Origin of the sequence: Streptomyces albus subsp. albus, assembly GCF_000719865.1 — a bacterium.
Classification (GTDB): Bacteria; Actinomycetota; Actinomycetes; order Streptomycetales; family Streptomycetaceae; genus Streptomyces; species Streptomyces albus_E.
Genome location: NZ_JOID01000012.1, coordinates 1 through 115,343, shown reverse-complemented (window position 1 = coordinate 115,343; position 115,343 = coordinate 1). Strand labels below are relative to the sequence as shown.

Sequence of the window (115,343 nt, the reverse complement as noted above, 5' to 3'; positions counted from 1 at the left end):
AGACCGAGTCCGGTCCGGTCGCCTCCGCGGTGCGCAATGTGCTGAGCGCCGTCGGGCTGATGCCCTCTGCGGAGGACAAGGACCTGATCAAGCGGGTCATCGGGGTGGGCGGTGACACCGTCGAGTGCAAGAAGACCGGTCCCGTCGAGGTCAACGGCAAGGCGCTCGACGAGACGTATCTGTACCCCGGCGACACCCCGTGCGGGGACAAGGAGTTCGGCCCCATCAAGATTCCGGAGGGCCGGATCTGGGTGATGGGTGACCACCGTCAGAACTCCCTCGACTCCCGCTACCACCAGGACCTTCCGGGGAACGGCACCGTTCCGGTCGACGAGGTGGTCGGACGTGCGGTGGTCGTGGCCTGGCCGCTGGACCGCTGGTCCACCCTGCCGGTCCCGGACACCTACGACCAGAGCGGGCTGAACGCCGTGGCCACCGGGGCGGCCCCCGCTGCCCTCGGGTTCGCCGGTGCGGTGCCGCTGGTGCTGTGGCGCCGCCGGCGGCTGCTCACCCGGGACGCGGCGGGGAGCGCCGCTCCGGCGCAGGTGCCGGCGGCGGTGTCGGCGTCCGTGTCGGTACCGGTGCCGGGAAAGACGGAGCAGGACGGCTGACCACGTCCCGTACCGCCGGGTAGGGTGCCGTTCCTGAGCACCGAGGCGGGGAGCGGGAATGGGTACAGCGGAACGGACGGCCGACGGTCATCGCACAGCGGGCGGGATCCTGTCCGGGCTGGCGGTGGCCGTCGGCTGTGTGCTGTTCCTGGGCGGATTCGCCTGGGCGGCACTGCTCTACCAGCCGTACACCGTGCCGACCGACTCCATGGAGCCGACGGTCAACGCCGGTGACCGGGTGCTGGCCGAGCGGATCGACGGCGGGGAGGTCCGCCGCGGCGATGTGGTGGTCTTCACCGACGCGACCTGGGGCGACCTCCCGATGATCAAGCGCGTGGTGGGCGTCGGCGGGGACAAGGTCGTCTGCTGTGACGCGGAGGGCCGGCTGACGGTGAACGGCGAAGCGCTCGAGGAACCGTATCTGCGGAGCGCCGGGCCGGCCTCTCCGCTGGAGTTCACCGCGCCGGTGCCCCGGGGCAGCGTGTTCCTCCTCGGCGACCAGCGGAACACGTCCCTGGACTCGCGGGAACATCTGACCGACGGCGACCACGGCGCGGTGCCCGTGAGCGCGGTCAGCGCCCGGGTCGACGCCTCGGTCTGGCCGATGGACTCCCTCGGCATGGTCCCCCGCCCCGTGGCCTTCACGGATCTTCCCGGCGGGGTCTCCGAGCCCGGCCCGCTGCGGCCGCTCTCCCTGGCCGTGGCCGCGGGGGTGGTGCTGGTCCTCGCGGGGGCCGCGTACGGGCCCGTCGCCCGCCGGGCCGGGCGGCGGCGCACGGAGCGGGCCGGTGCCTGAGGAGTGGCGGAAGGTCGCCCGCGTGGTGCTGCTCGACCCCGCCGACCGGATCCTGCTGCTGCACGGACACGAACCCGCCGACCCCCGGCTCTCCTGGTGGTTCACCCCCGGCGGCGGGGTCGAGCCGGGAGAGAGCCGCGAGGACGCGGCCCGGCGCGAGCTGGCCGAGGAGACGGGGATCACGGAGGTCGAGCTGGGGCCCGTGCTGTGGCGGCGCAACTGCTCCTTCCCGTTCGACGGGCGCCGCTGGAACCAGGACGAGTGGTACTACCTGGGCAGGACCGAGCAGACCGGCACCGACGACGCGGGCCGTACCGAGCTGGAACAGCGCAGTATCACCGGGCTCCGGTGGTGGACCTCCGGGGAACTGTCCACCCTGCGTGAGACGGTGTACCCGACCAAGCTCGCGGAGCTGCTGCGCACGCTGCTCGCCGAGGGTCCTCCGAGTGCGCCCGTGACCCTGGAGGCGGAACGGGCCTGACGCACAATAGGGAGACGCCCGGCTGAAGGGGACCATGTCATGAGCGCCGAAGACCTCGAGAAGTACGAGACCGAGATGGAGCTGAAGCTCTACCGGGAGTACCGCGACGTCGTCGGTCTGTTCAAGTACGTGATCGAGACCGAACGGCGTTTCTATCTGACGAACGCCTACGAGATGCAGGTGCACTCGGTGCAGGGGGAGGTCTTCTTCGAGATCTCCATGGCCGACGCCTGGGTGTGGGACATGTACCGGCCCGCGCGGTTCGTGAAGCAGGTCCGGGTGCTGACCTTCAAGGACGTGAACATCGAGGAGCTCAACAAGAGCGACCTCGAACTGCCGGACGAGTCCGGCTTCAACCGGTGAGGCCGGGATCCGCCGCGGCGGGCCCGAGGGGCGTGACGGGGGTCGGATGAGGCGGCCGGCTCACCCGGACGAGTGAGCGGGTTATCCACAACTGGCGAGTTGTCCACCGTTTCAGACCAAGATCCACTCTACTCCTCCGGTTCCGGGACAGTCCGTCCCGGAGGTGATGCCGATGAACGCGCGAGGAGCGCTCGGCCGCTACGGAGAGGACCTGGCGGCGCGGCGGCTGGCCGACGCCGGGATGACGGTACTGGAGCGCAACTGGCGCTGCCGCGAGGGCGAGATCGACATTGTCGCCCGGGACGGCGACGCCCTGGTGATCTGCGAGGTCAAGACCCGCCGGGCCGGTGGCCGCGAGCATCCCATGGCGGGCGTGCCGGTCCGGAAGGCGGCGCGGCTGCGGCGGCTCGCGGCACGATGGCTGCAGGAGCGCTGGCCGGCGCGGCAGCCGCCGCCCGGAGGAGTCCGGATCGACCTCGTGGGGGTTCTGCTGCCGGGGCGCGGTGCCCCCGTGGTCGAGCATGCTCGGGGGGTGGCCTGATGGGGTTCGCGCGCACCTGCTCGGTGGCGCTGGCGGGGATCGAGGGCGTGGTGGTCGAGGTACAGGCGGATCTCGAGCCCGGGATCGCCGCCTTCACCCTCGTCGGGCTGCCGGACAAGAGCCTGGTGGAGAGCCGGGACCGGGTCCGGGCCGCGGTGGTCAACTCCGGCGCCGAGTGGCCGCAGAAGAAGCTGACGGTCGGGCTCAGCCCGGCCTCCGTCCCGAAGAGCGGCAGCGGGTTCGATTTGGCCGTGGCCTGTGCGGTCCTGGGGGCGGCGGAGCGGATCGACCCGCGGCGGATCGCGGATCTGATGATGATCGGTGAGCTCGGTCTCGACGGGCGGGTGCGTCCGGTCCGCGGCGTGCTCCCGGCCGTGCTCGCCGCGGCGGAGGCGGGGTACGAGCAGGTGGTGGTCCCGGAGCAGACGGCCGCCGAGGCGGCCCTGGTGCCCGGGATCGCCGTCCTCGGGGTGCGCAGCCTGCGACAGCTGATCGCGGTGCTGTCCGACGACCCGGTACCCGAGGAGGAGCCCACGGAGGCGGGGCGGCCGGACCCGATGCTCGCGGGCCTCGCCCTGCCGGGTTCGGGCGCGGCGGCCGGGCTGGCCGGCCGGTCGGCGGAGGGCGGTGGGCCGCTGCCGGATCTCGCCGATGTCGCCGGCCAGCGGGCCGCCCGGACGGCGTTGGAGGTGGCCGCCGCCGGCGGGCACCACCTTTACCTGAAAGGTCCCCCCGGAGCAGGCAAAACGATGCTGGCGGAGCGGCTTCCCGCCCTGCTGCCGCCACTGACCCGGCGGGAGTCCCTGGAAGTGACAGCCGTGCACTCGGTGGCGGGCGTCCTCCCGCCCGGCCGGCCACTGATCGACACAGCTCCCTACTGCGCGCCCCACCACTCCGCGACCATGCCGTCGCTGGTCGGCGGGGGGAACGGTCTGCCGAGGCCCGGGGCCGTCACCCTTGCCCACCGCGGGGTCCTCTTTCTCGACGAGGCCGCCGAGTTCAGCGGCCGGGTGCTGGACGCGCTGCGGCAGCCGCTGGAGTCCGGGCACGTGGTGGTGGCCCGCAGCGCGGGTGTCGTCCGGCTGCCGGCCCGGTTCCTGCTCGTTCTCGCAGCCAACCCGTGCCCCTGCGGTCGGCACTCGCTGTCCGGGGCCGGCTGCGAGTGCTCGCCCGCCGTCGTCCGGCGGTACCAGGCGAGGCTCTCCGGCCCGCTGATGGACCGGGTGGACCTCCGGGTCGGCGTCGAACCGGTGGGGCGGCGTGCTCTGCTGGACGGCGGGGTCGGAGGCGAGCCCACCGCGGTGGTCGCCGGGCGGGTACTCCAGGCCCGGGAACGGGCCGCGGCCCGGCTGGCGGAGAGTCCGTGGCGGGTCAACGGCGAGGTCCCGGGGCATGAGCTGCGCACCAGATGGCGGCCGGATCCCGGTGCGCTCCGGGAGGCCGAACGGGACATGGAGCGGGGCCTGCTCACCGCCCGCGGTCTGGACCGGGTGCTCCGGGTGGCGTGGACGGTCGCCGATCTCGCGGGTCACGACCGTCCCGCGGCCGCCGACGTGGCCCTGGCTCTCCAGCTGCGGACCGGCGTGAGCCGGGGAGCGGTACCGGTGGGGGAGCCCGCATGACGGGCGGTGTAGCGACCGAGCGGGCGCGCCAGGCGCGGGCGGCCCTCACCCGGATCGTGGAGCCGGGCGATGAGCTGGCCGGACGGTGGCTGCGGGAACTGGGACCGGTCGCTCTGCTGCGGCTCTTCCTCGGACGGGACAGGGCGCCGTCCGCGGTCAGCGACGCACGGATGGCGGGCTACCGTGCCCGGGCGGCCGGGACGGATCCGGTCGCGGAGCTCCGCGCCGCGGAGGCCTGCGGTATCCGCTTCGTCTGCCCGGGAGACCAGGAGTGGCCGGGACAGCTGGACGATCTGGGCGATGCCCGCCCCATCGGTCTCTGGGTGCGGGGCAGACCGTCCCTGCGGCTCTGGGCGCTGCGGTCGGTGGCCGTTGTCGGCGCCCGGGCGTGCACGGACTACGGCGCCCATGCCGCCGCCGCCCTCGGCGCCGGCCTCGCGGAGCGGGGCTGGGTGGTGGTCTCCGGAGCGGCCTACGGGATCGACGGCGCGGCGCACCGCGGGGCGCTCGCCGCGAACGGCGCCACCATCGCCGTCCTCGCCTGCGGGGTGGACCGTGCCTATCCGCGCGGCCACACCGAGCTGTTACGGCGCATCGCCGACCAGGGGCTGCTGGTGGCGGAGCTCCCGCCGGGCGGGCACCCCACCCGCAGCCGCTTTCTGCAGCGCAACCGGGTCATCGCCGCGCTCACCCGCGGCACGGTGGTCGTGGAGGCGGAATACCGCAGCGGTTCGCTCGTCACCGCTCGCGGTGCCCAGCGGCTGGGCCGGCTGTCCGCCGGCGTGCCCGGCCCGGTGACCTCCGGTCTGTCCGCGGGGGTCCATGAGCTCCTGCGCGGGGAGGCCACCCTGGTCACGGACGCGGACGAGGTGATCGAGCTGGTCGGCGGCATCGGGGAACTGGCCCCGGATCGGAGCGGCCCGGTCCTCGCCCGGGATCTGCTGGCCCCGCTCACGGCCCGCGTCCTGGACGCTCTGCCCGCCCGCCGCGACGCGGACACGCGGGAGATCGCGCGGGAAGCGGGCACCGACGGCAACGAGGCGAGCGCTCGGCTGTACGAATTGCGGTCCTTGGGGTTCGTCGAACGGCACGGCGACCGATGGCGCTTGGCCCGTCCGGCCAAAAGCCCTGAAGTTGCTCCGGAAGATGGCACCTGACCTGCTGCGATCGGGTGATGGGCGCCGGTCCGCCCCCGGGCCCGTCATCGCCCTGGACAACCTCGTCAATCGCACGCGTCCCATGTGCCACTCAACGGGCGTAACCCCGCGGTGCGGTCAGCGGAACGTATCTGCGCATGAGATACCCGCAGCACTTCGCACGCTGCTACGAGGCAGTCACGCTACGCTTACGAAAGTCCTGGCTCCCGACCGACGATTTCACCCTGACGGCAGAACGGCTCAAGGCGACGAATGCCCCAGCACACCTCCGGGTCTGACCGCGCGGCAGTGCCACCCGCCGCTCGCGGCAGCGTGCGCCCCGCCACCCCCTCGTCCCTCGACGAGCTCTGGCGGTCGTACAAGGACACGGCCGACAGCCGGCTGCGGGAACAGCTGATCCTGCACTACTCGCCCCTGGTGAAGTACGTGGCCGGGCGGGTGAGCGTGGGCCTGCCGCCCAACGTCGACCAGGCCGACTTCGTGTCCTCCGGTGTCTTCGGGCTCATCGACGCGATCGAGAAGTTCGACCCCGGGCGGTCCATCAAGTTCGAGACCTATGCGATCACCCGCATCCGCGGGGCGATGATCGACGAACTCCGTGCGCTGGACTGGATCCCCCGCTCCGTACGCCAGAAGGCGCGAGCCGTCGAGCGGGCCTACGCCACGCTGGAGGCCGCCCTGCGGCGCACCCCCACCGAGGCCGAGGTCGCCGAGGAGATGGGCATCGCCCTGGAGGAGCTGCACCAGGTCTTCAGCCAGCTCTCCCTGGCCAATGTGGTGGCTCTGGAGGAGCTGCTGCACGCGGGGGGAGAGGGTGGCGACCGGCTCAGCTTGATGGACAAGCTGGAGGACACCGCGGCGGACGACCCCGAGGAGGTCGCCGAGGACCGCGAGCTGCGAAGGCTGCTGGCCCGGGCCATCAACACCCTCCCGGAACGGGAGAAGACCGTGGTCACTCTCTACTACTACGAAGGGCTGACCCTCGCCGAGATCGGCCAGGTCCTCGGGGTCACCGAGAGCCGGGTGAGCCAGATCCACACCAAGTCCGTCCTCCAACTGCGGGCCAAACTGGCGGACGTCGGGCGCTGAGCCCGGCCCGCCGGGCCACTTCTCCCCGGGCGCTCGCCGAGGACGAGGGCTCCTCCGTAGAGTGGACGGGTGCCCAGGATTCGAGCGGCCTCCGTGGCCGAGCACCGGACCATGCAGCGCGGCGCCCTGCTGGACGCCGCCCGATCCCTGCTGTCCGAGGGCGGAACGGAGGCGCTGACCTTCCCCGCCCTCGCCGAGCGCACCGGGCTGGCGCGCTCCTCCGTCTATGAGTACTTCCGCTCCAGAGCGGCCGTCGTCGAAGAACTGTGCGCCGTCGACTTCCCGGTCTGGGCCGCGGAGGTCGAGGCCGCCATGGCGGCGGCCGGCCCGCCCGAGGAGAAGATCGAGGCCTATGTGCGGCGGCAGTTGGCGCTGGTCGGGGACCGGCGGCACCGGGCGGTGGTGGCCATCTCGGCCGGTGAGCTGGACGCCGGGGCGCGGGAGAAGATCCGTGCCGCGCACGGAGGGCTGATCGGGCTGGTCGTCGAGACGCTGGGCGACCTCGGGCACCGGCAGCCCCGGCTCGCGGCCATGCTTCTGCAGGGAGTCGTCGACGCGGCCGTCCGCCGGACCGAACTCGGGGCGGCGGAGAGCCCGGAGGAGATCGCCGAGGCGGCGGTGGGCATGGCGCTGCGGGGGGTCCGCGGCGGCTGACCCCGCACCGCGGCCGTACCGGCCTGCCCGGTCGGCGCGCAGGGCTCCGGGCCGGCCACGGCTGCCCCGCGCTCACGCACGCGGCTCCGGTACACCGAAGACCGGCAGCAGACGGGACGGGGCGCCGCGCAGCATCCAGGCGGGGAGCAGCGACAGCGGATCCAGATACTCCTCTCCGCGCAGCAGGCCCCAGTGGAGACAGGCGGTCCGGCAGTGGAAGGGCCCCGGGCCCAGCACACCGACCGGTTGGCCCGCGGTCACCCGGTCCCCCTTCTCCACCCCCGCCGACACCGGCTGATAGGTGATGCGGAGCGGGGGACCGCCCGTGCCGTCCAGCTCGATCGACACCACGCCGCGGCCCGCGACGACACCCGCGAAGGAGACCCGGCCCGGCGCCGCGGCGCGTACGGTCCGCCCCGTACGGGAGGCCAGGTCCACCCCGCGGTGACCGGCCGCGTACCGGGAGGGCGGTGGCTGCCAGCCGCGCAGGACCTCCGGCCGCCGGCCGGCCGCGCGACCCTTCCCGCCCGGTCCGCCGCCCGGTCCGTCGACCGGCCAGGCGCGCTGGCCGCGGGCGGTGTCCCGCGCCGGCCGGGGCCCGGCTCGCGGGCCCGTCCCGCCCGGTCCGTCGCCCGGGCGCGGCCGGGCGGCCGGTGAGCCCGCCGCCGTGCCGCCCGCCGGGGCGGCCGCCCCGGCGGCGGGGAACGGTGGGGAGAGGGCTGTGCCCCCGCCGGCTCCGGGACCGGGCGGCCGGGGCAGGAGCAGCCATACCGCCAGCAGCGCGCATACCGCCGTCGCGGGCCCGCAGCGGGCACGGTGGCCGGAGACGGCGGCTCCGCTCTCCGCCGTGCTCCGCCTCCACACCCGGAACCGGCCTCCTCTCCCGCTCCGCTGCCCGGTGGTCCGTGCTCCGTCCCGTCCGCGCCACGCTGCTTCGTTCTTCCGCATGGGGCGAGGGTCCCGCATCCGCCGGGCGCCGCGCGGATCTTGGTCGCAACCTGTGGATTACCGGCCGGTTGTGGACAACTCGGCGCCGGCTCCGGGGGGTCGTGCCCCTCACCGGACCGGTCCCGTCCGTGTCGTCCGGGGGTGCGGCCGTCCCGTACACTTCTGGTGGCGATCCGGGTGACCGGATCGACTTCGCACGCCCCGCCACCGTCGCGTCAGACCTCTCAGGCAGCACGGTGGCCGCGTCCCTCGGTCCTCGGAAGATGCTTTCCGCGGCACGGCGCGCCGGGGCGTCAGGCACGGCGGCCGCCCGGCCGCGGTGGAACCGAGAATGTCAAGGAGTGCGGCCATGGCCGTCGTCACGATGCGGGAGCTGCTGGAGAGCGGCGTCCACTTCGGGCACCAGACCCGCCGTTGGAACCCGAAGATGAAGCGTTTCATCTTCACGGAGCGCAACGGCATCTACATCATCGACCTGCTCCAGTCGCTGTCGTACATCGACCGCGCCTACGAGTTCGTCAAGGAGACCGTCGCGCACGGCGGTTCCATCATGTTCGTCGGCACCAAGAAGCAGGCGCAGGAAGCCATCGCGGAGCAGGCGACCCGTGTCGGCATGCCGTACGTCAACCAGCGCTGGCTGGGCGGCATGCTCACCAACTTCTCGACCGTCTACAAGCGTCTGCAGCGCCTCAAGGAGCTCGAGCAGATCGACTTCGAGGACGTGGCCGCCTCCGGCCTCACCAAGAAGGAACTGCTCGTCCTCTCCCGCGAGAAGGCGAAGCTGGAGAAGACCCTCGGCGGTATCCGCGAGATGCAGAAGGTGCCCAGCGCCGTCTGGATCGTGGACACCAAGAAGGAGCACATCGCCGTCGGTGAGGCGCGCAAGCTCAACATCCCGGTGGTCGCGATCCTCGACACCAACTGCGACCCGGACGAGGTCGACTACAAGATCCCGGGCAACGACGACGCGATTCGCTCCGTCACCCTGCTCACCCGCGTGATCGCCGACGCCGCCGCCGAGGGCCTCATCGCCCGCTCCGGCGCGGCCACCGGTGACCAGAAGCCGGGTGAGAAGGCCGGCGAGCCGCTGGCCGAGTGGGAGCGCGACCTCCTGGAGGGCGGCGACAAGAAGGCTGCCGAGCAGCCGGCCGCCGCCGAGGCCGAGAAGCCGGCCGAGGCCCCCGCCGCCGAGGCTCCCGCTGCCGAGGCCCCCGCCGCGGAGGCTCCGGCCGCCGAGGCTCCGGCCGCGGACGCCGAGAAGGCCTGACCCCAGCGTCACGGCTGATGACGGCGGGGGCCCGGTGCCCCCGCCGTCCACCCGTAGATCCGATCGATCGACTTTCGAGAAGAGATTGACAGACCATGGCGAACTTCACCGCCGCTGACGTCAAGAAGCTCCGTGAGCTCACCGGCGCCGGCATGATGGACTGCAAGAAGGCGCTGGACGAGGCCGAGGGCAACGTCGACAAGGCCGTCGAGATCCTGCGCGTCAAGGGCCAGAAGGGCGTGGCCAAGCGCGAGGGCCGCAGCGCCGAGAACGGTGCCGTCGTCTCCCTCATCGCGGACGACAGCAAGTCCGGCGTTCTGCTGGAGCTGAAGTGCGAGACCGACTTCGTCGCCAAGGGCGACAAGTTCCTCGCCGTCGCCGACGCGCTGGCCGCGCACGTCGCCAAGACCTCCCCGGCCGACCTGGAGGCGCTGCTCGCCTCCGAGATCGAGTCCGGCAAGACCGTCCAGGCGTACGTGGACGAGGCCAACGCCACCCTCGGCGAGAAGATCGTCCTGGACCGGTTCGCGCAGTTCGCCGGCGGCTTCGTCGCCACGTACATGCACCGCACCAGCCCGGACCTCCCGCCGCAGGTCGGCGTCCTCGTCGAACTCGACCAGGAGAACGCCGAGGTCGCCAAGGACATCGCGCAGCACATCGCCGCGTTCGGTCCGAAGTACCTCTCCCGCGACCAGATCCCGGCCGAGACGGTCGAGAACGAGCGTCGCGTCGCCGAGGCCACCGCGCGCGAGGAGGGCAAGCCGGAGGGCGCCCTGCCGAAGATCGTCGAGGGCCGGGTGAACGGCTTCTTCAAGGAGAACTGCCTCCTCGACCAGGCGTTCGCCAAGGACAACAAGAAGACCGTCCAGAAGGTCCTGGACGAGGCCGGTGTCACGCTGAAGCGCTTCGCCCGCATCCGCGTCGGCGCCTGAGTCCGGTCAGCGACAGCGGAAAGCGCCCGCCGCCGCTAAGGTCGGGGGCAGCCGGCCGGCCGCGTGCCGGACGGCCGCAGAGGTGACGAGGAGGCCATTGCCGCAGAGGGATCGAGCAGACCCCGCACGGCAGTGGCCTTCTTCGTCTGTGCACGAGGAGATCTCCATGAATCAGGACGCCGACAAGGCCGGTAAACCCGATCACGGTCCCCAGCGGGGCCGGTTTCTGCTGAAGCTGTCCGGCGAGGCCTTCGCCGGCGGGGGCGGCCTCGGCGTCGACCCGGACGTTGTGCACAAGATGGCCCGGGAGATCGCCGCCGTCGTCCGGGACGGCGCCGAGATCGCCGTCGTCATCGGCGGCGGCAACTTCTTCCGGGGCGCGGAACTCCAGCAGCGCGGCATGGACCGGGCCCGCTCCGACTACATGGGCATGCTGGGCACGGTGATGAACTGCCTGGCCCTACAGGACTTCCTGGAGAAGGAGGGAATAGACTCCCGCGTCCAGACCGCCATCACGATGGGCCAGGTCGCGGAGCCGTACATCCCGCTCCGGGCGGTGCGGCACCTGGAGAAGGGGCGCGTCGTCATCTTCGGCGCCGGCATGGGGATGCCGTACTTCTCCACCGACACCACCGCCGCCCAGCGCGCGCTCGAAATCGACGCGCAAGCCCTGCTGATGGGCAAGAACGGCGTGGACGGGGTCTACGACTCGGACCCGCGGAAGAACCCCGACGCGGTGAAGTTCGACGCCCTCGAGTACAGCGAGGTCATCACCCGCGGCCTCAAGGTCGCCGACGCCACCGCCATCACCCTGTGCATGGACAACAAGCTGCCGATTCTCGTCTTCGAACTTCTCACCGAGGGCAATATCGCGCGCGCGGTGAAGGGTGAGAAGATCGGCACGCTGGTGAGCGACCAAGCGACCAGGGCCTGACCCGGGAGGTCCGGCCCGATACGGGGATGGACAACAGCCTGCCGGTCGGACACCGTGCAGGAGTAGACGCGCGCAGGGGCGAGGCTCTGCTTACTGATAACACCAGGAGCAAGTGGTGATCGAAGAGACCCTCCTCGAAGCCGAGGAGAAGATGGAGAAGGCCGTCGTGGTCGCCAAGGAGGACTTCGCCGCGATCCGCACCGGCCGTGCGCACCCGGCGATGTTCAACAAGATCGTGGCGGACTACTACGGGGCGATGACGCCGATCAACCAGCTGGCGTCGTTCTCGGTCCCGGAGCCGCGGATGGCCGTGGTGACCCCGTTCGACAAGAGCGCGCTGCGCAACATCGAGCAGGCGATCCGCGACTCCGACCTCGGGGTCAACCCGAGCAACGACGGCAGCATCATCCGCGTGGTGTTCCCCGAGCTGACGCAGGAGCGCCGCAAGGAGTACATCAAGGTCGCCAAGCACAAGGCCGAGGACGCGAAGATCTCGATCCGCAGCGTCCGGCGCAAGGCCAAGGAGACCATCGACAAGTTCATCAAGGACGGCGAGGTCGGCGAGGACGAGGGCCGCCGCGCCGAGAAGGAGCTCGACGACACCACCGCGAAGTACGTGGCGCAGGTGGACGAGCTGCTCAAGCACAAGGAAGCCGAGCTGCTCGAGGTCTGATGAACGACTCTTCCCGGGGCGCCCCGCCGCACGCAGGCTACGGGGGACCGCCCGGTCAGGGGCCCGTGCGGCCTCCTGCGGCGGGTCCCCCGCGCGGGGCGGACGATGCGGCGCAGACTCGGCCCATGCCCATCGTGCCCCCCGCAGGCGGCGACCAGGACGACCGTGACGGACTCGGCCGGGGGGCCGCTCGACCGAGCGGCCCCCCGGTCCATGAGAACCGGCCGGTCGGCGCCCATCCGTCCCCCGCCACGCCGCCGCGCAAGCGGGCGGGCCGCGATCTGCGGGCCGCGATCGGCGTGGGGGTCGGCCTCGGGGCGGTGATCCTCGCTTCGCTGTTCTTCGTCAAGGACGTCTTCGTCGGCGTGATCGCGGCCGCGGTCGTGGTCGGCCTGTGGGAGCTGACCTCCCGGCTGCGCGAGCAGAAGGGCATCCGCGCGCCGCTGGTGCCGCTGGCGGTCGGTGGCGTCGCCATGGTCGTCGCCGGGTACCTGCGGGGCCCGGAGGGCGCGTGGGTGGCCATGGCGCTCACCGCGGTGGCCGTCCTGGCGTGGCGGATGACGGACGCCCCGGAGAACTACCTCCGTGACGTCACGGCCGGTCTCTTCGCGGCGTTCTACGTGCCGTTCCTCGCCACCTTCGTGGCGTTGATGCTGGCCGCGGACGACGGGGCCTGGTGGGTGCTGGTCTTCCTGGTGCTCACCGTGGTCAGCGACACGGGTGCCTATGCCGTCGGCTGGCGCTTCGGCACGCACAAGCTCGCCCCGCGCATCAGCCCCGGCAAGACGCGCGAGGGGCTCCTCGGGGCGGTCGGCTTCTCCATGGTGGCCGGCGCGCTGTGCGTGGAGTTCCTGATCGACGGCGGCAGTTGGTGGGAGGGCCTGCTGCTCGGCCTGGCGGTCGCGGGCAGCGCCACCCTGGGCGACCTCGGGGAGTCCATGATCAAGCGGGACCTCGGGATCAAGGACATGGGCACGCTGCTCCCCGGCCACGGCGGGATCATGGACCGCCTGGACTCACTCCTGCCCACCGCTCCGGTGGCGTGGCTGCTGCTGGTGGTCTTCACGGGCTCCGGCTGAACCGGGCACGACGACGCGTGCGAGGCCCCTGCCGGAGCGGTCCGGCGGGGGCCTCGCAGGCGTATCGGGCGGGCGGGCCGCGGCCGGTGACCGGGACCCCCTCCGCGGGGCTCCGGGGCACTCCGTCGCGTCTGCGACACTGGAGGAATCATGCCTAAGCCCGGAGAACTCACCTTTGCCGTGCCGCGCGGGGCCAAGAAGCCGCCGCGGCATCTTGCCGACCTCAGCCCCGCCGAGCGCCGTGACGCCGTGGCGGCGATCGGCGAGAAGCCGTTCCGGGCCGGCCAGGTCTCGCGTCACTACTTCGCCCGGTACGCCGACGACCCGGCGGCGTGGACGGACATCCCCGCGGCCGCCCGCGAGAAGCTCGCGGCCGAGCTGCTGCCCGACCTCATGAGCGTCGTACGGCACATCAGCTGCGACGACGACACCACCCGCAAGACGCTGTGGCGGCTCTTCGACGGCACGCTCGTCGAGTCGGTCCTGATGCGCTACCCGGACCGGGTGACCATGTGTGTCTCCTCGCAGGCCGGCTGCGGGATGAACTGCCCCTTCTGCGCCACCGGCCAGGCCGGTCTCGACCGCAACCTGTCCACCGCCGAGATCGTGCACCAGATCGTCGACGGCATGCGGGCGCTGCGGGACGGGGAAATCCCCGGCGGGCCGGCCCGGCTGTCGAACATCGTCTTCATGGGGATGGGCGAGCCGCTCGCCAACTACAACCGCGTCGTCGGCGCCATCCGGCGGCTCACCGACCCCGCGCCGGACGGCCTCGGGCTGTCGCAGCGCGGCATCACCGTCTCCACCGTCGGCCTGGTCCCGGCGATGCTGCGGTTCGCCGACGAGGGCTTCACCTGCCGGCTCGCGGTCTCGCTGCACGCCCCGGACGACGAGCTCCGCGACACCCTCGTGCCGGTCAACACCCGGTGGAAGGTGCGCGAAGTGCTCGACGCGGCCTGGGAGTACGCCGAGAAGTCCGGCCGCCGGATCTCCATCGAGTACGCGCTGATCCGGGACATCAACGACCAGGCCTGGCGGGGCGATCTGCTCGGCCGGCTGCTCAAGGGCCGCCGGGTGCACGTGAACCTCATCCCGCTGAACCCGACGCCCGGCTCGAAGTGGACGGCTTCGCGCCCCGAGGACGAGAAGGCGTTCGTGGCCGCGCTGGAGGCGCACCGGGTGCCGGTGACCGTCCGGGACACCCGCGGCCAGGAGATCGACGGCGCATGCGGTCAGCTGGCCGCCGCGGAGCGCTGATATCGTCGTTTTCGAACGTCTATTCCGACAGGGGAGCGCACAGCGCTGAGAGTGCGGCAGCAGCCGCAGACCCTCGAACCTGAACCGGGTCATACCGGCGTAGGGAGTTCGGTCACCACTCGACAAGCTGTCGTGCCCTGCCCGCTTCAGGGGAGGCACCACTCATGACCACGCATCCGCGCGGACGGTCCGCGGCCGCGCTGCTCGTCACCGCGCTGGGCATCACCTCGCTCGCCGCGTGCGGCGGCTCCGGTGATCCGGCCGGGAAGGACGGCGGCGTGCCGGCGGCCGTCACGCTGGTCACCCATGACTCGTTCGCCGTCTCCGACGACGTGCTGAAGGAGTTCACCGAGCAGACCGGCCGCAAGGTCGAGGTCCTGCGGGGCGGCGACGCCGGCACCACCGTCAACCAGGCCGTGCTGTCCCGGGGCAACCCCCAGGGCGACGTCCTCTTCGGTGTCGACAACACCCTGCTCTCGCGCGCCCTCGACCACGGGGTCTTCGCGCCGTACGAGGCCAGGGGCCTGGAGAAGGTCCCGGAGGAGCTCCAGCTCGACCGGAGCGAGCACCGGGTCACGCCCGTCGACTTCGGCGACATCTGCGTCAACTACGACCGCGGCTGGTTCGAGAAGCAGCGGCTGGCGCCGCCGGAGACCCTCGACGACCTGGTGAAGCCGGCCTACAAGGACCTGCTGGTCACCGAGAACGCCGCCACCTCCTCGCCGGGGCTGGGCTTCCTCCTCGCCACCGCGGCCGAGTACGGCGACGACGGCTGGCAGGACTACTGGAAGAAGCTGAAGGCCAACGGCGTCGAGGTGGTGGACGGCTGGGAGCAGGCGTACAACGACCGCTTCTCCGGTTCCGGCGGCGGCAAGGGCAAGGGCGACAAGCCGCTCGTCGTCTCGTACGCCTCCAGCCCGCCCGCCGAGGTGCTGGGACAGGACCCGCTGCCCGAGGAGGGGCCGACGGGGGTGGCGAAGGGCACCTGCTTCCGGCAGACCGAGTTCGCCGGGCTGCTGGACGGCGCGGAGAACCCCGAGGGCGGCAAGGAACTGCTGGACTTCCTGCTGAGCGAGACCTTCCAGGAGGACGTGCCGCTGCAGATGTTCGTCCACCCGGCGCGGTCGGACGTCAAGCTGCCGGAGGTCTTCACCCGGTACGGGGAGAAGATCGAGAAGCCCGCGTCGCTGCCCCCCGAGAAGATCGCCGAGAACCGTGAGCGGTGGGTCAAGGCATGGTCCCGGCTCGTCCCGAGGTGACCTCCGGGACGGAGGCGGGCCCCTCCCCGTCTCCGTCCCCGGCACCGCACGCTCCGCCGCCTCCGCCGTCACGGGCGGGGCGGCCGGGACGCGGGGTTCCGGGCCGCTTCTCCGGCACCGGGTTCCGGCTCGCGCTGATGGCCGTCCCGGTGGCCTTCTTCGCGCTGTTCTTCGTCCACCCGGTGGCCGCGATCGTGGCCCGCGGCCTCCGCGACGGGGGGCGGTGGCAGTTCGGCCGGGCGGGCGCGGTGCTCACGGACCCGCTCGTCCTCGACGTGCTCTGGTTCACCGCGTGGCAGGCCGCGGCGTCCACGGCGCTGACCCTGGCCGTCGCGCTGCCGGGCGCCTATGTCTTCGCCCGTCTCGACTTTCCCGGCAAGCGGCTGCTGCGGGCCCTGGTGGTGGTGCCGTTCGTCCTGCCCACCGTCGTGGCCGGTTCGGCCTTCCTGGCGCTGCTGGGCCGCGGCGGGCTGCTGGACGAGCTGTGGGGCGTCCGGCTGGACACCACGGTGTGGGCGATCCTGCTCGCTCACGTGTTCTTCAACTACGCCGTCGTCGTCCGGACGGTCGGCGGTCTGTGGGCGCAGCTCGACCCGCGCCAGGAGGAGGCCGCGCGGGTGCTCGGCGCGAGCCGCCTCGCCGCCTGGCGCCGGATCACCCTGCCCGCGCTGGCGCCCGCCGTCGCCGCCGCGGCGCTGATGGTCTTCCTGTTCACCTTCACCTCCTTCGGAGTGGTCCAGATTCTCGGCGGTCCGCGCTACTCGACCCTGGAGACCGAGATCTACCGGCAGACCGCTCAGCTGCTCGACCTGCCGACGGCGGCCGTGCTGACGCTGCTGCAGTTCTGCGCCGCCGGCGGTCTGCTCCTGCTGCACGCCCGGACGGTGCGGCGGCGCGAGAGCGCGCTGCGGCTGGCCGATCCCGCGCACACCGCCCGCCGTCCGCGCGGCGCCGGCCAGTGGACGCTGCTGGGTTCCACGGCGGCCGTCGTCGGGCTGTTGCTCCTGCTGCCGCTGGGGGTGCTCGTGGAGCGCTCGCTGGACGGGCCGGACGGCTACGGCTTCGCCTTCTACCGGGCGCTGGGGTCCGAGGAGGGCGGGACGTTCACCGTGGCGCCGCTGGAGGCCGTGGGGAACTCCCTGGCGTTCGCGGCGGTGGCCACCCTGATCGCCCTGGTGGTGGGCGGTCTGGCCGCGGCGGCCCTGACCCGGCGGGCCGGACGGCTCGTACGGGGCTTCGACGCGCTGTTGATGCTGCCGCTGGGCACCTCGGCGGTGACGGTCGGCTTCGGCTTCCTCATCGCGCTCGACGAGCCACCCCTCGACCTGCGGTCCACATGGATCCTGGTGCCGCTCGCACAGGCGCTGGTCGGAGTGCCGTTCGTCGTCCGCACCATGCTGCCCGTCCTGCGCGCGGTCGATCCGCGGCTGCGGGAGGCGGCCGCCGTGCTGGGCGCCTCCCCGCTGCGCGCCTGGCGCGAGGTGGACCTGCCCCTGGTGCGGCGGGCCCTGCTCGTCGCCGCGGGCTTCGCCTTCGCCGTCTCCCTCGGGGAGTTCGGCGCGACCGTCTTCATCGCCCGCGCGGACACCCTCACCCTTCCGGTCGCCGTGGCCCGGCTGCTGGGCCGGGCCGGCGCCCTGCCGTACGGGCAGGCGATGGCGCTCAGCACGATCCTGATGCTGGTGTGCGCGGTGTCCCTGCTGCTTCTCGAACGCGTCCGCACCGACCGCTCCGGCACCGGGGAGTTCTGACATGCCGTCCGACACCGCACCGGGTACGGCGCCCGGCACCGTCCGTGCCGGGGCCCCCGGCTCCTCCCGCGACACCGGGGCCGCCCCGGCCGTCCCGCCCGCCCTGCTGAGGCTGGCCGGGGTGACCGTCCGTTTCGGCGGCCGCGCCGTGCTCGACGCCGTGGACCTGGAGGTCCCGGAGCACCGCACGGTGTGCGTGCTCGGTCCGAGCGGCAGCGGCAAATCCACGCTGCTGCGCGTGGTGGCCGGGCTGCAGCGGCCGGACGCGGGCCGGGTGACTCTCGCGGGCCGTGACCAGGCCGGGGTGCCCGCGCACCGGCGCGGCGTCGGACTGATGTTCCAGGACCACCAGCTCTTCCCGCAGCGGGACGTCGGCGGCAACGTCGCCTTCGGCCTCCGCATGCGCAAGGTGCCGCGGGCCGAGGCCGACCGCCGCGTGGACGGTCTCCTCGACCTCGTCGGGCTGCCCGACGCCCGGAAGCGCGCGGTGGCCTCGCTGTCCGGCGGCGAGCAGCAGCGGGTGGCCCTGGCGCGCGCCCTGGCCCCGGAACCGCGGCTGCTGATGCTGGACGAGCCGCTGGGCCAGCTCGACCGGACGCTCCGCGAGCGCCTGGTCGTCGAACTGCGCGACCTGTTCCGCCGGCTGGGGACGACCGTGCTGGCGGTCACCCACGACCAGAGCGAGGCCTTCGCCCTCGCCGACCGGGTGGTCGTGATGCGGGAGGGCCGTGTCGCCCAGACCGGCACGCCGCTGGAGGTCTGGCGCCGGCCCGCCTCGGAGTTCGTCGCCCGCTTCCTCGGCTTCGACAACGTGATCGAGGGGATGGTGCGCGACGGGGCCGCCGACACCCCATGGGGCCGGCTGCCGGTGGAGCCGGGCTCCGGCCGGGGCACGCGCCTGCTGCTCGTCCGCCCCACCGGAGTCCGGCTGGTGCCGGCCGCGGACGGCCTGCGGTGCACCGTCGCCGCCCGCACTTTCCGCGGCGACCACGTCTCCCTGCTGCTCCGCCCCGAGACGGGCCCGCCCCTGGAGGCGTCCTGCGCCCTGCGGGACGCCCCGGAGACCGGCACGGAGGTGGGCGCGGCCTTCAGCGCGGGGGACGTGGTGGTCCTGGCCGCCGGGGACCAGCCCTGATGAGCCCGTGATGAGCCCTTGATGAGCCCTGCCCCGGGCCCCTCCGCCGGGCACGGCGGCGGGGACCCGGCGGCTTCGGCGTCAGGAGAGCAGCGGCAGGGTGGCGAGGGTGGCGACGGCCCAGCTGACCGGGGCCACCACGGCGGTCATCACGACGGCGCGGAGCGCGACCGCGCGGCGCAGCAGCGCCACCGGGGCACCGATGTGCAGCAGGGCATCGGTGGTGCCGGCGCGTTCGGCCCGCGACTCCAGGGCCGTGATGACCACGGTCAGCGTCACGCACGCCACCACCAGCGCCGCCCCGAGGACGAGGAGCGGGCCGAACGAGGCGACGGCGGCCGGCCCGGATCCGCCGTACAGCCGGTCCGCGGCGAGCGCGCCGGCGGCCACCGCGCACAGAACACCCAGCGGCCGGCCGATCCGCTCGGCCTCCGCCTGCAGGAACCGGCCCGCCAGCAGCCGCAGCGCGCCCGGCCGGCCCGCGGCCAGCAGCCGCCCGCTCAGGTGCGTCAGCCCGGGGAGCGCCGTCACCAGGCCGACCGCGACGAGGGCCCAGCCGGCGACCGCGCCCGGCGGGATGCCGTCCAGGTGTCCGGGGAGCGGGGGCTCGCCGCCCGGGGGGCCCGCGCGGCCGGTGTACGACCCCAGCGCCAGCCCCGCCGCCGTCAGGGCGACCCCCCAGGGCAGGGCCTGCAGGGCGGAGCGCGGCCCGGCCGGACCGTGGCCGGTGCCGTGGTCCCCGTGTTCCGTAGGCCCCGGGCGGAGGCGCAGCGCGAGCGCGGTGGCGGCGCCGGCCGCCGCCGGGACCACGGTGAGCAGGGTGAGCACGGCCGGGAACGGAAGCGGCACCCCTGCCCCCAGGGCCTCTTCCGCACCGGGCACGGCGGGAAGGCCGAGGTCCCCGCGGAGCAGCAGGAAGACCAGCGCCGCCCCGGCACCGCCGAGCACGCAGGAGACGACGGTCGAGGTGGCCGCGAGCAGCGCCAGCCGTGCGGGCCCGAACCCGGCCGCGTACAGGTTCCGCCGGGGCTCGGTGCCGTGATCGGCGCGGGCGGCGGCCACGGCCAGCTGGACGGCCGCCGCCAGCGGCAGCGCGCACCACAGCAGCCGGACGGCCGAGGCGCCGGCCCCGGCCGGGTGCGCGGCCGCCTGGCCCAGGCTGCTGAGCAGCAGGAAGCCCACACCCGCGGAGGCCGCGGCAACCGCCAGCCGGCGCGTCTGGGCGGCCGGGCGGGCGCCACGGGCTAGACGGAGAGCGAGCACGTCGTTCGCCCCTCGGTGTCGTCGTTGCCGTCGGCCGGGCCCTCGCCCTCGCTCTCGCCGTCGCGGGCGCCGGTGCCGCCCGGGGCGGGAGCCTCGGCCGGGTGGCCGTCGAGCAGCGCGAACCGGCGGTCGGCGTGCGCGGCGACCTCGGTGTCGTGGGTGGCCAGCACGACCGTGATCTCGTGCGAACGGGCCGCCGTGGTGAGGATGCGCAGCACCAGGGCGCGGTCCGCGCTGTGCAGCCGGACCGTCGGGTCGTCGGCGAAGAGCACCGACGGCTGCGCGGCCAGCGCGCGGGCGAGGGCCACCCGTTGCCGCTGCGCCTGCGTCAGGGACGCCGGCCGGCCGCGGGCGCAGTCGCCGGCGTCGAGCCGCTCCAGCCAGTCGAGGGCCGCCGCACGGGCGGCGCGCGGGGTGGTGCCGCGCAGGAGCAGCGGCAGCGCGGCGTTCTCCCAGCCGGTGAGTTCCGGCACGAGTTGCGGCTCGGTGCCGATCCAGCCGAAGCTCTCGCGGCGCAGCCGTTCGCGGGCCGCCGCTCCGAGGGGGTGCACGGGGGAGCTGCGGAACCACACCTGCCCGCTGTCCGGTACGAGGCGCCCGGAGAGGCACTGCAGCAGGGTCGTCTTGCCGCTGCCCCGGGGGCCGGTGACGGCGAGGATCTCGCCCTCCCGGACTCCCAGGGAGACCCCGGCGAGCACGGGTGTGCCGCAGGTCGCGTAGTGCAGGGCTTCTGCCCGGAGAACGTCGTGGTCCGGCGGGGCCACCATGGCGAGCACCTCGGCTTGTGTGAGCGGTCCGGCCTCCGGCCGGCCGGGTGGGTGGGGCGGAGCCCCCTCGGTGCCTGGAACGGTAAGGAGTGGAGGGCCGCGGCACCGCACCGGGGTGGGACATGCGCCGTTTTTTCGTCCGATCGGATGGACGGCGCGCGGACCGTCCCCGGGGATCGGCACGGTCGGGCGGGGTGCCGTGGCCGCGGCGGGGCCCGGGGCGGCTCCCGGACGGCGTTTCCCGGCGCGGCTCCGTACGGGCTTCCGGGCGGGGTCGCGGCCCGTGCGGCGGGCGGGTCCAGGAGACCCCGGGGAGCGCGCCGGGGGAGGCCGCGGAGGCGGCCGGAGCCGCCCCCTGCTGCGATGGCCGGGCGAGCGTTTAGGGTGGGTGTCTCACCCATTGGACACCGACAGGGAGGGGTGGCACGTGACCACCGAACTGCGTCGTCTGCGCAACTACATCGACGGGGAGTTCCGGGACGCCGCCGACGGCCGGACCACCGACGTGGTCAACCCGGCCACCGGCGAGGTGTACGCCACCGCCCCGCTGTCCGGCGCCGCCGACGTCGACGCCGCCATGGCCGCCGCCGAGGCCGCCTTCCCGGCCTGGCGGGACCTGGTACCCGCGGACCGGCAGAAGGCCCTGCTCAAGATCGCCGACGCGATGGAGGAGCGCGCCGAGGAACTGATCGAGGCCGAGTGCCGGGACACCGGCAAGCCGCTCGGGCTCACCCGCTCCGAGGAGATCCCGCCGATGATCGACCAGGTCCGCTTCTTCGCGGGCGCGGCGCGGATGCTGGAGGGGCGTTCGGGCGGCGAGTACATGGAGGGGCTCACCTCCTTCGTCCGCCGGGAGCCGGTCGGTGTCTGCGCGCAGGTCGCGCCGTGGAACTACCCGATGATGATGGCCGTCTGGAAGTTCGCCCCGGCGCTCGCCGCGGGCAACACGGTCGTCCTCAAGCCCTCCGACACCACTCCCGCCTCGACGGTGCTGCTCGCCGAGATCCTCGGTTCCGTCCTCCCCAAGGGCGTCTTCAACGTCGTCTGCGGCGACCGCGACACCGGCCGGCTGATGGTCGAGCACCCGGTGCCCGCGATGGCGTCCATCACCGGCTCGGTCCGGGCCGGTACGGAGGTCGCCGCCAGCGCCGCCAAGGACGTCAAGCGAGTCCACCTGGAGCTGGGCGGCAAGGCACCCGTCGTCGTCTTCGAGGACGCCGACCTGGCCAAGGCCGTCGAGGGCATCACCGAGGCGGGCTTCTTCAACGCGGGCCAGGACTGCACCGCCGCCACCCGCGTCCTCGTCCACCAGTCCGTGCACGACGAGTTCGTCGCCGCCCTCGCCAAGGCCGCCGCGGACACGAAGACCGGGCAGCCGGACGACGAGGACGTCCTCTACGGGGCGCTCAACAACGCCGACCAGCTCGCGAAGGTGAGCGGCTTCATCGAGCGCCTCCCCGCGCACGCCAAGGTCGAGGCCGGCGGCCACCGGGTCGGCGAGCGGGGCTACTTCTACGCCCCGACCGTCGTATCCGGCCTGCAGCAGGACGACGAGATCGTCCAGAACGAGGTCTTCGGCCCGGTCATCACCGTCCAGCCCTTCACGGACGAGCAGCAGGCGCTGGAGTACGCGAACGGCGTCGAGTACGCCCTCGCCTCCTCGGTGTGGACGAAGGACCACGGCCGCGCCATGCGCATGTCCAGGGCCCTGGACTTCGGCTGCGTGTGGATCAACACCCACATCCCGCTGGTCGCGGAGATGCCGCACGGCGGCTTCAAGAAGTCCGGTTACGGCAAGGACCTGTCGGCGTACGGCTTCGACGACTACACCCGGATCAAGCACGTCATGACGTCGCTGGACAGCTGAGCCGCGGCGCGGCACGCGACGTCTCCACGGCCGCGCCGGGGCCACGGCCGCCGGTCCGGGGCGGCCGTGGCGGTGCCGGTCCGGACGCGGATCCCGGATCCCGGGCGGGGCCGGGCCTCCGGAACCCGGCGGTCCCGGGCCGGTCTCCGGGCGGCCGGCGACCTTCGCCCGGATTCGCCGGGGGGAGCCGGCTCCGGGAGGCCGGCGCGGTCCGCGGATAACCGGTTTCGTCCCGCTCCCGCTGCCCGTAGGGTCCGGCGCATGTCTGCGAACGGTCTTCCGCCACGGCTGCCCCGCCTGACCTTCCACGGCCCGCTCTCCGAGGCGCGCGCCGCGCGGCTCGTCGAGCGACTCGGCCGGCACCGCCCCGCGACCGTCCTCGACATCGGCTGCGGCTGGGGCGAGTTGATGCTGCGCGTGCTCGGCGCCGTGCCCGGAGCCACCGGGACCGGTCTCGACATCAACGCGGAGGATCTGGCCCGGGGCCGGGAGAACGCCCGCTCCCGAGGGCTGGCCGACCGGGTGGAGTTCATCGAGGAGTCCGCGGCCGGGACCATGCGCGGGCCGGCCGATCTCGTGCTGTGCACCGGCGCCGGCCAGGCCCTCGCCGGGGACACCGAGCCGTCCGGAGTCGCCGTCACCGCCACCGCCCTCCGCGAGCTGCGCCGGCTGGTCGCTCCCGGCGGGCGCGTGTTCTACGGGGAGGGCTACTGGGAGCGCCCGCCCACCGGCGGCGAGCTGGCCGCCATGTGGTCCGGCGCCTCGGCGGACGACCACCACGACCTGGCGGGACTGGTCGAGGCGGCGCTCGAAGCCGGGGTCCGTCCCGAGTGGATCGAGACGGCGAACCGGGACGAGTGGGAGGAGTTCGAGTCCGGTTACCGGGCCGGTACGGAGACGTGGCTCGCCGCCCACCCGGACCACCCGCTCGCAGCGGAGACCCGCGAGCGCGTGGACCGGCAGCGCACCTCCTGGCTGACCGGTTACCGCGATGTCCTCGGCCTGGCCCACCTCACCCTGGTGCCCGCCGGCTGACGCCGCGATCCGGCCCGCCCCGTCCTCGACGGCCTCAGACGCGCTGGCAGGAGTACAGGACCAGGAACAGCACGGCCGGCCGTGCCGACGAGGCTGATCAGCAGCGAGCCGAGGCATCCGCTCCGGTTCGAGAAGAAGACAAACATGCCCGATCCATTTCATCCGTCGTGGCACCCACGGTGCCCTGGCGCGCCGGCGGCCGGCCCGCCCGTGCGCTTCCGCGCGTACCCGCCGCCAGCGGTGGCAGTCCCGCGGCGCGCTCTGCCCCCGGGGGTAACGCGGTGACCGAGGGTGGTGGGGCGGCGCCGACCGGCCCGCCCGCCTCCAGCGTCGCACCCGGGCCCGTGTCCGGTCCGCCGTGCGTATCGTTGTCCTTCCCGGCCACGCCGTGAGGAGCGTGGCGGGGAGGAGCGGCACCGTGACCATCGAGCTGACCGACAGGATCGAGATGGCCGACAGCGACGAGCTCAGCCTCGACGAGATGTTCGAGCTGCTGGAGCGAATGCCCGTCCCCGAGGGCTACAAGGTCGAGATCGTCGAGGGGGCCATCCAGATGTCGCCACAGCGGGACGCGCACTGGGAGATCATCCGCTGGATCGTCCGCATGCTGGAGGACCGGTTCGGGATGCACGTCAAGGTCAAGTCGGATGTGCGGATCGACTTTCCGGGCGGCCGCAACGGGTTCGCGCCGGACGTCGTCAAGCTCTCGGACGAGGCACGGCAGGATGCGAAGCGGCGCTGGAGCTGCGGCGACATCGAGTTCGTGGCCGAGGTGATCTCCCGGGACACACGGGAGAACGACTACGGCAAGAAGAAGCGCGCCTACGCCCGCGCCGGGGTTCCCGTCTACGTCATCGCGGACCCGTACACCGGTAAGTGCCACGCTCATGGCCGCCCCGAGGGCGAGGAGTACGAGAGCGAGCTCACCGTGGACTTCGGTGAGAAGCTCGACCTGTCCCCGCTCGGGATGGACTGGACGCTGGAGACCGACCAGTTCCCCCGGGACTGAGCCCACCGTGGGAGCGGGGGCGGCAAGAGGGCCCGCCCCCGGTCCGGAGCCGGGCGCGGGCCGTCGGCGTCGTTACCGGCGCAGCCACTCCGCCGTGTAGGCGTCGATCTCGGCGGCCAGCTTCGCCTTGCCCGCCGGGTCGAGGAAGGACGCCTCGACCGCGTTCTTGGCGAGGGCGGCGAGGCCCGTCTCGTCGAGGTCGAGCAGGCGGGCCGCGACGCCGTACTCGGTGTTGAGGTCGGTGCCGAACATCGGCGGGTCGTCACTGTTGACGGTGACCAGGACCCCGGCCGCCACCATGTCCTTCACCGGGTGCTGTTCGAGGTCGGTGACCGCGCGGGTGGCGATGTTGGAGGTCGGGCAGACCTCCAGGGGGATGCGGTGCTCGGCCAGGTGCTCCAGCAGCCGGGGGTCCCGCGTGGCGCTCGTGCCGTGGCCGATGCGCTCGGCGCGCAGGTCGCGCAGCGCGTCCCAGATGGTCTGCGGGCCCGTGGTCTCGCCCGCGTGCGGGACGCTGCGCAGCCCGGCCGCGATGGCCCGGTCGAAGTACGGCTTGAACTGGGGCCGGGGCACGCCGATCTCGGGCCCGCCCAGCCCGAACGACACCAGCCCCTCGCACTGCTGCTCCACCGCGATCCGGGTGGTCTCCTCGGCCGCCTCCAGGCCCGCCTCGCCGGGGATGTCGAAGCACCAGCGCAGCACCACGCCCAGCTCGGCCTCGGCGGCCGTGCGGGCGTCCTCTATGGCCTCGACGAACTCGGCGTCGGGGATGCCCCGGCGGGTGGAGCTGTACGGGGTCACGGTCAGTTCGGCGTAGCGGATGTTCTGCCGGGCCATGTCGCGGGCGACCTCGTAGGTCAGCAGCCGGACGTCCTGCGCGTCGCGGATCAGGTCCACGACCGACAGATAGACCTCGATGAAGTGGGCGAAGTCGCGGAAGACGAAGTAGTCGGCCAGCGCCTCGGGGTCCGTGGGCACCGGGGAGTCGGGGTGCCGGGAGGCCAGGGCGGACACGATGCGCGGCGAGGCGGAGCCGACGTGGTGGACGTGCAGCTCGGCCTTGGGCAGTCCCGCGATGAAGGGCTGCAGATCGGTCATCGGTCCTCCTGGGTACGGCCGGGCGGCGGGTGCTCCGGGGTGGCCGGAGCAGGATCATCGTAGGCGGGGGAACGGACGGGGCCGCCCGGTGGCCGGCCGCCCTCCTCGCGCGGGACGCGCACGGCACGGCCTCATTCGTCCGTTCCGGCCCGGAAGGGCGGCTTCCGTGGCCTTGGTGAGATTCTTTGCGGGCATCCGGGCCGTTATCGGGTGATCCGCCGCTCCGGCAGGTGTGACGATTGGCGGCTCCCGCTCTCTCCTCAACCGTCACGTCATCACATGGGGACACGAGGAGGCGCTCTGCATGCGCGACACGGGGGCGGACGACGGTGCGGTCGAGTGGCTCGTCTCGGCGGCACCCGACCCGGCGGCGTGCCGCCGGGAGTGGGAGCGGAATCCGCTGGGGGTGGTGCTGCTCCCCGCGGGCAGCCGCTGGGACGTCCTCATCCTGCCGGGGCAGCTGGGCTTCCCGGCGCTGGAGGTGCTCCGCCGCCGCATCGACCGGCCCGGCCCGGTGCTCGCCGACTTCGGGGACGAGCGGACGGGCTTCTTCGTCCCGCCGGGCACCGCCGAGCGCTGGGTCGGTACGGGGATGCGCGCCGCGGGCCGCGGCACCTGGGTCGTCGTGCCCTATCCGGGGGTGGCGACGGGCGGTGTGCGCTGGGTCGTGCCCCCCGACGCGGCGGGGACGCTCAACGATCCGGTGCTGCTGGAGCTCGCGCTGCACGAGGCCGCCGCCGGGCTGGCCCGCGGGAACGACCGGTGAGGGCACCGCTGAGGGCCCACAGCAGCGGTCCGAACAGCAGCCAGCTGCCCAGGACGTCCAGCGGCCAGTGGTAACCGCGCACCACCAGCCCCGCGCCGACGGCCGCGTTCAGCAGGAGTGCGAACGCCACCGCCAGACGGCGGGCCGCGGTCCGGCGCAGGTACGGCCACAGCAGCAGGGCTGCGGCGCCGTAGGCCACGGTGGCCGTCGCCGTGTGGCCCGAGGGGTAGAAGCCCTCGCCCGCGGCGAGCGGCAGCCCGTCGGGGCCCGGGCGGGCCGTCCACGCCTTGAGGGGGACGACGAGCGCGGGGACGGCAGCCAGCGCGGTGGCCGCCGCCGACGGTGGCATCCACGGATGCCGTGCGCCGGGCGCGTACGCCGTTCCGTCCGCCTCTCCCTCTCCGCGCGCGCCCGCGGGCGCGCCTTCACGTATCCGCCGCTCCGCCCGGGCGCGCTGCCGGCCGAGGAGGACGGCGATGACGGCGGCCAGGGCGAGCACGGCGGCGGCGACCGGCAGATGGCCGAGGTCCGCCGCGAACTCCGCGACGGCATCGCCGGGACTGTCGCCGTCCGGCCGGGCCAGGGCCGCGCCGGCGCGCTCGTCCAGCCCGCGCAGCGGACCGCCGGCCGCCACCTGCCAGGTGACCGCGGCGAAGAGCAGCAAGGACAGCAGGGAGAGCGGGGAGAGGAGGCCGCGGGGAGCCGGCGGCGCCGGAAGGCGGCGGAACGGCGGAAGCGGCCGCTCCGGAACAGGGGGGGTTGTTCCGAAGCGGCCGCAACGACCGGTGTGCCGCGCGCCCCGGGGGGTTTGGGGCGGGCGGCCGTCCGACCGGTGGAGAATCCCGGAGCCCAGGGCTCCGGTGTGCGCGAGGGCACGGCCGGTCCGGTGCTGGGGAGGCGCCGGTCCGGCGCCGTCCGCGGAGATCCGCGGACGGGGTGTTTCTCTCATCTGCGGACGACCGTACGGCACCGGAAGGCGGCCGGACAGCCGGATCACCCGTCCGCCATGGGCTCCGCACACATTCTTCACGGGGGAGGACTGTAGCCGCAGGTAACACCCCCGGCGCAGCCCCGCCGCAGCCCTGTCCGACGCCGTTCGCGCGGTCTCAGAGGCCGGCGAACGCGCCGTCGAGGATGTCCAGGCCCTCGTTCAGCAGCTCCTCGCCGATCACCAGAGGCGGCAGGAAGCGCATGACGTTGCCGTAGGTGCCCGTGGTCAGCACCAGCAGACCCTCCGCGTGGCAGGCCTTGGCCAGCGCCGCGGTCGTGTCCGGGGCCGGCTCCTTGGAGCCGGGGCGCACCAGTTCGATGGCGAGCATCGCGCCGCGCCCGCGCACGTCGCCGATCACCTCGTACTTCTCCCGCAGGGCGAGGAGGCGCGGCTTCATGACCTCCTCGATGCGCCGCGCCCTGGCGTTGAGGTCCAGCTCGCGCATGGTCTCGATCGCGCCGAGCGCCGCCGCGCAGGCGACCGGGTTGCCGCCGTAGGTGCCGCCGAGGCCGCCGCTGTGCGCCGCGTCCATGATCTCGGCGCGGCCGGTGACGGCCGACAGCGGCAGGCCGCCCGCGATGCCCTTGGCGGTCGTGATCAGGTCGGGCACGATGCCCTCGTCCTCGCAGGCGAACCACTGGCCGGTGCGGCAGAAGCCGGACTGGATCTCGTCCGCGACGAACACGATGCCGTTGGCCTTCGCGAACTCGGCGATCCGCGGCAGGAATCCCTTCGCCGGCTCGATGAAACCGCCCTCGCCGAGCAGCGGCTCGATGACGATCGCGGCGACGTTCTCCGCCCCGATCTGCTTGCTGATCATGTCGATGGCCTGGGCCGAGGCCTCCTCGGCGCAGTGCTCGGGGCCGGTGAGCCAGCGGTAGGGGTAGGCCACCGGCACCCGGTACACCTCGGGGGCGAACGGCCCGAAGGAGTGCTTGTACGGCATGTTCTTGGCGGTCAGCGCCATCGTGAGGTTGGTGCGGCCGTGGTAGCCGTGGTCGAAGACGACGACGGCCTGGCGCCGGGTGTACGCGCGGGCGATCTTCACCGCGTTCTCCACCGCCTCCGCACCGGAGTTGAAGAGCGCGGACTTCTTGGCGTGGTCGCCGGGCGTGAGCTCGGCCAGCTTCTCGCAGACCTCCACGTAGCCCTCGTACGGCGTCACCATGAAGCAGGAGTGGGTGAACTCGGCGAGCTGGGCGGAGGCCCGGCGCACCACGGCCTCGGCGCTGCTGCCGACCGAGGTCACCGCGATGCCGGAGCCGAAGTCGATCAGCGAGTTGCCGTCGACGTCCTCGATGACGCCGCCGCCGGCGCGGGTGGTGAAGACGGGCAGGACCGAGCCGACGCCCGCGGCGACCGCGGCGGTCCGGCGGGCCTGCAGCTCCCGGGACTTGGGGCCGGGGATGGTGGTGACGACGCGGCGCTCCTGCGGGAGCGAGGGGCCTCCGGTGGTCGCGGTCATGGTGATCTCCTCTGTCCGTGGCGGCTGGTCCGTGGCGGCGCTGTCCGGGGGCGCCGCGCCCCTGCGCGCGGTCGGCGGGGGACGACGCCCGCGCGGGGGTGCGGCAAGTCCGGCGGAATGCCCGGATCGGGCACGTACTCCGCAGGCTAGGGGCGGGCGGCGGCCCGGGGCATGCTCCGATCGGTAGCGCTGCGCGTGTCCCGTTGTCCGCGGCGGCACCTTCGCGGCGGACGGGGGGCCGGACGCCGGGCCGGGCGACGGCCCCGGGACGCGTGCCCGGTTCGTCCGGCCGCCGGTGCGGGAGAGGGCGCCGGGCGGGTGCGCGACCCCGGCGGAGGAACGGGGCCGCGGCGGGGCACGGTGCGGTGGTGTGCCGGGTTCGTCCGGCCACTGGCGCGGGACGCGTGCGGATCCAGCCCATCACGTCGGCCGGTACGCGGGCCGAGCGCCTGTGGCGGGCGCGGCGGGCCGGGGCGCGGGCCGGTGTCCCGGTGGGCGGCGTTCGCCCGTCGAAGAGCGGCGTCCGGTGCGTTTCCTCCCGCCCGAGGGGCTCGGGAGGAGTGCCGAACGCCGTGGCGGGGCGACGTCGTCCGCCTGGGCACTAGATTGAACGGGTAGGAACAGCAGGCCGGTTGGCGGGTCAGGGGGCGAGAGGCGGCAGATGGACACCGAAGGCGCACACGACGGCCGCCGGGGCACCGGGCACCCGGGCGCGGTACCGCCTCCCGCGGTCCCGCCCGCCGGCCCGCCGCCCCCGCCGCCGTCCGTTCTCCCGGCGCCCGTGCCGTCCCCGCGTCCGGTGGCCGGCGGAGCCCCGGCCGCCCCCGGGCCGCACCCGGCGGGCCCGCCCGCGCCGCCCGCGCCGGGCGGCCTGCCCGGCGGCCAGGACAGTTACGCCCGCCACGCCGGTCACGGCGGTGGTGGCGGCGACGGCGCGGCCCCGGGAGGCCCGCCCCCGGGAGGCCCGCCCCCGCCCTTCCTCGACTGGGTGCGCGCCCCGCGCCCCGAGACCCCGCCCGGCATCTGGCGCCACGGCCACCGGCCGCGGCCGCCGGAGGAGCCCGAGCGCATCCCCGGCCGCTCCCTGCTCAGCGGCGCCCTCATCTCGTTCCTCTGCGGCTGGCTCATCTGGTCGCTGTGCTGGAACGGCTACCTCGGCGACTACTGGCTCTGGCCGCTGCTGCTCTTCACCCCCGACTCCTGGCGCGCGGCGGGCGGCAACCACCTGGCGTACGTCTGGGCCGCGTACATCTACTACGGCCTGTTCGCCACCGGGCTCGTCGTGGTTTTCGGACGTCTCGGCCGCTGGCCGGAGCTGTACCGGCGCTGGGTCGCACCGCTGCTGCGCAGGCTGTGGGACGACGGGGACCGGCAGGCCCCGCCGCCCCCGCCGGAGGCCGACCCCGCCGAGTGGCCCGAACTCCGCTCCGGCGGCGCACCCGACGCCGCCGACCGGCTGGCCGCCGAGGCCCGCGCGGGCCGGCTGACGGACGTGGACTACGCCCGCATCCGGCGCGCCTGGACCGGAGTGAGCGGCCGGCCGGAGCGGCTGCCCGCCTTCACCGACACCGTGCTGCGGCACGGCGCCGCCGCCTGCCTCCACCCGTCCGGCGCCCGTGATCTGCCGGTCCGCACGGCCCGGCACGACCTGGCCGCCGGCCAGGTCCGCCTCGGTACCGCCGCCGACGACCGGCGGAACCCCTACCGGCACCGCGGGGCGGGCTTCGCCCTGGCGCCGGAGCTGCTGGGCACCTCGCTGCTCGCGGTCGGCCCGCCCGGTGCGGGGAAGACCGGCCGGCTGGTGCGGCCCGTGCTGGAGTCGCTCTGCCTGCAGGCGCTGACCGGCCGGACGGCCGTCGTGGCCGTCGGCGCCTCGGGTGCCCAGCTCGCCCCGGACGGCTTCTTCGACGTCGTCATCCGCATCGGACGCCCCGACTCGGCCCACGACCTCGACCTGTACGGCGGCACCACCGACCCGGACGAGGCCGCCGGCATCCTCGCCGAGGCCCTCATCGGCGACCTCGCCGCCGCCCACCCCGGCGGCGGCGCCCGCCGGGCCTCCACGGCGCTGGCCCAGCTGCTCGGCCCCTTCCGGGCCGCCCACGGCCGCTTCCCCTCCGTCCCCGAACTCCGCGAGCTGCTCGACGGATCGGCGGCCGCCCTCGGCGCGCTCCGCGGCGTCCTGAAGGACACCGGGCAGCTCGCCCAGGCCCGGGAACTCGACGCCCGCGAACGGCAGTCCGGGCGTGCCGACGACGCCTGCGCGCTGCTCGCCGACCGGCTGGCGCTGCTCGACCGGCCCGCCTTCGCGTCCTTCTTCGCCACCGGTGAGGGCAGTCGCCCCTTCTCGCTGCGCTCCCTCGACCACCCGCTGCGGGTCCGCATCGACCTCCCCGAACGCGGCCACGCCGAGGCTTCCCGCATCCTGGCGCGGCTGGTGCTCGCCCAGTTCACCGAGTGCGCCGCGGGCCGCGCCGACCGGTCGCTGTTCGCCTGCCTGGTCCTCCACGACGCCTCCGACACCGTCACCGCCGAGTCGCTCCGAGGCATCCAGCGGCTGCGCTCCGCCAACGCCGGGGTCCTGCTCACCCTGCGGACCCTCGACGACGTGCCCGAGGCGCTGCGCAGCACCCTGCTGGGCACGGTCGGCTGCCGGATGGCCTTCGCCGGGGTGACGACCTGGGACGGCGCGCGCTTCGCCGAGGTCTGGGGCAAGGAGTGGGTGGAGGCGCGGGACGTCACCAACCGGCAGATCATCACCGATGAACCGCTCACCCGCGTCGTGCACGTCATCCGGCGGCTGGTCACCGGACGGGCCGTCACCAGCGAGTCGGTGACGGTCCGTCAGGTGGAGCGGGAGCGCTGGTCGGCCTCCGAGCTGGCGCACTCGCTGCCGCCGGAGCACGCGGTGGTCTCGCTGACCACGGCACGCGGTGAGCACACGCCGCCGCTCCTGGTGGATCTGCGGAGCTGACCGGGGTGGACCGGAGCGGACCGGAGCGGACCGGGGCCGGCCAGGACTGCGGAGCTGACCGGAGCTGACCGGAGCGGTCCGGAGCGGACGGCGGGCTGCGCGGCATCCCTCCAATGAGGCAGAATCGGCCCATGCCGTTCATACGGGACGGCCTATTCGGTCCCGCGTCACCTCGCTTCCCGTGAAGGACCCATGCCCCCGACGCTCGCCTCCCTCGTGGCCCATCCCGCGCTCAAGCTCGCCGTCCGCGCGGGGGAGGAGCGGCTGGAGACGCCGGTCCGCTGGGCCCACGCCAGCGAACTGGCCGACCCGGTGCCGTATCTCGACGGCGGCGAACTGCTGCTCGTCACCGCGCTCAAGCTGGACGCCGAGAACGCGGAGGAGATGCGGGCCTACGTCCGCCGGCTCGCCGGGGCGGGGGTCGTCGGGCTCGGCTTCGCCGTCGGCGTCAACTACGAGGACATCCCGGAAGCGCTGGTGACGGCTGCGGCGGAGGAGGGCATGCCGCTGCTGGAGGTGCCGCGCCGGACCCCGTTCATCGCGATCAGCAAGGCCGTCTCGGCTGCCATCGCGGCCGAGCAGTACCAGGCCGTCACCGCCGGCTTCGAGGCCCAGCGCGAGCTGACCCGCGCGGCGCTCGGTCCGGAGGGCCCGGAGGCGCTGCTGGCCCGGCTCGCCGCGCACGTCGGCGGCTGGGCCGCCCTCTACGACATGTCCGGCGCCGTGGTCGCCGCGGCACCCGAGTGGGCCGCACGGCGCGCGGCCCGGCTGACCACCGACGTCGAACGGCTGCGCGAGCGGCCCGCTCCGGCCAGCGCCGTCACCGGCGGTACCGGTGAGGAGGACGGCGGCGCCGACCGGGTCGAACTGCAGTCGCTGGGCAGCGGCCGGCGCGCCCAGGGCGTCCTGGCGGTCGGCACCGGCGCCCCGCTGGGCACCGCCGAGCGCTACGCCGTCAACTCGGCCGTCGCCCTGCTGACCCTCACGGCCGAACGCTCGCGCACCCTGGCCGCGGCCGAACAGCGGCTCGGTGCGGCCGTGTTGCGGATGCTGCTGGCGGGCGAGCCGGACCACGCCCGCACGGTCGCCGGAAGTCTCTACGGTGCCCTGCTCGACGCCCCCTTCCGAGTGCTCGCCGCGGAACGCGCCGGCCCGCAGACCCCGGACGCGTCGCCCGCCGGCGGCGACGGAGCCGCGTCCCCCGACCCGCTCGGCCGGCTCGCCGACTCCCTGGAGACGGCCGCGGCCCGGAGCGGGGAGCATCTCCTCGTCGTGCCCGACGGCGACCGGCTGGTCGTGCTCGCCGCGGACGGCGGCGCCGCGGTCGCCGCCTGCGAGCGGCTGGCGGAGGAGTACGAGGGCGCGGGGCGCGGCTCGGCCCGGCGCCGCGGGGAGCGCGGTACGGCGTCCGTGGCGGCGTTCGCCGTCGGCCTGTCCGCCCCCACCGGGCCGATCGCCGCCGTGTCCGCCTACCGGCAGGCGGAGCAGGCGCTGTCGGTGGCCCGCCGCCGCGGCCGGGTGCTCGTCGAGCACGAGGAGGTCGCGGCCGGTTCGGTGCTGCCCCTGCTCGCGGACGACGCCGTTCGGGCGTTCGCCGAGGGCACCCTCCGCCCCCTCCGGGAGCACGACGCCACGGGCCGCGGCGACCTCGTCGCCTCGCTGCGCGCCTGGCTCTCCCGGCACGGCCAGTGGGACGCGGCCGCCGCGGACCTGGGCGTGCACCGGCACACCCTGCGCTACCGGATGCGCCGGGTGGAGGAGATCCTCGGGCGCTCCCTGGACGACCCGGACGCCCGGATGGAACTCTGGCTCGCCCTCAAGGCGACCAGCGGGGAGTGAGGCCGCGGGCGGGCGCGGGCCGGCCCGCGGAGACGGTGCCGCGGGTCCGCGGGCGAGCCGGCCGGCGCCGCGAGCCCGGCGGTCGGACCGGACGGCACGCCGAAGCGTCCTAGCCGTACCGGCGCACCGCTCCACCGCGGACAAACGCCAATCGGCGCCGCCGCCCCTAACGTGGTGTGCGGCACCCCGCACCCGCACACCGTGCCGCACCCCCGCAGGCACACCGCACCGCACCATTCCCACCACCTCGGAAGGGCCGGGATCCGCTGTGACCCACACCCACGCGTTCTGGCTGGCCGGCCGACAGGCGACCGGCGACGACACCCTCGATGTCACCTCCCCCTGGGACGGCAGGCTCGTCGGCACGGCGAGTGTCCCGACCGAGGCCCAGGTCGAGGAGGCGGTGGCCGCGGCGCACGCCGTACGGGCCGAGTTCGCCGCCACCCCGGCGCACGTCCGGGCCGCGGCGCTGGAGCACGTCCAGCGGCGGCTGGCCGAACGGGCCGAGGAGATCGCCCAGCTGATCTCCGCCGAGAACGGCAAGCCGCTCAAGTGGGCGCGCGGCGAGGTCGGGCGCGCCGTCTCCGTCTTCCGGTTCGCCACCGAGGAGGCGCGCCGCTTCAACGGCGGCGAGGCGCAGCGCCTGGACACCGACGCGGGCGGCGCCGGGCGGCTCGCGCTCACCCGCCGCTTCCCGCGCGGCGCGGTGCTGGGCATCGCCCCGTTCAACTTCCCGCTGAACCTGTGCGCGCACAAGGTCGCCCCGGCGCTCGCCGTGGGCGCCCCGATCATCCTCAAGCCGGCCCCGGCCACCCCGCTCTCCGGGCTGCTGTTGGGCGAGCTGCTCGCCGAGACCGAGCTGCCCGCCGGTTCCTGGAGCGTCCTGCCGGTCCCGAACGACCGGATGCCCGCCCTGGTGCGCGACGAGCGGCTGCCGGTCATCTCCTTCACCGGCTCCGGCCCGGTCGGCTGGTCGATCCTCGACTCCGCGCCGCGCAAGCACACCACGCTCGAACTCGGCGGGAACGGCGCGGCGATCGTCCTCGCCGACTGGTCCTCGGACGCCGACCTCGACCACGCCGCGAGCCGGATCGCGACCTTCTCCAACTACCAGGGCGGCCAGTCCTGCATCTCCGTGCAGCGCGTCATCGCCGACGCCTCGGTGTACGACCGGCTGGTGCCCCGGATCGTCGCGGCCGTCAAGGAGCAGGTGACCGGCGACCCGTCGAACCCGGCCACCGATGTCGGCCCGCTGGTCAGCGAGGACGCGGCCAAGCGCGTCGAGTCCTGGGTGGAGGAGGCGGTGGGCGCGGGCGCCACGCTGCTCGCCGGCGGCGAGCGGGACGGTGCCACGTACGCGCCGACCGTGCTCGCGGACGTGCCGTCCGATGTCCAGGTCTCCTGCGAGGAGGTCTTCGGGCCGGTGCTGACCGTCACCCGCGTCGAGGGCGAGGCGGCGGCCTTCGCGGCGGCCAACGACTCGCAGTACGGGCTGCAGGCGGGGGTGTTCACGCACGACGTGCGCACCGCCTTCCGCGCGCACCGCGAGTTGGAGGTCGGCGGCGTGATCATCGGCGATGTGCCGTCCTACCGGGCCGACCAGATGCCCTACGGCGGCACCAAGCAGTCCGGTGTGGGCCGGGAGGGCGTGCGCTTCGCGATGGACGACTACACCTATGAGCGGGTGATGGTCCTCACCGGCCTGGATCTCTAGAGCCCGCAGAATTCGCAGCACCCGCAGGCACCCCCAGCACCCGCAGCACCCGCGGGCCCGCGCCGGCCGCGAGCGGCAGCCGGCGCGGGGGCGAACGGCCGGGGCGCGCAGCCCACACGACGCGCCCCGGCCGTTCTTGTGCGGCCGTCGGGATACCGGCCCGGCTTCCGGTGTCTCACCCGCCCGGGAGACACCGCGGCACCGGGTCAGTGCCCTCCGGCCGCCCGGGACGGCTCCCTCGATGCGTCCCGGAGTCCGAAGTCGAGCCGCGCGAGGCGTACCGCTCCGCGCAGCGTGATCCACAGGTCCCGCACACCGCGCGGGGCGCCGCCCAGCGTAAGTTCCACGGCCCGGTACGCATAGGGGCTCTCGGTGCACGGGACGACGGCTTCGCCGAGCGGGGTGCCGTCGGCCAGGGCCAGCTGGATCCGGGCCTCGCCCGGTTCCGCGCGGGCCGCCAGCAGGACGGCGGTCTCCGGCGCGGCCGGGCCGCCGGGCGTCTCCGTCTCCGCGTCCGCCCCGTCCTCCGGGCCGAAGTCGCAGTCGCGGAAGAGCAGCCGGGCCGGGGCGGCCGGGTCCGCGGGGGCCACCGCGTCGCCGCGGGTCTTCGTCCGGTCCACCAGTACGGCGTTCTCGCAGGCGTCGTAACGGGCGGCTTCCAGGCCGGAGCCGCGCACCGGGCGCGGGGCGGGCGGCGGTCCGCCGAGGACGACGGGTGCCGTCAGCCGGATGTCCGCGGCGGAGGCGCCGGCCTGGAGTGCGTAGCGGCCCGGGTCGGTGGTCCAGCGGTCGTGCGCCACGTCCCAGTGGCCGAGCGCGGACACCGGCACGGTGAAGGCGAACCGTCCGGTCTCCCCGGCCGCGAGCCGGCGGCGTTCGTGGGCCACCAACTGCCGGTGCGGGCGCGGCACGCGCGGGGCCTCGGCCCGGGCGTACAGCTGGACGACCTCGTCGGCGTCCCGGTCCCCGGTGTTGGTGACGGTCAGGCTCGCCGTGAACACCTCGCCGTCCCGGGTCACGGTCAGGCCGTCGTAGGAGAAGGCGCTGTAGGAGAGGCCGTGGCCGAAGGGGTAGAGGGGTGTGCCGTCGAAGTAGAGGTAGGTGGCGCGGGCGCCGATGATGTCGTAGTCGAACAGCCCGGGCAGGTCCGTGTCGCCGGCGTACCAGGTCTGCGGCAGCCGGCCGGCCGGTGAGACGTCCCCGAACAGCACCCGCGCGAGTGCCGCCCCGGCCGCCTGTCCGCCGTGCGCCGTCCACAGCAGGGCGGGCAGCGCGGCGTCGGCCTCCGGGACGGCGTACGGGTAGCTGCTGACGAGGGCCAGCACGGTGCGCGGGTTGGCGGCGTGGGCGGCGCGCCACAGCCGCTCCTGCGCCGGGGGGAGCGCGAGGGTGGTGCGGTCCTCGGTCTCCCGGCCGTTGATGTGCGGGTCGTTCCCCGCCGCCACGATCACGGTGCCGGCCGCGGCGGCGGCGCGGGCGGCCGCGTCCTCGCCCCGCTCGGTCACCTCGACGGTGAACACCTCGGCCGCTTCCGGGCCTTCGCCCTCGCCGAGGGTGCGCAGCCCGTCCGGGGCGAGGCGGCAGAGGCGGCCGGACCCGAGGTGCCGGAGCAGCCGGCCGTCCCCCTGCGGTTCGAGGGCGAAGGTCTCCTGGACGACCCAGCCGCCGGGCTCCTCGGCGGAGGCCCGGACGAAACCGTCCGCGGCGGCGCTCAGGTAGTGCCCGTCCGGTGCGCGCAGGGTGAGCACACCGCCGCCCCAGTCGGTGAGCGCCAGTTCGGTGGGGTGCTCGCCGCGGGTGACCGGCGGGAGGTCCGTACGGCCCCGCGCGTGCGCGGGGTTGAGGGAGCCGGCGGGCCCGGCCGCCGGTCCGGCGTGCCGGCCGGCGGGGACGCGCAGCCAGCCGCCCGACGCGCAGCGCAGGCGCACCCGGTCGGCGCCGTCCACGTGCACGACCCGCCCGGGGCCGAGGCGTTCGGCCAGGGCGCCGCGCAGGGTGCTGCGGTGGATGAGATCGCCGCTGTACCAGTCGCGTTTGCAGGCGTCGGCCATCGGGCCGATCACGGCGACCGTGCCGGCGCCGTCCGCCGTGTCCCCGTCTCCGGCCCCGTCTCCGGCCCCGTCCGCGTCCCCGGAGAGCGGCAGCAGCCCGTCGTTCTTCAGCAGGACGACCGCCTGTTCCGCCGCCTCGCGCGCCAGCGCGCGGTGGGCCGGGGTGTCGACGTGCTCCGGGCCGAGATCCGCGTACGGATCCTCCTCCGGGGCGAACTCGCCCAGGTCGCGGCGCATCGACAGCAGCCGCCGGACGGCGGTGTCGATGTGGTGTTCCCCGATCAGGCCCCGCTCCAGGGCGCCGCGCACCCGGGCGATGGTCGGTGCCGGGTCCTGGTCGTGGTCGGTGAAGCTGTCCACCCCGGCCCGGAGCGCGGCGGCGGCCGCCTCCTCGTGGGTGGCGTGGTAGCCCTGCGAGCCGGCGATGTTGGAGGGCGCTCCCGCGTCGGAGCAGACGACCAGCTCCCGTTCCGTCCAGGTGCGCAACTGCTCGGCCAGATACGGCGAGAGGTGGTTCGGCCGTCCGTTGACGAGGCTGTACGCGGGCATGACGCCGGCCACCGCGCCCGCCTCGACCGGTCCCCGGAAGGCCGGGAGGTCGTACTCGTGGAGCACCCGGGGCGGCACGGAGGCGGAGGTGGTGTCGCGGCCGGTCTCGTTGTTGTGCGCCAGCCAGTGCTTGAGGACGGGGGCGGTGCGCCAGTACCGGGGGTGGCCGCCGCGGAGCCCGCGGGTGTAGGCGGTGGCGAGCGCGGCGGTCAGCGCCGGGTCCTCGGAGTAGCCCTCCTCGTTGCGGCCCCAGCGCGGGTCGCGCAGCGGATTGACCACGGGCGCCCAGACGTTGAGCCCCACCCGGGGGTCCCGGGCGCGCATGCCCCGCACCTCGGTGGACACGGCCTCGCCGATCCGCCGCAGCAGGTCCGGGTTCCAGGTGGCGCCGAGTCCCACGGCCTGCGGGAAGACGGTGGCCGGGCCCATCCAGGCGACCCCGTGCAGGGCCTCCTGACCGGTGCGGAAGGCGGCGATCCGCAGGCGCTCCACGGCGGGCGCGAACTGGTGGAGCATCGCGATCCGCTCATCGGGGGTGAGCCGGCCGAGCAGATCGTCCACGCGCTGCCCGCGCGTCGGCCGGGCATCGCGGTGGGACGGCGGAGCGGTGGACACGGACGGTCTCCTCGCGGCCGGGTGCCCCGAGGACCTCCGGGGCGGGGGGAGTGCGGAGCGGAGGCGCACCACAGGCGGAGCGGGCAGGCGCCATGAGGCATGGCATGCACAGCACGTGGCATTCGAAGCGCTTCGATGCTGCGCCCCGTGACCGGCTGTGTCAAGACGTAAAGCACCGGTCTTCTGCGCTGGTTGAGGTGTGGCAGCCGCCAACTCCCGCACCAACGGGCATTTTTGCGGCCACTCTTGCGTGACCCCACCCCCAGCCCTAGCCTCTGCGCCATCGAAGCGCTTCGACCACGCGGCCGAGGAACCGGTCGTGCGGCGGTTACGCCACGAAGGGTTGACGCAATGCCGAACTTCCAGGCCCCGGACCACGGTTCCGGCCGCCCCCGCCCGCACGGCAGACGGACGTTCCTCGCCGGAGCGGCCGCCGTCACCGCGGCCGTCGCCGGCGGGGCGCCCCTGCTCAGCGGCTGTTCCTCGGGCGAGAGCACCAACCGGGGCGGTACGACCAGCGGCAAGGACCTCAAGAAGCTGCTGCCCGCCCATGTGGCCTCCCGGGCGAGCGACCCCGACATCCCCAGCCGCAACGGCTCCAGCCCCGGCTTCACCCGGGCCCCGGCACCCGGGGACCTCACCGTCTCCGTCCGCGGCAAGCCCGGCGGCGGCGGCACGTACACCGCCTTCACCCCGCTCTGGGGCACCCCGCCCGCGAAGGACGCCGCCTACTACCGGGCCGTCAACGAGGCGCTGGGCGCCGAGATCCGCTGGCAGACCCAGGACGGCAACACCTACGGCGAGAAGCTGAGTGCCGTCCTCGCCTCCGACGGCGTCGCCGACATCGTCTGCGTCCCGCAGTGGGAGATGCAGGGCCGCATCCACGGCGCGATCAGCGCCAAGTTCGCCGATCTGGGCCCGTATCTCTCCGGCGACAAGGTGAAGAAGTACCCCAACCTCGCCGCCATCCCCACCGCCGCCTGGCAGATGTCCGTCTTCGGCGGGAAGCTGCGCGGCCTGCCGATGCCCGCGCGCCCGCTCGGCGGCGTCGTCCCCTTCTACCGGCAGGACCTCTTCGAGAAGGAGGGCTGGGAGGTCCCGGACAGCCCGGACGCGTTCCTCGCCCTCGCCAAGGAGATCACCCGCCCCGCGAGCAAGCGGTGGGCGTGCGAGGACATGTGGTGGTCCGCCCAGATCATCTTCGGCTGCCCGCCCGAGAAGCCGTACTACTGGACCGAGCGGGACGGCAGACTCGTCCACAAGGTCGAGACGGACGCCTGGCTCGAAGCCCTGGAGTGGACCCGCAAGCTCTACGCCGCCGGGGTCGTCCACCCGGACGCCGTCGCCGGCAAGGCCAACGACGCGGCCACCCGCTTCACCTCCGGCCAGTCGCTGATCATGAACGACGGCGACGCCAAGTGGTACGGCCTCACCTTCGAACAGGCCGCCGCCAACCCGGACTTCCGCATCCAGGGCATGGACTTCTTCGGCCCCGGCGGCGGCGACCCCGTCCTCTACCAGGGCGCCCCCGCCAGCCTCTGGTCGTTCCTCAACAAGAAGCTGTCGAAGGAGCAGATCGAGGAGTGCCTCGCCCTCGCCGACTTCATCGCCGCGCCCTATGGCACGCGTGAACAGCGGCTCATCGACTACGGCACCGAGGGCGAGCACCACACGATCGAGGACGGCGTGCCGGTGAAGACGGAGAAGGGCGTCAAGGAGGTCCAGGACACCTACCGCTTCATCGTCTCCGCCGAGGCCGCCGTCGCCTACCCCGACCACCCGCGGGTGGTGAAGGACTACTGCGGCTGGATGCAGCGGATGGGCGCCCACATGCGCAAGCCGCTCTTCTACGGGATGCAGATCCAGGAACCCACCCGGTACGCCTCCCTCTACACGCCGTTCGAGGACCTCGCCAAGGACGTGGTCCGCGGCCGCAAGTCGCTGCGCGACGCGCAGCGGGCCGTCGCGGACTGGCGCAAGGGCGGGGGCGACAAGCTGCGCGACTGGTACACGGAGCTGCTGGAGAAGAACGGCAGCGGGGTGTGAGCAGCGCTGTGCGCCCCCGTGCCGCGGGGGCGCCCCCCGACACGACCGCCCCGGGCGGCGGCAGCGACGGCGACGGCGGCCGCCCGGGCGCGCCCCGCCCCGCGCCCGCCTCCCGCCGCCGGTACCGGCTGCGCCGGGACCGCTCCCTGCTGCTGATGACGCTCCCGGCCGTCGGCCTGCTGGCGCTGTTCGTCTACGTCCCGCTGATCTGGACCACGGTCGCCTTCAAGGACTACGACCCGTATCTCTCCGGGCTGTGGGACAGCCCGTGGACCGGCTGGGAGAACTTCTCCCTGCTGCTGTCCGACAGCCGCTTCTGGGACGCGGGCGTCAACACGCTCGCCATCACCTTCCTCCAGCTCACCCTGTTCTTCCCGGTCCCCATCGCGCTGGCGCTGCTCCTCAACAGCCTGCTGAGCGAACGCGTCCGGGCCGTCGTGCAGAGCGTGCTCTACCTCCCGCACTTCTTCTCCTGGGTTCTCGTCATCACCGTCTTCCAGCAGATGCTGGGCGGCGCCGGGCTGATCTCCCAGCTGCTGCGCGCCCGCGGCTACGAGGGCTTCGACCTGATGACCGACCCCGGGGTCTTCAAGTTCCTCGTCACCGCTCAACTCGTGTGGAAGGACGCCGGGTGGGGCGTCATCGTCTTCCTCGCCGCGCTCTCCGCCGTCAACCAGGACCTGTACGAAGCCGCGGCGGCCGACGGGGCCGGACGGTGGCGCCGCATGTGGCACGTCACCCTGCCCGCGCTGCGGCCCGTCATCGCGCTGCTGCTGGTGCTGCGCGTCGGCGACGCCCTGACCGTCGGCTTCGAACAGATCCTGCTCCAGCGGGACGCGGTCGGGCCGGGCGCCTCCGAGGTGTTCGACACCTATGTGTGGTGGGTCGGCATCGCCAACGGCGACTACGGCGTCGCCGCGGCGGGCGGCCTGATCAAGGGCGTCTTCAGCGTGGTGCTGGTGCTGCTGGCCAACAAGGTCGCCCATCTGCTGGGCGAGCAGGGGGTGTACCGCAGATGAGCACGAGCACGAGCACGAGCACGAGCACGACCGCACCGCCGCGGGGCCGGCCCGTGTGGGAGGAGGAGCCGGGGCCGGTCGGGCAGGGCCTGAAGGGCGTCACCCTCGCCGGCGTCTGCCTCGCGATCCTCGGCCCGCTCTGGGTGGTCGTCGTCACCAGCCTCTCCGACCAGAAGACCATCACCGAGGCCGGCGGCCTGGTGATCGTCCCGAAGACCATCACCTTCCGGGCGTATCAGGAGCTGCTGAGCGGCGGGACGGTCACCCGCGCCACGGTCGTCAGCCTGCTGGTCACCCTGGTGGGCACGGCGATCAGCATGGCCGTCTCCATCCTGTGCGCCTACGGGCTCTCCCGGCCCGGCTCCCTGCTGCACCGGCCGATCCTGATGACCCTGCTGCTCACCATGTTCTTCAGCGCCGGCCTCATCCCCACCTATCTGCTGGTCACCGGCATCGGCCTGCAGGACAGCTACTGGTCGATGATCCTGCCGAGCGCCGTCTCGGTCTTCAACATCCTCGTCCTGCGGGCGTTCTTCATGAACACCGCTCCGGAGCTCATCGACAGTGCCCGCATCGACGGCGCGGGGGAGTGGCGCATCCTGCTGCGCATCGTGATGCCGCTCTCCAAGGCCGTCATCGCGGTCATCTCGCTCTTCTACGCGGTCGGCTACTGGAGCCAGTGGTTCAACGCGATGATCTACCTCAACGACGCCGGGAAGTGGCCGCTCCAGATGATCCTGCGGCAGCTCGTCATCAAGCAGGAGGCGCCGCAGGGCATGTCCCAGATGATCGCCACCCAGCAGGTCCCGGGACTGGCCGTGCAGATGGCGGTCATGGTGCTGGCGCTGATCCCGGTGGTGGCCGTCTACCCCTTCGTGCAGAAGCACTTCACCAAGGGGATGCTCACGGGCGCCATCAAGGGCTGACCCGGTCCCGGTCCCCCCTCGCCGGGGCCGGGTCGCGGCCCGCGCCCGCCGTCTCCTCCTCGCCACCGCACGGCCGTACGACCCGTCCACCGTCCTCCACGGAAGAAGGTCCCAGGTCATGCAGCACCTCTCCGCGCCCGGCGGACGAACCCCGCTCGCGGGCTCCCCCGTCACCGCCGTGCATCGCTCCCGTGCGGGCGGTACCGCCGGGACCCGCGCTCACGGCGACGATCCCGCACGCCAGGGGGCCCGGACCGGCCGGGCCGCCACCGGGGACCTCCGGAGCGAGGGCTGGTCCGGCCTCGGCAGCGGCAGGCACGGCATCCCCTGCGGAGAACCCGCGTGAGCCGCCCCGGGCGGCCCCGTCTCGCGGACGCCACCCGCGGCCGCGTCCTCTACGGCGGCGACTACAACCCCGAGCAATGGCCCGAGGAGACCTGGCCCGAGGACATCCGGCTGATGCGCGAGGCCGGGGTCACCCTCGTCACCGTCGGCGTCTTCTCCTGGGCGCGCATCGAACCCGCCCCCGGCGCACGGGACTTCGGCTGGCTCGACACCGTCCTCGGCCTGCTGGACGACGCCGGCATCGGCGTCTGCCTCGCCACGCCCACCGCCTCGCCCCCGCCCTGGCTCGGCGCCCGCCACCCCGAGACCCTGCCGCGCGACCCCGTCGGCTCCGTCGTCTGGTACGGCTCGCGCAACCACTTCTGCGCCTCCTCCGCCGTCTACCGCGACCACGCCGCCGCCCTCACCGAGGACCTCGCCGCCCGCTACACCGGCCACCCCGCGCTGCGGCTGTGGCACGTCGGCAACGAGTACGCCACCCCCTGCTGGTGCGACGCCACCGCCCGCCACTTCCGCCGCTGGCTGCGCCGGCGCCACGGCACCCTCGACGCGCTGAACGAAGCCTGGGGCACGGCCTTCTGGAGTCAGGCCTACGCCGGCTGGGACGAGCTGATCCCGCCGCGCCGCGCGCAGTACCTGCTCAACCCGGCGCACGCGCTGGACTTCCGCCGCTTCACCAGCGACGCGCTGCTGGAGTGCTTCACCGCCGAACGCGACATCCTGCGCGGCTACGACCCGGACACCCCCGTCACCACCAACTTCATGCCGTTCTTCCCCGGCGTGGACGGCTGGGCCTGGGCCGCCGAGGAGGACGTCGTCTCCGCCGACATCTACCCCGACCCCGCCGACCCGCACGGCGGCGCGGAGAACGCCCTCGTCCAGGACCTCACCCGCTCCCAGGCCGGCGGCCCCTGGATGCTGATGGAGCAGGCCGCCGGCGCGGTGAACTGGCGTCCCGTCAACCGGCCCAAGCCACGCGGGCTGACGCGCCTGTGGTCACTCCAGGCCGTGGCGCGGGGGGCCGACGCCGTCTGCTTCTTCCAGTGGCGCCAGTCCCGGCAGGGAGCCGAGAAATTCCACTCCGCGATGCTGCCCCACGCGGGCGAGCACAGCCGCACCTTCCGGCAGGTGCGCGAACTCGGCGCCGAACTGGCCGCGCTGGGCGGCGAGGTGGCGGGGCGGCCGGTGCCGGCCGGGGCGGCGGTCCTGCACGACTGGGACGCCTGGTGGTCCGCCCGGGGCGAGGGCCGCCCCTCCGCCCTCGTCACCCACGAGGGCCTGCTGCGCGCCTGGCACCGGGCGCTGTGGGAGGCCGGGATCACCACGGACTTCGCCCGCCCCACCGCGGACCTGAGCGGCTACCGCCTCGTCGCCGTCCCGCACCTCCACCTGCTCACCGGCGAGGCCCTGCGGAACCTCACCGCCTACGTGCGCGGCGGCGGGACCCTCGTCTGCGGCTTCTTCACCGGCGTCACCGACGGCGACGACCGGGTGCGCCCCGGCGGCGTCGACGCCCGGCTGCGCGAGCTGCTGGGGATCGCCACCGTGCACGAGTGGTGGCCGTTGGCGGAGGACGAGACGGTTACGGTGACCACTGCCGGGAGCGCGACGACCGCCGTGACCGGCCCGAGCGTCCCGATCGGTCTGCCGGGCACCTTCACCGGCACTCTCTGGACCGAGGACCTCGAACTCGCCGGAGCCGAGCCCGTCGCCGTCCTCAAGGGCGGCGAGCTGGACGGCGGCCCGGCCGTCACCCGCCACCGCCACGGCGCCGGCACCGCCTGGTACGTCTCCACGCTCCCCGAACCCCCGGCGCTGCGCGCCCTGCTGGCGCACACGGCCGACGCAGCCGGGCTGCGCCCCGCGCTCCCCGCGCTCCCCGCCGGGGTCGAGGCGGTCCGCCGCGGCGACCTGCTCTTCCTCCTCAACCACAGCGGCGCCCCGGCCGTGGTCCCGCTCCCCGCCCCGGCCACCGATGTCCTGACCGGACGGGACCACACCACCACCATCCGCCTCGACCGCCACGGCGCCGCCGCCCTGCGCACCGGGGCCCGGCGGACCGGGGCGCCGCAGGCACCACCCGCACCGCACGCTCCCGAACCCCCACCTCCGTAGAAGGAGAACCCCCGTGCGACCCTCCACCCCCTCCACTTCCTCCACCCCCCGAATCCCCCGCAGGACGCTGCTCCGCACCGTCCTCCCCGCCGCGGCCGCGCTGGCCGGCCTGACCACCCTGGCCTCCGCGCCCGCTCACGCCGCCGTCTGGTCCTCCTCGGAGCAGTGGGGCACCTGGTCCAACGGCGGCTACACGCTCTACAACAACATCTGGGGCTCCGGCACCGGCCCGCAGACCATTTGGGCCAACTCGTACAGCGACTGGGGCGTCTGGGCGGACCACCCGAACACCGGCGGCATCAAGTCCTACCCCAACGCCAAGAAGACCGTGAACAGGCCGATCAGCCGGATCACCACGCTGACCAGCCACTACAACGTCACGGTCCCGAACTCCGGCGCCTACAACACGAGCTACGACATCTGGGACACCGACTACGACCACGAGATCATGCTCTGGGTCAATCGGACGGGCCCGGTCGGCCCGCTCGGCTCCCACCAGGGCGACGTCTCCCTGGGCGGCCAAAGCTGGTCCGTGTACCGGGGCGACAACGGCCACAACGCCGTCTACACCTTCATCCGCGCCTCGAACTCGACCGCCGGCACGGTGAACATCAAGCCGATCCTCGACTGGCTGAAGAACACCAAGGGCTGGATCGGCGACGAGACCATCGGCGACGTCCAGTTCGGCTACGAGATAACGTCCTCGGCGGGCGGCCTGGACTTCCGCACCAACGACTTCGCCGTCTCGTCGAGCTGAACGACGGCCCGGCGGCGCAGAGGCCCACGAGGGGCCGGTGTCCCGGCCCCTCGTGGGCCTCTGACGTTTCACCGGGCGCGGATTGCGGCCCACACACGCGAGCCGTCGCCATGCGCTTCGTGGCCCCACGAGTCGGACAGCGCTTCCACCAGGAATAGCCCGCGTCCGTGCTCGCTCTCGTCTTCCGGTGCGGACGACTGCAGGGGGTGCCGCGGGCCGCTGTCGGTCACGGCTACCGTCACCTTGCCCTTCGACAAAGTCAGACGGAGCTTGATGTGCCGGCTGCGGGTGTGCCGTACCGCATTGGTGGCGAGCTCGGACACGATCAGCTCCAGCGAGGAGACCACAGCGGCGCTCACTCCCCAAGCGGTGCTGTGGCGGCGAACGAACGCCCGGGCCCGGCCCGGAGTGGCCAGGGACGCTCCGGAGAGCACGTAGAAGACCCGCTTCTGCGCAGTGCCGTCGTGTTGGTATACGGGAACCGTTGCCACTCAGGCCCCCCGAAGACGGACGCGGGCGCCGGTGGAGGGCCACAGCCGCTCGGCCTCGTGGATGCGGTCCAGCAGGGACGCGACGACGGCCTCGCACAGAGCGTCGGCATCGGCGGTATACGGAGAAGGGCACGACGGCGGGACGACCCAACTGCGGCCGCACCGGGCGCGGCGGCCGGTGGCCCAGCTCAGGGAAGGGGCCGGCCAGCGCACGAATCCCCGGTCCGCCCATACGGTGCAGCGGAGATCGGGCCAGTACGACGCGAGTCCCGGTGCCACGAGGAACTCGACCGTGCCGCGTGGCCTGACGTCGAGGACGGGGCCCAGGGCGATGTTCCGGCAGCGCAGCCGGTTCAAGGCGTCGCTTCCCACGGTAGCGGTGACCCGCAGGACATCCCAGGTTCTGCCCACGGGGACCTCGGCGGCGGCTCCGGTGCGCCAGGCGTCCCCAACCGTCCCGGCCGGAGCGCCGGCCGCAGTGGCGCGGGAAAGCGCCAGCATCTGCTCTTCCCGGGTGGTGCTCGTCATGGCCTCGCTCCCGCCGTATGGGGGCTCCGGGCGACGCTCCCGATGCCGTAACGCGGCAGTGCTCGAAGCCGCGGACCAGGGGCGACGTGGCCGACGCACAAGATGCCCTGCGCCTCCTCAGCGGCGCGACCGCCACCTTGGTGCCCCGGGATGCGCACGCCGGCAGGCGAACTCTTTCGCCGCTGCGTGCAGTTCTCCCAAAAGGGCGTTCTGTTTCGTGCCATGGCGAGCTCCTCCGGGGCGCGCAAGGGACGGCGAAGGCCGCAGTGAGTAACGGGTTGGATGCACTCGGTTGCGGATGCTGGAACCCTGTCATTGGAATCCAATGAAAGGAAGCCGGTGTTGGGGAGTTCGCCCGAGTGGGTGACGGCGGCGGGAAGATGAGGGAGAGCGCCGACTCCCGCGTAGGCTCGGCTCGTTGGCGCGTGGGGAGCATCGGAGCCCCCGGTCACGGCCTGATGAGGAGGGGTGGGCATGGCCACGACGTCGGCAGGTTCCGCAGCACGTCTGCAGATCGCGCAGTCGCTCGCGGCCCTGCGGCAGCGGGCCGGCCTCACGCTGACGGATGTCGCCGAGCGCGTCGGCTGTTCCAAGAGCACGGTCGGCCGGTATGAGACGTGGCAGGAACGGGCCAGGCTCACCGTGCCGATGGTCCGTGGGATCGCTGAGGCATGCGGAGCCACGGAGGCCGAGCGTGAGGCCCTGGCCGAGTTGGTCCGCGGACAGGGCGAGGGCTGGTGGGTCGGCGATCCGGCCATTCCGGAGTGGATGGACCCGCTGGTCGGCTTCGAAACGGCCGCCGAGTACGTACACGCCTACGCGAACATCCTCGTTCCCGGGCTCTTGCAGACTCGGACCTACGCGCTGGCGACCCATCAGGCCAGCGACGTGCGCGCCGATCAGGACGAGATCGAACGCAAGGTCGCGGCTCGTATGCGGCGGCAGGACATCCTCGAACGCGAGAACCTCCACCTGTGGGCGATCCTCACCGAGAGCGTGCTGCGGACTGTCGTGGGAGGCGAGGCGGTGATGGCGGAGCAGATGGCCCATCTGGAAGAGATGTCCCAGCGGCCGAACATCGATATCCAGGTTCTGCCGTACAGCTCCGGAGCCTCGGCCGCCGGATCGGGCGGCCACTTCCTGATCCTCGGCCGGGACGACGAACGGCGCCCGCTCCACTCCATGTCGGTGGTCTACCTGGAGATGCACACGCGTGGCCTGTACCTGGATGACCCCGACGACCTCCAGGCCTATAAGTTGGCCCACGCGTACTTGCGTTCCCAGGCAGCCGACCCGAAGGCATCGCGGAAGATGCTCGCCGCCGCACGACAGGAGTTCTCCCCATGACCCCCAAGCCGTCCCCCGGACAACTGGCCGTCGCCGAGTGGCGTAAGAGCAGACACAGTGCGGCGAACAATGAGTGCGTGGAGATAGCCGACCTGGGCCCCTGGGTTGCCATCCGCGATTCCAAGGACCGCCGTCGCCCTGCGCTCACGGTGAAGGCCGGTTCCTTCACCGGCTTGATCGCGGCTCTCAAGTCGGCACGGTTCACTGCCTGACCGGGTAGCTGCCCGGCCCTCGACGGTGCCGCCGATTTCCCGGTCGGCACGCATCACTGGATGCGACTCGCGGCTTTGCCCCGTGTCTGTTGATCCCGCCCAAGGAGTTCTGGTGCGAAGGCGAGACATTCGGGCGGTGGCGCGCCCCCGAGCCCTTGTGCCGGGGACACGCGCCGCCTGGCCGCTCAGCCGCCCGTGACCGTCTCGCGGGTCAACCCCGCGCCCCCGCGCAGGAAGAGCGGGATGCGGTCCAGGGGGGCGGGGACCGTCACCGGGGCGCCCCCGGCGTACTCCTCGCCCGTCCACACGTCCGTCCAGCGCGTGCCCGCCGGCAGGTGGACCGTGCGTTCGACCGCCCCCGCCGTCAGCACCGGTGCCACCAGCAGGTCCGGGCCGAACAGGTAGGCGTCGCCGACCGACCAGGCGGCCGGGTCGTCCGGGAACTCCAGGAAGAGCGGCCGCATGGGCGGCAGGCCCTCCTCGTGGGCGGTGCGCATCTGGGCGAGGACGTACGGGCGGATCCGCTCCCGCAGCCGCAGATACGAGGTGAGCACCTCCTCGGCCTCCGGGCCGTACGACCAGATCTCGTTCGGCCCGCCCGTCATGTCCGGGCCGAGCGGCATGCCCGGGTCGCGGAAGCCGTGCAGCCGCATCAGCGGGGACAGGGCGCCGAACTGGAACCAGCGGATGAGCACTTCGCGGTAGGCCGGGTCGTCCGGGTCGCCGCCGTGGAAGCCGCCGATGTCGGTGTTCCACCAGGGGATGCCGGAGAGCGCCACCTGCAGTCCCGCCGTGACCTGCCGTCGCAGCGTCGCGAAGTCCGTGCCGATGTCGCCCGACCACAGGGCCGCGCCGTACGCCTGGCTGCCCGCCCAGGCGGAGCGGTTGAGGGTGATGCCCTCCGGCTCCCCCTCGGCCAGCAGCCCCTCGTGGAAGCCGCGGGCGTTCTCCCGCGGGTAGAGGTTGCCGACCTCCGCGCCCGGCCCGGCGTGGTAGCGCAGGCCCGCGGCGACGTGCGGCTTGAGCTCGGGCTCGCAGGCGTCCAGCCAGAAGGCGCGGATGCCGTACGGGCGGAGGTAGTTCTCGCGTATCCGGTCCCAGACGAAGGCGCGGGCGCCGGGGTGGGTGGCGTCGTAGAAGGAGACCTGGACGGGTTCGGCGACCTGCTTGTCGGGCCAGTCGGCGTGCACGGGCGGCCCGTACTCCGTGCCGATGAAGTAGCCGCGCTGGTCCATCGTGGTGTGGTTCTCGCTCAGTGGTGAGACCGACGGCCAGACCGAGACCACGGGTTCGATCCCCAGCTCGCGCAGTTCCGCCACCATGGCCGCCGGGTCGGGCCATTCGGCCGGGTCGAACTTCCAGTCGCCCAGGTGCGTCCAGTGGAAGAAGTCGCAGACGATGGCGGCCGGCGGCAGCCCGCGCCGCTTGTACGCGCGGGCGACCTCCAGCAGCTCCTCCTGGGTGCGGTAGCGCAGCTTGCACTGCCAGAAGCCGGCCGCCCACTCCGGCAGCATCGGCGTCCGGCCCGTCACCGCCGTGTAGCGGCGCTGGGCGGCGGCCGGGTCGCCGGCGGTGATCCAGTAGTCGATCTGGCGGGCGCTGTCGGCGACCCAGCGGGTGCCGTTGGCGGCGAGTTCGACGCGGCCGACGGCGGGGTTGTTCCAGAGCAGGGTGTAGCCGCGGTCGGAGGTGAGCAGCGGGATGGTGACCTCGGCGTTGCGCTGCACCAGGTCGATGACGGTGCCCTTCTGGTCGAGCAGGCCGTGCTGGTGCTGGCCGAGCCCGTACAGCCGTTCGCCGTCGTAGGCGCGGAAGCGCTGTTCGAGGCGGTGGTAGCCGTTGCCGGTGGGGGTGTAGAGGCGCGGCCCCGGCCACCAGAAGTGCGCCCGCTCCTCGGCCAGCAACTCCTCACCGGTGTCGGTGCGCAGGAAGCGGACCATGCCGTCGGCGGTGACCTCGACGGTCAGCGCGCCGTTGACGAGCAGCCCGCGGTCGTCCCCGGGTTTGACGGACGCCGCGGGCGCTGCCGGCGGGGCTTCCCGCAGCGCGCCCGGGAGGTTCGCGAGGACCGGGCCGCCGAGGCGGGCGCGGACCCGGATGGCGTCCGGGCCCCAGGGTTCGAGCCGTACGGTCTCCCGCCGGCCCGACCACTCCAGGGCGCCGCCGCTCTCGCGGAAGGTGCCGGCCGTGGGGGAGGACTGGGCGAGCGAGGCTGACTGCGGTGACGGGTTCACGTGCGCTCCTCTGGGGTGACGGCGGCCGGTCGGACGGCGTACGGGTCCGCTGGTACGGGGGGAGCGGTGGTACGGGGAGGGCGGCGCGGCGGTGCTCAGTCCCGGGCGGGCGGGGGACCGGAGCTGGCCCGTACGGTGAGTTCCGGGGGCAGCAGGGTGGTGTGGGGCCGGCCGCCTCCCTCCAGCTTCTCCATGACGAGCTCCACGGCCCGGCGCCCCATCTCCTGGGCGGGGATGGCGACCGAGGTGAGCCGCACGGACGCCTGCAGGGCGACCTGTTCCGGGCAGACGGCCACCACCGACACGTCCTCCGGAACCGCCCGCCCCTGCTCCCGCAACAGGCTGAGCAGTGGATCGATCGCGTTCTCGTTCTGCACCACGAGGCCGGTGGTGCCCGGGCGTTCGCCGAAGATCCGGGCGAGGGTGCCGGCCAGCGAGGCGTAACCGCCCTCGCAGGGGCGGTGCAGCGTGCGCAGTCCCAGCTCGCGGGCGCGGCGGCGGAGCCCTTCGGCCGTCCGTTCGGCGAAGCCGGTGTGCCGCTCGTAGACGGCCGCCGCCTCGCCGATCACGGCGATCTCCCGGTGGCCGAGCTCCGCCAGGTGCTCGGCGCAGAGCGCGCCGGTCGCGGCGAAGTCCAGGTCCACGCAGGTCAGTCCGGTGGTGTCGGCGGGGAGCCCGATGAGCACCGCGGGCCGGCCGGCCTCGCGCACCAGCGGCAGCCGGGCGTCGAGCAGTTCGACGTCCATCAGGATCATGGCGTCGGCCAGGCCGCTGCCGGCCACCCGGCGCACGGCGGCCGGGCCCTCCTCGCCGGTCAGCAGCAGCACGTCGTAGCCGTGCTCGCGGGCGGTGGTGGCGACCGCGAGGGCGATCTCCATCATCACCGGGACGTACATGTCGGTCCGCAGCGGCATCATCAGCGCGATGATGTTCGAACGGCTGCTGGCGAGGGCGCGGGCGCCCGCGTTGGGGTGGTAGCCCAGCTCCTCGATGCTGCGTTCGACCCTGTCGCGGGTGGTGGCGGAGATCGAACGCTTGCCGCTGAGGACGTAACTCACCGTGCTGGCGGAGACTCCGGCATGCCGGGCGACCTCGGCGAGTGTGACCATGCGAGTCCCCCAGCGGCGCGACGGTGACGGGCGGCCGGCCCCGGACGGGTGAAGCGCTTCGACTATGCGGTCGGTCGCGATGGATCCTACCCCGGGGACGTTGCCGTGCCATGACAGTAGACCGGTGCCCGGGAGCTGTCCAGAGGAGTGTCGAAGCGCTTCAACGGCGGGTGTGGGACCGCCGCGCGCCCCCCGCGGTCGCCCCTCCCCCGTCCGTCCCCGTACCCGCCGTCCGGCCCAGTGGCGCGGGGCGCGACCGGTACGGGGCGCCCCCGGCCGGGTACACCGACACCGGCCCCCACCGCCCGGCCGGATCCCGCCGTCCCGGCCCGGGCCGGCCCCGGCCCCGTACGCCCCTACTCGCGGCGAGGTGAGCCCCGTGACCGCACCGTCCGCCCGTCCCCCCGCCCGTCCCTCCGTCTCCGAACGCGAAGCGCGCGAGGTGGCCGAGGCCGCCCGCGAGCAGGAGTGGCGCCGGCCGAGCTTCGCCAAGGAGCTCTTCCTCGGCCGGTTCCGGCTGGACCTCGTCCACCCCGGCCGCGCGCCCGACCCCGGCGACGAAGAGCGCGGGGAGGCCTTCCTCGCCCGGCTCCGCGAGTTCCTGGCCACCCGCGTCGACAGCGCCCTGATCGAACGCGAGGCGCGCATCCCCGACGACGTCATCCGCGGCCTCAAGGACCTCGGCGCGCTCGGCATGAAGATCGGCACCCGGTACGGCGGCCTCGGGCTCAGCCAGGTGCACTACAACCGGGCCCTCGCCCTGACCGGCTCCGTCAGCCCCGCGATCGCGGCCCTGCTCTCCGCGCACCAGTCGATCGGCGTCCCCCAGCCGCTGAAGGTCTTCGGGACCGAGGAGCAGAAGGAGGCCTTCCTGCCGCGCTGCGCCCGCACCGACCTTTCGGCCTTCCTCCTCACCGAGCCCGACGTCGGCTCCGACCCGGCCCGCCTGGCGACCACCGCCGTGCCCGACGGCGACGACTACCTCCTCGACGGGGTGAAACTCTGGACCACCAACGGCGTCATCGCCGACCTGCTCGTCGTCATGGCCCGCGTCCCGGCCGGGGACGGCCACCGGGGCGGCATCACCGCCTTCGTCGTGGAGGCCGCCTCCGAGGGCGTCACCGTCGAACACCGCAACGCCTTCATGGGACTCCGCGGCCTGGAGAACGGGGTGACGCGCTTCCACCGGGTCCGGGTCCCCGCCGCCCACCGCATCGGCGCGGAGGGCGCGGGCCTCCGCATCGCCCTCACCACCCTCAACACCGGCCGGCTCTCCCTCCCCGCCATCTGCGCCGGCGCCGGCAAATGGAGCCTGAAGATCGCCCGCGAGTGGTCCGCCGTCCGCGAGCAGTGGGGCCGGCCGGTCGGGCGGCACGAGGCCGTGGGGGCCAAGATCTCCTTCATCGCGGCCACCACCTTCGCCCTGGAGGCCATGGTCGAGCTCGCGGGGCGGATGGCCGACGAGGACCGCACGGACATCCGGATCGAGGCCGCGCTCGCCAAGCTCTACGGCAGCGAGATGGCCTGCCGCATCGCCGACGACCTCGTCCAGATCCGCGGCGGCCGCGGCTACGAGACCGCCGCCTCCCTCGCCGCGCGCGGCGAACGCGCCGTCCCCGCCGAGCAGGTGCTGCGCGATCTGCGCATCAACCGCATCTTCGAGGGCTCCACGGAGATCATGCACCTGCTGATCGCCCGCGAGGCCGTCGACGCCCATCTGTCGGTGGCCGGCGAGCTCATCGACCCGGACGTCCCCCTGACCGGGAAGGCCCGCGCCGGCGCCCGGGCCGGCGGCTTCTACGCCCGCTGGCTGCCGGGGCTGCTCACCGGACCCGGCCAACTGCCGCGCTCCTACCAGGAGTTCCACCCGGCGGGCCACCCGGACCTCGCCCGCCATCTGCGCTGGGCCGAACGCTCCTCCCGCCGGCTGGCCCGCGCCACCTTCCTTGCCATGTCCCGGTGGCAGGGGCGGCTGGAGGGCCGGCAGTGCTTCCTCGGCCGGATCGTGGACATCGGCGCGGAGTTGTTCGCCGTCAGCGCGGCCTGCGCCCGGGCGGAGCAGTCGCGACGCGAGGGCGGCCACGGCCGGGAGGCGTACCAACTGGCCGACGCCTTCTGCCGGCAGGCGCGCGTCCGCACCGAGGAACTCTTCCGCCGGCTGTGGACCAACACCGACGACCCCGACCGCAAGGTCGCCGCGGGAGTCCTCGGCGGGGCGTACACCTGGCTGGAGGAGGGCGTCCTCGATCCCAGCGGTGACGGGCCCTGGATCGCCGGCGCGGCCCCCGGCCCCTCGCGCCGGGAGAACGTCCACCGCACCATCCGCTGACGGTCCGCTTCCCGCCGGGCCGTTCAGCTCACGCCGGCGCCCCGGCCCGCCGGAGCGCCGTCCGGCGCGGCCAGCGACATCAGCAGATCGACCAGGGCGAGCAGCAGATCCCGCCCCGCCTCCGGCCGCCGGACATCGCCCAGCAGCAGCGGCACCGCCGGGTCGAGGTCGAGGGCGTGCCGCACCTCCTCCTCCGTCCGGTCGCAGTGCCCGTGGAAGCAGTTGACCCCCACCACGAACGGGATGCCGCGGTTCTCGAAGAAGTCGATCGAGGCGAAGCTCACCTCCAGCCGCCGGGTGTCGACCAGGACGATCGCCCCGAGCGCCCCGTTGACGAGGTCGTTCCACATGAACCAGAAGCGCTCCTGGCCCGGGGTGCCGAAGAGGTAGACCACCAGGTCGGCGCTGATGGTGATGCGGCCGAAGTCCAGCGCCACCGTGGTGGTGCTCTTCCCCGCCAGCCCCTCGATGACGTCGACACCGGCGCTGGCCTGCGTCAGATACTCCTCGGTCCGGACGGGGGCCACCTCGCTGACCGCCCCGACCAGGGTCGTCTTGCCCACCCCGAAGCCGCCGGCGACGAGGAACTTGACGGCCGCCGGAGCCGCCCGGCCACGCTCCGGTCCGGCTCCGTCGTCAGAGTTGTTCGAGCCCATCCCTCACCGCCCGCAGAAGAGTCCTGTCCAGTCCGGCTTGCGCGGCCGTCATCGGCGGCCGTGTCGTCACCCCGCCCAGCGCGATCAGATCCCCGATCAGGATCTTGGTCACGGAGACCGGCAGATCGAGCGTGGCCGCGATCTCCGCGACCGCGGCGGGGACCCGGCACCGCTCCAGAATGGCGCGGTGCTCGGGCTCCAGGCCGCGCGCGGCGGGCCGGTCCGGGTCCGTGGTGACGACCATGGTGATCAGCGTGAGGTCGTCCCGCTCCGGGACCGTGCGGCCACGGGTGATCGTGTACGGCCGGACCAGGGACCCGTCGGCGTCGTCCGGTTCCAGCCCGTCCGTCCAGTGGCTCAACCAGATCTACCTCCGTCACCGGCGGAGGAGTCGGTGCGGGGCTCCGTGCCCAGCTTCTTGCCGACCTGCTGGACCAGGGTGTACATCGCCACCGACATCACCTCGGCGTCGACCTCCTGGGAGGCCACCACCGCGAGATGCGTGCCCTTGCCCGCGGAGATGATGAAGAGCCACAGGTCCGCCAGTTCCACGATGATCTGGCGCACCGCTCCGCCGCTGAAGAGCTCGTCGATGCCCCGGGCGAGGCTCTGCTGGCCGGTGGCCACGGCGGCCAGCCGCTCGGCGTCCGTCCGTTCGATGGTCCCGGACTGGCTGACGACCATGCCGTCGTCGGACAGGATGACGGCGTGCAGGGTCCCCGCCACCTGTTCCACCAGTCCGTCGAGCAGCCAGTCGAGGTCCCGGTCGGTTGCCGTGGTGCGCTGTGTCATTCTCGGTCTTCCCTTGCTGTTCCGCCGGGTTGGGGCGTGCTGACGTCGGCCGGGGGGATGTCCTGCTCGGAGGCCGGCCCGCGGATGATGCGGGACTGGCGCTGGAACGCGCCCACCGTCGCGCCGGAGCGCTCGGGTGCCGGATGCGGGTGGGGGGACGCGTCCTCGTCGGTGCCGGTCCGCCGCGGCGGATTCCGGAGTTCGGGGGTGAGGCTGGCCTGCCGGACCCGCCGGGGGAGCGGGCTCGCGCCGGTGACGGGGGCGGCGGCGGGGCCGTTCGCGGCACCGTCGTGCGGGGCGGACCGGCCGTCGTGCGGGGCGGACCCGTCGTCGTGCGTACCGGCGCCGTCGTCGGGCCCGCCGGTGCCGCCGGTCACGGCCGCCGCGGCCTGTCCCCGGGAGCGACGCGGCAGTTCGGGGGAGGGCCCGCCCGCGGCGGTCGCCCGCGCGGTGTCCTCGGCCTCCCCGGCCCCGCGGGCCGCCGGCAGGGACTTGCCGGCCGGGCTCGCGGCGCCCCGGACCCCGCCGCCCGCAGGTTCCGGCTCGTCGGCCACCAGTCCGGCGGGGATCATGACGATCACCCGGGTGCCGCCGAACACCGACGGGCGGAATTCCAGGGTCAGCCCGAGCCCGGCGGCCAGCCGTGCCACCACGTACAGGCCCAGCCGGGCGTCGTCGGCCCGGGACATGATGTCCATCCGCGGCGGCTCGGCCATCATCTCGTTGAGCCGGTCGTACTCCTCCGGCTCCATGCCGAGCCCGCGGTCCTCGATCTCCACCACCAGGCCCCGGCCCACCAGGCCGGCCCGTGCCTCCACGGGGTTCGGCGGCTTGGAGAAGGCGGTGGCGTTCTCCATCAGCTCGGCCACGATGTGCGCCACCGGGCCGACCGCGCGTTCGGACAGCCACGGGGTGCCCTGCACCTCGATCTGGATGCGGCGGTAGTCCTGGACCTCGCCCAGCGCCGACCGCAGCACGTCCAGCACCGGGACGGGCTTGCGCCAGCGCCGCTGCGGCTGGCCGCCGCCGAGGATGACGAGGTTCTCCTCGTAGCGGCGGAGCCGGGCCGCCAGGTGGTCGAGGTCGAAGAGCCCCTCCAGCACCTCCGGATCCTCGTGCCGGCGCTCCATCTCGTCGAGCTTCTTCAGCTGGAGGCCGATGAGCAGCTGGGTGCGGCGGGCGATGCGCTGGAGCAGCCGTTCGAAACCGCGGTGCTGCTCGGTCTCCCGTACGGCGGTCTCGACGGCGCTGCGGCGGGCGAGGTTGAGGGTCTGGCCGAGCCGGCCCAGCTCGTCGTCGCCGTGCGGGACCTCCCGCACCTCGGCGTCGACGTCGATGTCCTCGCCGCGCTGCAGCCGCTCCACGACGGCGGGCAGCTCCGTCTCCAGCCGTGCCGCCTCGTCGCGCAGTGCGAAGATCCGCTGCCGCAGGGAGCCGGTGAGCCACAGGCTGAGCGCGATGACGACGACGACCGCGCCCAGCCCGATGGCGCTGGCCGCCACCATGCGGGTCATGAGGCTCCGCACCGAGTCGGCGCCGGCCCGGTGGAAGTCCGCGGCCAGCCTGCCGGTCAGCTCGTCGAGCCGGGGCCGCAGCTCCTCCATGGCCTCCCGCCACCGGCCGGCCTCGCGGGGCAGGTCCTCGGGCTCGGTGAGGGGCACCTGCAGCAGGGTCTGCTCCACCACGGTCTTGGTATGCCAGGCGTCCATGAGGGTCATGTCCTGGTGGAACGCGGCCTCGGCCTCGGGCAGCCGCGAGGCGATGCGGTCCTCGAAGAGGTACTGCTGGGCACCGATCCACTCGACGAGATCGGAGCGCTCGGTCTTGTCGAGGTGACCCGCGGTCCAGCCGCGGGTGAGCACCGCGTCCTCGCGGGCGAGTGTCTCCGTCGCCCACATGAGGTCGGTCAGCGGCTGTGCCTTGACGCTGACCGCGCCGTTGTCCGTGTTGCCCAGGGCGTCGGTGAACTCGAGAGCACTGTCGATCATCACGGTGAAGGACCCGAAGGCCACGGGCTGGGTGCTGATCCCGTCGTCCACGTCCTCCCGGACCTCCGGAAGCACCCGGAGCTCCTCCCGGGCCCCGGCCAGTGCGTCGCGGAGTTCGGTGTGCAGTCCATCGGTGCCGCTGCCGGTTCCGGAGCGGAAGGCCCGCACCGCCCGGTCGGTCCGCTCGCGCTGCTTCCGCAGGGCGGCGGGGGAGGTCCCGGGGTCGGCCAGGATCTCCGCCGTCAGCCGCCGTTCCTCCTGGAGCGCGGCGGCCAGGTCCCCGGTCAGCGCGACGCCGCGCTCGGCCAGGGCGGCGTGACGGTCCTGCAGCCGCCAGTCCAGGGCGAGTTGAGTGGTGCTGACCCCCCAGAGGGCCGCCAGCGCCACGCTGGGTATGAGGGCCAGCACGAGCAGGATCATGCGCAGTGACCCCGGACGGCGTACGCGGTCCGCCCCCCGCCCCGGTCTCTCAGGCGTACGCGTGCGCAGTGCCATGTCACCCCAGCCAGAAGTCACAACAGGTATCGCCGCAGGTGGGGGGCGGCGCGTGGTGGAGCCGATGCTAGTTGTGACCGCGGAGGGAAGGAATACGGTTGCACGAACGGTATCCAGAAAGATCCGTTCCGTTGCCGAGGCCGCTGCCGCCGCACGAACGCGCAGGCCGGGGAGCGGTGTTGCGGCTGCGGCCGGGATCCGGACCCGGCCGCTCCGGGGCACACCGGCAGCACACCGGTGGCCGGCCCGGGAGCACACCGGGGAGCGCACCGCGAGCAGGCCTCCGCCCCCGCGCCCGCCGATTCGGCGGGTGCGCCGTCCGCCCCGCGCGGCCGGTGCGGTGACAATGGGGGGATGACGGACTCCCTCGCCCACCCGCATCTGACCTTCCCGGCGGCCACCGCCGCCACCGGAGGCCCGCGGGACATCGTGATCCTCGGCTCCACCGGCTCGATCGGCACCCAGGCCATCGACGTGGTGCTGCGCAACCCCGGACGCTTCCGGGTGACCGGTCTGTCGGCCGCCGGCGGCCGGGCCGGGCTCCTCGCCGAGCAGGCCCGCCAACTGGACGTCCGCACCGTCGCCGTCGCCCGGGAGGACGCCGTTCCGGCCGTGCGCGAGGCGCTGTCCGCCGCGTACGGCTCGGCGAGGCAGCCGGAGATCCTGGCGGGGCCGGGCGCCGCGGCGGAGCTGGCGGCGAGCGACTGCCACACGGTGCTCAACGGCATCACCGGCTCCATCGGCCTGGCCCCGACCCTCGCGGCCCTGGAGGCCGGCCGGGTGCTGGCCCTGGCGAACAAGGAGTCGCTGATCGTGGGCGGCCCGCTGGTCAGGGCGGTGGCCAAGCCCGGCCAGATCGTGCCGGTGGACTCCGAGCACTCCGCGCTCTTCCAGGCGCTGGCGGGCGGCAGCCGTTCCGAGGTGCGCAAGCTGGTCGTCACCGCCTCGGGCGGTCCGTTCCGCGGCCGGACCAAGCCGGAGCTGGCCGAGGTCACCCCCAAGCAGGCACTGGCCCACCCCACCTGGAACATGGGCCCGGTGGTCACGATCAACTCGGCGACCCTCGTCAACAAGGGCCTGGAAGTCATCGAGGCACACCTTCTCTACGACATTCCGTTCGAACGGATTGAGGTGGTCGTCCACCCGCAGTCGTATGTGCACTCGATGGTGGAATTCACAGACGGTTCAACGCTGCTCCAGGCCAGCCCCCCGGACATGCGGATGCCGATCGCGCTGGGGCTGGGCTGGCCGGAGCGGGTCCCCGACGCCGCTCCCGGCTGCGACTGGACCAAGGCGTCGAGCTGGGAGTTCTTCCCGCTCGACAACGACGCCTTCCCCTCCGTGGGGCTGGCGCGGCACGTCGGCGGCCTCGGCGGTACGGCCCCCGCCGTGTTCAACGCCGCCAACGAGGAGTGCGTGGACGCGTTCCTCGACGGCCGCCTTCCCTTCAATGGCATCGTGGAGACCGTCGCCGAGGTGGTGGCCGAGCACGGCACCCCCGGGCGGGGAACCTCCCTCACCTTGGCCGACGTCCTGGAAGCGGAGGAGTGGGCGCGCGCCCGCGCCCGTGAGATGGCGGCGACGTCAGCATCGGAGGCCCGCGCATGACGACCCTGATGACGGTTCTCGGCATAGTCGTCTTCGTGATCGGGCTGCTGTTCTCGATCGCGTGGCACGAGCTGGGGCACCTGTCGACCGCCAAGCTGTTCGGTGTGCGCGTGCCGCAGTACATGGTCGGCTTCGGCCCGACCCTCTTCTCCCGCAAGAAGGGGGAGACGGAGTACGGCATCAAGGCCATTCCGTTCGGCGGCTACATCCGCATGATCGGCATGTTCCCGCCCGGTGAGGACGGCAGGGTCACCACCCGCTCCACCTCGCCTTTCCGCACCATGATCGAGGACGCCCGGGAGGCCGCCTTCGAGGAGCTGCAGCCCGGCGACGAGAAGCGGCTCTTCTACACGCGCGCGCCCTGGAAGCGCGTGATCGTGATGTTCGCCGGCCCTTTCATGAACCTCGTGCTGGCCGTGGTGGTCTTCATGGGCGTGCTGATGGGCTTCGGCATCAACACCCAGACCACCACCGTCTCCACCGTCTCCGACTGCGTGATCTCGCAGAACGAGAACCGCGACACCTGCCGCAAGGGCGACCCGGCCTCGCCCGCCAAGGCGGCCGGGCTCCAGCCGGCCGACAGGATCGTCGCCTTCGACGGCGAGCGGATCGAGGAGTGGTCCGTCCTCCAGGAGCGCATCCGGGAGACCACCGGTCCCGCCACCATCACCGTCGAGCGCGCCGGCGAGCTCAAGACACTCCAGGCCGACCTGGTGGAGAACCGGCTGGTCAAGTACGACGACGACGGCCGCGTGATCAAGGGCGAGTACGTCACCGCGGGCTTCCTCGGCTTCAGCCCTGCCACCGGAGTCGTCCAGCAAACCTTCGGCCAGTCGGTCGAGCGCATGGGCGACATGATCACCAACGGCGTGGAAGCCCTGATCGCCCTGCCCTCGAAGATCCCCGCGCTCTGGGACGCCACCTTCGGCGACGCCGAGCGCGAGCCGGACTCCCCGATGGGCGTCGTCGGCGCCGCCCGCGTCGGCGGTGAGGTGTTCAACCTCGACATCCCGCCGCAGCAGCAGGTCGCGACCATGCTCTTCCTCGTCGCGGGCTTCAACCTGTCGCTGTTCCTCTTCAACATGCTGCCGCTGCTGCCGCTCGACGGCGGCCACATCGCGGGAGCGCTGTGGGAGTCGGTGCGGCGGAACACGGCCCGGCTCTTCCGGCGCCCGGACCCGGGCCCCTTCGACGTCGCCAAGCTGATGCCGGTCGCCTATGTGGTCGCCGGGATCTTCATCTGCTTCACCCTGCTGGTCCTCATGGCCGACCTGGTCAACCCCGTACGGATCTCCTGACGGCCGGCCCGCGCGGGCCTGCGGACGGCCGGGAGCACCCCCCTCCCGGCCGTCCCCCGTCCGCGCGCCGCGCGGGAGGCCGCGGCGGCCGCACCCCCGCGCGTGCCGTAATCTCGGACCGGAGCCCGCCTGTCTCCCGGGCCAGAAGCCATACGTTGGGGTTGCACGCAGATGACTGCGATTTCGCTGGGAATGCCGTCCGTTCCGATCAAACTGGCGGACCGCCGGGTGAGCCGGCAGATCCACGTCGGCTCGGTGCCGGTCGGCGGTGACGCGCCGGTGTCGGTGCAGTCGATGACGACGACCGTGACGGCGGACATCGGCGCCACCCTGCAGCAGATCGCCGAGCTCACGGCGGCCGGCTGCCAGATCGTCCGCGTCGCCTGCCCCTCGCAGGACGACGCCGAGGCGCTGCCCGTCATCGCGAGGAAGTCCGGCATCCCCGTGATCGCCGACATCCACTTCCAGCCCAAGTACGTCTTCGCGGCGATCGACGCGGGCTGCGCGGCGGTGCGGGTGAACCCGGGCAACATCCGCCAGTTCGACGACAAGGTCAAGGAGATCGCCAAGGCGGCCTCCGACGCCGGCACCCCGATCCGCATCGGCGTGAACGCCGGCTCGCTGGACAAGCGGCTGCTGGCCAAGTACGGCAAGGCCACCCCGGAGGCGCTGGTCGAGTCGGCCCTCTGGGAGTGCTCCCTCTTCGAGGAGCACGGCTTCCGCGACATCAAGATCTCGGTCAAGCACAACGACCCGGTCGTCATGATCAACGCGTACCGCCAGCTCGCCGCCCAGTGCGACTACCCCCTCCACCTGGGCGTCACCGAGGCCGGCCCCGCCTTCCAGGGCACCATCAAGTCCGCGGTCGCCTTCGGCGCCCTGCTGAGCGAGGGCATCGGCGACACCATCCGGGTCTCGCTCTCCGCGCCGCCCGTCGAGGAGATCAAGGTCGGCAACCAGATCCTGGAGTCCCTCGGACTGCGGCAGCGCGGGCTGGAGATCGTCTCCTGCCCCTCCTGCGGCCGGGCCCAGGTGGACGTCTACAAGCTGGCGGAGGAGGTCACCGCCGGTCTGGAGGGCATGGAGGTCCCGCTGCGCGTCGCCGTGATGGGCTGCGTGGTGAACGGCCCCGGCGAGGCCCGCGAGGCGGACCTCGGGGTGGCCTCCGGCAACGGCAAGGGCCAGATCTTCGTCAAGGGCGAGGTCATCAAGACGGTGCCCGAGTCGAAGATCGTCGAGACGCTGATCGACGAGGCCATGAAGATCGCCGAGCAGATGGAGAAGGACGGCGTCGCCTCCGGCGAGCCCGTCGTCACCGCCGCCGGCTGACACCCCGGAACACCCGTGGCTCCGCGCCACCCGCGCACCGGACACCGCGCCGTGCCCCCACCGGCCCCCGGCGGGGGCACCGGCCGTCCCGCCCCGGCATTTCCCCGGCCGCCCGACGTTTGACGGCCGCCGCCGCGGCCCAGACGGAGGACAGGACCCGGGAAGGTCCTCCCCCGGTCCGGGCCGGTGCGCACGCACCGGCCCGGACCGGACACCGCGACCCCGTGCCGCTCCTCCGCCGGTGACCCGGAACGGGTGGAACCGTCCGCCCCGCGGCCGCCCCCGTCCCGTCCACCGGGCACAGCGGGTGACCCGGGAACGGGGGAGGTACAGTGCGGCTGGGGGCCGGTACAGACCCCAGGGCCCGTCCCGGGGACGGGAGAGACGGACCCCGGGTGTGACGACCACCCCGGCGCACCAGGGGTCGCCCCGGAACGACGCAGCAGCAGACGGTGAGGCCCCGACACGTGTTGACCCAGACGACCACCAGGGTCCTCGGCCCCGGTGATCTCGACGCCACCCTCGCGGTGCTCGACCGCGACCCGGTCACCAACGCCTTCGTCGCCGCCCGGGTCCAGGCCGCCGGCCTCGACCCCTGGCGGCTCGGCGGCGAGATGTGGGGCTGGTACGCCGACGGCCGCCTGGAATCCCTCTGCTACGCCGGCGCCAACCTCGTCCCCGTGGAGGCCGGTCCCGAGGCCGTCCGCGCCTTCGCCGAGCGCGCCCGCCGCGCCGGCCGCCGCTGTTCCTCGATCGTCGGCCCCGCCGAGGCGACCGCCCTGCTCTGGTCGCTGCTGGAGCCGAGCTGGGGGCCCGCCCGCGAGGTCCGCCCCTGCCAGCCGCTGATGGTCGCCTCCACCGCGCCCCCGGACATCGCCCCCGACCCGTACGTCCGGCGCGTCCGCAAGGACGAGATGGACATCGTGATGCCCGCCTGCGTGGCGATGTTCACGGAGGAGGTCGGCGTCTCCCCGCTCGCCGGTGACGGCGGACTGCTCTACCAGGCCCGGGTCGCCGAACTGGTGTCCGCCGGCCGTTCGTTCGCCCGGATCGAGGACGGCCGGGTGGTCTTCAAGGCCGAGATCGGCGCGGCCACCGACCGCGCCTGCCAGATCCAGGGCGTCTGGGTGGCCCCGGAGTTCCGCGGCCGCCGGCTCTCCGAGACCGGCATGGCCGCCGTCCTGCGCTACGCCCTCGCCGACATCGCCCCGCTCGCCAGCCTCTACGTCAACGACTTCAACACCGCCGCCCGCGCGGCTTACCGGCGCGTCGGCTTCCGGGAGACCGGCGCCTTCATGAGCGTGCTCTTTTGAGTAGTCTCCCCGCCATGGATGACGTCGTGGTCGGCCCGCTCGACCTGATCGCGCGGGTGGACGACGCGCTGGCCGTACAAGCCCTCGCCTTCGGGCTCACCCAGGAGGAGGTCGGCGTACGGCGGCATATCGTCCAGCGCCACATGACCTCCCCCGGAGCCCGCGCGCTGGGCGCCACCACCCCGGACGGCCGGCTCCTCGGCTTCGCCTACGGCATGCCCAACGACCGCGGCCACTGGTGGTCCACGGTCGTCGAGCCCTATCTGCGCCGCGAGGGCCGGGACGTCTGGCTCGACGACGCCTTCGTCGTCACCGAACTGCACGTCCTCCCCGACCACCAGAAGCGCGGCATCGGCCGCCGCCTGATCACCGTCCTCACCGACGCCGCCGCCGAACCCCGCAGCCTCCTCTCGGCCATCGACACCGACAGCCCCGCCCGCGGCCTCTACCGCTCCCTGGGCTACCGGGACCTCGCCCGCCCCGTCTACTTCCCCAGCGCCCCCAGCCCGTACGCGGTGATGGGCGCCCCGCTGCCGCTGCGCCGCTAGGTCCTGTCCGGCACATCCCGCCTGCTCCGCGGCGTCTGGCACGCACGCTCGCCGCGTTGTCGATCGTCGGCGCAGCACGGCGCCCGACGACCGCCGTTCCTCGGCGCGCTCCGCTTTTCGGTAGCCTCCAGGGCAATCACTTTTTCCACGCAGGAGAGAACCTCATGGTCCAGCGCATGTCCCGGATGATGCTCAAGACGCTGCGCGACGACCCGGCCGATGCCGAGACCCTCAGCCACAAGCTGCTGGTCCGGGCCGGGTACGTCCGCCGTGCGTCCGCCGGAATCTGGACCTGGCTGCCGCTGGGCAAGAAGGTCCTGGAGAACGTCTCGCGGGTCGTCCGCGAGGAGATGGACGCCATCGGCGCCCAGGAGGTGCTGCTCCCCGCGCTGCTGCCGAAGGAGCCGTACGAGACCAGCGGCCGCTGGGAGGAGTACGGCGAGCTGCTCTTCCGGCTGAAGGACCGCAAGGGCGGCGAGTACCTGCTCGGCCCCACCCACGAGGAGATCTTCACCCTCACGGTGAAGGACCAGTGCACGTCCTACAAGGACCTGCCGGTGGTGCTCTACCAGATCCAGACCAAGTACCGGGACGAGGCGCGTCCCCGCTCCGGCGTGCTGCGCGGCCGCGAGTTCCTGATGAAGGACTCGTACTCCTTCGACACCGACGACGAGGGCCTGGCCGAGGCCTACCGGCTGCACCGCGAGGCGTACACCCGGATCTTCGAACGGCTCGGCCTCGACTACCGCATCGTCTCCGCCGTCTCCGGCGCCATGGGCGGCTCCGCCTCGGAGGAGTTCCTCGCCCCGGCCGCCGCCGGCGAGGACACCTTCGTCGACTGCCCGTCCTGCGACTACGCCGCCAACACCGAGGCCGTCACCACCGTGGTGCCCCCGGTGGAGCCCGCGGACCACCCGGCCGTCGAGCAGCTGGACACCCCCGACACCCCCACCATCGAGACCCTCGCCGAGCACCTGGGCGTGCCTGCCTCCGCCACCCTCAAGAACCTGCTCGTCAAGGTGGACGGCAAGATCACGGCCGTCGGCGTCCCCGGCGACCGCGAGGTGGACCTCGGCAAGCTCGGCGAGCACCTGGCCCCGGCGGTCGTCGAGCTCGTGACGGCCGAGGACTTCGCCGACCGCCCCGACCTGGTCCGCGGCTACGTCGGCCCGCAGGGCATGGCCGGCAGCGCCTTCCGCTACATCGCGGACCCGCGCGTGGCCGCGAACACCAGCTGGATCACGGGCGCCAACAAGGAGGGCAAGCACGCCCGCAACGTCGTCTGCGGCCGCGACTTCGAGGTGGACGAGTACCTCGACGTGGTCGTCGTCGAGCCGGGCGACCCCTGCCCGAAGTGCGGCGCCGGTCTGCGGATCGACCGCGCCATCGAGATCGGCCACATCTTCCAGCTCGGCCGGAAGTACGCCGACGCCTTCCAGCTCGACGTCCTCGGCCGCGAGGGCAAGCCGGTCCGGGTCACCATGGGCTCGTACGGCATCGGCGTCTCGCGCGCCGTCGCGGCCCTCGCCGAGCAGACCGCCGACGACAAGGGCCTGTGCTGGCCCGCCGAGATCGCCCCGGCCGACGTCCACGTCGTCGCCGCGGGCAAGGCCAAGCAGACCGAACTGGCCCTGGAGGTCGCCGAGAAGCTGCACTCCGCCGGGGTGCGGGTCCTCGTCGACGACCGGGCGGGCGTCTCCCCGGGCGTCAAGTTCACCGACGCCGAGCTGATCGGTGTGCCGACGATCCTGGTCGCGGGCCGCCGGGCCGGCGAGGGCGTGGTCGAGCTCAAGGACCGCCGCACGGGCGAGCGCGAGGAACTGACGGTCGAGGAGGCCCTGGCCCGCCTCAGCGGCTGACCGCACGCCGGTGGCCGGCCGCGTTCGCACGCGGCCGCGCACACCGGGCAGGCCGCACCGCACCACGCCCCGGAGCCCTCCGCTCCGGGGCGCGGCGCCGTCAGAACCAGCTCGCGAACTCCAGGAGGAGGGCGCCCCGCCGGTGGCCGCGGCCCAGGGCCGGCAGGCCGTCCGCAACCGCGCGGAAGACCGTCCAGCCGCGCAGCCGGTCCCGGTCGACCTCCAGGGAGTCCGCCAGCCGGGCCAGCCGGCTCCGCGCGCCGGCCGCCCCGCGCGGAGAGGCCACCAGGTCCTCCAGCCGGTCGCGGACCGGCAGCGCCAGATCGTAGGCCCGCTCGCCGACCAGCGGGTCGGGGCCGACGGCCAGCCACGGCGCGCGCTCGCCCGCCAGGACCTTCTCCTCCCGGAACCGGCCGTGCAGCAGCAGCCGTTCCGGCTCCGCGGCCGTCAGCTCCGCGTGGGCCGCCAGTGCCTGCCCGGCCAGGGGCCGGACGTCGGCCGCCCAGGGCTCGTCCGCCGCCGCGCGCAGCAGCGCCGCCGCCGGCGCGGTGCGCTCCGCCACCGAGGGGTACGGGCCGCCGTCCGGTTCCGTCCACAGCCGCCGTACCGTGCCCGCCGCCTCCAGCAGGGCCTTGGCCTCGGGGAGCGAGCTGAGCGACACCTCGCCGTGCAGCCGCTCCAGGAGCAGGGCGCCGGCCGCGTCGTCCGCCTCCAGCAGCCGGACGGCGCCGAAGCCGTCCCAGCGCTCCAGCGCCGCGTGCTGCGCGGCGGCATCCGCGCCGGGGGCCAGCAGCTTCAGGGCGGCCCGGCCGCCGTCCGCGCGCCGCACCAGCACCAGCAGGCTGCTGCGGCCGCCGGGCTCCTGCACCCGCTCGGGGGTCAGCTCCCAGCGCCGCAGGACGTCCCGGGCCAGCTCCGGCAGATCCCTCAGCCACGTCCGGCCGGCGCCGTCGTCTTCCGCCTCGTCCAGCGCCCGTGCCAGGCGCGGCGGCGGTCCCAGCGGAGCGCCCTCCTCGGGCCGTGCTGCGGAAGCCATGCGCGGGCCGTCCCCTTCCGTCGCCGTCACCTCACCGTGTCCCGCGCCGCCGGCCTTACGGGCCGCGGCGCTCAGAGTTCGCTCGGGCCGGCGCTCGCCGGCCCGTCCCCGGGCTCGTCCGTGGGCCCGGCCGGCGCCGAGCGCTCGGCGAGACCAGGGAAGGCTACGCTGCCGCCGCGCCAGCGCACCGCCCGGACCGCCGCCTCCCGCAACGCCCCCGCCGCGTCCCGGCGCAGCCCGCCCTCGGAGGCCCGGACGAGATCGGCGTAGACGGCCGCCACCCGCTCCTCCAGCTCGGCGGCCAGCCGCGCCGCCGCGGCCGCGTCCGGGACCGGGAAGGGCAGCGCGTAGGCGGCGGCGGACGCCTCGGGCTCACCGCCCAGATCGCGGACCGTGCGGTGCAGCGTGTCGCGGCGCGCGCGGTGGGCGTCGTGCCCCTCGCGCGCCTCCTTGCGCCGGTCCTCGCCGATCCGGCCGCCGACGACCCCGTAGCCGTAGACGGCGGCGTGTTCCGCGCGCAGGGCGTGCTGGGCGGCGTCGAGGGCGCCCTCGGGCGGGGCGTCGCCGTCGCGGGGGGCGGTCCGTGCGGTGGTCATGCGGCGCTGCCTTCCGGGGAGGGGACCGCGAACGCGCGGAGCCGGGGGCGGGTGAGGGGGACGTCCGCCGCCCGGAGCCCGGGGGCCGGGCCGCGCGCCGTGCGGCCGGGCGGCCGTCCGGTCCCGCGAGGCCGCGGCGTCATCGGACGGCCTCGAACAGCAGATAGGCGTGGGCCGCCCCGGACGCGGCGACCGAGGCGAGCAGCCGGGCCAGCTCCGGCTCCGCGCCGGCGAGGGCCGCCGTCCGGGCGTCGGCGGTGCGGCGCTCCGCCTCGGCCAGCGCCTTGAGGGCCTGCGGCGCCTTCTCCGGTACGGCCGGTGCCCCGGAAGCGTCCGGCGTCCTGCCCTCCGCCGGGCCGCTCGCGGGCGGGGCCGGCGAGGGCGCGGCCGGCGGAACGCCGGGGCCGTCCGGACCCGGGCCGCCGGACCGGGGCGTGGCCGAGGGCGAGGCGGTGCGGTCCCCGGCCTCGAACGCGGTGGCGTGCAGCGCGGTCTCCGCCCGCAGCGGAGTGAGGAGTTCCGCCAGGTCCGGGTGGGTGGCGATGGTGGCCTCGTACCGCAGCAGCAGCGTTCGGGAGTCCCGCGCGGACCGCTCGCGCAGCCGCCGGTCCTCCGCGTCCGGCTTGCCGCCCTCCCGGGCCGCGCCGTCCCCCGAGCAGGCGGCCAGTGCGAGGGCGCCGGGCCCCGCCGCGAGCACCCCGGCGAACAGACTCCTTCTGCGGGGCCCGGACAGGGCTCGCGACGGCGTGGTGGGCGGCACGGTCACATCCTGGGGTCGCGCGGGAAGCCGCGGTCGAGCTGGGGAGGGCCGGGCGGAACGGGCGGGCGCACACGTCCTTGATCGGCCGCCTTGAGCGTACCCGCGTTCGGCATCCGAATCGCCGACCGGTCGGGCGCGGCTGCCCACGGCCCTCCGGGAGGCGGACGCGACACCCTCCGCGACCGGATACCCTTTGGTCTGACACGCGATCTCCAGACAACAGCACACGCGGCCGAGGAGTCACCCGGATGAGCACCACCCAGAGCGAGCGGCTGCGCGGACTGCTCGAACCGCTGGTCGCCGCGCGAGACCTGGATCTGGAAGAGATCGAGGTGACCCCCGTCGGCCGGATGCGGGTCCTCCGGATCGTCGTGGACTCCGACTCCGGTGTGCTGCTGGACACCTGCGCGGAACTGAGCCGCGCGGTCTCCGAGAAGCTCGACGAGACCGACGCCATGGGGCAGGCGGCCTACCGCCTCGAGGTCACCTCTCCCGGAGCCGACCGCCCGCTGACCGAGCTGCGCCACTACCGCCGGGCCACGGGCCGGCTGATCAGGGCGAAGCTCACCGGCGGCGGCGAACTCACCGCCCGGATCCTCTCCGTGGACGAGGACGGACTCGATCTGGAGGTCCCCGGGGTCAAGGGCCGCAAGCCCACCACCCGGCGGCTCGCCTTCGGTGAGATCGACAGGGCGCGCGTGGAGATCGAGTTCAATCGCAAGGCCGACGGGCGCGTCACCGCGGCCGGTGCGGACGAGAACCAAGAGGAGGCGTAGCCGTGGACATCGACATGAGTGCCCTGCGGGGTCTGGTGCGGGAGAAGGAGATCTCCTTCGACCTGCTGGTCGAGGCGATCGAGTCGGCTCTCCTCATCGCCTACCACCGCACCGAGGGAAGCCGCCGCCGCGCCCGCGTCGAACTCGACCGCGAGACCGGGCATGTGACGGTCTGGGCGACGGAGGACCCGGACGACGTCGAAGAGGGCGCCGAGCCGCGGGAGTTCGACGACACCCCCTCGGGCTTCGGCCGGATCGCGGCGACCACCGCCAAGCAGGTCATCCTGCAGCGGTTGCGGGACGCCGAGGAGGAGATCACCTTCGGCGAGTACGCGGGCCGTGAGGGCGATGTCGTCGCGGGCGTCGTGCAGCAGGGCAAGGACCCGAAGAATGTCCTGGTCGACATCGGCAAGCTGGAGGCCATCCTGCCGGTGCAGGAGCAGGTCCCGGGGGAGGACTACTCCCACGGCGCCCGCCTCCGCAGCTATGTCGTCCGGGTGGCCAAGGGCGTGCGCGGCCCGTCCGTGACGCTCTCGCGGACGCACCCCAACCTGGTGAAGAAGCTCTTCGCCATGGAGGTGCCGGAGATCGCGGACGGCTCGGTGGAGATCGCCGCCATCGCCCGCGAGGCCGGCCACCGCACCAAGATCGCCGTCCGCTCCACCCGTTCCGGGCTCAACGCCAAGGGCGCCTGCATCGGCCCGATGGGCGGCCGGGTCCGCGCGGTGATGGCCGAGCTGCAGGGCGAGAAGATCGACATCGTCGACTGGTCGGACGACCCGGCCGAGCTGGTGGCGCACGCGCTGTCGCCGGCCCGGGTGAACAAGGTCGAGGTCGTGGACATGGCGGCGCGGTCGGCCCGCGTCACCGTCCCCGACTACCAGCTGTCCCTGGCCATCGGCAAGGAGGGCCAGAACGCCCGCCTCGCCGCCCGGCTCACCGGCTGGCGGATCGACATCCGCCCGGACACCGAGCAGCAGGACGGCCGGGAGGACTGAGCGGCCCGGAGGCGGAACGGGCCGGCCGGAGGAGCGGTACGGGCCCCGGCCGGGACGCGGCAGCGGGGGAGCGGCGGCCGGCCGGGTGTGTGATCACCGTCACGGCCCGGGAACAGCGGACTACTGCGCGGTCCTCACCCCGCACCGGGGTGGGCCGGCGCGGGGAGGTAGACTTGAGGACGTCTGGCCGGACGCATGCCCCGGCGTGCCCCGAGCGCACCTGCGTGGGCTGCCGTGAGCGTGCGGCCAAGGACGATCTGCTGCGTATCGCGGTGATCGAGGGCGAGTGCGTCCCCGATCCACGCGGTACGCTGCCCGGTCGGGGTGCTTATCTGCACCCCACCCAGGCCTGTCTCGGCCTGGCGGTCCGCCGCCGGGCCTTCCCCCGGGCCTTCCGGGGCCCGGGACCGCTCGGCACCGACGCGGTGCGGGCGTTCCTCGAGCGGCGGGCCGAACCGGCGCGACCGTAAGAGAACCGCAAGAGATCAGGCACAACCGTAAGAGAACGGCACGGGAAACCGTGCGGTCAGGTACCTCGCGAGTCGGAAGTAGGTCGAGATTGCGATGAGCACTCGATGAGTACGCGATGAGTACGCCCATGAAGTAGCGACGGTCCGGCGGAACCCGGACCAGAAGGAGCGAAGTGGCAAAGGTCCGGGTATACGAACTCGCCAAGGAGTTCGGAGTCGAGAGCAAGGTCGTCATGGCCAAGCTCCAAGAACTTGGCGAATTCGTCCGTTCGGCGTCCTCCACGATCGAGGCGCCCGTTGTACGCAAACTGACCGACGCTTTCCAGCAGGGCAACGGCTCCGGCCGTGCCGCCGGCAAGCCTGCGGCGCCCCGCAAGGCGGCGCCCTCCAAGCCGTCCGCGCCCACCCCGCGCGCGGCGGCCCGTCCGGCTGCCCCGCAGCCGGGCCCCAAGGCGGCTCCCGCCCCGGGTCCGCGGCCCCCGGCCGCCCCGGGCCCGAAGCCGTCCGCGGCGCCCGCCCCGGGCCCGCGTCCCACCCCGGGTCCCAAGGCCCCGGCGCCCAAGCCCGCTCCGGCGGCCCCCGCGGCTCCGGAGTTCACCGCGCCCCCGTCGGCGCCCGCGCCCAAGCCCGCGTCCGCCCCCGGCCCGCGTCCGGCCCGTCCGGCCGCTCCCGGCCAGGGCCGCGACCAGGGCCAGGGCGGCCGTGACCAGGCGCCGCGTCCCGGTGCCCGTCCCGGCGGCGGCCAGGCCGGCCGTCCCGGCGGCCGCAGCGGCCCGCGTCCGGGCAACAACCCCTTCACCTCCGGCGGCAGCACGGGCATGGCCCGTCCGGCCCCCCGTCCCGGCGGCGCCCCGCGTCCCGGCGGTCAGGCTCCCGGCGGCGCTCCGCGTCCGCAGGGCGCGGGCCCGGGTGGTCCCCGTCCGCAGGCTCCGGGCGGTGCCCGTCCCTCGCCGGGCGGGATGCCCCGTCCGCAGGGCGGCCAGGCCGGTGCGGGTGGTCCCCGTCCGGGCGGCGCGCGCCCGAACCCCGGCATGATGCCGCAGCGTCCGGCCGCGGGCCCCCGCCCGGGTCCGGGCGGACGCGGTCCCGGCGGCCCCGGCGGTGCCGGTCGTCCCGGCGGTGCCGGTCGTCCCGGTGGCGGCGGCTTCGCCGGCCGTCCCGGCGGTGGCGGCGGCGGTCGTCCCGGTGGCGGCGGCGGTTTCGCCGGCCGTCCCGGCGGCCCCGGTGGTGGCGGCGGCTTCGGCGGCCGTCCCGGCTTCGGTGGCCGTCCGGGTGGTCCCGGCGGCCGCGGCGGAACGCAGGGCGCCTTCGGCCGTCCCGGCGGCCCGGCGCGGCGCGGCCGCAAGTCGAAGCGGCAGAGGCGCCAGGAGTACGAGGCCATGCAGGCCCCGTCGGTCGGCGGCGTGATGCTGCCGCGCGGCAACGGACAGACCGTCCGCCTGTCGCGTGGTGCCTCCCTCACCGACTTCGCGGAGAAGATCAACGCCAACCCGGCGTCGCTCGTCGCCGTGATGCTCAACCTCGGCGAGATGGTCACCGCCACGCAGTCCGTCTCCGACGAGACGCTGCAGCTGCTCGGTGACGAGATGAACTACACCGTCGAGATCGTCAGCCCGGAGGAGGAGGACCGCGAGCTTCTCGAGTCCTTCGACATCGAGTTCGGCGAGAACGAGGGCGGCGAGGAGATGCTCGTCGCGCGTCCGCCGGTGGTCACCGTCATGGGTCACGTCGACCACGGCAAGACCCGCCTGCTCGACGCGATCCGCAAGACGAACGTCATCGCGGGCGAGGCCGGCGGCATCACCCAGCACATCGGTGCGTACCAGGCCTCCACGGAGGTCAACGGTGAAGAGCGCAAGATCACCTTCATCGACACCCCGGGTCACGAGGCGTTCACCGCCATGCGTGCCCGCGGTGCCAAGTCCACCGACATCGCGATCCTCGTGGTCGCGGCGAACGACGGCGTGATGCCGCAGACGGTCGAGGCGCTGAACCACGCCAAGGCCGCCGAGGTGCCGATCGTGGTCGCGGTCAACAAGATCGACGTCGAGGGCGCGGACCCGGCGAAGGTGCGCGGTCAGCTGACCGAGTACGGCCTGGTGGCCGAGGAGTACGGCGGCGACACCATGTTCGTCGACATCTCCGCCAAGCAGGGTCTGCACATCGACGACCTGCTGGAGGCCGTCGTCCTCACCGCGGACGCCGCGCTCGACCTGCGGGCCAACGCGGAGCAGTCGGCGCAGGGCATCGCGATCGAGGCCCACCTCGACCGCGGCCGCGGCGCCGTGGCCACCGTGCTCGTCCAGCGCGGCACCCTGCGGGTCGGCGACACGATGGTGGTCGGCGACGCGTACGGCCGTGTCCGGGCGATGCACGACGACACGGGCAAGACGATCGAGGAAGCGGGTCCGGCGACCCCCGTCCTGGTCCTGGGTCTCACCAACGTCCCGGGCGCCGGCGACAACTTCCTCGTCGTCGACGAGGACCGCACGGCACGCCAGATCGCCGAGAAGCGCGCGGCGCGCGAGCGCAACGCGGCCTTCGCCAAGCGCACCCGCCGGGTGTCCCTGGAGGACCTCGACAAGGTGCTCAAGGCCGGCGAGGTGCAGCAGCTCAACCTCATCATCAAGGGCGACGCGTCCGGTTCGGTGGAGGCTCTCGAGTCCTCGCTGCTCCAGCTCGACGTCGGCGAAGAGGTCGACCTGCGCATCCTGCACCGCGGTGTGGGTGCGGTCACCGAGACCGACATCGACCTGGCGACCGGCTCCGACGCCATCGTCATCGGCTTCAACGTGCGCGCCGAGGGGCGTGCCACGCAGATGGCCGAGCGCGAGGGCGTGGACGTCCGCTACTACTCGGTGATCTACCAGGTCATCGAGGAGATCGAGGCGGCCCTGAAGGGCATGCTGAAGCCCGAGTACGAAGAGGTCGAGCTCGGTACGGCGGAGATCCGCGAGGTCTTCCGCTCCTCCAAGCTCGGCAACATCGCGGGTGTCCTGGTCCGCTCCGGCGAGGTGCGCCGCAACACCAAGGCGCGTCTCATCCGGGACGGCAAGGTCATCGCGGAGAACCTCAACATCGCGGGCCTCCGGCGCTTCAAGGACGATGTCACCGAGATCCGTGAGGGCTTCGAGGGCGGTATCAACCTCGGCAGCTACAACGACATCAAGGTCGACGACGTCATCGCGACGTACGAGATGCGGGAGAAGCCGCGCGGCTGATCCCCACGGCGGGACCGGGGCCGGTCGGCGGGGCGAAATCTCCGTCGATCGGCCCCGGCCGTTGCGTGTACGGTTCTTCTGTCCCCGCCGCCCTCCGGCGGCCGGGGCGGTGACCACACCCGAGGCCCCGCAGGTGGCATGACCTGTATTCCATGTATGTAGGGACGCTGTCCTTCGATCTGCTCCTGGGCGATGTGCGGTCGCTCAAGGAGAAACGCTCCGTCGTCCGCCCGATCGTCGCCGAGCTGCAGCGCAAGTACGCCGTCAGCGTCGCCGAGACCGGCGACCAGGATCTGCACCGCCGGGCCAGGATCGGTTTGGCGGCCGTCTCCGGGGACACGGGGCACCTCACGGACGTACTGGACCGGTGCGAGCGCCTCGTCGCCGCCCGGCCGGAGGTGGAGCTGCTGTCGGTGCGGCGGCGGTTCCACGGCGAGGACGACGACTGAGCGCGTCGTGACGAGCCGACGGGGGCGGCGACGCAGCCGCCGAAGCAAGATGCCGGAAGACAAGAAGGAGACGGACCGATGGCCGACAACGCGCGGGCCCGCAAGCTGGCCGATCGCATCCAGGTCGTGGTCGCGGAGACCCTGGACCGCCGTATCAAGGATCCGCGACTGGGGTTCGTCACGATCACGGACGCCCGGGTCACCGGCGACCTGCGGGAGGCCACGGTCTTCTACACGGTCTACGGCGACGACGAGGAGCGCGCGGCCTCCGCGGCGGCGCTGGAGAGCGCCAAGGGCGTGCTCCGCTCCGAGGTGGGCCGGCAGACCGGTGTGCGGTACACGCCGAGCCTGACCTTCGTGCCGGACGCCCTGCCGGACAACGCCCGCACCATCGACGACCTGCTCGCCCGGGCCCGCGCCCAGGACGAGCAGGTGCGGGAGACCGCCACCGGCGCCGATTACGCGGGCGGGCCCGACCCGTACCGCAAGCCGGGCGAGGAGTTCGAGGACGACCTCGGCGAGGAGGACGGACCCGGCGGCGCGGCCGGGCCGGAGAACGGCGGCGAGGGCGCTTCGCGGGCATGACGGACAAGGACACCGGGGGGCGTGCCGGGCGGCGCGCCCCCCGTATCGCGGCAGCCGACGGCCTGGTCGTCGTGGACAAGCCGGCCGGGCACACCTCGCACGACGTCGTGGCCCGGCTGCGCGGCATGGCCCGCACCCGGCGGGTCGGGCACGCCGGGACCCTCGACCCGATGGCGACCGGCGTGCTCCTCATCGGCGTCGGCAGGGCCACCCGGCTGCTCGGCCATCTGGCGCTGACCGACAAGGAGTACACGGCGACCATCCGGCTCGGGCAGACGACCGTGACGGACGACGCGGAGGGGGAGATCACCGCCTCCGCGGGGACCGCCGGCCTGCCGCCCGGTGCCACGGAGGCGGCGGGGGAGGGCCGGGCGGCCGTCGAGTCGGCCGTGGCCCGCCTGACCGGCGACATCCTGCAGGTGCCGTCGAAGGTCAGCGCGATCAAGGTGGACGGCAAGCGGTCCTACAAGCGGGCGCGGGAGGGTGAGGAGTTCGAACTGGCGGCCCGCCCCGTCAGCGTGCCGGTCTTCACCGTCCGCACCCTCCGCGAGGCCGTCGCCGCGGACGGCACGGCCGTGCTGGACGCGGACGTCACCGTGGTCTGCTCGTCCGGCACCTATGTGCGGGCCCTCGCCCGCGACCTCGGCGCGGCGCTGGGCACCGGCGGCCATCTCACGGCGCTGCGGCGCACCCGCGTCGGTCCGTACGGACTGGACGCCGCGCACACCCTGGAGGAGCTCCAGGCGGCGGTGGACGCGGCCGGGGAGGCGGTCAACGGCCTGCCGGTGATGCCGCTCGCCGAGGCCGCCGCGGCGGCCTTCCCGCGCTGGGACGTGGACGAGAAGCAGGCCCGGCTGCTGTCGAACGGCGTCCGCCTGGACGCACCCGGCCTCGCCGAGGGACGGCCCACGGCGGTCTTCGGCCCCGGCGGGGGCTTCCTGGCCCTGGTGGAGGGCGCGCGGGGCAAGGCGAAGAGCCTGGCCGTCTTCGCCTGACGCGATGACGGCGCGGGCGCGGTGACGGCGTACCGGCCGGGGCGCTCGTGGAAGGGCCGCCCGGACGGTCGCGACGGCGGAGCCGATGGCGGCGGCCGGGGCGGGACCGTACGGAGTGGGACCGGGCCGCTCGCGGACCCGCGGCCGGCCCGGCAGCACATCTCGGCGGCACGGCGCAGGCCCCGTCCGCACGGACGGCGGCCCGAGGCCGGCCCGCCGTGGAGCGGGCGGCGCGACGGCCGCCCGTCCGCCCGATCCACGGCCCCCCTCCCGCTGATCCCTGTCCACGGCGCCCGGCCCGCTCACCCGCGCGGGGAAGCACGGGGAGTGAACCGGGGGCGTGCGAGGGAGCGCGTTCGCCGGGCGGTGGTCCGGGCACCCGGGACCGCCCCGGCCCTGGTGCCGATGACGGGCACGGACACCCGGCATGGCAGTCTTGGACCCGCGATACCGACAGGTACCGCGGAAGCGGTTCACAACGGTTCACCCAACGGGTCGACACATTCGGGCGAGGAGCGGTCACAGTGCAGCGCTGGCGTGGTCTGGAGGAGATCCCCGAGGACTGGGGGCGCAGCGTCGTCACCATCGGCTCCTACGACGGCGTGCACCGGGGGCACCAGCTGATCATCGGGCGGGCGGTGGAGCGCGCCCGCGAGCTGGGCGTCCCGGCGGTCGTCGTCACCTTCGACCCGCACCCCAGCGAGGTCGTCCGGCCGGGCAGCCATCCGCCGCTGCTGGCGCCGCACCACCGGCGCGCCGAACTGATGGCCGGGCTGGGTGTGGACGCCGTCCTGGTGCTCTCCTTCACCAAGGAGTTCTCGCAGCTCTCGCCCGCCGACTTCGTGGTGAAGGTCCTGGTGGACCGGTTGCACGCGAAGACGGTCGTGGAGGGCCCCAACTTCCGTTTCGGCCACCGCGCCACCGGTGACGTGGCCCTCCTCACCGTGCTCGGCGGGGACTACGACTTCGAGGTCGAGGTCGTCGATCTGTACGTCAGCGGCGCGGCCGGCGGCGGCGAGCCGTTCTCCTCCACCCTCACCCGCCGGCTGATCGCCGAGGGCGACGTGGCCGGCGCCGCCGAGATCCTCGGCCGCCCGCACCGGGTGGAGGGCGTGGTCGTACGGGGCGCGCAGCGCGGCCGCGAACTCGGCTACCCGACCGCGAACGTGGAGACCCTGCCGCACACCGCCGTCCCGGCCGACGGCGTCTACGCGGGCTGGCTGGAGGCCGGCGGGGAGAGGATGCCCGCCGCGATCTCGGTCGGCACCAATCCGCAGTTCGACGGCACCGAGCGGACCGTCGAGGCCTATGCCATCGACCGGGTCGGGCTGGATCTGTACGGCCTGCACGTGGCGGTGGAGTTCCTCGCACGGCTGCGAGGACAGCGGCGGTTCGAGACGATCGAGGCGCTGAAGGAGGGCATCGCGGAGGACGTCGAGCGCTCCCGGGCCCTGATCGCCGGACGGCGGGACGGCACGGACCCCGCGGACGGCTCCGGCGCCGGCCGCACCTGACGAGGCACGGCGCGCCGGCACTCCGGCGCCGTGCCGTCGGCCGCGCCTGTGCGTTTCCCCGCGCCGCGCGGCCGCACGGCTGTGCTGAGCGGCTGTGCTGATGTGCGATGGAGGCCCCGGGCGCTCATGCCCGGGGCCTCCATCGCACAGGACCCTCATCACGGACCCGGCCCACCGGCGCGGGCCGGTCGACCCGCGACCCGCGACCCGCGACCCGCGGTCCGTGCCGGCCGCGCCGTCACCGGCGCCGGTTCACTGCTGGGGCGGGTATCCCGGCTGTCCCGGCGGCGCGGGGTGCTGGGGCGGCCAGCCGTAACCGCCCTGGGGCTGCTGCGGCCAGGCGGGCGGCTGCGGCGGGGCCTGGCCGGGCTGCTGCCCCGGCTGCTGCGGATGGGGCTGCGACCCCGGCTGCCCCGGCGGAGGCGCCTGCGGTGCCCCGCCCGGCTGGGCGTACGGCTGCCCGGGCTGCTGCCCGTACGGCGGCTGCTGGTACTGGCCGGGGAGCGGCGGGGCGGTCTGGGGCGGCGGGCCGCCGTTCGGCGTCCACAGACCCTGCTCCTGCTGGGCGCGGACGAAGTCCTCGGCGACGAGCGCGGAGAGGTTGAAGTACGCCTCGCGGGTCTTGGGACGCATCATGTCGAGGTCCACCTCGGCGCCGGCCGCGAGATGCTCGTCGAAGGGGACCACCACGACGCCCCGGCAGCGGGTCCGGAAATGCGCCACGATGTCGTCCACCTTGATCATCTTGCCGGTCTCGCGCACGCCGGAGATGACCGTGAGGCTGCGCTGCACCAGCTCCGCGTAGCCGTGCGCGGAGAGCCAGTCCAGGGTGGTGCTGGCGCTGCTCGCCCCGTCGACGGACGGGGTGGAGATGATGATGAGCTGGTCGGCGAGGTCGAGCACGCCGCGCATGGCGCTGTAGAGCAGACCGGTGCCCGAGTCCGTGAGGATGATCGGGTACTGCTTGCCCAGGACCTCCAGGGCGCTGCGGTAGTCCTCGTCGTTGAAGGTCGTCGAGACGGCGGGGTCCACGTCGTTGGCGATGATCTCCAGCCCGGAGGGCGCCTGCGAGGTGAACCGGCGGATGTCCATGTAGCTGTGGAGATGCGGGATCGCCTGCACCAGGTCCCGGATGGTGGCGCCGGTCTCCCGGCGGACGCGGCGGCCGAGGGTGCCCGCGTCCGGGTTGGCGTCGATCGCCAGGATCTTGTCCTGACGCTCGGTGGCGAGCGTCGCGCCGAGGGCGGTCGTGGTCGTGGTCTTGCCGACGCCGCCCTTGAGGCTGATCACCGCGATGCGGTAGCAGGAGAGGACAGGGGTGCGGATCAGGTCCAGCTTCCGCTGCCGCTCCGCCTCCTCCTTCTTGCCGCCGAGACGGAACCGGGAGCCACCGGCGCTCGGTGCCTTGCTCTTGGGCTTCGGCTTGTTGTTGCGCAGCAGCCGGTCGGAGGAGAGCTCCACGGCGGCCGTGTAGCCGAGCGGTGCGCCGTGGGCGGCCTGCCGGCGGTCCTCGGGGCTGACGGTCGGCCAGCCGCCGGTGCGGGGGTCCACCGGGGTCTGCGGAGGCGGCGCGGCGTAGCCCTGCTGCTCCGGCTGGGCGGGGGGCGGGAGTTGGGCTCCGTCGCCCTGGGCGTACGGCTGCCCGTCCGGCCGGGGCTGCGGATCTCCCGGCTGGTGCGGAGCGGCGCCGGGCGCGGGGGCGCCGGCCTGCGGGTAGCCGTAGCCGGGCTGGGGGTTCTGGGCCGCCGGGTCGTACTGCTGCGGCGGCTGGGGCTGGTGGGGCTGCGGCTGGTCCGCCGGCGGCTGCGGTCCGGGCACTCCCCCCGGACCGGGCGCGGCCGGCGCCCCGGCCTGCGGGTAGCCGTAACCGGGCTGCGGGCCCTGGGGTGCCGCGGGCCCGTGCGGCGGCCAGGGGGCGGTGGGCTGCGGCGGTACAGGGGCGGGCCCGGCCGGGGGCTGCTGCGGATAGCCGTACCCGGGAGCGGGAGCGGGCGGCGGACCCGGAGGAGTGTCGGCGGCCTGGAAGGACGGGGGCAGCGGCGGCAGGCCGCCCTGCGGGACGCCCGGCCCGGGGGGCGGACCGGACGGAGGCGGCCCGCCCTGCGGACCGGGGGACTGCGGGGGGACGAGCGGAGCGCCCGGTGCGGACTGCGGGGGTTCCCCGGTGGCCGGGGCCGCGTCCTGCGCCGGGGTCGCGCCGGGCGCCGGGGTCGCGCCGGGCGCCGTGCCGGAGGACTCGGCGCCCCGGGCGTCGCCGGAACCGTCGGCCTCCGGGTCGCTCCGGCGCGCGTCGCCGTCCGCGGAGTGGTCGTCCGGTGCCTGCCCGACGTGCGCGTCCGCGGCGGGGGTGCCCTCGCCGGCGCGGCCGGTGCTCCCGTCCTCCTCCGCGGGCTCCCCTCCGCCGGCCGGCTGCCCGGCGGAGAGGCCGGCGATCTCCTCGCGCAGCGCGGCCGCGGAGAACCGCATGGTGGCGCCGCCGGGCTGCGGGCGCTCGTCACCGCCCGCACCGGATCCCCCCGCACTCTGCGGAGCACCGGGCTCCGCCGCGGGGGAGGGCTCGTCCGGCCCGGCGGAGGCCGGACCGTCACCCTCCGGGCCGGGAACGGAGGCGGCGGCCTCCGGTCCGGGAGCCGGGGCGGCCGGAGGCGCCGGGGGCATCGGGGGCATGGCCGGTGCCGCGGCCGGCGGCGGGTAAGGGGCCTGCTGCGGTACGGAGGCGTGCGGCGGTGCCATGGGCGGCGGCGCGCCGTCGCCCATGGCGGGGCCGGGCGGGGGAACGGCGGGCCGGTCCGCGGGTTCGAAACCGCCGTGCGCCGGCAGCCCCGGAACCCCGGCGTCCGGGCCGCCGCCGTCCCCGGCCGCGGGTGCACCGGGCGTGTTCTGCGTGTACCAGGCCGGCGGGGTGTAGTCGATGGTGAACTCGCCCGTCTGCTCGTGCTCGTGCTCCGCGTCGGACGGGTCCTCGCCGGGTGTGGTTCCGCCCGCGCGGATCTCGTCCCGATCGCTGCTCACAATGCCTCCTGGTGTGGTGTTGCACCCGCATGGGCCGTACCGCGGGCGGCCGTTCACCGGCCGCCCGCGTGGCGCGCCCCGTGATGACGCGGCGGCCGCGCCCGCAGATTGTGCCGCCGACTCCCGGCCAAGCCTAATCACCGGGAGCCTGTGTCCGGCAGGCCCGTCCGGCGCGGACTGACGACCCGTACGTCCGTGATGCCCGGGAGGACGGGCCGGAAGTCATCCGCCGTCCTCCGGCGGACCGCTCAACTCCCGGAGGGGAACCGGGTTCCCGGAGTGGGGGCGGCCGGACCTGCCCTGGGATCAGTCCACGCGCCGGGGGCCGCCGAGCAGTCCCGATTCGACGTCCGTCGGCGTCGTCATCACGAAGTGGCGGTCATGTCCGTTACACCAAAGGGTGACTCCATCGCCCAGGGTCGAGAGCGCCGCAACATGGTCCTGCCCGAACCCCATGATCCGCCCCGTCGCGGCCGCCTCCTGGGGGGAGACCCGCTGGACGCCCACGACGTCCGCCTGCTCCAGTAGCCGCGGTGCCGCCGGGCTCAAATACGGCAGCAGGGTCAGCACCGCCTGCCACGGGGCGGGAACCACCCGGCCGCGTGGCGGACGCATGCCGCAGTCGCGTACCACGAGCACGGGACCGGCCGCCGATCCGCCCTGGGGCGGGACGCGCCCCACCTCATGGAGCGTCACGCACTGCTGTCCGCCGCCCGCTGCCTGGGCCAGCGCTGTCCAGGAGGGCGCCCGTCCGGTTTCGACGGCGATCCGCGCGCCCGTACCGGCCATACGCAACGCCAGCACCTGCGCCGTCCACAGCCCGCCGATCAATACCACATGGAAGGGGGACGGCCGGCTGAGGCCGAGGACGGCAGGCTGCCCGTGGGTGTCGACACCGACGACCACGCCGTCGTCCCCCACCGGCAGTGCCATCGGGGCGAGGGCGTCCGCCGGCAGGGTATGCCCGGTCCGTCGGGGGCCGATGAGCCCGGAGCCGGTCCGCACCACCCGGGCCGCCCGCGCGCGGAGCGAGGAAGCCTCCGGACCGGGTACCGGGGCCGGTCCGGAGGCCGGGCCGGGCACGGCGAGCGGGCCGGCGGTGGTGCCGGGCGGAGGGCTGAGCGGTGCGGACATCAGCGGGTACCCCCGAGCGGAAGCGTGGTGAGCACACCGGGCAGCTGCTCCCGGTCGAGCCGAATGAGCCCGATGCCCACCCCGCGTGCGGCCCGCTGCACTTCATGCCGGGCGCGGACGAGTTCGTTGTCGCTGCGGCCGGTGACCCGGAGGTGCGCGCTCAGCGCCGCCTCCTGCCGGCCGCCGCGGCGCAGCGTCAGACTGAACGTCGTCGCCAGGGCGGGAACGGACGTCAGCAGCGCCACCAGCTGCGGCAGCGAGGCCGCGCCCGCTCCCACCGCCGGCCAGCGGCCCAGCCAGTACGTGGTGTGCCGGCGGTCGTCGCACCGCCAGACCCGGGAGCTCTCCGCGGTGCGGCGGCCGGGCGCGCCCGCGCGTCCAGCCTGCGCGGTGGCCATGGGGTTGGCGCAGAGGGACGTCGAAACCGCCGAGACGAGTTCCTCTTCGCTGAGCACGGTGGCACGGAAGCCCGCCCCGGTCAGCCGGCTCGCCAACTGGTCCGCGCAGCGGAGCACGCTGCGCTGCGCGCCGGTGAGCCCGCCGCCACGCGCCGCGACGGCCTCCGGGCACAGCTCGGGGTCCAGCTTCAGCGCGACCCAGGTGAGACGTACGGCGGGGGAACCGGTCTGGGCCTGCAACGGCAGGTAGTTGCGCGCGGCCACGGACTGCTCGGGGAGGTGCGGGGCCGGCGCGGGCTGGGTGTGCTGGACGAGCTGTGCCGACGCCAGCCGGATGCCGTCCACCTCCAGCACGTCGTACAGCATGCCGAGCGGGAGCGGGTGCCGGGTCCGCTGCGGGCGCAGCGCGCTGTCCCCCGCCTCGATCCGGAGTACCGCGGTGACGAAGGTGCCGTCACCGATCATGCCGACCCGGCGGTGCTCCCGGCCGGTGTGGGTGTACGTCCGCAGGGCCGGCTCGCATTCGACGACGGGGGCCAGCACCGGGTCCGTGTCCGGCGGGAGAACCGCGGAGGCCGCACGACGACGGCGGCGCCGGAGCGCCAGTACGCCGCCGAGCCACTCCGGCAGCGACCGCTGGTGACGGCGCATCACCGCGAAGAGCAGCAGGGCGCCGGAGACCACGGCGGCCGGCACCAGCAGCAGTGCGTCGACGGCCCAGGCCACCAGAAGCAGTGCGGCGGCCACTTCGGCCAGTACCAGTTGCTGCAGCCGCAGCGGCCCGAGATGCCCCGGCCGCGAGACGGGGCGCGGTGTGACCGGGCCGGCCGGCGGAACGGCGCCCGGCCCGCCCCGGGAGGCCGGCGCGGTCGTGGCGGACGGATCGGGTGCCGCGGTCCGAGCGCGTGTGGCCGTACCCATCGCCTGATCCCCCTCGCCGTACCGACGTACGCCCGATATGCCCTGCGCGGCAAAGCTGTTGACCGAACGTCACCCTACCCGCACGGGACGTGCGGACCACCACCCGGCATAGTAGGGGGCCGGTCCGACAACGACACCGCCCAACGGGGCGCGAACACGGGGGAGATGCCGGAACTCATGGTGTCACGGCGTGACGAGCTCAATGCCTACACCTTCGCCAGGCGACGCACCGTCGCGGCCTTCCTCCAGCCCTCGCCGACCGGCAGTGAGGAAGGGGCACCGCGTCCCCTGCGTGCCGTCGTGCCGGGGCTGATCATCGGTGCGCTGGTCGTCGCGGGTTTCGGTGCCTGGGGGATGTTCAAACCCAAGGCGCCGGCCAAGTGGTACGAGCCGGGCCAGAAGGTCATCGTCGGCAGCGAGTCGACCACTCGCTACGTCGTCCTCGAAACGGACGGCGAGACCCAGCTCCACCCGGTGCTCAACCTCGCCTCGGCCCGGCTCCTCCTCGACGCCGGGCAGTTCGACGTCATCAAGATCGACGAGGACGTCCTGGACAGCGGCAGGATCCCGCACGGCCCGACCATCGGCATCCCGTACGCGCCCGACCGGCTCCCGTCCCGGGAGGAAGCCGGCCGTGTCAAGCGCTGGGCGGTCTGCCAGCAGCCCGGCGGATCCGGCGAGTCGGTGCAGACGGCCACCTTCGTCCTCGGCGCACGCGAGGCGGACGCGGTGGAGGGCCAGGGCCGGCTGTCCGGCGGCCAAGTTCTGTACGTCCGGGACGAGGAGGGTGAGCGCCACCTCGTCGACGCCGGGGGCACGCGGTACCGCATCGCCGCGGACCCCCGCTCCGAGGAGGGCGAGCTGCTCCTGCGCACGCTCATCGCCCCCGGGGACAAGCCCCAGCCGGTCACCGACGCGTGGCTGGACACTCTGCGCGAGGGCGATCCGATCGCGTTCCCCGAGGTGCCCGGCGAGATCGGGGCGGAGGCGGGAGTCGGCGGACTGTCCGAGAAGGAGAACCGCGTCGGCACAGTCATCCGCGCCATGACCGGCACGGGACGGCAGCACTATGTCGTCCTCGCCGGTGAGGTCGCCCCGGTCTCCGCGTTCACCGCCCGGCTGCTGCTCAGCTCCCCGCAGACCGCCCCGCTCGACCAGCGCAACGCCGCGCTGGACGTCAACGCCCAGTCCTTCAGGCCGCTCGGCCCCGAGGAGAGCTTCTACGGCGACCGGCGCTGGCCGTCCGAGGAACCCCGGCAGGTGAACGCCACGGGCGGCGCGGGCGCCCGCGACACGGTCTGCGGCGTGCTGCGCGATGTGCGCGCCAAGGGCGGCACCGTCCTGAGCACCTGGGCCGGCGCGGAGTACCCGCACGACATCCCGGACGGCGGCACCAGCACCTACGTCACTCCCGGAAGCGGCGTGCTCTTCAAACAGATCCGCGGCCGGCAGTCGGAGTCGGGCTCTCTCTTCCTGGTGACCGACACCGGCCTGCGCTACGCCGTGCAGGCCAACGGCGACAGCAGCGCGGGCGAGCCGGGGAGCGGCGCGGGCGGCGACGGGAAGAACGGCCGGGACCGGGAGTCGGCGCAGATCCGGCTCGGCTACGACAACGTGAAACCGGTGCTGGTGCCGGCCGAGTGGTCGCGGTTCCTGTCGAAGGGGCCGCGGCTCGACACCAACAGCGCCCGGCAGCCGCAGGGTTCGTAGGGCTACGGGGAGAGGGAAAACGTGGTGCGAGGGGGAACGGCCGCGGCACTGGCGGCCGCCGTTGCTCTGGCGGGATGCGCGTACACCGCTCCCGCGGGGGAGGGCGGAGTGCGGGAACCGCGCGGGCCGGTGTCCGGGGAGACAGGCGGGCGCACAGGCGGTGACGCGAGCGGCCCTGCCATGCGTCTCCTCGCCGGCGGCGGGGAGTGCACCTACCCGATGAAGAAGCAGTTCGAGGGCCGCCCGTGGCCGCTGCAGCGGGTGCTGTTCGACCAGTTGTGGCAGGAGACCCGTGGGCGCGGGGCCGACGGGCGTCCGGTGCGGGTGGCCGTCATCGACACCGGTGTCGACACCCGGAACCCGCAGCTCGCCAAGGCGGTCGACAAGGACAGCGGGGCGAACTTCCTCCGGCCGGAGGAGGGCATGACCGCCAAGGAGCTCGGCGGGCCCACCACCGACCCGGTGGGCCACGGCACCAAGGTCGCGGGCATCATCGCCGCACGGCCCCAGGCCGGTACCGGATTCGTCGGCCTCGCTCCCGAGGCCGTCATCATCCCGATCCGCCAGAACGACGCGGAGGGCAGCGGGAACGTCGGCACGCTCGCCAAGGCGATCGAACACGCCATCGCGGAGGACGCCGACGTCATCAACATCTCCCAGGACACGGAGGCGCCGCCGAGCCGGGACTCCGCCCTGGCCACGGCCGTGCGGAAGGCGCTGGCCGAGAACATCGTCGTGGTCGCCTCGGCGGGCAACGACGGCGCCGACGGCAAGCCCAAGAACACGTATCCGGCGGCGTACGAGGGGGTCCTCGCCGTCGCCGCCTCGGACCGCAACAACGAACGAGCCGTGTTCTCCCAGCGCGGCGGCTTCCTCGGCGTGGCCGCGCCCGGTGTCGACATCGTCTCGACCGTCCCCGGCTTCGGCCAGTGCGTGGACAGCGGGACCAGCTTCTCGGCTCCCTACGTCTCCGGCGTCGCGGCCCTCATCCGTGCCGAGCACCCGGACTGGACGCGGCAGCAGGTGGTCGCCCAGATCGAGCAGACCGCCGAACGCTCCATCAACGGCCATGACAGCAACGTCGGCTGGGGCGTCGTCGACCCCGTGCGCGCGCTCACCGAGGACGACCGCCCCCGTGAACGGGCCGTACCCGACGAGGGCCCGGCGCCCGCGGCCGCTCCGGAACCGATGGCCCTGACGCTGGCCGAGACGCCCCAGGAGCGCAAGGAGCGCTACGCGACGTACGTGCTGGGAACCACGGCGGTCCTGGTCACCGTCGTCTCCGGGACGGCTGTCGTCCTCCGCGACCGCAGACGGCGCCGCGGCGGCCCCACGGAGCCCCCCGCCTCCCAGGACCAGTGAAACCGAAGCCGGAAAGCCCGAGACCCATATGAGCCAGCCACCCCCTCCGTACGGAGGCCCGCCGAACCGACCCGGACCCGCACCGCTGCGACCGCCCCACCCCGGCCCGCCGCAGGCGCCTCCGGGTGTCTTCGGCCCGCCTCCGTCCCCGCCGCACGGAGGCGCCGTTGTGCCGCCCTCCGTGATGCCGCCGACGGTGGTTCCCCCGCCCACGGGTGGAGGCCGCCGGGGCCGCACCACCCTGGTCGCCGTGCTGGCCGCTGTGCTCGTGACCCTGCTTGCCGGCGGCGGCGCGTGGCTGCTGTACGGGGACGGGGACTCCGGGGAGGACGGGGAGGCCCTCCCGCCGCACCGGCAGAACGCCGCACTCGCCTGGGAACAGCCCGTGCCGCGGGTACCGCTCGTGGAGGAGACTCCCACCACCTGGTTCACCGAGAAGTTCGTGGTCAAAGTGCCGGTGACCGAGGTCGCCGGCTTCCGCCGCGACACGGGGAAGCGGGCGTGGCGCGTCCCGCTGAGGGGCGTGACCTGCGGGACGTCCGTGGAAGCGGCCGCCGGTCGTGCGGCCGTGCGGCACGGCCTCTCCTGCGAACTGCTCACCGTCATCGACCTCGCCCGGGGCGAGGCGCTGTGGACCCGGAAGCTCCCGGTGCCTGCCGGTACGGAGCCCGACACCGTGGACCCCGGGCGGCTGGCCGTGACGGAGGAGGCGGTCGCCGTGGTGCTGGAGGAATCCGCGACGGTCTTCCGCATCGCCGACCAGAAGGTTCTTCAGCGTCTCGACCGGCTGGACGGCTCCTGCGGCGTGAAGAGCGTCCGTGGCGGAGCCGTGCTCGTCGCCAGAGCGGCATGCGACGGAAGGCAGGTGGTGTGGGTGCACGATCCCGTCACCGGTGAGCGCGAATGGGCCTGGCCGGTCCCGGCCGGGCTCCAGGTGGAAGGATTCCCCTCCGCATCGCCCCTCGTGGTGACGCTGCACCGGGACATCACCGAGGGGACCCACAGCGTCTACCACCTCCCGGGGAAGGGAAAGCCGGCCGTACCGATCGACATGGGCCGGAACGTCGACCGCGAGGCGGGCCTCTGTGAACACGTGACGCCCCGGTGCCCCGGCGCGGTGGCCGGGGAACGGACGCTCTACCTCCAGGGGCCGAAGCACGCCTCGCCGGGCGACAGTTCCGCCCAGGAGAACGAAGTCGTGGCGTTCGACCTGCGGACCGGCAAGGCCATGTGGGCCGCGAAGCCGGAGGCGAAGAGGGAGCTCGTCCCCGTGGCCGAGCTCCAGGGAGACCTGATCGCCTATGAGCCCGCCACCCCGGAGAAGGGCGGAGCCCTCCTCCGGTACGACGGCGGCACCGGAAGGCGTTCCGTATATGAGCGGCACCCCTCGCTGACCAGCGAACGTGAGCGTGAGGTCGCCAGGAACGCCGCGCCTCTCCTGGACCGGGGAATGTTCTTCCTGTCGGCCGAGGACGTCTACCCGTGGGAAGAGGGCGAGCCCGAACCGGCCCTGGTGGCCGCCTTCCGCTGAGCGCCTTGCCGTTCACCTGTACACCGCGCGTGAATCCATCGCGCCCGAGCCCTCGAAAGTTGATCTGACCATGGCGACTCCGCCTCCGCCCGGCCCCTACGGCGCACCGCCGCCACCACCCTGGCAGGGCCCCAATCCCTATGCGCAGACCCCTCCCCACCCGGCTGCCGGATACCCCGTTCCGCCGCCGTTCCCGCCCGGCCCGCCGTCCCCTCAGCCGCGGAAGAGGCGCCGTACCCCCCTGCTCATCGCCGGGGTGGTGGTCCTGCTGCTCGCGCTCGGCGGCGGCGTCTGGGCGTATCTGGGCTCCGCCGGGAAGGACGCGGACGATCCGAAGGCCGCCGGACCGGCCGCGCCGCCCGAACACGAACACAAGACGCGCAGCTCCATGTCCTGGAAGGCACCGGCGCCCAAGGGCGAGATCAAGGACTATGTCGCCAGCGACGCCAGCGGCACCTGGTTCACGGAGACCACCGTCGTCAAGGCCGAGATCAGGGAACTCAAGGTCTACTCCCGGAAGGACGGGAGCGTTCTGACGACGGTCCCGCTGCCCGGTGACATCTGCGGCGAACGCACCCCGCCGCACGACGGGACGATCGTCCTGGCGTACCGGGACGGCGACGAGGCCTGCTCCCGCCTGACGCTCATCGACATCGAGGAGGGGGAGCGGGTCTGGACCACGGAACTGCCGTCCGCCTACGAGGACGGGGAGCAGGTCCGCTGGGTCGTCATGGCCCGCATGGAGGACCGGGTCGTTCTCGTCACGGAGGACGGCCTGCGGGCCCTGGCCGTCGAGGACGGCGAGGAGGAGTGGGCGGCCGGACTCCCGGGCGGCCGGCTCGCGGCCGGTTTGGCCGTCGGTGAGGGCCGGCTGCTGGCGACCTCGTACCGGCTCAAGGGCGGGACCGCCGCGGACTACCAGGTGAACGAGATCGGCCCGGCGGACGGCCGGGTCCGGTGGAGTTGGTCCGTGCCCGAGGGGCAGCGACCGAGTGTGTTCGCCTCCGTCTCCCCCACGGTGGTGGGACTCGTCTCCCGCGAGCAGTTCCTCGTGAACCAGTTCGTCGCCCTCGACGACAAGGGGCGCGAACGCTCCCGGGTACGGGTCGCCGCGAAGGGCAGTGAGACCGAGAAGGGCGGTCCCGAGCAGACGTTCGAACCCCGCTGCGGCTCCGCGGCGGACGGCTGTGCCGCCGCGGTGGTGGCGGACGACACCCTGTACCTCCCCACCAAGCCGGGGGAGGCCGACAGCGACGCCGGGACGGAGTTCAACAAGCTCGCGGCCTTCGACCTGGCGACCGGGAAGGTGAAGTGGTCGGCGACGGCCGGGGACAAGCGGACGGTGATCCCCGTCGACACCGACGGCGGCAACGTCATCGGCTACGCCGAACCCACCGGGGAGAGCGGCGGCCGGCTGGTGCGGTTCGACGCGGGCACCGGCAAGACCTCGCTCTACCAGCAACACCCCGACAGCGACAGCGAGAACGAGCGCGACGCCTACTACACCACGCATCCGCCGCTCGACGTGTACCTCGACCGGGGACAGTTCTTCATCGTGTGCGAATCCCTGACGGGCTCCGAGGAGTTCGTGATCGTCGCCTATGAATAGCCGCCGCCCGCCGGGACGGTGAGTCCCGGCACGGCATACGCTCACTCAGCCCCGCTCGCCGCGTTCGCCGCGCCGGGCGGCCCCGCCCACCGGTCCGTATGCACCGACTCACGCACCACCAACGAGGGAACCCACCATGTCGCAGCCGCCTCCGCCGCCGAACCAACCACCGAACCAACCGCCGGGCCCGCCCGCGAACCAGCCGCCCGGCCCGCCGCCCCAGGGCGGTTTCGGCGCGCCGAGCGGCCCCGCGCCCGGCCCCACGCCCCCGCCGCCCCACCAGCCGCCGATGTCCCCGCCACCGCACGGCGCGCCCGCCGGGCCGTGGAACGCCCCGCAGCCCGGGCAGCAGCCCGGCCTGCCGTACGGGCAGCCCAACCCGTACGCACAGCAGCCGGCGTACGGCGCGTACCCTCCGCCCACCATGCCCCCGCCCGGTGGCGGCGGTCCGGACAAGAAGCGCACCGCCGTCATCATCGGCAGCGTCCTCGCGGTCCTGCTCGCCCTCGGCGGAACGGTCTACGCCGTCTCCGGCGACGACGACGACGGCGGCAAGCCCTCCGCCGGGGCCGGCGAGAAGGACCGCGCCGGGGAGGGCGACAGCGCCGAGCTCGACGGCGGAGGCGGCAGCGGCGGCGACGAGGAGGCGGGTGCCCGCCCGGGCGACGACGGCCTCACCGGCTCCGGCGGCAAGGGCGAGGGCAAGGTCCTGTGGCAGAAGCCGGCGCCCGACGTCGCCAAGTCCGGTGTGGACACCCCCGGTTTCTGGCTCGCCGACGGCGCCGCCGTGAAGGCCGCCCTGGAGTCCGTCACCGCCTATGACGCCAAGGACGGCAAGGAGAAGTGGTCCGTCGAACTCGACGGCACCATCTGCGCGGCCTCCGTCAACGCCACCGACGACGGCAAGGCCGCGGTGGCGTACGAGGGCGCCAAGAAGGACGAGTGCAGCCACGTCGCCCTGATCGACCTCGGCAAGGGCGAGAAGGTCTGGGACACGGCCCTGCCCAAGGGCGGCCTCGGCGGCTATATCGGCACCACCGTGGCGATCGGCGGAGACACCGTCGGCGCCTCCTGGTTCGGCGGGTCGGCCCTGCTCAAGATCGGCGACGGCAAGGAACTGCCCCGCGGGGAACGGGTGACGGGCTGTACCCCGAACGGCTTCGCGGGAGGCAAGGCCCTGCTGCGCTCGTTCTCCTGCACCGCCGGCGGCAAACTCCAGAAGATCGGTGCCGGCGGCAGGACCGAGTGGACGTACACGGCCCCCGAGGGCTTCAACATCAGCAACATCTTCTCCGCCGACCCCGTCGTCGTCTCCCTCTCGGACAAGGACAACAAGTCCGGCGGCATCCTGGCGATCGGCGCGGGCGGCAAGGTGCGTTCGCAGATCGACCTCGGCAAGGAGACCTACCGCCCGGCCTGCGGCATGCGGATCATGTCCCAGAAGCTCGACGGCTGCCAGGGCGTCGCGGCGAGCGACGACCTGTTCTACCTGCCGACCGAGGACAAGAAGAAGAGCGGCGGTGACGGCTTCGGCCGGTACAACGAGATCCACGCCTTCGACCTCGACACCGGTAAGCGGAAGTGGAAGTCCGCCGCGGGCGACGACCTGACGATGATGCCGCTGCGCACCGACGGCGAGAAGCTCATCGCCTACCAGAAGCCGACCTACGACAAGAGCGGCCGGATCGTCAGCATCGGCGCCAAGGGCGGCAAGCCCACGACGCTGATGAAGAACCCGGAGGCCGCGCGGGACGCGGAGAACGGCTTCTACGCCCCGTTCCTCGTGTACGAGGACGACCGGTTCTACCTCGCCTCGGACCGGGTGACGGGCAGCTCCAGCGGCTCCCCGGAGAAGCTGCTCCTGGTGATCGGGAAGGGCTGAGGCCGCGGGGCGGGCCCCGCCCGGCACGCCTGCGCGCCGGGCGGGGCCCGTCACCGGACCGCGACACAGCCGCCGTTGTCCACAAAGGAGTTGGCCTGTCGCACTCGGTGACTACAGTGGTCCCCGGCTTCGTATCGGTCATCGGGGGAGACACGTGGGGGACGAACACAGGCTGAGGAACGGAGACGGCGGTGCCGACCGGGACCTGTCGGTCGAGGGCATGGCGCTGCAGACCTTCAAGTCGCGCATCGACAAGCTCCTCACCGAGCTGGCGGAGTCCCCGGCGACGCCGCGGAAGATCGGTGAACGCACCCTCGCTCCGGCCGCCTTCGGCAGCGGCTTCGCGGCCGCGGAACGGATTGCGGAGCAGTACGAGACGGTGCGCACCCGGCTGGAGAAGCTGTCCGCGCTCTTCGGCCGGCAGATCGAGGCCATGGGCCTCGCGGTTGACATGGCCGACCGTGACTACGAGGGAATCGAAGCGGCCAGAGCGGCCCGCTTCCGCGAGATCCAGGCCGAGACGGCCGAGCACTACCGACCGCCCGGGCGGGACGAGAACACCGCGCCCGACGGTTCCGAACTCGGCGACGGCAGGACGACCGAAGGCTTCTGAGGCGACAGGGGGAGGCGGCCATGGCGGGGCCCGACGAATTCGAAGGCCGCTCACTCGACGCCTTATACGCGATGGTGGCGAGCGCGAAGCCCGCGGACCTGACCGGGGCGGGCGAGGCGCTGGCCGGCATCGGCTCGGAGATCGACGGCATCGCGGGTGAACTCCGGGAGTACGTCGCCCGGGTCGCCTGGAAGGGCGAGGCAGGCGACGCCTTCCGCGAGTGGGGCCAGGACATGGTCCGGGAAACCCTCCGGCTCGCCGAGTACAGCACGGTCATGGGCACCGAGATGGAACGCGCCGGCCAAGCCCTGACCGAGGCCCGCGCCGCCGTCCCCGCCCCGGCGGGCCAGTGCTTCGCCGATCCGGAGAAGGAGAAGGCTCGCATCGCCGACGAGGAACTCAAGCGCGAAGAGGCGATCAACCAGCTCAACCGCCTGAGCTCCTACTACACGGCGGTCTCCGACCGCATGGCGGCCGAGCCGGAGCCGAACTTCCGTCCGATGGACGGGGGGTGGCGCCCGATCGACCAGGGTCGGCCGACTGCCGCGCAGGACGGGGGAGCGACGGCCGGGACTCAGGGACGGGAGGGCACCGGACCGTTCTCGCCTTTCGGAGCAGCCCACAGCAGTGCGGCGAACGGGACCGCGCCGGGGGCGGCTACCGAAGGCCAGGCGCAGGGCAGGGACGCCGGCGTGGGAACCGTCATCGATTCGACCGAGGGAACCACTCGGCCGGAGTCCGGCCTCCGGAGGGAAGGGCCCGCAGGGCCGTCTCTCCCCACACCCCACAGTGGTCCCACAGTCCACCCCGTGGCGCCGGTCACGGTCATCTCCCCTCCACAGGCCGCCGAAAAGGCGGCGCGCACCGGACCGTCCAACGGTCCTGGCGGCGGGCGTCCTTCAACTCCTCCGACAGGCGCCTCGCGAGGCCGTGCACCGGACGGCGTCGTCGGCGGTGTGCCTCAGCGGTCGAGCCCTCCGCCGAGCACTTCCCGGCTGCCGAGAGGCGTGGTCGCAGGTGAGGAACAGCGGCTCATGGGAAGAGGCTCCGCCGGTGCGGGCGCGCCGACGGGGGCCACCGGCTCCCGCGCCGGCGGCCCCGGAGGGGCCCAAGCCCGGCGAGTCGCCGTTCAACCCGGTGGAGCGGTGGGGAATACACGACCGGGCGCCCGGGGGCGGGCGGACTTCACTCCGGGCGGGGCGGGACTGGTGAGGAACACGCCGGTATCCGGCGCGAGTTCCTCGCGTGCACCCCGGGCGGCCGCTGATGCCGAGCCCTCAGAAGAGAGACCGGATTACCTACTCGAAGACGAAGAGACCTGGACGAGTGGCCGGCACAGGCCCATGCCACCAGTGATCGACTAGCCGTGATGGACGCTACGCATATGAGGAGTCACCCGGCCATGCCTCGGTCGTCATTCGCTGTTCGGCGGTACACCAGGCCGCTGCTGACACTGCTCGCGACGCTGAGTATCTCCCTTGGGGGCCCTGCCGTGTCGACGGCGGCGGCAGACGATGTGCGCTCCCGTCAATGGCCTCTTGATGCCATGGAGGCGGAACGCATGTGGGAAGTCAGCGCCGGGCAGGGGGTCACGGTGGCCGTGATCGACACCGGTGTGGACGCTTCACTTCCCGAACTGCACGGGCAGGTGCTGCCGGGTAAGAACGTCTCAGAGTTGCGGGGCGGTGCCCACCGGGACACCGACGGTCACGGCACCGCCATGGCCGCTCTGATCGCCGGCACGGGGCGGAGCGGTGGCGTGACGGGGCTGGCTCCCAAGTCGCGCATTCTGCCCGTCAGGACCGGTGCGGGCGTCACGCTGACCAGTGGCAAGGACATGGTGCAGGCGGTGGAATTCGCTGCGACCAGCGATGCGCGGATCGTCAACCTGTCGGTGGCGACGGAGATCCCGTCATCCGAGACGGAGGACATCCACAAGGCGCTGAGAGAAGCGGTAGGCGAGGGGAAGCTCATCTTCGCCGGAATCGGTAACACCGGGAAGAGCGGAAACGCGGCGTCCCTGCTGGCTCAAGTCCCCGGAGTGGTGGGAGTGGCAGCGGTCGACAAGATGGGAAAGGTCGCCGATTTCTCCGCCCACGGTCCTGAAGTCGCCCTCGCTGCTCCCGGAGTCGACATCACCGTTCCCTGCAAGCAGGGCACGGGCTACTGCGATACCGAAGGCACCAGCAACGCCACCGCCATCGCCTCCGCCTCCGCAGCCCTGATCTGGTCCGAGCACCCGGACTGGACGGCCAATCAGGTCCTCCGCGTCATGATGGAGACGGCCGGCAAGCCCGAGACCGGCAAAGTCCCCAGCAAATACGTCGGTTACGGAACCGTCCGCCCCCGCAAGGTGCTCCTGGACAAGGAGGGTGACCCGGGTCCGCCGGCGGTCAACCCCCTGATGGCCGCCCGTGAGCAGCCATCGTCCGCCGGGCCCGGGCCCGATGGCCCGCCGAAGACGGGGACGGCGGACGGGAAGGGCGAGGCCCAGCCGGCCGCGCAGGCCGACGGCAACGGCGGCGGCAAAGCCCTCTGGCCGATCGCAGGCGGAGCGGGAGCGGCGGCTCTGCTCACCGCGGCAGTGCTGCTGGTCCGCCGCCGCAAGGCCCAGACAAAGAACCCCTGATGGCGGCACTCAGCGCTGTCATCGATGAGAAGGAGAACACATGGCAGGGACCAATCTCGCCGTCAACGATGACAACCAACTCATCCTGGCCGGGCGCATCGACGCCTTCCAGCATGAGCTCCAGAACCGCATCAGGTCCCTCAACGACGTCGTGGACCGGATCCAGGCGGGCTGGAAGGGCGCCGCGAGCCAGGAGTACGACTCGGTCCAGCGAGGTGTGAACGAGAACCTCAAGCGGATCCTGGTCCGGCTTGTCCAGTTGGAGGAAGCGATGCGCCTGGGCGTCAAGGGCTTCACCGCGGACGAGCAGGAGCGCGTCCAGCAGCTTCGTCAGATGGGCGAGACCGGCGCGGGCCAGAGCAAGATCCTCGACATGATCTAGCAACTGCCCGTTCCCGCACCAGAAGCACCATCACAGAGGAGAAGACGTGGAAACTGCCGTCAATTACGACACGGTGACCCAGGCGGCCAACGACGTCCGGGTAACCTCCCGGGAACTGGCCGGCAAGCTGGGCGACCTCATGGCGGACGTCACCCGCTTCACCGCCGACTGGCGTGGTGAGGCCGGGCAGGCCTACGCCGAGATCCAGGCGGACGTGGACCTCCAGATGGAGGAGATGACCGGCAAGCTCAAGCTCATCGCCGAGCGCCTGGACCAGTCCGTCGTGGGCTACCAGGACACCGACCGTGGCAACGCGGCCCGCTTCCGGATGTCCATGTGAGGCGCTGACGCGCCACTTCCTGACAACAGTGAGCGGGGCCGGCCGTCCGACGGCCGGCCCCGCTCACTGACCTATCCGCGGGGCGGACGGCTCGCGTCTCAGCGGATGTCGAACTCCCCGTCCCGGGCCCCGAGAACGAAGGCGCGCCATTCGCCCTCGGTGTACCGCAGCACGGTGTCGGGGTCCGCCGAGGACCGCATCGCCACGGCTCCGCCGGGCAGATACGCGATCTCGACCCGCTCCTCCGACTCACTACCCGGAGCACTGAGCCACTCGACACCCGAGATGTCGAGCGCGTACAGCTCGGCCTTCTCCTGCTCATCAGCCATCAGTCCAACTTCCCTTCAGGAACGGCAGCCACGGTCCGCGGCACACGACGCCCCGGACCTGGTTCTACAAGACCGCACGACACTGCCGGCGTCTGGCGGACCGTGGGCTCGGGCAGTCGGGGTCACAGCCCTCATTGTCGTGACGGCGCTTCCCGAGGCTAGTCGGCTACCGCCGCGGTGAGCGCTGGATCGCTGCAGGCGAGACTGGGCGGCCAAGCCGTTCAAGACTCAACTCGAGGGGTTCCAGCGGTCAACCTGGCTTCCTTTGCACAACCCAGTTCTTGTGCCAGCCTACGGGAAACGCTGTTGAGGATTGAAATAGTGGCTGTGCTGAACCGGTCCGGGGCAATCTCTCTCTTTCCGGCCCAGAGTACGCCTTTGACGTACTGATCATCGGGCCCGGCATCGCTGGACGGACAGTGGAAATAGAGACTGGCTCCGTCATCGCTCGTATGGGCGTGCTGCCCGGTTCTGTATGTTATCCACTCATCCTTCTTCCGTGACCCGGAAAACGGCGAACGCCGGCGGAATTCCAATGTGGCCGCGGGTACGCCGTTGGAGTCGGCGGTGTAGATTCTGCAGAACTCGTGATACTTCGCTTCTTCCGGCGCGCGACGAAGCCTATCCGCCAATTGCTTTCGGTGGACGATGTTGGGTACGTCGAAGGTATTGGCTCCGGTCAGCGATTCCAGATGGTGTGCAGCCTTCTTTTCGAGGGTGGCGTCACAAACTTCGCTCGCGGAGTACTCTCCTTGGGTGGGGGAGGGGTCCGCGGAGCACGCCGAGGTGAGGAGATATGTGCACGTTATGGCCAATGTGGCGATTACCTGTCGGGCTGTCGGCATGATTCAATCCCCCTTGTAGGGAGGCTTACCTCGATATTTGTCAGCTTCTGGACCGATTCCTGTGTAAGCATTCTTGAGATCATCGATCAGGTTTTCTTCGTCTGCCATGTCCTCCGCCCGGGGTTTGCCTTCAAAGTACTGCAGATAGGTGTTGGCGATGTCGTTCTCTCCCGCAGTGAAAAATTCATCGCGAGTTACCTGGATGATTTCTGATGGATCATCCTCCGCTTTTTCTGCCGATTTGTCGGCTTGTTGTCCGAGGAAAGTCTTGACGGCTTCTCCGCTGGTTTCGCTCACCAAGGGAACGATTGCTGCACCCGCTGCTCCGGATCCTGGTACGGGAAGACATGCGATTCCAGCACCAACAGCGGTGCCGATGGCGAACTTTGTCCATTCCGTGGATCTTCCCAGTGATTTATTATGCTCTTCCGAACCCTGTGTGTGCTCGCTTGCGGCCTGATTCGCGCGTGCGGCGTCCAGGATCCCCCGCGCTTCGGCGTGCGTATGGAGGACGTCCCTTCCGTGCCCGTAATTCTCATCATTAGTAGCAGGGAATGCCTCGAGGGAGGTGAGTGTGTACACGACCTCCGCCCGCGTCATGTAGGCGTGGGTTGTTTCGTTTTGTCCCATAATGCTGAAGAAATCGATAGTGTTGGTGCGGCCGAATTCAGCTCTCCCTTTATATTTCGCAGGAAAATCGCTCTCATCTTTACCGGCGCTACTGTCGCCGATGCCGGAGAGGGTGTAGTTGAGGTCGTCGATGTAGGCGCTGCCCATTCGGCCGAGGCTGTCCGCCATTTCCGGTTGTTCGTGGACGAGGGAGTTGTCGCTGCCGTAGATGTGGACGACTTGCTCCATGACGGCGGCGGTTTCCGCGCTGCGGCGCTCTTCCACCTGGACGAGCCCGCTCTCACCGGTGAGTTCGGGTGCGTCGTAGGCGTATCCGGTGGTGGCCGCCTCCAGGGCGTGGCCCAGCGCCTTGCGCCCGTGAATCGTGTCGGCCTCACTTCCGGCCCCGGCGTCCGGCGTCCACTCGCGTTCCTGTGTGAGGTAGGCCAGGTGTTTGTTGATCTCCGAGTCGCGGTCGACGAATTCGCCGGCGCCGCCCGGTTGCTTGAAGAACTCGGTGGCGGCCTGCGGGTTGTGGCCGAGTGCTTCCAGGAATCCGGTGACAGGGTCCCGGCCGCGGTCCTCGCCCTCCCCGTAGTTCAGGTCGGTTTCCGTGTTGGCGTAGCCGGTCCACAAGGACCCGGGCCGTTCGTTGTGTTTCTTGTCCAGCTCAAGTAGGGCGTTGCCGTATTCGCGGAGGAAGCCCTTGTCGAACTCTCCCTTACGCATGAGGCTGGACATGACCTGGAAGCCGTAGGGATTGCCGGCGGCGTCGATGCCCAGCCGGTTGTCTCCGAGGGCGATCACCTTCTTCTCCCAGGCCTGCATCTCGGAGCTGGAGGATTGCGTGGCCGACGCCAGGGTGACCGAGAGGTTGTTCTGCACTTCCTCCAGGATCTTCGCCCGTTCGGGATCGGGAGTCCGCTGGTAGGGGTCGGCCAGGTTCGCCCACATCTCGAGGGTCTTCTCCGCCTCCAGTTCCGTCGCCAGGGCTTCACCGAACGCTGTGTTGTTCTTGTGGGCGGCCAGGAGGCTGTTGAAGCGGATGAGCTCCTCCTGCGTCGGGTTCGGCTTGCTCCCCAGTTCGGCTGCCTCCTTGGCGGCCTGTACGGCCAGGGCTTCGGTGGCGTCTTCCAGACTGGAGTAGCTGGTGAAGTTGTGCGGGTCCTTGCCAGTGACGGCCGCCAGGGTCTGGGAGAACCTGCGGTCGTCCTCGGCCGCCTCGCTCAGGACCTTCTTGATGCGGCCGACCATCGCGTCGACCTTTGCCTGCTCCCCGGGTGACTCCTCGGTCAGGAGAGGGGTGCCGACACGGTTCGTTCCCGAGGTGATGAGCGGTTCGCCTTTCGTCGACCGGACGAAGCCTCTGCCGTCGATGTGCAGGTCCTGCCGCGGAGCCTCCTGCACCAATTTCTCCAAGGCTCGTTTGTGCCGGGTGAAGGCGGTGTGGGCGTCGCGGAGGGTGTCCCGCAGCAAAGTGGCCTCCTTCACCGCGTCGTTGAACTCCTTCGCCGTCTTGGTGATGAAGGGCCGGGTGACGCCGGCGTTCTCACCGCGCCAGTCCGCCCGGTCGGCTTTGACGGCCATGACGTCATTGGCCCGCTCGGCCAGGTCCGTGAGCTTCTCGATGGTGGTGGTCCACTCGGTCACTGCTTCGCTCAGGTTCGCGAGCTTGACGCCCAGGACGTCTTCGAAGGCCGGCATGTCGGGGCTCAGCTCCTCAGCGGAAGTACTGGTCGATCTTCGACACGGACAGCTTGGCGACGACATCCCGCTCGTGCTCGTGATGCGCCGTGGTGGAGCCCTCCAGATGCATCTGGATCCGTGCGCAGGCGTCCTTCAGCGTCGACACCTGGCTGTTCCAGGTATCGACCGCGGTTGCCAGCGCGGAGCCCGTCGCGAAGCCGTCCGCCTTGAGGTCGACCGCGGCCGCGTCACTCGTGCCCGACGCGTGCTTCCCCCCGGCGGACAGACCGGCGTAGAGCTCGTAGGCTTCATGGCCGATGCTCTTCAGCTGCCGGGAGCTGAGCGCGAGATCGGCAGCACTGGTGCCGGGCTCACCGCGCCCGGTGCCGTCGTCCGCGCCGGCCAGCCGCATCCGGTTCGCCGCTTCGGCGCGCGCCTGCTGCCATTCCTCGTCGAAACCCATCCTGTCCCCCGGTTGTCGATCGGTCTGTGGTCCTGGCTGTGCAACCCGCTCGCCCAGCGGCGGCACCGCAGAGGTCTGCGCAACTCGCCGGGTGTACAAGGACGTTAGCCACCCCCCGGCAACGTTAGCGAGACGGCGCCCGGGCCCGCACTCACCCGATCGGGTCGCCGTGAGGGCAAGCGTCTGGTCGGCCGCCGACCTGCTCACCGGCGGCCGCCGGTGGTTACCGGTCGGGCAGCCACCCCAGCTGGACCAGTGGGGTGCCGCGTTTGCGCGAGACGAAGATGCCCCGCCCCGGCGGCATCCGCTGCGCGCGGACGTTGCCGAGGATGTCGCCCTCGCCGCGGTCGCCGGACAGGACGACGCCCTGGGCGCCGAGCTCCTTGACGCGCTGCATGAACGGTTCGTACATGCCCCGCGAGGCGCCCGCCGCGTTCCGCGCGATGATGAAGCGCACACCGACGTCGCGCGCGAACGGCAGGTTTTCGACCAACTGCGCGAGCGGATTGCCCGAGTTGGCCGCCACGAGTTCGTAGTCGTCGACGATGACGAAGATCTGCGGCCCGCTCCACCAGCTCCGGTCCCGCAGTTGCTGCGGGGTGATGTCCGGCTTGGGGGCGCGTTTCTCCATCACCGTGTTGATGGCCTCCATGTGCATCTGCATGGACGACGCGATGGGCGCGTACTCCAGGAGATGGCTCTCCGGTACGGCCTCCAGCATGGTGCGCCGGTAGTCGCCGACCACGATCCGGGCCTGTTCCGGGGCGTACCGCTCCGACAACTGTTTGGCGATCAGCCTCAGCAGTGCCGTCTTGCCGGACTCGCTCTCCCCGAAGACGAGGAAGAAGGGGTCGGTCTCGAAGTCGACGAAGACCGGCTCCAGATTCGTCTCGTCGATGCCGATCGCGACACCCAGTCCCGGGTGCTCGAAGCCCTTCGGCAGCCGGTCCGCCGGCAGCTTGCGCGGCAGCAGCCGGACGGCCGGGGCCGGCGGGCCCTGCCAGCTCTCGCGCACGGCCCGCACAAACGCCGCCGTGGCCTGCGACAGATCGTCGGCACCGCCCGCATCCGGACCCTCGGGACCCGCGCCACCGGCGTCGATCCGCGGCAGCGCCGTCATGAAGTGCAGCCTCTCCGGCACCTGGCCGCGCCCCGGGACCCCCTTCGGGACATTCGCGGCCACCTTGCGGTCGAACTCCGAGTCCATGACGTCGCCGAGCCGCAGCTCCAGCCGGCCCAGCATCTGGTCCTTGAGCGCCGCGCGGACCTCCATGTAACGGGAGGCGGTGACGACGACATGGACGCCATAGCCGAGGCCGCGCCCGGCGATGTCCGTGACGACCGCCTCCAGCATGTCGTAGTCCTGCCGGAAAGCGCCCCAGCCGTCGACGAGGAGGAACACATCCCCCCACTCCTCGCCGGGCAGTTCCCCCGTCGCCCGGCGGCGCCGGTAGGTGGTGATGGAGTCGATGCCGTTCGCGCGGAAGAACTCCTCCCGCCTGGCCAGCACACCGGCCACCTCGGCCACCGTACGACGCACCCGCTCCGGGTCCAGCCGCGAGGCGACCCCGCCGACATGCGGCAGGTCGGCGAGGGCCGACAGTCCGCCGCCGCCGAAGTCCAGCCCGTAGAACTGCACCTCGTCCGGTGTGTGGGTGAGCGCGAAAGCGGAGACGAGGGTGCGCAGCAGCGTGGACTTCCCGGACTGGGGGCCACCGACGACGAGCATGTGCCCCGCCGCGCCCGAGAAATCCTGCACCAGCAGTTCGCGCCGCTGTTCGAACGGCTTGTCGATGAGGCCGAGGGGTACGGCCAGCGCGCCCTGCCGTCCGTACCCCAGCGCGTGCAGACCGCGTTCGGCGGACACGGTGAGCGGCGGCAGCAACTGGTCCACCGCCGGCGCCCGGTCCAGCGGCGGCAGCCACACCTGGTGCGCGGGCACACCCTGGCCTTCCAGCCGCCGCACGATCACATCGAGCACCGTGTCCGCCAGCGCCTCGTCGTCCCTCCGCGCCGTCGTCAGGAGCGCGGCGGGGTCGGGCACCGTGTGGACGACGGGCACGGGCGCCGCCGTGAACAGCGCCGGCCGGCGTTCGACCGGCAGTTCGTCCGGGCCCGCGGTGGCCGTCGTCCCGGCCCGGTACGCGCCGGAGACGTACGCCGCCTTGAAGCGCGTCATCTCGTCCGTGCCGAACTTGAGGTATCCGGAGCCCGGCACCGAGGGCAGGTGATACGCGTCCGGTACGCCCAGCGCGGTGCGCGACTCCGCCGCCGAGAAGGTGCGCAGACCGATCCGGTACGACAGATAGGTGTCGAGTCCGCGCAGCCTGCCCTCCTCCAGTCGCTGCGAGGCCAGCAGCAGATGCACACCGAGCGAGCGGCCGATCCTGCCGATCTGGATGAACATGTCGATGAAGTCCGGCTTCGCGGTCAGCAGTTCGCTGAACTCGTCGATCACCAGGACAAGCGATGCCAGCGGCTCCAGGGGCGCCCCGGCGGCGCGCGCCTTCTCGTAGTCGTGGAGGTTGGCGTAGTTGCCGGAGGCGCGCAGAAGTTCCTGCCGGCGCTGCAGTTCGCCGCGGATCGAGTCGCCCATGCGGTCGACGAGCGTCAGGTCGTCGGCCAGGTTGGTGATGACGGCGGCGACGTGCGGCATCTGCGACATGCCGGCGAACGTCGCGCCGCCCTTGAAGTCCGCGAGAACGAAGTTGAGGGTCTCCGAGGAGTGCGTGACCGCGAGGCCGAGCACCAGGGTGCGCAGCAGCTCCGACTTGCCGGAACCGGTCGCGCCGACGCACAGGCCGTGCGGGCCCATGCCGTCCTGTGCGGCTTCCTTCAGGTCGAGCATGACGGGCTGACCGCCCTCGCCGACACCGATCGGCACCCGCAGCCGTTCGGCCTGCGAACGCGGCCGCCAGGTCCGGTCCACGTCCACCGATGCCGCGTCGCCCAGGCCCAGCAGCTCGGTGAAGTCCAGGTTCGCCAGCAGTGGTTCGTCGTCGTCACCGGTGCCCGCGCGCAACGGCGCCAACTGCCGGGCGAGAGCCTCCGCCGCTTCCGGGGGCAGCGCGTCCGGCACCCCCTCGTACGAGGCCCCGGAGCCGGACTCCAGCCGCAGCCGCCCCGGCCGTACGACCACGGACAGACCGCCGCGCTGCTCGTCCAGCTCACCCGCGACCATCTCGACGATGGTCACCCCCTGCAGTCCCTCGGGGGCGGCGAAGACGGAATCCGGCGGCACCATGCCGCCATCCAGGACGACCACCAGATGCGGTTGGTCGAGCAGCGGCCGGCCGTCCCGGCTGAACCGCGGCCGGCCCTCCAGCCGGCCGCCCAGCAGCCGCTCCAACTCGCCCAGGTCGTCGCCGAACAGCCGCTTGGTGCCCGCCCCGTCGACCGAACCGGGCAGCTGGGTGTGGGGAAGCCACTTCGTCCAGTCCCAGCGCGCCACCGCGCCCGGCCCCGCCACCACGGCGATCATCAGGTCTTCCGGCGAGTGCAGCACGGCCAGTTGCCCGATGAGCGCGCGCGCCGTGGCCTGCGCGGACTCCGGTTGCCCGGAGACGGTGAGGTGGTAGAACGCGCGCAGCGACACGGCCATCGGCAGTCCGTCGAGCGTGCCGTGCGCGGCGAGGAAGCGCTGCATGGCACCGGCCGCCAGGGGCTCCAGCTCGTCGACCGGAGCGGTGTCCGGAGCCACCAGCGGCGTCGACAGCTGCTGAGCCCCGAGCCCGACGCGGACCTGGCCGAAGTCCTCGTCCGCGATGCGCCGTTCCCAGACCCGGCCGCCCTCGGCGACCACGGCCCACAGCTGCTCCGGTGCCGGGTGCAGGTACAGCTGCGCTTCCCGCTGCGCCCGTGCCGTCCTGCGCACCTTGCGGCGCGTCTGCGCGAGGTACTTGAGGTAGTCGCGGCGGACATCCGCCACCTGCCCCTGCGTGCCCCGCCGGTAGCGCACCAGCTGCGCGATGACCATCGCCACCGTCGACACCATCATCAGCACGCCCATGATGCGCATGAACGGTGGTGCCTGCGGCATGAAGAAGAACACCACGGAGGAGCCCATGCCGAGCATGGGCAGCAACTGCATCAGCACGCCCTCCTGCTGGCCGCGCGGCAGCTCCGGCGGCGCCTGCAGGCGCACCTCCTCCGTCGGTACCGGCGGCGGCAGGGACCGTGGCGGGCGTTTGACGACGATCTGGCTCACCGGAGCACCAATCCCTCGGCGATGTACGGAAGTTCATGCCGCGCCCCCGTGGCGGCGGCCGTCCCGGGCGACGGTGATCCTACTGGCAGACCGGCACCGGGCGTGCCGGTAGGGTGACGCTGCGCGAAGCGCCCGCAGCAGTCAACAAGGGGGAGAACACAGGTGAGTACGGCCTCCGCGACCGGCTTCTGCCGCGTCACCGTCGTGGCGCCCGACAGCCGTATCGACGTCGCCCTGCCCGACGATATCGCCGTGGCCGATGTCTGCCCGGAGATCCTCCGGCTGACGGGCCAGTCACAGTCCTTGGGCACACCCCCGGGCTACCACCTGGTCCGCCGGGACGGCACAGTGCTGGACAGTGCCCGCTCGCTCGCCGCACAGAAGGTCGTGGACGGGCAGGTGCTCATGCTGCGCCCGTTCGCCCAGTCCCTCCCGCCCGCCGTGTTCGATGACGTATCGGATGCCGTCGCCTCCGCCGTCACCCGCGACCGGCACCGCTGGAGCGACGACCTGCTGCGCGGCGCGGGCCTGGCCGGCGCAGTCCTGCTGCTCGTCCTGATGGGCTTCGTCCTCTGGTACGCCGACCCGGTGCGGCACGACATGCACGGTCTGCCCGGCGTCATCGCCGGAGCCGCGGGCCTGCTGCTCACCACACTCGCGGCAGTGCGCGCCCGGATCTACGGCGACCGGGCCTCGGCCACGGTCCTCGGTCTCGGCGGATTGCCCCACCTGCTGATCGCCGGCACCGGCCTTCTCCCCCCGGAGGCGGGCGAGGGGCCGGGCAGGCTGCAGTTCCTGATCGGCTGCGCCTGCGTCCTGCTGGCGTCTGTCGCCCTGACCGCCCTGTCGCCCAGCGGGGATGCGCCCTTCGTCGCCGCCACCGTGCTGTCGGCCACCGGCACCCTCGCCACCTTCCTGGCCGTCCTCACGGAGGCGTCCGCCACCGACGCGGCGGCCGTTTGCGCCGCCGCAGCCATCGGCGCGATCGCGTTCCTGCCCGGCTTGTCCGCCCGCTTCGCCCGGCTGCCCATCGGCTACGCCCCGCCGCGTGCCGCCGGCGACCGCGAGTTCGACTCCGACCCCGACTCGCTTCCCGAGCCCGAGCCCGTCGACGCCGACGGCATCGCGGACCGGGCCCGTCGCGGACACGAGATGCTGCTCGGCCTCGTCGCCGGCTGCGCGGTCGTCGTCACCGTCTCCGCGGCCGTTCTCGGGTTTTCCGAGTCCTTGTGGGGACAACTGCTCGCACTGTCCACAGGTCTGGCGATGCTGCTGCGCGCCCGGCTCTTCCGCTACACCTCACAGGTCGGATGTGTCCTGGCGGCGGGTCTCGCCGCCCTCGCGCTGCTGGTGCTCGGCCTCGCCCTCAACCCGCCGGCCGGATCGGTCGTGGAACTGGCCGGCGGCGACCGGGCCGCCATGGACCTCCGGACGGTCTGGCTGACGGCGGCCGTCGCCGCGGGCGCGGCCCTGCTGACCGCGGTGGCGCTGATCGTGCCGAAGAAGGGGCTCACCCCGTTCTGGGGACGCTTCCTCGATCTGGCCGAGGGTCTCTTCCTGCTCTCCCTGGTGCCCCTGTGCCTGGCGGTGCTGGAGGTCTACTCCGCGGCACGGAGCATGACCAGCGGCTGAGCCGCCGGCCGCACCGGACGGCCGTTCCCCGGTGTCCCCGGACGGGGCTCCTTCCCCGCGGTCTTCCGCCCGCTTCCATGCTGGTACTGTGGGTCACGGCCTTGTGTACAGGCGTCTCCCGGCATGGCAGTCCGGGGGCGAAGCCGGCAGGCCCGGGCCTCCCGAGTCACGGAAGCTTCCCTGTGAACAAGACCAGGGGCACTCGGCGGCCGACATCCACACCAAGAGGAGTACCGCGTGTCGCTCGACGCCGCTACGAAGAAGCAGATCATGGCCGAGTTCGCGACCAAGGAGGGTGACACCGGTTCCCCCGAGGTCCAGGTCGCGATGCTCACCCGCCGCATCTCGGACCTCACCGAGCACCTCAAGACCCACAAGCACGACCACCACTCCCGCCGTGGTCTGCTGCTCCTGGTCGGCCAGCGCCGCCGGCTGCTGCAGTACCTGGCGAAGAAGGACATCCAGCGTTTCCGCGCACTCGTGGAGCGCCTGGGCATCCGCCGCGGTGCGGCGGGCGCGAAGTAAGACGCCGTGAAGGGAGCGGTTCCCACCCCGGGGGCCGCTCCCTTCGCCGTACGCGCGGTATGCGCCGCATGTCGCCGTATGCGCCGTCCGTGCGCCTGTGCGCCGCGCAGCGCCGGACACCGGCCGGACCACTCCGTCGTGTGACGGAAGCGGAAGCTTTGTAGTCTGGTCGGAACAAGAGAACAACGTATGAGGGGGAGCGCCCACCTCACCGCCGCACCGTCGCCCCAGGCGCCGGTCCTCGGTAGTGGCCGTCGGAGGCAGCCGTCTCCGGAGGCTTCGATCGAAGACCGGCCCGGCCCGCGGAGTGAGCGGCAGGGGCGCTCCACCGCCATCGTCCCCCGCCACACGGGCAGGGGGACGCAGACGAGGAGATTTTCCTGGTGGAGAACGAGACCCACTACGCCGAGGCCGTCATCGACAACGGTTCCTTCGGCACCCGCACCATCCGTTTCGAGACGGGCCGCCTGGCCCGTCAGGCCGCCGGCTCGGCCGTGGCCTACCTGGACGACGACACCATGGTGCTGTCGGCCACCACCGCGTCCAAGAACCCCAAGGAACAGCTCGACTTCTTCCCGCTGACGGTCGACGTCGAGGAGCGGATGTACGCCGCCGGGCGCATCCCCGGCTCGTTCTTCCGCCGGGAGGGCCGCCCCTCCGAGGACGCCATCCTCACCTGCCGCCTGATCGACCGGCCGCTGCGCCCCTCCTTCAAGAAGGGCCTGCGCAACGAGATCCAGATCGTCGAGACGATCATGGCGCTCAACCCCGACCACCTCTACGACGTGGTCGCGATCAACGCCGCCTCCTGCTCCACGCAGCTCGCGGGCCTGCCCTTCTCCGGCCCGATCGGCGGCACCCGCGTCGCCCTGATCGGCGGCCAGTGGGTGGCCTTCCCCACCCACACCGAGCTCGAGGACGCCGTCTTCGACATGGTCGTCGCGGGCCGTGTCCTGGAGGACGGCGACGTCGCGATCATGATGGTCGAGGCCGAGGCCACCACCAAGACCGTCGAGCTGGTCAAGGGCGGCGCCGAGGCACCCACCGAGGAGGTCGTCGCCGCCGGTCTGGAGGCCGCGAAGCCCTTCATCAAGGCGCTCTGCAAGGCCCAGGCCGACCTCGCCGCGAAGGCCGCCAAGCCGGTCGGCGAGTTCCCGCTCTACCTGGAGTTCCAGGACGACGTCCTGGAGGCGCTGACCCACGCGGTCCGCGACGAGCTCGCCCAGGCGCTCACCATCCCCGGCAAGCAGGCCCGCGAGGCCGAGCTGGACCGGGTCAAGGCGCTGGCCGCCGAGAAGCTGCTGCCGCAGTTCGAGGGGCGCGAGAAGGAGATCTCGGGCGCCTACCGCGCGCTGACCAAGTCCCTGGTGCGCGAGCGCGTCATCAAGGACAAGGTCCGCATCGACGGCCGCGGTGTCACGGACATCCGCACCCTCGCCGCCGAGGTCGAGGCGATCCCGCGGGTGCACGGTTCGGCGCTGTTCGAGCGCGGTGAGACCCAGATCCTGGGCGTCACCACCCTCAACATGCTCCGCATGGAGCAGATGCTGGACACGCTCGCGCCCGAGACGCGCAAGCGCTACATGCACAACTACAACTTCCCGCCGTTCTCCGTCGGCGAGACGGGCCGCGTCGGTTCGCCGAAGCGCCGCGAGATCGGCCACGGCGCGCTCGCCGAGCGGGCGATCCTCCCGGTCCTCCCGACCCGCGAGGAGTTCCCGTACGCGATCCGCCAGGTCTCCGAGGCGCTGGGCTCCAACGGCTCGACGTCCATGGGCTCGGTCTGCGCCTCCACCATGTCGCTGATGAACGCCGGTGTGCCGCTCAAGGCGCCGGTCGCAGGCATCGCGATGGGCCTGATCTCCCAGGAGATCGACGGCGAGACGCACTACGTCACCCTCACCGACATCCTCGGTGCGGAGGACGCCTACGGCGACATGGACTTCAAGGTCGCCGGCACCCGGCAGTTCATCACCGCCCTCCAGCTCGACACCAAGCTGGACGGCATCCCGGCCTCCGTGCTGGCCGCGGCCCTCAAGCAGGCCCGCGACGCCCGTCTGCACATCCTGGACGTGATGAACGAGGCCATCGACGTCCCGGACGAGATGTCCCCGAACGCCCCGCGGATCATCACCGTCAAGATCCCGGTGGACAAGATCGGTGAGGTCATCGGCCCCAAGGGCAAGATGATCAACCAGATCCAGGAGGACACCGGCGCCGACATCACCATCGAGGACGACGGCACCATCTACATCGGTGCCGCCGTCGGCTCCGCCGCCGAGGCCGCCCGCGCGGTCATCAACGGCATCGCCAACCCGACGATGCCGGAGGTCGGCGAGCGCTACCTGGGCACGGTCGTCAAGACCACCACCTTCGGTGCCTTCGTCTCGCTGATGCCGGGCAAGGACGGCCTGCTGCACATCTCGCAGATCCGCAAGCTCGCCGGCGGCAAGCGCGTGGAGAACGTCGAGGACGTGCTCAAGGTCGGCGCGAAGGTCCAGGTGGAGATCGCCGAGATCGACCAGCGCGGCAAGCTCTCGCTGATCCCGGTCATGGACGAGGAGGGCGGCGACGCCGCCAAGCCCGAGGCCCAGCCGCAGACGAAGGATGAAGCCGCCAAGTGACCTCTCTGTCCCCTGCGGGCGGATCACACCGCCCGACGGCCCGCACCTCCTCGGAGGGGCGGGCCGTCGGCCGTACCGAAACGCTCCTCCCGGGCGACAACGGCACCGGCACGGTCCGCCGCACCACCCTCCCCGGCGGCCTGCGGGTCGTCACCGAGACCCTTCCGACGGTCCGCTCGGTCACCTTCGGCATCTGGGCGCGCGTCGGCTCCCGCGACGAGACCCCGGCTCTGGGCGGCGCCACTCACTACTTGGAGCACCTGCTCTTCAAGGGCACCGGGCGGCGCAGCGCGCTGGACATCTCCGCCGCGCTGGACGCCGTGGGCGGCGAGATGAACGCCTTCACGACCAAGGAGTACACCTGCTACTACGCGCGGGTGCTGGACCGTGACGTCCCGCTGGCCGTCAACGTCCTCTGCGACATGCTCACCTCCTCGGTCATCGACGCGGGCGAGGTCGAGTCCGAGCGCGGCGTCATCCTCGAAGAGATCGCCATGACGGAGGACGACCCGGACGACTGCGTCCACGACCTCTTCGCGCGCACCATGCTCGGCGACAGCCCGCTCGGCCGCCCGGTCCTGGGCACCGTCGAGACGGTCGAGGGGCTCACCCGCGACCGCGTCGCCCGCTTCTACAAGAAGCACTACGACCCGACGCACCTGGTCGTCACCGCCGCGGGCAACGTCGACCACGACCGGATCACCGAGCTCGTCCACGCCGCCTTCGAACAGGCGGGCGCGCTCTCCCGTACGGACGCGGAGCCGGTCGGACCGCGCTCCGGCAGCCGCGCCGTCCGCTCCGCCGGACGCGTCGATCTGCTCACCCGGAGCACCGAACAGGCCCATGTGGTGCTGGGCATGCCCGGTCTGCCCCGCACCGACGACCGGCGCTGGGCGCTCGGCGTCCTCAACACCGCGCTCGGCGGCGGCATGAGCTCCCGGCTCTTCCAGGAGATCCGGGAGAAGCGCGGACTGGCCTACTCCGTCTACTCCTTCACCACGGGCTTCGCCGACTGCGGCCTCTTCGGCGTCTACGCCGGCTGCCGCCCCGGACAGGTCCACGACGTCCTCAAGCTCTGCCGCGACGAGCTGGAGCAGGCCGCGCTGCACGGGCTGACCGACGAGGAGATCCGGCGGGCCACGGGACAGCTCTCCGGTTCCACGGTCCTCGGCCTGGAGGACACCGGGGCCCTGATGCACCGCATCGGCAAGGGCGAGCTCGTCTGGGGCGACCAGATGTCGGTGGACGACATGCTCGGCCGGATCGCGGCCGTCACCCCGGACGAGGTCCGCCAGGTGGCGCGTGATCTGCTGGGACAGCGGCCCTCGCTGTCGGTCATCGGGCCGCTGGGGGACCGGCAGGCCGACCGTCTCCACGAGGTGGTGGCCTGACGGCCCGCCCGGCCGCGGCGGCACACTGGAGGCCGGCACGTCAGCTCACCGGCCGCCGCCGGCCCCCAGCGGGCCGGCCGGCCGGTTCACGGAAGAAGTGAGGAACAACCCGCCATGAGCAGCAAGCTCCGAGTGGCAGTCCTGGGCTCCCAGGGGCGCATCGGGTCCGAGGCCGTCCGCGCGGTGGAGGCCGCCGAGGACATGGAGCTCGTCGCCGCGCTCGACCGCGACGACGACCCGGTCGCGCTGACCGGGGCGAAGGCCCGCGTCGCGGTCGATCTCACCCACCCCGACGCGGTGATGGGCAATCTGGAGTTCCTGATCCGCAACGGCGTTCACGCGGTGGTCGGCACCACTGGCTGGACCGACGAGCGCCTGGAGACCGTGCGCGGACTGCTCGCCGAGTCGCCCGGCACCGGTGTGCTGATCGCGCCCAACTTCTCCATCGGCGCCGTGCTGACCATGGAGTTCGCCCGGAAGGCGGCCCGGTACTTCGAGTCCGCCGAGGTCGTCGAGCTGCACCACCCGACCAAGGCGGACGCCCCCTCGGGCACGGCGACCCGCACCGCACAGCTCATCGCCGGCGCCCGGCGCGAGGCCGGCCGCGGTCCCCAGCCGGACGCCACCACCACGGCGCTCGACGGGGCGCGCGGCGCCGACGTGGACGGCGTGCCGGTGCACTCCGTACGGCTGCGCGGCCTGCTCGCCCACCAGGAAGTGCTGTTCGGCGACACCGGCGAGACGCTCACCATCCGCCACGACTCCCTGCACCACAGCTGCTTCATGCCGGGAATCCTGCTCGGCGTGCGGCGCGTGGTCTCCGCGCCCGGTCTGACCTTCGGCCTGGAACACTTCCTGGACCTGGACTGACGGCCATGCGCGACAAGATCACCTACGGCGTTCTCGCGGGGGTCCTCTGCGTCTACTTCGTCCTGGCCGGCGGCCGGGGCCTGGCGCTGATCGGGCAGGGCACGGTGCTGACCGTCACCTTCGGCGTCTCCGTGCTGGTGATACCGCTGATCGGCGTCTGGTTCCTGTGGCAGACCACCCGGTTCGCCCGCGACGCGGAGCGGCTCGCCACCGAGCTGGAGGCCGAGGGCGGCCTGCCCGTCGACGAGCTGGTGCGGACCCCGAGCGGCCGGATCGACCGCGACTCGGCCGACGCCGTCTTCGCCCGCCGCAAGGCCGAGGCCGAGTCGGCGCCCGGGGACTGGCGGGTCTGGTTCCGGCTCGCCGTCGCCTACCGCGACGCGCGGGACACCCCGCGCGCCCGGAAGGCCATGCAGCGGGCCATCGCCCTGCACGACGGGCGTCCCGTCCGCGCCTGACACCCGTGCCGCGCCTGCCGGCCCGCCGCCCGCCGTACCGGGAGGCGGGCCGCCGGCGTACCCGGATACCGGTGGGCTCCTTGCGGCGAACCGGTGTCCGGCCCCGCACGGACCCACGGGTTCACGTGCACCGGGAAGACCGGGCCGGTGGGGCCGGGGCGCTCACCGGCCGTAGTGCGCAGCCCAGCCCTCCACCGCGTCCGCGGCCCGGTCGAAGGACCCCGGGCGGCCCAGGAAGTCGGCGTTGTGGTCGGTGAGCAGCGGCCGCAGCGGCTCCTCGCCGCCGGCCGACGCGACCAGCGCCTGGCCCTGCACGGTGCGCGGCAGCCCGAGCCACTTCACCGGCTGCTGCACGGTCCGGACCCGGGACAGCCGCTGCCAGGGCACGGTGCGCGTGGTGAACAGGGACACCTGCCGCAGCCCGTGCGCGCTCACCCACGCGCCCATGCGCAGCACCCGCAGCGCCAGTGCGATCACGACACCGGCCGAGACCACCGCCGTGACCGTCCCGGAGAACGCGCCCGCTAGGGCGACGATCACCGCCGCGACGAGCATGTACGAGGCCAGCAGCAGCAGAACCGCGGCCGCCCCGACCCGCCAGGGGCCGGGGCGGTACGGGCGGCGCCAGCGGTTCACGTCCTGGTGCGGCAGGGCGACGTCGTCCGCGGCCTCGTCGAATGCGCGGTCGGCCGTCAGGAAGGTCAGGGGCACGACTGGTCCTCACTCGTATGCACGCTCGAACAGGCTGTGCCCGGTGAGATTATCGACCTCCACCCGGTCCCGACCACCTCAGGGCCGCCGCCCGCGGAGGACGCCCGCGCGCCGGCGCCCCCGTGGACCGTCAGCCCCGGCCCGTAAGCTGGGCGCCGCCCAGAGACACCAGGGAAGGACCCGACCGTGACCGACGCCCCAGCCGAGACCGCCAAACCGAGCTTCCGCAGCGATGTGACCGTCGAGCTCGTGAAGCACAGCGCCTCCGACACCGACGTGCTGTGGGCCGCCCGGGTCTCGACCGCCGGCGAGCAGTCCCTCGACGAGCTCCGCAAGGACCCGGAGCGCTCCAAGGGGCTGATCAACTACCTGATGCGCGACCGTCACGGCAGCCCCTTCGAGCACAACTCGATGACCTTCTTCGTCAGCGCGCCGATCTTCGTCTTCCGTGAGTTCCACCGTCACCGGGCGGGCTGGTCGTACAACGAGGAGTCCGGCCGCTACCGCGAGCTCCAGCCGGTGTTCTATGTCCCGGGGGACGACCGCAGGCTCGTCCAGGAGGGCCGGCCCGGCCAGTACCGGTTCGTGGAGGGCTCCGCGGAGCAGCGCGCGCTGACCGGCCGGGTGATGGAGGAGAGCTACCGCCAGGCCTATGAGGCCTACCAGGAGATGCTCGCCGCGGGCGTCGCCCGCGAGGTCGCCCGGGCGGTGCTTCCCGTCGGCCTCTTCTCCTCCATGTACGCCACCTGCAACGCGCGCTCGCTGATGCACTTCCTGGGGCTGCGCACCCGGCACGAGCAGGCGGCAGTCCCCTCCTTCCCGCAGCGGGAGATCGAGATGGTGGGGGAGCGGATGGAGGCGGAGTGGGCGAAGCTCATGCCCCTCACCCACGCCGCCTTCAACGCCAACGGGCGTGTCGCACCATAGGTCCCGGATGTCCGGATACGCCGTGCGAGGCGCCCGTATTGCGGGGTTTTATGAGGTTCCTCTAGGGTGAGAAACCGGACCCGGCACTGCCTGAACCCCCGAGCAGGCAGTGCCGGGTTCCACTTCCCGGCTCCCCGAGGGAGCGCCTCGCGGTGCGCTACGAGTAGCGTGGGACCCATGGCTCCGACCTCCACTCCTCAGACCCCGTTCGGGCGGGTCCTGACCGCCATGGTCACGCCGTTCACCGCGGACGGCATCCTCGACCTCGACGGCGCCCAGCGCCTCGCCGCCCACCTCGTGGACGCCGGCAACGACGGCATCGTCGTCAACGGCACCACCGGTGAGTCCCCGACCACCAGCGACGCGGAAAAAGCCGACATCGTCCGGGCCGTGGTCGAGGCCGTCGGCGACCGGGCCCACGTCGTCGCCGGAGCCAGCACCAACGACACCCGGCACAGCGTCGAGCTGGCCCGTGCCGCCGAGGCGGCGGGAGCGCACGGCCTGCTGGCCGTCACCCCGTACTACAGCAAGCCGCCGCAGGAGGGCCTCTTCCGGCACTTCTCGGCCATCGCGGACGCGACCGGCCTGCCGGTGATGCTCTACGACATCCCCGGCCGCAGCGGCGTCCCGATCAACACCGAGACGATCGTCCGGCTCGCCGAGCACCCGCGGATCGTCGCCAACAAGGACGCCAAGGGCGACCTCGGCCGCGCCAGCTGGGCGCTGGCCCGCAGCGGTCTCGCCTGGTATTCCGGCGACGACATGCTCAACCTGCCGCTGCTCTCGGTCGGCGCCGTGGGGTTCGTCTCCGTCGTCGGCCACGTCGTCACCCCCGAACTGCGCGCCCTGCTCGAAGCGCACCTCTCCGGTGACGTCCAGAAGGCGACCGAGATCCACCAGAAGCTGCTGCCCGTCTTCACGGGCATGTTCCGCACCCAGGGCGTCATCACGACCAAGGCCGTACTCGGCCGGCTGGGACTCCCCGGCGGTCCGCTCCGGCTGCCGCTCGTCGAGCTCTCCGAGGAGGAGACCGAGCAGCTCAGGCGCGATCTGGCGGCCGGCGGGGTACAGCTCTGAACATCCGCACATCCGCATGACCGCGCATCCGCGCTACTCCACAACTCCACAACGACACCTAACGCACGTGCACGAATGTCACGCGCGCCACGCCCTCTCCGCCGTGCCCCGCCGCCCGTACCGCGCGCCGGGGCACGGCGGGGGTCACGGACGCGCGTGGTGAGGAGAGTCCTTTGAGTCATCCGCATCCCGAGCTCGGCTCGCCGCCGAAACTCCCCGAAGGCGGCCTCCGCGTCACCCCGCTCGGCGGTCTCGGCGAGATCGGCCGCAACATGACCGTCTTCGAGTACGGCGGACGTCTGCTGATCGTCGACTGCGGGGTGCTCTTCCCCGAGGAGGAGCAGCCCGGAGTTGACCTGATCCTGCCGGACTTCACGTCCATCCGGGACCGCCTCGACGACATCGACGGCATCGTGCTCACGCACGGCCACGAGGACCACATCGGCGGCGTCCCCTACCTGCTCCGCGAGAAGCAGGACATCCCGGTGATCGGTTCCAAGCTGACCCTCGCGCTGATCGAGGCGAAGCTCCAGGAGCACCGCATCCGCCCGTACACCCTCGAGGTGAGCGAAGGCCACCGCGAGCGCATCGGCCCGTTCGACTGCGAATTCGTCGCGGTCAACCACTCGATCCCCGACGCCCTCGCCGTCGCCATCCGCACCCCGGCCGGCATGGTCGTCCACACCGGCGACTTCAAGATGGACCAGCTTCCGCTGGACCGTCGCCTCACCGATCTGCCGGCCTTCGCGCGGCTCGGCGAGGAGGGCATCGACCTGCTGCTCGCCGACTCGACGAACGCGGAGGTTCCCGGCTTCGTACCGCCGGAGCGTGAGATCTCCGGGGTGCTCCGCCAGGTCTTCGCCGGCGCCCGGAAGCGGATCATCGTGGCGAGCTTCGCCAGCCACGTCCACCGCATCCAGCAGATCCTCGACGCCGCTCACGAGTACGGCCGCAGGGTGGCCTTCGTGGGCCGCTCCATGGTCCGCAACATGGGCATCGCCCGGGACCTCGGCTATCTGCGGGTGCCGCCCGGCCTCGTCGTGGACGTCAAGACCCTCGACGACCTTCCGGACCACGAGGTCGTCCTCGTCTGCACCGGGTCGCAGGGCGAGCCGATGGCGGCGCTCTCCCGGATGGCCAACCGGGACCACCAGATCCGCATCGTCCAGGGCGACACGGTGATCCTGGCCTCGTCGCTCATCCCGGGTAACGAGAACGCGGTCTACCGGGTGATCAACGGCCTGACCCGCTGGGGCGCGAACGTCGTCCACAAGGGCAACGCCAAGGTCCACGTCTCCGGCCACGCCTCGGCCGGAGAGCTGCTGTACTTCTACAACATCTGCAAGCCCCGCAACCTCATGCCGGTGCACGGCGAGTGGCGCCATTTGCGGGCCAACGCGGAGCTGGGCGCGCTGACCGGTGTGCCGCAGGACCGCATCGTCATCGCCGAGGACGGCGTCGTGGTCGACCTGGTCGACGGCATCGCCAAGATCGCGGGCAAGGTCCAGGCCGGATACGTGTACGTCGACGGCCTCTCGGTCGGCGATGTGAAGGAGCCGGCCCTCAAGGACCGGCGCATCCTGGGCGAGGAAGGCATCATCTCGGTCTTCGTGGTCGTCGACAGCACCACCGGAAAGATCGTCGGAGGCCCGCATCTGCAGGCACGCGGCTCCGGTATCGAGGACTCCGCGCTCTCCGCGGTCGTCCCGAAGATCGAGGAGGCGCTCGCACGGTCGGCCTCCGACGGCATCGCCGAGGCGCATCAGCTCCAGCAGCTGATCCGGCGCGCGGTGGGCAAGTGGGTCTCCGACAACTACCGCCGGCGTCCGATGATCCTGCCGGTCGTCGTGGACGTCTGACGGTCCGTCGGCGTCAGGGACGGTCGCGACCGGAGCCGATTTGCCTCCGGCCGCGACCGTCCAGTACTTTGGCATCTCCCCCGAACGAGGAACGCCGGGACGCTGTGCGTCCGGAGGTGAATCGAAGCGGTGGAAATCCGGCCCGGAGAAATCTGATAACGTCGGGTCAGCCGAAAGGCAAAGGCCATTCCAACGGCCACTGGAGCGGAATGCGGGCGGGAAAGCGGCCCGGAAAACGTCTGGTAAGGTTGGAAACACCGAAGGGAAGCGCCCGGAGGGCCCGGAGACGGGGCCGAAGGAAGCGTCCGTTC

General features: G+C 73.0%; 93 protein-coding genes and 1 riboswitch (1 of these 94 running past the window's edge). Of the genes, 66 read left to right on the top strand and 27 right to left on the bottom strand.

Annotated features, from left to right (window positions below; translation table 11 throughout):
- The 9 genes from lepB (IF83_RS0114055) to IF83_RS0114015 form a co-directional block, all read left to right on the top strand.
- A protein-coding gene (gene lepB / locus IF83_RS0114055) for a signal peptidase I (protein WP_078843477.1) crosses the window boundary here: on the top strand, positions 1–611 show its 3' portion. 349 nt of this gene lie to the left of the window's left edge; 611 of the gene's 960 nt are visible here — the last part of the coding sequence; its start codon lies beyond the left edge, outside the window; it ends in the stop codon at positions 609–611.
- Between the two features lie 58 nt (positions 612–669).
- Complete coding sequence (lepB, locus tag IF83_RS0114050) at positions 670–1,407, top strand: signal peptidase I (protein ID WP_030544496.1); 738 nt, start codon at positions 670–672, stop codon at positions 1,405–1,407.
- Positions 1,400–1,888, top strand: a complete 489-nt coding sequence (locus tag IF83_RS0114045; RefSeq protein WP_030544495.1) for an NUDIX hydrolase — start codon at positions 1,400–1,402, stop codon at positions 1,886–1,888. Before lepB (IF83_RS0114050) ends, IF83_RS0114045 begins: the two co-directional genes overlap by 8 nt.
- A gap of 39 nt (positions 1,889–1,927) precedes the next feature.
- The gene (locus IF83_RS0114040) at positions 1,928–2,251 is read left to right on the top strand and encodes a DUF2469 domain-containing protein (protein WP_019709827.1); all 324 of its coding nucleotides are present in this window, start codon (positions 1,928–1,930) and stop codon (positions 2,249–2,251) included.
- 172 nt (positions 2,252–2,423) lie between these two features.
- Entirely contained in the window at positions 2,424–2,792 is a 369-nt protein-coding gene (locus IF83_RS0114035) for a YraN family protein (RefSeq protein WP_030544494.1), read from the top strand.
- A complete protein-coding gene (locus IF83_RS0114030; protein ID WP_030544493.1) occupies positions 2,792–4,414 on the top strand; it encodes a YifB family Mg chelatase-like AAA ATPase in 1,623 nt (540 codons plus the stop codon). The genes IF83_RS0114035 and IF83_RS0114030 overlap by 1 nt, the downstream gene beginning before the upstream one ends.
- The gene (gene dprA, locus IF83_RS0114025) at positions 4,411–5,571 is read left to right on the top strand and encodes a DNA-processing protein DprA (RefSeq protein ID WP_037679963.1); all 1,161 of its coding nucleotides are present in this window, start codon (positions 4,411–4,413) and stop codon (positions 5,569–5,571) included. The genes IF83_RS0114030 and dprA overlap by 4 nt, the downstream gene beginning before the upstream one ends.
- A 252-nt stretch (positions 5,572–5,823) precedes the next feature.
- Positions 5,824–6,660 carry an RNA polymerase sigma factor WhiG gene (gene whiG / locus IF83_RS0114020; protein ID WP_030544491.1) on the top strand — a complete coding sequence of 279 codons (837 nt, stop codon included), beginning with the start codon at positions 5,824–5,826 and terminating at the stop codon, positions 6,658–6,660.
- Positions 6,661–6,753: 93 nt separating this feature from the next.
- Positions 6,754–7,314, top strand: coding sequence for a TetR/AcrR family transcriptional regulator (locus IF83_RS0114015; protein WP_030544490.1), 561 nt, complete (start codon positions 6,754–6,756; stop codon positions 7,312–7,314).
- Between the two features lie 72 nt (positions 7,315–7,386).
- Here the strand turns inward: IF83_RS0114015 and IF83_RS35460 are convergent, their stop codons facing one another.
- Positions 7,387–7,752 carry a M23 family metallopeptidase gene (locus IF83_RS35460; protein WP_347877103.1) on the bottom strand — a complete coding sequence of 122 codons (366 nt, stop codon included), beginning with the start codon at positions 7,750–7,752 and terminating at the stop codon, positions 7,387–7,389.
- Between the two features lie 859 nt (positions 7,753–8,611).
- Between IF83_RS35460 and rpsB the strand changes: the two genes are divergently transcribed.
- From rpsB to IF83_RS0113965, 9 genes are all read left to right on the top strand, one after another.
- Complete coding sequence (gene rpsB / locus IF83_RS0114005; RefSeq protein WP_030544488.1) at positions 8,612–9,529, top strand: 30S ribosomal protein S2; 918 nt, start codon at positions 8,612–8,614, stop codon at positions 9,527–9,529.
- Between the two features lie 95 nt (positions 9,530–9,624).
- Positions 9,625–10,461 carry a translation elongation factor Ts gene (gene tsf / locus IF83_RS0114000; RefSeq protein ID WP_030544487.1) on the top strand — a complete coding sequence of 279 codons (837 nt, stop codon included), beginning with the start codon at positions 9,625–9,627 and terminating at the stop codon, positions 10,459–10,461.
- Positions 10,462–10,627: 166 nt separating this feature from the next.
- Positions 10,628–11,395, top strand: coding sequence for a UMP kinase (pyrH, locus tag IF83_RS0113995; RefSeq protein WP_030544486.1), 768 nt, complete (start codon positions 10,628–10,630; stop codon positions 11,393–11,395).
- Positions 11,396–11,510: 115 nt separating this feature from the next.
- On the top strand, positions 11,511–12,068 hold the full coding sequence (frr, locus tag IF83_RS0113990) for a ribosome recycling factor (protein WP_019709818.1): 558 nt from the start codon (positions 11,511–11,513) through the stop codon (positions 12,066–12,068).
- Positions 12,068–13,147: a phosphatidate cytidylyltransferase gene (locus IF83_RS0113985; RefSeq protein WP_030544485.1), complete on the top strand. Its 1,080-nt coding sequence runs from the start codon at positions 12,068–12,070 to the stop codon at positions 13,145–13,147. Before frr ends, IF83_RS0113985 begins: the two co-directional genes overlap by 1 nt.
- Positions 13,148–13,297: 150 nt before the next feature.
- Complete coding sequence (gene rlmN, locus IF83_RS0113980; protein ID WP_030544484.1) at positions 13,298–14,404, top strand: dual-specificity RNA methyltransferase RlmN; 1,107 nt, start codon at positions 13,298–13,300, stop codon at positions 14,402–14,404.
- Positions 14,405–14,423: 19 nt separating this feature from the next.
- A riboswitch (TPP riboswitch) is annotated at positions 14,424–14,528 on the top strand.
- Positions 14,529–14,568: 40 nt separating this feature from the next.
- The gene (locus IF83_RS0113975) at positions 14,569–15,663 is read left to right on the top strand and encodes a thiamine ABC transporter substrate-binding protein (RefSeq protein ID WP_030544483.1); all 1,095 of its coding nucleotides are present in this window, start codon (positions 14,569–14,571) and stop codon (positions 15,661–15,663) included.
- Between the two features lie 137 nt (positions 15,664–15,800).
- On the top strand, positions 15,801–17,414 hold the full coding sequence (locus tag IF83_RS0113970) for an ABC transporter permease (RefSeq protein WP_030544482.1): 1,614 nt from the start codon (positions 15,801–15,803) through the stop codon (positions 17,412–17,414).
- A gap of 1 nt (position 17,415) precedes the next feature.
- Positions 17,416–18,549 (top strand): ABC transporter ATP-binding protein, encoded by a 1,134-nt coding sequence (locus IF83_RS0113965; RefSeq protein WP_078843467.1) that lies wholly within the window; start codon positions 17,416–17,418, stop codon positions 18,547–18,549.
- An 81-nt stretch (positions 18,550–18,630) separates the two neighbouring features.
- On the opposite strand, the gene IF83_RS0113960 is transcribed toward IF83_RS0113965, so the two are convergent.
- Positions 18,631–19,812, bottom strand: a complete 1,182-nt coding sequence (locus tag IF83_RS0113960; RefSeq protein ID WP_030544480.1) for a hypothetical protein — start codon at positions 19,810–19,812, stop codon at positions 18,631–18,633.
- A complete protein-coding gene (locus tag IF83_RS0113955; RefSeq protein ID WP_078843476.1) occupies positions 19,794–20,579 on the bottom strand; it encodes an ABC transporter ATP-binding protein in 786 nt (261 codons plus the stop codon). Before IF83_RS0113955 ends, IF83_RS0113960 begins: the two co-directional genes overlap by 19 nt.
- A 427-nt stretch (positions 20,580–21,006) precedes the next feature.
- On the opposite strand from IF83_RS0113955, the gene IF83_RS0113950 reads away from it, so the two are divergent.
- From IF83_RS0113950 to IF83_RS0113940, 3 genes are all read left to right on the top strand, one after another.
- Entirely contained in the window at positions 21,007–22,446 is a 1,440-nt protein-coding gene (locus IF83_RS0113950) for a gamma-aminobutyraldehyde dehydrogenase (protein ID WP_030544478.1), read from the top strand.
- Positions 22,447–22,707: 261 nt separating this feature from the next.
- Positions 22,708–23,481, top strand: coding sequence for an SAM-dependent methyltransferase (locus IF83_RS0113945; protein WP_030544477.1), 774 nt, complete (start codon positions 22,708–22,710; stop codon positions 23,479–23,481).
- A 418-nt stretch (positions 23,482–23,899) separates the two neighbouring features.
- Positions 23,900–24,490 carry a Uma2 family endonuclease gene (locus IF83_RS0113940; protein WP_030544476.1) on the top strand — a complete coding sequence of 197 codons (591 nt, stop codon included), beginning with the start codon at positions 23,900–23,902 and terminating at the stop codon, positions 24,488–24,490.
- Positions 24,491–24,562: 72 nt separating this feature from the next.
- Here the strand turns inward: IF83_RS0113940 and IF83_RS0113935 are convergent, their stop codons facing one another.
- Entirely contained in the window at positions 24,563–25,588 is a 1,026-nt protein-coding gene (locus IF83_RS0113935; RefSeq protein ID WP_030544475.1) for an adenosine deaminase, read from the bottom strand.
- A 304-nt stretch (positions 25,589–25,892) separates the two neighbouring features.
- Here IF83_RS0113935 and IF83_RS0113930 point away from each other — a divergent pair, with 304 nt between their 5' ends.
- Positions 25,893–26,354 (top strand): bifunctional DNA primase/polymerase, encoded by a 462-nt coding sequence (locus tag IF83_RS0113930; protein WP_030544474.1) that lies wholly within the window; start codon positions 25,893–25,895, stop codon positions 26,352–26,354.
- Here the strand turns inward: IF83_RS0113930 and IF83_RS0113925 are convergent.
- Positions 26,281–27,018: a phosphatase PAP2 family protein gene (locus IF83_RS0113925; RefSeq protein WP_051722771.1), complete on the bottom strand. Its 738-nt coding sequence runs from the start codon at positions 27,016–27,018 to the stop codon at positions 26,281–26,283. The two genes, IF83_RS0113930 and IF83_RS0113925, sit on opposite strands and share 74 nt — an antisense overlap.
- A gap of 442 nt (positions 27,019–27,460) precedes the next feature.
- The gene (gene gabT, locus IF83_RS0113920; protein ID WP_030544472.1) at positions 27,461–28,810 is read right to left on the bottom strand and encodes a 4-aminobutyrate--2-oxoglutarate transaminase; all 1,350 of its coding nucleotides are present in this window, start codon (positions 28,808–28,810) and stop codon (positions 27,461–27,463) included.
- A gap of 661 nt (positions 28,811–29,471) precedes the next feature.
- On the opposite strand from gabT, the gene IF83_RS0113915 reads away from it, so the two are divergent.
- The 3 genes from IF83_RS0113915 (at position 29,472) to IF83_RS0113905 (ending at position 35,337) form a co-directional block, all read left to right on the top strand.
- Positions 29,472–31,784 (top strand): ATP-binding protein, encoded by a 2,313-nt coding sequence (locus IF83_RS0113915; protein WP_078843466.1) that lies wholly within the window; start codon positions 29,472–29,474, stop codon positions 31,782–31,784.
- Between the two features lie 192 nt (positions 31,785–31,976).
- Positions 31,977–33,623, top strand: a complete 1,647-nt coding sequence (locus tag IF83_RS0113910; protein WP_030544470.1) for a PucR family transcriptional regulator — start codon at positions 31,977–31,979, stop codon at positions 33,621–33,623.
- A gap of 268 nt (positions 33,624–33,891) precedes the next feature.
- On the top strand, positions 33,892–35,337 hold the full coding sequence (locus IF83_RS0113905) for an aldehyde dehydrogenase family protein (RefSeq protein ID WP_030544469.1): 1,446 nt from the start codon (positions 33,892–33,894) through the stop codon (positions 35,335–35,337).
- Positions 35,338–35,543: 206 nt separating this feature from the next.
- Here the strand turns inward: IF83_RS0113905 and IF83_RS0113900 are convergent, their stop codons facing one another.
- Complete coding sequence (locus IF83_RS0113900) at positions 35,544–38,552, bottom strand: glycoside hydrolase family 3 C-terminal domain-containing protein (protein ID WP_051722766.1); 3,009 nt, start codon at positions 38,550–38,552, stop codon at positions 35,544–35,546.
- Between the two features lie 351 nt (positions 38,553–38,903).
- Between IF83_RS0113900 and IF83_RS0113895 the strand changes: the two genes are divergently transcribed.
- From IF83_RS0113895 to IF83_RS0113870, 5 genes are all read left to right on the top strand, one after another.
- On the top strand, positions 38,904–40,598 hold the full coding sequence (locus tag IF83_RS0113895; RefSeq protein ID WP_030544467.1) for an extracellular solute-binding protein: 1,695 nt from the start codon (positions 38,904–38,906) through the stop codon (positions 40,596–40,598).
- Positions 40,595–41,617, top strand: a complete 1,023-nt coding sequence (locus IF83_RS0113890) for an ABC transporter permease (protein ID WP_107046767.1) — start codon at positions 40,595–40,597, stop codon at positions 41,615–41,617. The genes IF83_RS0113895 and IF83_RS0113890 overlap by 4 nt, the downstream gene beginning before the upstream one ends.
- A complete protein-coding gene (locus IF83_RS0113885; RefSeq protein WP_030544465.1) occupies positions 41,614–42,543 on the top strand; it encodes a carbohydrate ABC transporter permease in 930 nt (309 codons plus the stop codon). The genes IF83_RS0113890 and IF83_RS0113885 overlap by 4 nt, the downstream gene beginning before the upstream one ends.
- A gap of 342 nt (positions 42,544–42,885) precedes the next feature.
- Entirely contained in the window at positions 42,886–45,003 is a 2,118-nt protein-coding gene (locus IF83_RS0113875) for a beta-galactosidase (protein ID WP_078843465.1), read from the top strand.
- Between the two features lie 52 nt (positions 45,004–45,055).
- Positions 45,056–45,760, top strand: a complete 705-nt coding sequence (locus IF83_RS0113870) for a glycoside hydrolase family 12 protein (protein ID WP_030544462.1) — start codon at positions 45,056–45,058, stop codon at positions 45,758–45,760.
- A gap of 68 nt (positions 45,761–45,828) precedes the next feature.
- On the opposite strand, the gene IF83_RS0113865 is transcribed toward IF83_RS0113870, so the two are convergent.
- The gene (locus IF83_RS0113865; protein WP_279617219.1) at positions 45,829–46,194 is read right to left on the bottom strand and encodes an ATP-binding protein; all 366 of its coding nucleotides are present in this window, start codon (positions 46,192–46,194) and stop codon (positions 45,829–45,831) included.
- 57 nt (positions 46,195–46,251) lie between these two features.
- Complete coding sequence (locus IF83_RS31210; protein ID WP_051722764.1) at positions 46,252–46,779, bottom strand: hypothetical protein; 528 nt, start codon at positions 46,777–46,779, stop codon at positions 46,252–46,254.
- 474 nt (positions 46,780–47,253) lie between these two features.
- Between IF83_RS31210 and IF83_RS0113855 the strand changes: the two genes are divergently transcribed.
- Together IF83_RS0113855 and IF83_RS32060 are read left to right on the top strand one after the other, a co-directional pair.
- Positions 47,254–48,126 carry a helix-turn-helix domain-containing protein gene (locus tag IF83_RS0113855; protein WP_030544459.1) on the top strand — a complete coding sequence of 291 codons (873 nt, stop codon included), beginning with the start codon at positions 47,254–47,256 and terminating at the stop codon, positions 48,124–48,126.
- Entirely contained in the window at positions 48,123–48,338 is a 216-nt protein-coding gene (locus IF83_RS32060) for a DUF397 domain-containing protein (protein WP_030544458.1), read from the top strand. The genes IF83_RS0113855 and IF83_RS32060 overlap by 4 nt, the downstream gene beginning before the upstream one ends.
- 185 nt (positions 48,339–48,523) lie before the next feature.
- Here IF83_RS32060 and IF83_RS0113845 read toward each other — a convergent pair whose 3' ends face one another.
- Both IF83_RS0113845 and IF83_RS0113840 read right to left on the bottom strand, forming a co-directional pair.
- Positions 48,524–50,572: a glycoside hydrolase family 31 protein gene (locus IF83_RS0113845; protein WP_030544457.1), complete on the bottom strand. Its 2,049-nt coding sequence runs from the start codon at positions 50,570–50,572 to the stop codon at positions 48,524–48,526.
- Between the two features lie 95 nt (positions 50,573–50,667).
- On the bottom strand, positions 50,668–51,681 hold the full coding sequence (locus IF83_RS0113840) for a LacI family DNA-binding transcriptional regulator (protein ID WP_030544456.1): 1,014 nt from the start codon (positions 51,679–51,681) through the stop codon (positions 50,668–50,670).
- A 379-nt stretch (positions 51,682–52,060) separates the two neighbouring features.
- On the opposite strand from IF83_RS0113840, the gene IF83_RS0113835 reads away from it, so the two are divergent.
- Positions 52,061–54,010: an acyl-CoA dehydrogenase family protein gene (locus IF83_RS0113835; protein ID WP_030544455.1), complete on the top strand. Its 1,950-nt coding sequence runs from the start codon at positions 52,061–52,063 to the stop codon at positions 54,008–54,010.
- 23 nt (positions 54,011–54,033) lie between these two features.
- On the opposite strand, the gene IF83_RS0113830 is transcribed toward IF83_RS0113835, so the two are convergent.
- The 4 genes from IF83_RS0113830 to IF83_RS0113815 are packed head-to-tail and all read right to left on the bottom strand — an operon-like array spanning position 54,034 to position 57,866.
- Positions 54,034–54,666: a GTP-binding protein gene (locus IF83_RS0113830; RefSeq protein WP_051722763.1), complete on the bottom strand. Its 633-nt coding sequence runs from the start codon at positions 54,664–54,666 to the stop codon at positions 54,034–54,036.
- Entirely contained in the window at positions 54,647–55,027 is a 381-nt protein-coding gene (locus tag IF83_RS0113825) for a DUF742 domain-containing protein (protein WP_030544453.1), read from the bottom strand. The genes IF83_RS0113830 and IF83_RS0113825 overlap by 20 nt, the downstream gene beginning before the upstream one ends.
- The gene (locus IF83_RS0113820) at positions 55,024–55,458 is read right to left on the bottom strand and encodes a roadblock/LC7 domain-containing protein (RefSeq protein ID WP_030544452.1); all 435 of its coding nucleotides are present in this window, start codon (positions 55,456–55,458) and stop codon (positions 55,024–55,026) included. The genes IF83_RS0113825 and IF83_RS0113820 overlap by 4 nt, the downstream gene beginning before the upstream one ends.
- Entirely contained in the window at positions 55,455–57,866 is a 2,412-nt protein-coding gene (locus IF83_RS0113815; protein ID WP_051722762.1) for a sensor histidine kinase, read from the bottom strand. The genes IF83_RS0113820 and IF83_RS0113815 overlap by 4 nt, the downstream gene beginning before the upstream one ends.
- Positions 57,867–58,295: 429 nt before the next feature.
- Here IF83_RS0113815 and dxr point away from each other — a divergent pair, with 429 nt between their 5' ends.
- From dxr to IF83_RS0113785, 6 genes are all read left to right on the top strand, one after another.
- Positions 58,296–59,549: a 1-deoxy-D-xylulose-5-phosphate reductoisomerase gene (gene dxr / locus IF83_RS0113810; RefSeq protein ID WP_030544450.1), complete on the top strand. Its 1,254-nt coding sequence runs from the start codon at positions 58,296–58,298 to the stop codon at positions 59,547–59,549.
- Positions 59,546–60,847: a M50 family metallopeptidase gene (locus IF83_RS0113805; RefSeq protein ID WP_030544449.1), complete on the top strand. Its 1,302-nt coding sequence runs from the start codon at positions 59,546–59,548 to the stop codon at positions 60,845–60,847. Before dxr ends, IF83_RS0113805 begins: the two co-directional genes overlap by 4 nt.
- 171 nt (positions 60,848–61,018) lie before the next feature.
- Positions 61,019–62,176: a flavodoxin-dependent (E)-4-hydroxy-3-methylbut-2-enyl-diphosphate synthase gene (ispG, locus tag IF83_RS0113800; RefSeq protein WP_030544448.1), complete on the top strand. Its 1,158-nt coding sequence runs from the start codon at positions 61,019–61,021 to the stop codon at positions 62,174–62,176.
- Between the two features lie 467 nt (positions 62,177–62,643).
- Complete coding sequence (locus tag IF83_RS0113795) at positions 62,644–63,489, top strand: GNAT family N-acetyltransferase (RefSeq protein ID WP_030544447.1); 846 nt, start codon at positions 62,644–62,646, stop codon at positions 63,487–63,489.
- A 14-nt stretch (positions 63,490–63,503) separates the two neighbouring features.
- Positions 63,504–64,037, top strand: coding sequence for a GNAT family N-acetyltransferase (locus IF83_RS0113790; protein ID WP_030544446.1), 534 nt, complete (start codon positions 63,504–63,506; stop codon positions 64,035–64,037).
- 164 nt (positions 64,038–64,201) lie between these two features.
- A complete protein-coding gene (locus tag IF83_RS0113785) occupies positions 64,202–65,896 on the top strand; it encodes a proline--tRNA ligase (RefSeq protein ID WP_030544445.1) in 1,695 nt (564 codons plus the stop codon).
- Between the two features lie 100 nt (positions 65,897–65,996).
- Here the strand turns inward: IF83_RS0113785 and IF83_RS0113780 are convergent, their stop codons facing one another.
- From IF83_RS0113780 to IF83_RS0113770, 3 genes are all read right to left on the bottom strand, one after another.
- Positions 65,997–66,932 carry an aminoglycoside phosphotransferase family protein gene (locus IF83_RS0113780; protein WP_051722761.1) on the bottom strand — a complete coding sequence of 312 codons (936 nt, stop codon included), beginning with the start codon at positions 66,930–66,932 and terminating at the stop codon, positions 65,997–65,999.
- A 71-nt stretch (positions 66,933–67,003) separates the two neighbouring features.
- Positions 67,004–67,528, bottom strand: coding sequence for a ferritin-like domain-containing protein (locus tag IF83_RS0113775; RefSeq protein ID WP_030544443.1), 525 nt, complete (start codon positions 67,526–67,528; stop codon positions 67,004–67,006).
- Between the two features lie 139 nt (positions 67,529–67,667).
- Entirely contained in the window at positions 67,668–68,288 is a 621-nt protein-coding gene (locus IF83_RS0113770) for a hypothetical protein (protein WP_078843472.1), read from the bottom strand.
- 248 nt (positions 68,289–68,536) lie between these two features.
- Between IF83_RS0113770 and rimP the strand changes: the two genes are divergently transcribed.
- The 8 genes from rimP to IF83_RS0113730 all read left to right on the top strand — a co-directional run bounded on the left by rimP (position 68,537) and on the right by IF83_RS0113730 (position 77,296).
- Positions 68,537–69,064 (top strand): ribosome maturation factor RimP, encoded by a 528-nt coding sequence (gene rimP / locus IF83_RS0113765; protein WP_030544441.1) that lies wholly within the window; start codon positions 68,537–68,539, stop codon positions 69,062–69,064.
- A 2-nt stretch (positions 69,065–69,066) separates the two neighbouring features.
- Positions 69,067–70,062, top strand: coding sequence for a transcription termination factor NusA (gene nusA, locus IF83_RS0113760; protein WP_030544440.1), 996 nt, complete (start codon positions 69,067–69,069; stop codon positions 70,060–70,062).
- 173 nt (positions 70,063–70,235) lie between these two features.
- Positions 70,236–70,532 carry a YlxR family protein gene (locus IF83_RS0113755; protein WP_078843462.1) on the top strand — a complete coding sequence of 99 codons (297 nt, stop codon included), beginning with the start codon at positions 70,236–70,238 and terminating at the stop codon, positions 70,530–70,532.
- A gap of 173 nt (positions 70,533–70,705) precedes the next feature.
- Complete coding sequence (gene infB, locus IF83_RS0113750; RefSeq protein WP_030544438.1) at positions 70,706–73,753, top strand: translation initiation factor IF-2; 3,048 nt, start codon at positions 70,706–70,708, stop codon at positions 73,751–73,753.
- A 152-nt stretch (positions 73,754–73,905) separates the two neighbouring features.
- Positions 73,906–74,202, top strand: coding sequence for a DUF503 domain-containing protein (locus tag IF83_RS0113745; RefSeq protein WP_019709781.1), 297 nt, complete (start codon positions 73,906–73,908; stop codon positions 74,200–74,202).
- Between the two features lie 78 nt (positions 74,203–74,280).
- Positions 74,281–74,787, top strand: coding sequence for a 30S ribosome-binding factor RbfA (gene rbfA, locus IF83_RS0113740; RefSeq protein ID WP_030544437.1), 507 nt, complete (start codon positions 74,281–74,283; stop codon positions 74,785–74,787).
- On the top strand, positions 74,784–75,782 hold the full coding sequence (truB, locus tag IF83_RS0113735; protein WP_051722760.1) for a tRNA pseudouridine(55) synthase TruB: 999 nt from the start codon (positions 74,784–74,786) through the stop codon (positions 75,780–75,782). Before rbfA ends, truB begins: the two co-directional genes overlap by 4 nt.
- Before the next feature lie 524 nt (positions 75,783–76,306).
- On the top strand, positions 76,307–77,296 hold the full coding sequence (locus IF83_RS0113730) for a bifunctional riboflavin kinase/FAD synthetase (protein WP_030544435.1): 990 nt from the start codon (positions 76,307–76,309) through the stop codon (positions 77,294–77,296).
- A gap of 252 nt (positions 77,297–77,548) precedes the next feature.
- On the opposite strand, the gene IF83_RS0113725 is transcribed toward IF83_RS0113730, so the two are convergent.
- From IF83_RS0113725 to eccE, 3 genes are all read right to left on the bottom strand, one after another.
- Positions 77,549–80,308 carry an SCO5717 family growth-regulating ATPase gene (locus IF83_RS0113725; protein WP_030544434.1) on the bottom strand — a complete coding sequence of 920 codons (2,760 nt, stop codon included), beginning with the start codon at positions 80,306–80,308 and terminating at the stop codon, positions 77,549–77,551.
- Between the two features lie 306 nt (positions 80,309–80,614).
- Positions 80,615–81,442 (bottom strand): hypothetical protein, encoded by an 828-nt coding sequence (locus IF83_RS0113720; protein WP_244177063.1) that lies wholly within the window; start codon positions 81,440–81,442, stop codon positions 80,615–80,617.
- The gene (eccE, locus tag IF83_RS0113715) at positions 81,442–82,761 is read right to left on the bottom strand and encodes a type VII secretion protein EccE (RefSeq protein ID WP_030544432.1); all 1,320 of its coding nucleotides are present in this window, start codon (positions 82,759–82,761) and stop codon (positions 81,442–81,444) included. The genes IF83_RS0113720 and eccE overlap by 1 nt, the downstream gene beginning before the upstream one ends.
- Positions 82,762–82,938: 177 nt before the next feature.
- On the opposite strand from eccE, the gene eccB reads away from it, so the two are divergent.
- The 10 genes from eccB (at position 82,939) to IF83_RS0113665 (ending at position 94,819) form a co-directional block, all read left to right on the top strand.
- A complete protein-coding gene (gene eccB / locus IF83_RS0113710; protein WP_030544431.1) occupies positions 82,939–84,471 on the top strand; it encodes a type VII secretion protein EccB in 1,533 nt (510 codons plus the stop codon).
- Between the two features lie 180 nt (positions 84,472–84,651).
- Complete coding sequence (mycP, locus tag IF83_RS0113705; RefSeq protein ID WP_051722759.1) at positions 84,652–85,833, top strand: type VII secretion-associated serine protease mycosin; 1,182 nt, start codon at positions 84,652–84,654, stop codon at positions 85,831–85,833.
- A gap of 250 nt (positions 85,834–86,083) precedes the next feature.
- On the top strand, positions 86,084–87,364 hold the full coding sequence (locus tag IF83_RS0113700) for an outer membrane protein assembly factor BamB family protein (RefSeq protein WP_158711047.1): 1,281 nt from the start codon (positions 86,084–86,086) through the stop codon (positions 87,362–87,364).
- A 256-nt stretch (positions 87,365–87,620) separates the two neighbouring features.
- Positions 87,621–88,973 (top strand): outer membrane protein assembly factor BamB family protein, encoded by a 1,353-nt coding sequence (locus tag IF83_RS0113695; RefSeq protein WP_030544428.1) that lies wholly within the window; start codon positions 87,621–87,623, stop codon positions 88,971–88,973.
- Positions 88,974–89,262: 289 nt separating this feature from the next.
- Entirely contained in the window at positions 89,263–90,855 is a 1,593-nt protein-coding gene (locus IF83_RS0113690) for an outer membrane protein assembly factor BamB family protein (protein ID WP_051722758.1), read from the top strand.
- 154 nt (positions 90,856–91,009) lie between these two features.
- Positions 91,010–91,468, top strand: coding sequence for a hypothetical protein (locus IF83_RS30240; RefSeq protein ID WP_051722757.1), 459 nt, complete (start codon positions 91,010–91,012; stop codon positions 91,466–91,468).
- Between the two features lie 20 nt (positions 91,469–91,488).
- Positions 91,489–92,832, top strand: a complete 1,344-nt coding sequence (locus IF83_RS0113680; RefSeq protein WP_030544425.1) for a hypothetical protein — start codon at positions 91,489–91,491, stop codon at positions 92,830–92,832.
- A gap of 197 nt (positions 92,833–93,029) precedes the next feature.
- Entirely contained in the window at positions 93,030–94,097 is a 1,068-nt protein-coding gene (locus IF83_RS0113675; RefSeq protein WP_244177061.1) for a S8 family serine peptidase, read from the top strand.
- Positions 94,098–94,137: 40 nt separating this feature from the next.
- Positions 94,138–94,479, top strand: a complete 342-nt coding sequence (locus tag IF83_RS0113670) for a WXG100 family type VII secretion target (RefSeq protein WP_030544423.1) — start codon at positions 94,138–94,140, stop codon at positions 94,477–94,479.
- 46 nt (positions 94,480–94,525) lie between these two features.
- Positions 94,526–94,819 (top strand): WXG100 family type VII secretion target, encoded by a 294-nt coding sequence (locus IF83_RS0113665; protein ID WP_030544422.1) that lies wholly within the window; start codon positions 94,526–94,528, stop codon positions 94,817–94,819.
- A 98-nt stretch (positions 94,820–94,917) separates the two neighbouring features.
- Here IF83_RS0113665 and IF83_RS0113660 read toward each other — a convergent pair whose 3' ends face one another.
- The 5 genes from IF83_RS0113660 to IF83_RS0113645 all read right to left on the bottom strand — a co-directional run bounded on the left by IF83_RS0113660 (position 94,918) and on the right by IF83_RS0113645 (position 102,958).
- A complete protein-coding gene (locus tag IF83_RS0113660) occupies positions 94,918–95,148 on the bottom strand; it encodes a DUF397 domain-containing protein (protein ID WP_019710519.1) in 231 nt (76 codons plus the stop codon).
- Between the two features lie 221 nt (positions 95,149–95,369).
- The gene (locus IF83_RS33720) at positions 95,370–95,993 is read right to left on the bottom strand and encodes a hypothetical protein (RefSeq protein WP_158711046.1); all 624 of its coding nucleotides are present in this window, start codon (positions 95,991–95,993) and stop codon (positions 95,370–95,372) included.
- Between the two features lie 3 nt (positions 95,994–95,996).
- Positions 95,997–98,306 carry a hypothetical protein gene (locus IF83_RS0113655; protein ID WP_030544421.1) on the bottom strand — a complete coding sequence of 770 codons (2,310 nt, stop codon included), beginning with the start codon at positions 98,304–98,306 and terminating at the stop codon, positions 95,997–95,999.
- A gap of 16 nt (positions 98,307–98,322) precedes the next feature.
- Positions 98,323–98,751: a hypothetical protein gene (locus tag IF83_RS0113650; RefSeq protein WP_030544420.1), complete on the bottom strand. Its 429-nt coding sequence runs from the start codon at positions 98,749–98,751 to the stop codon at positions 98,323–98,325.
- A gap of 223 nt (positions 98,752–98,974) precedes the next feature.
- Positions 98,975–102,958 (bottom strand): type VII secretion protein EccC, encoded by a 3,984-nt coding sequence (locus IF83_RS0113645; protein ID WP_030544419.1) that lies wholly within the window; start codon positions 102,956–102,958, stop codon positions 98,975–98,977.
- A gap of 162 nt (positions 102,959–103,120) precedes the next feature.
- Here IF83_RS0113645 and eccD point away from each other — a divergent pair, with 162 nt between their 5' ends.
- From eccD to IF83_RS0113615, 6 genes are all read left to right on the top strand, one after another.
- Positions 103,121–104,590, top strand: coding sequence for a type VII secretion integral membrane protein EccD (eccD, locus tag IF83_RS0113640; RefSeq protein WP_030544418.1), 1,470 nt, complete (start codon positions 103,121–103,123; stop codon positions 104,588–104,590).
- A gap of 237 nt (positions 104,591–104,827) precedes the next feature.
- Positions 104,828–105,115, top strand: a complete 288-nt coding sequence (gene rpsO / locus IF83_RS0113635; RefSeq protein WP_019709763.1) for a 30S ribosomal protein S15 — start codon at positions 104,828–104,830, stop codon at positions 105,113–105,115.
- 383 nt (positions 105,116–105,498) lie between these two features.
- Positions 105,499–107,739 carry a polyribonucleotide nucleotidyltransferase gene (locus tag IF83_RS0113630; RefSeq protein WP_030544417.1) on the top strand — a complete coding sequence of 747 codons (2,241 nt, stop codon included), beginning with the start codon at positions 105,499–105,501 and terminating at the stop codon, positions 107,737–107,739.
- Between the two features lie 5 nt (positions 107,740–107,744).
- Complete coding sequence (locus IF83_RS0113625) at positions 107,745–109,130, top strand: M16 family metallopeptidase (protein ID WP_030544416.1); 1,386 nt, start codon at positions 107,745–107,747, stop codon at positions 109,128–109,130.
- A 114-nt stretch (positions 109,131–109,244) separates the two neighbouring features.
- Positions 109,245–110,000 carry a 4-hydroxy-tetrahydrodipicolinate reductase gene (dapB, locus tag IF83_RS0113620; protein ID WP_030544415.1) on the top strand — a complete coding sequence of 252 codons (756 nt, stop codon included), beginning with the start codon at positions 109,245–109,247 and terminating at the stop codon, positions 109,998–110,000.
- Between the two features lie 5 nt (positions 110,001–110,005).
- The gene (locus tag IF83_RS0113615; protein ID WP_030544414.1) at positions 110,006–110,458 is read left to right on the top strand and encodes a tetratricopeptide repeat protein; all 453 of its coding nucleotides are present in this window, start codon (positions 110,006–110,008) and stop codon (positions 110,456–110,458) included.
- Positions 110,459–110,620: 162 nt separating this feature from the next.
- Here the strand turns inward: IF83_RS0113615 and IF83_RS0113610 are convergent, their stop codons facing one another.
- Positions 110,621–111,169, bottom strand: coding sequence for a hypothetical protein (locus IF83_RS0113610; protein ID WP_030544413.1), 549 nt, complete (start codon positions 111,167–111,169; stop codon positions 110,621–110,623).
- Positions 111,170–111,355: 186 nt separating this feature from the next.
- On the opposite strand from IF83_RS0113610, the gene thyX reads away from it, so the two are divergent.
- The 3 genes from thyX (at position 111,356) to IF83_RS0113595 (ending at position 115,032) form a co-directional block, all read left to right on the top strand.
- Positions 111,356–112,096 carry an FAD-dependent thymidylate synthase gene (gene thyX / locus IF83_RS0113605; protein ID WP_030544412.1) on the top strand — a complete coding sequence of 247 codons (741 nt, stop codon included), beginning with the start codon at positions 111,356–111,358 and terminating at the stop codon, positions 112,094–112,096.
- A gap of 177 nt (positions 112,097–112,273) precedes the next feature.
- Positions 112,274–113,173: a 4-hydroxy-tetrahydrodipicolinate synthase gene (gene dapA / locus IF83_RS0113600; RefSeq protein WP_030544411.1), complete on the top strand. Its 900-nt coding sequence runs from the start codon at positions 112,274–112,276 to the stop codon at positions 113,171–113,173.
- 173 nt (positions 113,174–113,346) lie between these two features.
- Positions 113,347–115,032 carry a ribonuclease J gene (locus IF83_RS0113595; RefSeq protein ID WP_030544410.1) on the top strand — a complete coding sequence of 562 codons (1,686 nt, stop codon included), beginning with the start codon at positions 113,347–113,349 and terminating at the stop codon, positions 115,030–115,032.
- Positions 115,033–115,343: the final 311 nt, after the last annotated feature.

Bases quoted from the DNA above. Each gene is read 5' to 3' on its own strand.
- lepB (WP_030544496.1), top strand. From the start codon at position 670: ATGGGTACAGCGGAACGGACGGCCGACGGTCATCGCACAGCGGGCGGG.
- IF83_RS0114040 (WP_019709827.1), top strand. From the start codon at position 1,928: ATGAGCGCCGAAGACCTCGAGAAGTACGAGACCGAGATGGAGCTGAAG.
- IF83_RS0114035 (WP_030544494.1), top strand. From the start codon at position 2,424: ATGAACGCGCGAGGAGCGCTCGGCCGCTACGGAGAGGACCTGGCGGCG.
- IF83_RS0114030 (WP_030544493.1), top strand. From the start codon at position 2,792: ATGGGGTTCGCGCGCACCTGCTCGGTGGCGCTGGCGGGGATCGAGGGC.
- dprA (WP_037679963.1), top strand. From the start codon at position 4,411: ATGACGGGCGGTGTAGCGACCGAGCGGGCGCGCCAGGCGCGGGCGGCC.
- whiG (WP_030544491.1), top strand. From the start codon at position 5,824: ATGCCCCAGCACACCTCCGGGTCTGACCGCGCGGCAGTGCCACCCGCC.
- rpsB (WP_030544488.1), top strand. From the start codon at position 8,612: ATGGCCGTCGTCACGATGCGGGAGCTGCTGGAGAGCGGCGTCCACTTC.
- tsf (WP_030544487.1), top strand. From the start codon at position 9,625: ATGGCGAACTTCACCGCCGCTGACGTCAAGAAGCTCCGTGAGCTCACC.
- pyrH (WP_030544486.1), top strand. From the start codon at position 10,628: ATGAATCAGGACGCCGACAAGGCCGGTAAACCCGATCACGGTCCCCAG.
- IF83_RS0113985 (WP_030544485.1), top strand. From the start codon at position 12,068: ATGAACGACTCTTCCCGGGGCGCCCCGCCGCACGCAGGCTACGGGGGA.
- rlmN (WP_030544484.1), top strand. From the start codon at position 13,298: ATGCCTAAGCCCGGAGAACTCACCTTTGCCGTGCCGCGCGGGGCCAAG.
- IF83_RS0113975 (WP_030544483.1), top strand. From the start codon at position 14,569: ATGACCACGCATCCGCGCGGACGGTCCGCGGCCGCGCTGCTCGTCACC.
- IF83_RS0113970 (WP_030544482.1), top strand. From the start codon at position 15,801: ATGGCCGTCCCGGTGGCCTTCTTCGCGCTGTTCTTCGTCCACCCGGTG.
- IF83_RS0113965 (WP_078843467.1), top strand. From the start codon at position 17,416: ATGCCGTCCGACACCGCACCGGGTACGGCGCCCGGCACCGTCCGTGCC.
- IF83_RS0113955 (WP_078843476.1), bottom strand. From the start codon at position 20,579: ATGGTGGCCCCGCCGGACCACGACGTTCTCCGGGCAGAAGCCCTGCAC.
- IF83_RS0113945 (WP_030544477.1), top strand. From the start codon at position 22,708: ATGTCTGCGAACGGTCTTCCGCCACGGCTGCCCCGCCTGACCTTCCAC.
- IF83_RS0113935 (WP_030544475.1), bottom strand. From the start codon at position 25,588: ATGACCGATCTGCAGCCCTTCATCGCGGGACTGCCCAAGGCCGAGCTG.
- IF83_RS0113930 (WP_030544474.1), top strand. From the start codon at position 25,893: ATGCGCGACACGGGGGCGGACGACGGTGCGGTCGAGTGGCTCGTCTCG.
- gabT (WP_030544472.1), bottom strand. From the start codon at position 28,810: ATGACCGCGACCACCGGAGGCCCCTCGCTCCCGCAGGAGCGCCGCGTC.
- IF83_RS0113915 (WP_078843466.1), top strand. From the start codon at position 29,472: ATGGACACCGAAGGCGCACACGACGGCCGCCGGGGCACCGGGCACCCG.
- IF83_RS0113910 (WP_030544470.1), top strand. From the start codon at position 31,977: ATGCCCCCGACGCTCGCCTCCCTCGTGGCCCATCCCGCGCTCAAGCTC.
- IF83_RS0113895 (WP_030544467.1), top strand. From the start codon at position 38,904: ATGCCGAACTTCCAGGCCCCGGACCACGGTTCCGGCCGCCCCCGCCCG.
- IF83_RS0113885 (WP_030544465.1), top strand. From the start codon at position 41,614: ATGAGCACGAGCACGAGCACGAGCACGAGCACGACCGCACCGCCGCGG.
- IF83_RS31210 (WP_051722764.1), bottom strand. From the start codon at position 46,779: ATGACGAGCACCACCCGGGAAGAGCAGATGCTGGCGCTTTCCCGCGCC.
- IF83_RS0113855 (WP_030544459.1), top strand. From the start codon at position 47,254: ATGGCCACGACGTCGGCAGGTTCCGCAGCACGTCTGCAGATCGCGCAG.
- IF83_RS32060 (WP_030544458.1), top strand. From the start codon at position 48,123: ATGACCCCCAAGCCGTCCCCCGGACAACTGGCCGTCGCCGAGTGGCGT.
- IF83_RS0113840 (WP_030544456.1), bottom strand. From the start codon at position 51,681: ATGGTCACACTCGCCGAGGTCGCCCGGCATGCCGGAGTCTCCGCCAGC.
- IF83_RS0113830 (WP_051722763.1), bottom strand. From the start codon at position 54,666: ATGGGCTCGAACAACTCTGACGACGGAGCCGGACCGGAGCGTGGCCGG.
- IF83_RS0113820 (WP_030544452.1), bottom strand. From the start codon at position 55,458: ATGACACAGCGCACCACGGCAACCGACCGGGACCTCGACTGGCTGCTC.
- IF83_RS0113815 (WP_051722762.1), bottom strand. From the start codon at position 57,866: ATGATCCTGCTCGTGCTGGCCCTCATACCCAGCGTGGCGCTGGCGGCC.
- dxr (WP_030544450.1), top strand. From the start codon at position 58,296: ATGACGGACTCCCTCGCCCACCCGCATCTGACCTTCCCGGCGGCCACC.
- IF83_RS0113805 (WP_030544449.1), top strand. From the start codon at position 59,546: ATGACGACCCTGATGACGGTTCTCGGCATAGTCGTCTTCGTGATCGGG.
- ispG (WP_030544448.1), top strand. From the start codon at position 61,019: ATGACTGCGATTTCGCTGGGAATGCCGTCCGTTCCGATCAAACTGGCG.
- IF83_RS0113790 (WP_030544446.1), top strand. From the start codon at position 63,504: ATGGATGACGTCGTGGTCGGCCCGCTCGACCTGATCGCGCGGGTGGAC.
- IF83_RS0113785 (WP_030544445.1), top strand. From the start codon at position 64,202: ATGGTCCAGCGCATGTCCCGGATGATGCTCAAGACGCTGCGCGACGAC.
- IF83_RS0113780 (WP_051722761.1), bottom strand. From the start codon at position 66,932: ATGGCTTCCGCAGCACGGCCCGAGGAGGGCGCTCCGCTGGGACCGCCG.
- IF83_RS0113775 (WP_030544443.1), bottom strand. From the start codon at position 67,528: ATGACCACCGCACGGACCGCCCCCCGCGACGGCGACGCCCCGCCCGAG.
- rimP (WP_030544441.1), top strand. From the start codon at position 68,537: ATGAGCACCACCCAGAGCGAGCGGCTGCGCGGACTGCTCGAACCGCTG.
- IF83_RS0113745 (WP_019709781.1), top strand. From the start codon at position 73,906: ATGTATGTAGGGACGCTGTCCTTCGATCTGCTCCTGGGCGATGTGCGG.
- rbfA (WP_030544437.1), top strand. From the start codon at position 74,281: ATGGCCGACAACGCGCGGGCCCGCAAGCTGGCCGATCGCATCCAGGTC.
- truB (WP_051722760.1), top strand. From the start codon at position 74,784: ATGACGGACAAGGACACCGGGGGGCGTGCCGGGCGGCGCGCCCCCCGT.
- IF83_RS0113720 (WP_244177063.1), bottom strand. From the start codon at position 81,442: ATGTCCGCACCGCTCAGCCCTCCGCCCGGCACCACCGCCGGCCCGCTC.
- eccE (WP_030544432.1), bottom strand. From the start codon at position 82,761: ATGGGTACGGCCACACGCGCTCGGACCGCGGCACCCGATCCGTCCGCC.
- eccB (WP_030544431.1), top strand. From the start codon at position 82,939: ATGGTGTCACGGCGTGACGAGCTCAATGCCTACACCTTCGCCAGGCGA.
- mycP (WP_051722759.1), top strand. From the start codon at position 84,652: ATGCGTCTCCTCGCCGGCGGCGGGGAGTGCACCTACCCGATGAAGAAG.
- IF83_RS0113690 (WP_051722758.1), top strand. From the start codon at position 89,263: ATGTCCCCGCCACCGCACGGCGCGCCCGCCGGGCCGTGGAACGCCCCG.
- IF83_RS0113680 (WP_030544425.1), top strand. From the start codon at position 91,489: ATGGCGGGGCCCGACGAATTCGAAGGCCGCTCACTCGACGCCTTATAC.
- IF83_RS0113675 (WP_244177061.1), top strand. From the start codon at position 93,030: ATGTGGGAAGTCAGCGCCGGGCAGGGGGTCACGGTGGCCGTGATCGAC.
- IF83_RS0113670 (WP_030544423.1), top strand. From the start codon at position 94,138: ATGGCAGGGACCAATCTCGCCGTCAACGATGACAACCAACTCATCCTG.
- IF83_RS0113660 (WP_019710519.1), bottom strand. From the start codon at position 95,148: ATGGCTGATGAGCAGGAGAAGGCCGAGCTGTACGCGCTCGACATCTCG.
- IF83_RS33720 (WP_158711046.1), bottom strand. From the start codon at position 95,993: ATGCCGACAGCCCGACAGGTAATCGCCACATTGGCCATAACGTGCACA.
- IF83_RS0113655 (WP_030544421.1), bottom strand. From the start codon at position 98,306: ATGCCGGCCTTCGAAGACGTCCTGGGCGTCAAGCTCGCGAACCTGAGC.
- IF83_RS0113650 (WP_030544420.1), bottom strand. From the start codon at position 98,751: ATGGGTTTCGACGAGGAATGGCAGCAGGCGCGCGCCGAAGCGGCGAAC.
- dapB (WP_030544415.1), top strand. From the start codon at position 109,245: ATGAGCAGCAAGCTCCGAGTGGCAGTCCTGGGCTCCCAGGGGCGCATC.
- IF83_RS0113615 (WP_030544414.1), top strand. From the start codon at position 110,006: ATGCGCGACAAGATCACCTACGGCGTTCTCGCGGGGGTCCTCTGCGTC.
- dapA (WP_030544411.1), top strand. From the start codon at position 112,274: ATGGCTCCGACCTCCACTCCTCAGACCCCGTTCGGGCGGGTCCTGACC.